A 111,971-nucleotide genomic window follows, 5' to 3' on the forward strand; every position below is an offset into this window, starting at 1 on the left:
GGCTGCCGTCCCTGACGGCGCTCGGCCTCGACGGAGGGGACCAGGCCGGGCCCGCAGCCCCGGACGCGGGCACCGGAGACCGGTCACGCCGCGGCCCACCGCGTGACACGACGGCCGCGCGCTCTGTTCGGCCGCGCGCCGCGCTCTGTCTTCAGCCGCGGTGCGATCAGTCGTTCACCGGGATCCGGTAGGCGAGCGCGGTGACCCGGAGGTCTCCGTGGTCCACCCACTGCGGGAACTCGAGCGTCTTGTGGCTGGTCGCCGCCGGCGGCGTGACCTCCAGATAGGCGGCGTGGACGGCATCGGACGTACCGGTGTTGGCATGCGTCCAGGAGATGACGGCCTCGACACTCTTGCCCGTCCCGAGGGTCAGGGTGGACTTGGCGGGGCTCTTCGCGTACCAGGTGTCTCCCCAGTGGGTCGTCGAGGGGAGCACCCGGTGGGCGGCGTTCTCCAGGCCGAGGCCCGGGTAGCCCCGCAGCAGGCAGGTATGGGCGCTGGTGTTCTTCAGCTTGAGCACGACGCCCTGATGGTTCATGCCGCCGGCCAGGCCCTTGCCGAACGACGCCTTCAGGCCGGACACGGCGCAGGTCGGCGCCCCCTTCGCGGCACTCGCCTGACCGGCCTGCGCGACACCTGCTCCGGTGATCCCCAGCCCGACGACGGTCGTCGCGGCGAGCGTCGCCCGTGCGAACCGCCGGCGCCGGCCGGAGCGCGTGGCCGGAGCGCCCTGGGACTCGTGGTCGTGGTGCTTGTGCGTCATGGTGAACGTTCTCCCCTTCGTTCTCGGCGTTGTGTTCCGCCTTCCCTCAGGTGGGATGAGCACGGCGCGGGAAAAGTTCGCGGCCCACCCGACTTGCTGCCGAGGACATCCGCCCCGCCAAGGGGTGGCGTCACAGCTTGGCGCCGAAGTCCTGGGTCCACCAGGGGCCGCCGGGGCCCTGGTGGACGCCCACGCCGATGTCCTTGAAGGAGCAGTTGAGGATGTTCGCGCGGTGGCCGGGACTGTTCATCCAGGACTGCATCACGGAGTCGGCGGTCTGCTGGCCCTGGGCGATGTTCTCCCCGTAGGTGGACCAGCGGTAGCCCGCCGCGGTGATGCGCTGTCCGGGGTCGGCACCGTCGGGGTTGGTGTGGTCGAAGAAGTGGCGGGCGGCCATGTCGTCGGAGTGGCCCTGTGCCGCCTTCTCCAGTTCCGGGTTCTCGGTGAGCGGACCGCAGCCGGCTGCCGCACGCTCCTTGTTGACCAGCGCGACCACCTGACCGACGGTGCCCGACGGGGCGGACTGCGCCTGCGGGGTGGCGGCCGGCACCGCGGCCGGCGGGGAGGAGCGCCGGGGAGCCGGCGGACTCTTCCTGGCGGGCTTCGGTGTCCTGGAAGGGCTCGGTTTCTTCGGCTTCGAGGCGGACGGCGACGGGGAAGGCGACTTCGACGGCGTGGTCCCGACGGCGCTGGGTGCGGAGAGGTCGACGGCGGGGGCGTCCGCGGCTCGGTCGGCGCTCGCGCTCTCGGATCCGGTTCCGGGCCCCGTGCCGAAGTACCACAGGCCGCCTCCCGCGACGCAGGCCGCGACGACGGCACCGCCGAGGGCGCGGCGCCGGTAGCGCCGGCGCCGACGGGACTCGCTGCGGGAGGTCCCCCGGCCCCGCGTGGCACGTGGTCCGGTCCCCGGGCCCGATCCGGTCGGGTCTGAGGAGGTGCCGAGCGGGGTGGCGAATCCGGCCTCGGCCGCCCCGCCGGTGGCGGAGCGCACGCTCTCGACCAGCGCGGTGGACGCCGCGACGAGTGCCAGACCGGCCAGCAGTCCCTCGGCGGGCATCAGTCCGCTCCACAGGCCGTTGCAGCGGGCGCAGCCGCGGGCGTGCCGGGCTATTCGTTTGCGCCACAGTGCCGAGGGCCTGCCGTCCCAGGGGGCGAGGACGACGCGGAGTTCCTCGCACAGCGGGCGTGCGTCGAGCGCGCGTACCACCACGCGGGCGGCCTCCAGCTGCGCCTTCATCCGCTGCACGCGGACGGCCGTGTGCTGGGGCGACAGGTCCAGGGCCGCGGCGACCTCGGCGCGGGTCAGCTCGCCGGCGCACTCCAGCCACCACAGCGAGAGCAGCCCCCGGTCGTCCGGCTCGAGCCAGCGCGTCGCCCGCGCGGTCTCCTGGCGCTGCCCGGCGAGCTGCAGCTGCATCACCGTCAGGTCGACGAAGTCGGCGCCCGGATCGGCCAGGTCCTCGGCCTCCTCCACCCCGGCAGGGGCGGACTGCCGGTCCTGCCAGTGCGTGCGGACCTGGTTCATCGCGATCGCGACGAGCCAGGAGCGGAAGCGTTCCGGAGTGCGCAGACCGCCCAGGCCGTCGAGGGCGCGCAGCATGGTCTCCTGGACCACGTCGTCCACATCCACCGAGCCGTTCAGGGCGCGGCCCACGATGTTGTAGACCAACGGGAGATAGGCGTTGACCAAGGCGTCCTGGGCCCGTATGTCACCCTCCCGGGCAGCGGTCACCAGTGCCGCCGTCTCCACGGCGTGCTGTGCGCTCATCACATCTTCCCTGTCCTCGACGCCGGACGATTGTGTCCGATACCTGGGAGACGGTTCGATGCGCCCCGGATAACACTTGTTCGAAAAAGACAGACTTTTTCCGCGTGGTGGCTCAGCGTCGCCGCAGGGGGCACCGTCCGCCACCGCGGGCCGGGGGTGGCGGACGGCGCGTGCCGGCGTTACGGCTTCAGGGCGAGGCCGCCGTGCTCGGCGACGGTCTCCGGGGTGGGCGAGCCCGGCTCGGGGCGCCACTGCGTGACCGGGACGACGCCGGGCTCGATGAGCTTCAGGCCGTCGAAGAACGCCGTGATCTCCTCGACGCTGCGCAGGTTGTACGGGACTGCGCCGCTGCTGTTGTAGGAGTCCTGCGCCTGCTCGAAGACCGGGTCGATCCCGCGAGATCCGTCGTTGACGGAGAGGTGGCTGCCGGACGGCAGGGCGGCCATCAGCCGGTCCACGATGCCGCGGGCCCGGTCGTAGTCGGCGACGTGCCCGAGGATGTTGCTCAGGATGAGCCCGGTCGGCCGGCTGAGGTCGAGCGTCTCGGCGGCCGCCGCGAGGATCCGCTCCGGATCCGTGACATCGGCGTCGACGTACGCGGTCGCGCCCTCGTCGGTGGAGTAGAGCAGGGCACGGGCGTGTGCCAGGACCATCGGATCGTTGTCGACGTACACGATCCGGGCCTCCGGAGCGATCCCCTGGGCGACCTCGTGGGTGTTCTCGGCCGTCGGCAGGCCGGTGCCGACGTCCAGGAACTGCCGGATACCCGCTTCGCGGACCAGATACGTGATGTTGCGGCGCAGGAAGGCACGGCTGCTGCGGGCGATGGTGACGATGCCGGGGAAGACGGCGCTGTAGGCGTCACCGGCCTCCTCGTCGACGGGGTAGTTGTCCTTGCCGCCCAGCCAGTAGTTCCAGATACGGGCCGAGTGCGGCACCGACGTGTCGATCTTCCGGTGCTCCGCCTGCTCGGGCGTCGTCGCGGGATCAGTCATGAGTTCGTGTCCGTCTTCCAACCGAGGCATGGATCATTCACCGCACAACATACGTCCGAACCTCCGCCCCGCGCCCGCCAGTTCGCATCCGCGGCGGACGGGCAGCCGTCGTGCTCGGTCCCACGCGTACCGCCGGGCCCCGCGCGGTGCTGCCGGCCGGCCGTCGGGTGGACAACCGTGCACCGCGCGCCGCGCTGCCGCGCCGGGCCTCACGCCGATAGCAGTCCCCGCACCGGGGTACCTGGCGTACGGAGCCTCGCACGCGCTCCGAGCCGCACTGTCTTCCGGAGAAGTTGATCGCGATGAACACCGAGACGGTTGTGGTGCCCGCCGACGGCGGCGTACTCCCGGGTGATCTCGTGGTGCCCGAGTCCGCGCGGGCCGTGGTGCTGTTCGCGCACGGCAGCGGCAGCTCCCGGCACAGTCCGCGCAACCGGGCGGTGGCCGCCACGTTGCGGGAGGCCGGGCTGGGCACCCTCCTGATCGATTTGCTGACCGAGGAGGAGGAACGCCGGGACGTCGTCACGGCCGAGCACCGGTTCGACATCCCGCTGCTGGGGCGTCGCCTGGTGGCCGCCCTGGAGTGGCTGGGCACTCAGCCCCGTACGCGTGACCTGCCCGTCGTCCTGTTCGGCGCGAGCACGGGTGCCGCCGCCGCGCTGCGAGCCGCCGCCGAGCACCCCGACCGCGTCCTGACCGTGGTCTCGCGCGGCGGGCGTCCGGATCTGGCCGGGGACGTGCTGCCCGCCGTGCGCGCGCCGGTCCTGCTCGTCGTCGGCGGCCTGGACCACGAGGTGCTGCGGCTCAACGAGGAGGCCGCGCGGCACTTGCGCGTCGCCGGCCGCGTGCACGTGATCCCGGGCGCCACCCACCTCTTCGAGGAACCCGGCGCCCTGGAGCAGGTCGCCGAGACGGTCCGGGAGTGGTGCAAGGAGTGTCTGGGCGCGGCACCGGCGCCGTAGCCGTGCCCCGTCGGGCCCTCCTTTCGTGCGAGCCGCCAGGGCCCACCCGTGCGTCCGGTCAGCCCGCCGATCGCGGCGGCGTCCCGCGTCCCGCGCCCCCGTGGACCACGGGGCCGTGCTGACGATGGCGATGCACGGCCGCGGTGGTCATCATCGCCAGGCCCAGGCAGAAGACGAGCGCCAGCGCGAGGCCGGCGCTGAACAGCGCGAGCCCGTTCACGGTGGCGATGGTGTGATGGAGCACGGACACGGTGTATTCGGGTCCGCCGGCGAGGTTGCCGGCGATCGCCAGGGCGGTGAACGCTCCGGTGCCCACGAGAAGAAGCAGTCCGAGGAAGATCATTTCAGTCATCTCCCCATCAGGCGACGATGTGGCACCTCACGCGTACCCAGCCCCGGTCGGCGGCTCACCGCTCGCGCCGCCCCGGGGCGTCCGCCGCCGCCGGTACGAGGGTGAGCATGCCGTCGGGTCCCGCGCCGATGGCGGCGCCTTCACTGATCCGCTCCAGGGTCGCGCGCAGCCAGGCGCGATCCGCGGCCGTGGCGGGTTCCAGCCGCATGCGCCGCGCCCGCAGGCACATGATCCGTACGCCGGTCAGCCGCCCGGTGTCCGCCTCCACCGAGACCAGGTGGCCGAGCCGGAGGTCGTCGCGGTACTCCTCGTAGCCGGAGATGCCCTCGTAGTCGTCGATGAAGTCGCCGCAGCCGTGCAGGACCAGCCGGCCGCGGTACACCTCGACGGGGCGGGGATGGTGCGAGGAGTGTCCGTGGACGACGTCGACGCCGCCGTCGACCAGGGTGTGCGCGAAGCGGATCTGGTGGCGGGGCACGTGATAGCCCCAGTTGGAGCCCCAGTGGACGGACACGACCGCGATGTCGCCCGGACGCTTCGCGAGCCGCACGCGTCGGACGGTGGCCTCCGCGGCCGCGTCCGACAGCTCGCGGACGTACGCGACGCCGGACCGGTCCGCGGTCGCCGCCCAGCCGGGCGGGATGCCGCTGGACTGCGCGCCGAGGCCGAAGACCAGCACGCGGCGGCCGGACCCGACCGGGACGGCCACCGGCGCGCGGGCCTCGTCGGACGTGCGTCCCGCGCCCGCCGTCCGCAGCCCCGCACCGGCCAGCGAGTCCAGCGTCTCCGCCAGGCCCCGCCGGCCGAAGTCCAGCACGTGGTTGTTGGCCAGGACGCACACGTCGGGCCGGGCCGCCGTCAGGGCCGGCAGGTTGGCCGGATGCATGCGGTAGTGGATCCCCTTGCCGGGTGCGAACGTGTCGCTGCCGGTGACGGCGGTCTCCAGGTTCACGATGCGGGCGTCGGGGGCGGTCCGCTCCAGCACCGGCAGGGCCGCGCCCCAGGGCCAGGACGGGTCGACCGGGGCGGGGATCGGCCCGTTGACCGCCTCGGCCAGGTCCACGTACGTCCGTGCGTCCGCGACGTAGTCCTCGCGCAGCACCGGGCTTCCGGGGTGCGCGAGGATCTGGTCGACGCCGCGTCCGAGCATCACGTCACCGCACAGGAACAGCGTCACCACGCCACCGCCCACACCTCCACGCTAGGCCCTCTCCTTCGGACCTTGCCGGGGTCGCGGGGCCGGGCACGCACCGGCCGACCGGTGCGTGCGCGCGTCATCGCGCGTCGTCGGCCCGTGGCTGCCGAGCGGTGAGTTCGCCGTCGGGTGTCAGGGTGAACCGGGTGCGGTCCGCGGTCGTGGCGGTGGCCGGGGTGCCGTAGGCCTTCAGGCTGAAGTCGTCCGCCTTGCCGTAGGCGCCGGTCGCCTCGGCGGCGTGGCTCCAGGAGTTGACCCGCACCCACACCGACCAGTAGGGGACCCGCTTCTCCCGCCACGGTCCCCAACTGTCCTGCGGCAGCAGCCCGGCGCCTCGCCCGGAGAACAGGTACCAGCCGACGAGTCCGAGCAGGGTCACGGCGGTCACGGCGGTCATGGCCATGAACCGCGGCGCGGCCGGCCGGCGGGGAACGCGGATGACGGGCACGGAGGCTTCCTTCCGTTCGGGTCGAGCTCTGCCGGAGGCGAAGACGGCTATCCGCACGTCCGCGCTCCCGTCCGGCCATTCTGGCAACTGACTTGCTCTTGCAAGTAAGATGCAACAAGCTGTTCGGGTCCTTACCTCCTGCCTGCGACACGGAGCCCGGCCTTGCCCCGTCTGATGCCGGACGCCGGACCACAACGCGTCCTGGCGGCCTCGAACTTCGTCTACACCGTCGGCAGCGGCCTGTACCTGACGGCCGGAGTGCTGTACTTCACCGAGGCGGTCCACCTGCCCGCCGGTCAGGTGGGGCTCGGGCTCGGCATCGCCGGTCTCGTCGCGCTGGCCCTGGGCGTCGCCGTCGGTCACCTGGCGGACAGACACGGGGCGCGCGGCGTCTACGCGGCCACCCTCGTCGTCCAGGCCCTGGCCACCACCTGCTTCGTCCTGGTCGACGGCTTCTGGCCGTTCGTGCTCGCGGTGTGCGCGGCCGCCGGGGCGAAGGCAGCCGGTACAGCCGCCCGCAGTCCGCTCGTCCGGCACTACGGAGGGGACCGGCCGCAGGAGTTCCGGGCCTTTCTCCGCGCGGTGACCAACGTCGGCGTCTCCCTCGGTGCGGTGGGCGCGGGCTGGGTGGTCCAGGCCGGCACTCTCACCGCCTATCGGCTCATGGCCGTGGGCAATGCGCTCGCCTTCGTGACCGCCGCGGCACTCCTGGTCCTGCTGCCGCCGGTCACGCCCGTCCCCGTCACCGGCGGCCCGCGCCGGATCGCCCTGCGCGACCGTCCCTACCTGCTGCTCACCGCCCTCGACGGCGTCCTCGCCATCCAGTTCAAGGTGCTCACCGTGGCCATCCCGCTCTGGCTGGTGGGCGCCACGACCGCTCCGCACTGGCTCGTCTCGGGGACCATGCTCACCGGCACGGTCATCGTCGTCGTGTTCCAGGTGCGGGCGAGCCGCGGCATCGACTCACCCGAGGCCGGCGGCCGTGCCTACCGGCGTGCGGGGGTGGCCTTCCTCGTCTCCTGCTCGATGGTCTCGCTGTCCGCGGGGCCGCCGGGGTGGGCCGCCGCGACGCTGCTCCTCACCGCGGTGGTGATCCACACGGCCGGGGAGCTGTGGCACTCGGCCGCCGGCTTCGAGGTGTCCTTCGCGTTGGCTCCCCGGCACGCCACGGGGCAGTACCTGGGGGTGTTCGGGCTGGGCGCCGGACTGGCCGAGGCCTTCGGACCCGGTCTGCTCATCGCGCTCTGCATCACCTGGGGCCGACCCGGCTGGTACGTCGTGGGAGCCGTGTTCGCCCTGACGGGCTTGGCAGCGCCTGCCGCCGTGCGCTGGGCTCGACGGCACACAAGCCACCCGGAGGAAAGCCGAGTTGACGGGAAAGACGTCTCCGCGGTCATCGAATACGCGTCAACGCCGAAGCCGTGACGTGCGGTCGACGTCCCGTCCCAGCACGCCGCCCCACCTGTCCCGAAGCAGCGACGGCGGCTCAAACGGGCGCAGACGTTTCGGGCCGATGCCGGTCCGGCGGGGTGGTTTCGACCGTTCTGCGGGGAAGGCGTCTTCATCCGGGGGCTCGGCAGCGCGAGGCGCGTCAGCGGATGGAGGAACAGCATGGCCACTCCCACCGGCGGGACTCAGGGCACCGCTCCCGCAAGTCTCCAGCTGCCGGGCATCGTGCTGGGGGTGGGACTGGGCGGCTTCCTCGACGGCATCCTGCTGCACCAGCTCCTGCAGTGGCACCACATGCTCTCCAGCACCAACCACGACCGCATCGGGGTGAAGTACTACGACCCGCACACCGTGTCCGGTCTGGAGATGAACACCGTGTGGGACGGCATCTTCCACGTCGTCTGCTGGCTGGCCGTCCTGACCGGCCTGGCCGTCCTGTACTCCCGGGTCACCCACGACCGGCGCCGGGTGTGGACCTCACGCGTGCTGTGGGGCTGGATCCTCGCGGGCTGGGGCCTGTTCAACGTCGTCGAGGGACTCCTGGACCACCAGATCCTCGGCATCCACCACGTGCACGGCGGCCCCCACCAGATCTGGTGGGACATGGGCTTCCTCGCGCTGGGCGCCCTCCTGCTGATCGGCGGGTACCTCCTGCAGCGCGGCGGCCGGCCCTTCGACCCCGGCGCTCCGGGCGGCACCGGCCGTCGCGCGCGGAGCGCCTGATGGGCCATCACGACATGACCGTGCACGACCACGGCGCGGCCGCCGACGCGCCGGCCACGGCAGGTCTCGTACTGGCGCTGCTGGTCGCCGCCGGCCTGTACGTGCACCTGGCCCGCCGGGCGCGCCGGAAGAACCCGGTCCTGGGGTGGGGACGGTGGCGGACGGCTTCCTTCCTGGCCGGCGTCGTGCTGCTCGGCGTGGCCTTGCTGCCGCCGCTCGCCCCGTTCGCGCACACCGACTTCCGCGGCCACATGGTCCAGCACATGCTCATCGGCATGTACGCACCGCCCGCCCTGGTGCTCGGTGCCCCCGTCACCCTGCTGCTGCGCACCCTGCCCGCCGCACGGGGCCGGCGGCTGACGGCCGTCCTGCACGGCCGGGCCGCCCGCACGCTCGCTCACCCCGCCACGGCACTGCTCCTGTCCACCGGCAGCCTGGCCGTGCTCTACTTCACCCCGTTGTACGACGTGATGAGCCGTCACCTGTGGGCCCACTGGCTCCTGCACGTCCACTTCCTGCTGTCGGGGTGCCTGTTCGCGTACGTCATCGCGGGGCCCGACCCCGCACCCGCCCGGCCGGGCGTACGGACCCGCCTGGTCTACCTCGGTGTCGCGGTCGCCGCGCACGCCGTGCTGGCCCAGCTCATGTACGGCGGCTTCTGGGTCTACGTCCACGCACCGGTCGAGCAGGTCCAGGGCGGCGCGGAGATCATGTACTACGGCGGCGACATCGCCGAACTGCTGCTGGCCGCCGCGCTGGTCGCCACATGGCGTCCCGCCCCACGGCGAACGCGGGGGCCGCTTCCGCTCCGGCCGACGGGCTGACCCGCCGTCAGGAACCTGCGGGCGAGCCGATCTCGCGCAGGAGGCCGAACGCCCGCAGCAGGGGGCCGGGGCCGGCGTCCGTGATGCCGGAGGCCCGGCGCGCCCGGCGGGTGCGCAGGACCGCGCGGACCGCGGAGAGGGCCGCGCACGCGATCACGGCCGCCTTGAGGTCGGCGTCGGGCGTGTCCCGGGGCAGCCGGCGCTGGACCAAGACGGTGAGCCGCTCCTCGAAGTCCGAGAAGGCCTGGACGAGGCGGGTCGTGACGACGTTCTCGATGTCCTCGAGCGGGTGGCTGAGCGCGGTGAGGGTGGAGGCCGCGAACGGCTCGGCGGCGTCCAGCAGCGCGTTGCACACCGCGTCCAGGGGCTCCTCGTCGGCCGGGCGCCGGGAGAGCGCGTCCTCCACGTAGGCGAAGATCTCGACGCCGTCCGGGAGCAGCAGCGCTTCCTTGCTCTCGAAGTACCGGAAGAAGGTGCGCACGGAGACGTTCGCGTATGCGGCGATGTCCGCGACGGTGGTGCTCTCGAAGCCCCGCTGCCCGAACAGGCGGGCCGCCCCCTCCAGCAGCAGGCGCCGCGTCTCCTCCTTTTTGCGTTCGCGCAGTCCACCGGGGGCGATCTCACTCTGCATGGGCCGAGCCTCCGCCATGGTGTCGTGACTGTCAATCGGCACGCGTGTCACGTCCGCCGGGCCGCCCGCGACTTCTGTCATGTCTGCCAATTGTCATACGTGCCACTTTCTCTCTAGAGTTCGTGTCACTCGTGCCACTTTCTTTGGAGACCCGGTGCCCCGACCACCTCAGCACTCCCCCGCGCCGACCGTGGCGCTCACCGACGCGCACCCGCCAACGGACCCCCCGCCGGAGCGCGGCGGGCCGAGCGGCCTCGGCCGGTTCTGCGCGCGGCATCCGGCCGCGGTCGTCGCCGTATGGCTGCTGGTGCTGCTCGCCGCCGTCGCGGGCAGGCACCTCGCCGCGCCCACCTTCAGCGACCAGGTCAGCCTGCCGGGCACCGCCTCGGCGACCGGTGCCGATCTGCTCTCCGCCTCGATGCCGCGGGCGGGCAGGCCCAGCGGCAAGGTCGTCCTCCATGCCGGTTCCGGCACGGTGGCCGACCGGCGGTCCGCGGTCGACCGGACCCTGTCCGAGCTGCGCGGCCTGCCGCACGTCACCGCCGTCTCCGCGGTCGTGACCAGCACGGACGGACGTACGGCGTACACCACCGTCTTCTTCGACGAGCAGCTCAAGAGCCTCGGTCACGACTACACCGCGCGACTCGACACGGCGACGGCGCCCGCCCGGGCGGCGGGGCTCGGCGTCGGTTACGGCGGCGATCTCGACCAGGTGGTCCGGGAACCCGCCGACGACAAGCTGAGCGAGGGCGTGGGCGTGATCACCGCCCTGGTGATCCTGCTGCTGGCCTTCGGCAGCGTGCTCGCCGCCCTCCTGCCGCTGGTCACCGCGCTGATCAGCGTCGGCGTCGGGCTCGGCATCGTGGGCATCGTCGCGGCCACCCTCTCCTTCGCCACGTCCGCCACCACCCTGGCCGGCATGATCGGACTGGGTGTGGGCATCGACTACGCCCTGTTCCTGACGACACGCTTCCGCCAGGACCTCGTCGACGGCCATGACCCGGTCGAGGCGGCTGCCCGCACGGCGCGCACCAGCGGACGCGCCGTCCTGATCGCCGCTCTCACCGTGGCCGTGGCGATGCTGAGCCTGTACGCGTGCGGACTGAGCTTCATCGGCAAGATCGGCCTGGCGGCCACCCTCGCCGTCGTCGTCACCGCGGCGGCCGCGCTCACTCTGGTTCCCGCGGCGCTGGGGCTGGTCGGGCGGCGCATCGACCTGATCCGGGTGCGGCGCCCCGTCGCCGAGAGCAAGGGAGCGCACGACGGCTGGCACCGCTACGCGCTGCTCGTCTCCCGGCGCCCCTGGACGTTCCTGGTCCTCGGGCTCGCCGTCCTCGGCCTGTGCTCCGTACCGCTGTTCGCGATGCGCCTCGGTCACGTCGACGCGGGGGCCGACCGGACCGGCAGCAGCACCCGCAGCGCGTACGACTGGATCGCGCACGCGGACGGGCCCGGCTTCGGCGCGGGGGCGAACGGTCCGGTCGTCGCCGTGGTCGACGTGAGCGGGGCGGACACGGCCGCCGACCGGATCTCCGCCGATGTGACCGCGGCTCTCCATGACACCGACGGCGTGGCTTCCTTCACCCCGGTCAAGGCGAGTGACGACGGAAGGATCCTCGTCACCACGCTCACGCCGGTCACGGGTCCCCAGGACGCCGCCACCGGAGCCCTGCTCGGCACCCTGTCCGGGCGAACGCTGCCCGAGGCCCTCGACGGCACGGGCGCCCGGGCCTATCTCACCGGCAGCGTGGCCGGTCAGGCCGACTTCCGTGACACGGTCGGGCAGCGGCTGCCGATCGTCGTCGGCATCGTGCTGGTGCTCGCCTTCCTGCTGCTGATGACCGTCTTCCGCAGCCTGGTGGTCCCGCTCAAGGCGGTGGTGCTCAATCTGCTCACCACGGCCGCGTCGTACGGGGTGCTCGTCGCGGTCTTCCAATGGGGCTGGGGCGACTCGCTGCTGGGGCTCTCCGAACCGGTGCCCATCGAGTCCTACGTCCCGATGATGATGTTCGCGATCGTCTTCGGGCTGTCCATGGACTACGAGATCTTCCTGCTGTCCCGGATCGCCGAGGCATGGCGCCGGACCGGGGACAACCGGCTGTCCGTCGGCGAGGGCCTGTCGGCGACGGCGCGCGTCATCTCCGCCGCGGCCTTCATCATGACCGCGGTGTTCCTGTCCTTCACCGCCTCGCCGACCGTGGTCGTGAAGATGCTCGCCCTGGGACTGGCGATCAGCGTGATCGTCGACGCCACGGTGGTGCGCCTGGTCCTGGTGCCGTCCGCCATGTTCCTCATGGGCAGGGCGAACTGGTGGATCCCCCGGCGGCTCGACCGGGTCCTCCCGCAGGTGCACGCGTGACCGTCCCCCCGCCCCCGACCCGACCGAACCGGAGCAGTGACCACGTGACCTCCAGCCGCCGGAGCAGGATCCTCGCGCTGCTCGCGTCCGCCGCGACACTGGCCGTCGTGACCTGCGGGACCGACCTGTTCGTCGAGCACAGGACCGAGGGACGGATCGCCGCCCATGCGTCCCGCCGGCTGGATCCGCAGGGCCCGGTGCACGCCCACCTGACCACACCGCTCGCCGGGCTGCGCACCCTCGCAGGCGACGTCGGGGACGTCGAGGTGAGCGCGCGGGGCGTACGGCGTCAGCACACCGTGATGGACGTCGACATCCGGCTGAAGGACGTCACCACGGACGGTGACAGCGCCGGCGGCACCGGGACCGCCACCGTCGGATACGACCAGGTGACCCGGCGGCTGGGCGCGCTGGGCGACGGCCTGACGGCCGCCGGCCAGGACGGCGACCTGCTGCTGAGCGGGAGCGCCGGGCGTCTCGGGCTGCCGTTCACCGTACGGGCCAGGGTGACCGCGACCGCGCGCGCCTTCACCGTCACGCCGACGACGGTGGACGTGCTCGGCCGCAGCGTGGCCGTCGGTGACCTCGCCTCCCTGCCGGCCGCCTCCGGGCTGCGCAGCAGGCTCGCACCCCGGACCGTGGCCGTCACCGGACTGCCCCGCGGCGTCGCCCTGACCTCGGCGCGGGCGGCCGGCGACGGCCTCGTCCTGGGCTTCTCGATCGCCGCCGGGCAGCGCCTGTAGGGAAGGTGTCCGGTCAGCGGGCGAGGAGTTCGAGGGTGTCGATCACCCGGTTGGAGAAGCCCCACTCGTTGTCGTACCAGGCGACGACCTTGACGTGCCGGCCGTCGACACGGGTCAGGGCCGAGTCGAAGATCGACGAGGCCGGGTTGCCCGTGATGTCGGACGACACGAGCGGGTCCTCCGAGTACTCCAGGATTCCGGCGAGCGGGCCCTGGGCCGCGGCGCGGTACGCCTCCAGCACGTCGTCCCGCGTCACCTCGCGGGTGACCGTCGTGTTGAGTTCGACGATCGAGCCGACCGGAACCGGCACGCGGATCGAGTCGCCCGACAGCTTGCCGTCGAGCTCGGGCAGGACCAGGCCGATCGCCTTGGCGGCGCCCGTGGTGGTCGGCACGATGTTGACCGCCGCGGCGCGGGCGCGGCGGGCGTCGCGGTGCGGACCGTCCTGGAGGTTCTGCTCCTGCGTATAGGCGTGCACGGTCGTCATGAAGCCGTGCTCGATCCCGGCCAGTCGGTCCAGTACCGCGGCCAGGGGCGCGAGCGCGTTGGTGGTGCACGACGCGTTGGAGACGATCGTGTGCGCGGCCGGGTCGTAGGCGTCGGTGTTCACCCCGAACGCGAGGGTGACGTCGGCGCCGTCCGACGGCGCGCCGACCAGCACCTTCTTGGCACCGGCGGCCAGGTGGTCGCGGGCCGCCGCGGCCGAGGTGAAGCGTCCCGTCGCCTCCAGGACGAAGTCCACCCCCAGCTCGCCCCACGGCAGTCGGCCGGGTTCGCGCTCGGCGAGCACCCTGATGCGCCGGCCGTCCACCACGAGGGCGTCGCCGTCGACGGTCACCGGGCGGCCGAGCCGGCCGGCCGTCGTGTCGTAGGCGAGCAGCCGGGCGAGAGTGGCGGGCTCCGTGAGGTCGTTGACGGCGACGACGTCGAGGGTGCTGTGCCGTTCGAGCAGGGCGCGCAGCACATTGCGTCCGATGCGGCCGAATCCGTTGATGGCGATACGCGTCATGAGTGGTGTCCCTTCGGTTCGCCACCAGGTTCGCGTGCGGCCCTCGGCCGTGACAGCGGCGTGATCGCCATGGTTCGCAAGGATCGCGCCACGCGCGCCGGTCGGGCTACTCGCCCTGTGCGAAGGTGCGCCGGTACTCGGTGGGGGTGGTGCCGAGGATGCGCTGGAAGTGCAGCCGCAGATTGGCACCGGTGCCGAGACCGACGTCGGCGGCGATCTGCTCGATGCCGCGCGCCGAACGCTCCAGCAGTTCGCGGGCCATGTCGATGCGGGCGCGCATGACCCACTGCATCGGGGTGTAGCCGGTGTCCTCCGCGAAACGCCGGGAGAAGGTGCGCGCCGAGACTCCGGCGTGCCGGGCGAGGGCCTCCAGGGTGAGGTGCTCGCCGAGCCGGTGCAGCGCCCATTCGCGGGTCGCGGCGAACCGCTCGCCGAGCGGCTCGGGCACGCTGCGCGGTACGTACTGCGCCTGGCCGCCGCTGCGGTAGGGAGCCGCGACCAGGCGCCGGGCCGCGTGGTTCGACGCGGCCACCCCGAGGTCGCCGCGCAGGACGTGCAGACACAGGTCGATGCCGGAGGCCGCGCCTGCCGACGTCAGCACGCTGCCCTCGTCGACGAAGAGGACGTTCTCGTCGACCCGGACGAGCGGGTGCTTCGCCGCGAGGGCCCGCGTGTAGTGCCAGTGCGTCGTCGCGCGTCTGCCGTCGAGCAGCCCGGTGGCGGCCAGCGCGAAGGCGCCCGTGGAGATGGCCGCGAGGCGCGCGCCCCGGCCGTGGGCCGCGAGCAGTGCGTCGACCACCGTCCGGGGCGGGTCGTCGCGGTCCGGGAACCGGTAGCCGGGAACGAAGACGATGTCGGCCCACTCCAGCGCGTCGAGGCCGTGGGCGACGGAGTACGACAGCCCGTCGCCGCCCGTGACCAGACCGGCGGCCGCGCCGCACACGCGCACCTCGTACGGCATGCTCGCACGGGTCGTGAACACCTGGGCCGGGATGCCGACATCGAGCGGCTTCGCCCCTTCGAGCACCAGGACGGCGACACGGCGCAGGCGGGAGGACGGCACGGTGAACAGGGTAAGCCCGGCACCGGGCCGGGTCATGGTGCCGCGGCCGGCTCGGGGACCGGCCGCGGCACACCCCAGGACCCTGGGCGGAGCAGGAGGAACTCGCCCAGGCAGGATTCGGGTTTCCAGTTCGCACGGCCGCAACCGGCGCCGTACGGGTGAATGTGGGCGCTACGGCCAAAGCGCCCGCATAAGGGACGTACCGTCACCCGGTCGCCGGGGAACGCCTGTTCCCCTCCGTGAGCCGGGAGGGCCCCCGGGCCCGGCGGTGATGCCGGCCGGGGGCCCTCCGTGCGAGCGGGGCGGGTCAGCCGTCGGACTCCGACGACGGGATGTAGGCGCCCGGCACGTCGTTCGGCGCGTAGATCGTGTGCTCACCGGGGTACGGCTTCGTCCAGTTGTGCGTCTGGTACCAGGTGAAGTGGTTCATCTGCGCGGGGTTGGCGAAGTCGGGGATGGCGTGGGACCCGGTCAGGTGCTGCTTGGACTTCCACGTGTCCCACTGGGCCGCGAGCGTCCGCTTGTCCGCCGGCACCTTGGACGACGGCACCGCCGCCGCCTTGGGGTCCTGCGGGGCCGGGGTGTCCACGCCGCAGGAGGGCGGGGTCTTCAGGCCGTCGGTCAGCGAGGTCCGGTTGGGCAGCGCGGTGAACGGCGCGTAGTCCGGGCGCCGGGTGAAGGCGCCGGTCATCGGGGTGGCCGCGCTGTCCTTCTGGTTCATCGGGTGGACCCCGAGGATCTGCTCGATCGTCCGGATCATCGTGATCTGGGAGTAGTAGTGACTGTCGACGGCGCCGTGCTGGGCCCAGGGGCTGATGATCTGGATCGGCGCACGGTGGCCGTCGACGTGGTCGAGGCCGGCCTGCGAGTCGTCCTCGACGACGAAGATCGCCGAGTCCTTCCAGTACTTGCTGTGGGAGATCTCGTCGACCATCTTGCCGACCGCGAGGTCGTTGTCCGCGACCTGCGCCGACGCGCTCGCCGGACCACCGGTGTGGTCGTTGGAGAGCCAGAACATGTTGAGGTTCGCGGGGCCGTTCTTCTCGAAGTCCTGCTTCCAGATCTGGTACTTGTAGACGTCCGGGACGTCGAGGTCGAACATCGGGAAGCCGGGCGCCGACACGGAGTTGAGGGACGGGATCGCCGAGCCCGTCTGTATGGGGTAGGCGGTGGGCTGCCCGGTCGCGTCCATGTTCTTGGCGTCGCAGTAGAGGTTCTGCCAGGTCGCGCCGGCCGGCTTGCTCTCGATCGACTGGAACTCGCCGAAGTCGCGCACGGTCTTCCCGGCCGCCTGCGCACCCGTCCAGATGAACCCGGACTTCTGGTGGCCGAGGGCGTCGTTCTCGGTGTCGTAGCTGCGCGCGTACTCACCGGCCGAGGACTCGGTGTACTCCGGGTCGTCGGCCTGCATCAGCCAGTTGTGGCCCTCGGCGGAGTTGGTGCCGATGTCGTACGTGTTGTCGTACAGGCCGAACTGCCGGGCCAGCGCGTGCTGGTTCGGCGTCACGTTCTCGCCGAACTGCGTCACCGACGGATCGCCGTCGCCCTCCGGCACGTCACCGAAGACCTGGTCGTAGGTCCGGTTCTCCTTGACGATCAGGAAGACGTGCTTGATCGTCGAAGGGTCGCCGAGCCGCGTCGGGACCGGCACCGCCCGGGCATGGCTGCTGCCCTTGGCCATCGAGACCGAACCGGGCGTCCAGCCGTTCTGCTTGAAGACCTTCGCCGTCTGCGACCTGATGACGCTGTCGTCGGGCAGCGTGAACCGCTGCACACTCGACGTGGTGTCGTGGGTGCCGTGCCCGGCCGCGGTGGTGGGGCGGCGGGCGTCGATGCCGCGGGTGTTGGAGACCAGCACCTGGTCGCCCACGGTCGTGATCTCGGCCGGGAAGTAGTCCGTCGGGAGCAGGCCGACGTAGCTCACCGGCTCCAGCGGGCTGCGGAAGCGGTAGACGGCGACGGCGTTGGCCCGGCCGAGCGTCACCAGCAGCCGGCCGTCGTCGGTCAGCGTCACGGCGTTGGGCTCGTACCCGACCGACGCCTCCGGCCAGGGCTGGGTGGAGATGGTCTGGACGACCTTGTCCCGGCCGGTGTCGATGACCGACACGCTGTTGGAGGCCGTGTTGGTGACGAACAGGGCCCTGCCCTTGGCGTACAGGGCGGTCGGGTGCAGACCGACGGCGATGCTCGACGGGGCCGCGGACGGGTTCGCCAGGTCGATGACGCTGACCGTGCCGGTGGTGGTGGCGCCGGTCTTCGGGTCGGCCGGCACGTCGGTGCCGTACGAGTTCATGGTCGTGTCGCCGGACTGCGCCGGGCGTCCGCCCTCGTTGCCGACGTACAGCTTGCCGCCGACCACGACCAGGTCGCGCGGGGCGTTGCCCACGGACCAGCTCTGCTTGACGGCGCCGGTCGCCGCGTCGATGGCGACCACCCGGTTCTGGCCGTTGACGGCGGAGTACACGGTGGAGCCGTCGGACGAGAACACCGCCTGGCCCACCAGCGCGTGCTTGGCCCCGTCCGCCGGGATCTTCACCGACGTCGGGCTGGCGACCGTGCCGTCCGGGTTCACCGTGAACCTGGTGTAGCCGTCGGTCTGGGCGAGCCACAGCTGCGTGCCGTCGGGCGAGTACGTGGGGCCTTCCTGGCCCACGGAGTTGCTGCTCAGGCGCGGCGCCGACGAGGCGGCGGTGCCGACGACCTGCTGCACCTTCCAGTTCTTCACGTCGACGATGGCCAGCGCGCTCCCGCCGTCGGCGACGGAGGCCGCGAGGTGGGTGCCGTCCGGGCTGGGCGAGGACGACATGATCTTGCCGTTGTTGATGACGAGGCGGTCACCGTAGGGGGCGATGTACTGGTCGCTGGAGATGACCTGGCCGCGGTCTGTCACCTGGCCGACCTGGTCGGTGCCGAACTGACGGGTCTGGGCGTAACCGATGCCGGCGGTGACGGCGAGGACGACCGCGGTGGCGCCGGCCGTGAGGGTGCTCCGGTGACCGATGCGTCTGCCGAGGAACTCCCTCTCGGCGGGTCGGCGGTTGCGGGTTACCTGCATGGAGTCATCCCTTCGAGGAACGAAGAAGTCCGACATTGCCGTCGAACTGCCACAGGGGGTTCGGTGCGTCCCCGGTCGGGGTCCGCACCAGGAAGTAGCCGTTCACTTCCTTCGGTCCGTCGCCGTCGGCGACGAACCGCCCGTCGGAGGTGACGTCGAGCTGGTAGACGGCCGTACCGGTGGCCTCGACGCCGGGGAGATGCCACGAGACGACGCAGCGCCAGTCGTTGCCGGGGCCCTCGGCGGCGACCTTGACGCTGCCCTTGTCGCACGTCGCCGTGGCCTTCAGCCGGGCTTCGGTGACGGCGGGGCGGTTGAGCTGCTCGGTCTGCAGGCGGTAGAGGTGGGCGAACTCCGTGGCGAGGGAGTGCTGCACCTTGTCCTGCGAGATCCCGGAGCCCGTGGCCCCGGTCACCGCCGCCACGACGGCGATCGTCACGGCGACCAGCCCGGCGAGCGGGAGCAGCCCGGCGGTGACGGCGCGGCGCCCCGCACCGTCGTCGGTCAGGTTGGTGAAGTCGCGCCGCAGGAAGAGCACCTGGGCCAGCGCGGTCGCGGTCACCGCCCACACCAGGCTGACGACGATGCCGATCAGCAGCGGTCCGAGCTGTGCCGGAGCGGTGAACAGACCGTTCCAGGCGATGAACGCCCAGCTGGGCAGGGCGAGTCGGACGGCGACGGGCAGGGGCAGCATCTGGGCGAGCTGCATCGCGAGCGCGACGACCGCCGGGAGCAGCAGCCCCATCGGGGAGCGGCCCAGCGCGACGGATCCGAGGAGGCCGATCCCGGCGAGGGCCAGGGTCGGGGCGAGGACGCACGCCCAGGCCAGCAGCACCCGTCCGGCGGCAGCGCCCGGGGCCAGCGAGTGACCGTCGAGGCCGACCAGCGGATGGTTGCCGACCGCGACGAGCCCACCGATCGTGCTCGACGCAGCGAGCCCGGCCACGAGCAGCAGGATCACGGTGAGACTGGCCAGTGCCTTCGCCGCGAAGATCCGGCGGGGTGAGCGGACGGCCACGAGCAGATGGCGCCAGGTGCCGAGCCGGTCCTCGGAGGCGAACACGTCGCCGGCGACCACGGAGGTCAGCAGCGGCAGCGCCCAGGTTCCCGAGAAGCCGAGGATCACCAGGGGGCCGGCCCACCCCGTGGCCGGCATCCAGCGGCCGAAGAGCGTGTCGGCGGGGAGCGTGCTCTGCCGGCTCACTCCGGCGACGAAGAGCCCCGGTGCGATCCAGCAGGCGAGCACCAGCAGGCGGATCCGCCACTGGGAGACGAGCTTGACCAGTTCGAAGCGGTAGCCGCGGGCCACCGAGACCCGGGCGGCAGTGGCGGCCTCGGGGGCGGCGGTCGCGGGCGCGGTCGCGGTCATCTGCCGGCCTCCTGTATCTGCTGGGTGCTGAGCTCCTGTTGGGCGCCGGGCTGCTGCCGGCCGCCGGCCTGCTGCCGGGCTCCGGGCTGCTGCCGGCCGCCGGTCTCCCGTTGCTCGGTGAGGGCCAGGAAGGCCGCTTCCAACGGGGAGACGACAGGGGCGAGTTCGCGCAGCGCGACACCCGACCGCACGAGCCGCACGACCAGTTCGTCGAGGGCGGGCACCCGTGCGCGGACGACCAGCGCATCGCCGCCGTGGCGCCCTCCCGGGCCGTCGACCACCTGCGTCCCCGGCGTCTCACCCACCAGCCGGCGGGCGGCCCGCGGGTCTGAGGTGACGAGCCGGTAGTCGAGTTCACGGTTCTCCGCGGCCAGCTTGGCCTGCGGTCCGGAGAAGACGACCCGTCCGGTGGCGATGATGGTGACCTCGGAGCACAGGGCCTCCAGGTCGTCCATGCGGTGGCTGGAGAGCACGACGGCCGTCCCCTCCGCCGCGAGCCGGGTGAGGACGCCGTGCACGTGCCTCTTCCCGGCCGGGTCCAGGCCGTTGGACGGTTCGTCCAGAACGAGCAGGCGGGGCTTGGTGAGCAGGGCGGCGGCGAGCCCGAGCCGCTGCCGCATGCCCAGCGAGAAGCCGCGGGTCCGGTCGTCGGCGACCTCGGTGAGTCCGACCTCGTCGAGCACGTCGTCGATCCCGGCCGCTCGCGTGCCGTGGCCCCGGAGCCCGGCCAGCGCGGTGAGATTCTGCCGGGCGGTGAGCGAGGGGTAGAGACCGGGGCCGTCCACGAACCCGGCGACGCCGTCGGGAGCGGCGTACGTCCGCCCGACCGGTGCGCCGAGGATCTCCAGGCTGCCGCCGTCGGCGACGGCCAGGCCGAGCAGGAGTCCGAGGAGTGTCGTCTTGCCGGCCCCGTTCGGTCCGACCAGACCGTGGATCTGACCCTGCGTCACATCCAGATCGACGCCGTCGAGCGCGACGACGTCGCCGAAGCACTTGGTGACGCCACGAGCCCGGATCGCGAGGAGTGAGTCCATGAGCCCCTTCTTTCGAAAAACCTCAAGGACCCTAGGGATCGCACATCACACAAGGAGGGGCTCTCAGTTGAACGCTTACGGAACGGAAGACGGCCCGAAACCGCCGCGCCGATAGCCGAAACCCCTCAACTCACAGGGAATCGAGGGGTGTTGAACAGGTATGGGACAGCGTCGAGGGCCTGGTCAGGCGTGGGGCGGCCGCGGGGGCCTCGGAGCACCGTCCGGACCGGGACCGCCTCGGGCGATCCTGGTCATATCGGCCATCAGCGAGTCCAGCCACGACACGGTCGCGTAGTACAGCCGCGGTGCACCGGGCGGCTCGGTGCCGAAGCCGTCGAGGGTCGGATCGATCAGCGGGACCTGCCCGGTGGGCGTGTCGCCCGAGGGGTCCAGCGCCGCCGAGACCAGCAGCATCCGCCCGGCCACCCGCTCCCCCAGCTCGTTGACGGACTCGGCCGCGACGGGGCCCATCCCGGTGAGCGGCGGCTTCAGCAGCCGGTCGGATCCCCACAGGGTGTGGTGTCCGGCCATCAGCGTGGCCTGCCAGTCCACGGCGCGCAGCGCGGCTCCGTGCGCCGGGCCGCCGAAGGAGTGCGGCTCGCTCTGGAACTGCGCGTACGCGGACTCGGCGAGCACGACCGCGTGCTGCAGCGACCGGTGGCGGGGCGCACCGGACGAGGCGACGACGGCACCGCCTCCCGCCACCGACGCCCCGGTCGCCACCACGATCTCCGCGGCCCTGCGCAGGAGCTCCGCCGCCGCATGGCGCAGCTCGTCATGGGCCCCGCGCGGCCAGGCCAGCAGGCCGAAGACGGCGCCGATCGCGCTGCCGACCAGTACGTCGAGCATCCTGACCTCGGCCAGCCGCCAGGTCGGCGGCGCCAGCTGGGCGAAGACCAGGGCCACGAGGACCGTGAACATGCCCTGGGCCCAGCCGACGCCCTTGACCGGGCCCACGGTGAAGGCGAACAGCATCCACAGCGGCAGTACGACGGCGTACACGTTGGTGTGGGGCCCCACCAGGGCCAGCACTCCGGCGGTGAGCAGGGCCCCGGCCAGCGTGCCCGTGAGCGCCCGGCGGATGGTGCTCCAGGTCTCGTCCACGGTGGTCCGGGTGAGGGTGAGCGTCGCCAGCGTGGCCCAGAAGCCGTGGGGCAGCGTGTCCACCCCGGCGACGAGCCGGGCCGCGGTCAGGGCCAGGGCCAGGCGGATCGCGTTCTGGAAGAACACCGACCGGCGCTCGGTGTGGCCGCGCACCCGGTGCCACCACAGGGTCGGCGCCCACGCCGTGGCGTACCAGAACCGGCCCAGCGGGATCTCGGCCTCGGCGTGCCGGCCGCGTACCGCGAGATCGGACGCCGCGCCCATGGCGAGCGCGGCGTCGGCGATCTCCAGGACGGCGGCGTGCCGGCGCAGTACGGGCGGCGGGTAGGCCGGCGCGGGCGAGTCGGGTTGGGCCGGGCCCGCGGAAGCGGCCGACAGGCGGGCGCGTGCCCCGACCAGTTCCTCGACCTCGGCCGCCGGCGACGGCCCCGCCCGCAGGCAGTCCCCGGTCGCCGTGGCCAGCCGGGCCACGGCGGACAGGACGGCCGTCACCTCGGGCCCGGGACGCCCGTCCGGCGCGGCGGGCAGTTGCGCGAGCCGGCTGAGGAGGGCGCGCGTGGCGAGCCCGGTGTGCGCGAGGGCGCGGTCGCGCACTCCGGGTCCGGCCGGACGTTCCGCCTCCGGCACCATCAGGGACCGGAGCGAGGTGCCGGTCTCGTGGGCGACCCGGATCTCCGCGTCGGTCAGGGCGTGCGGGGGTGCGGCGAGGCGCGTCGCGCAGCGGGCCGCGATCCCCGCGGCGTGGGCGGCCCGTTCCCGGTACGGGGGCGGGCTGGGCTCGGGGAAGACGAGCGCCTCCACGGCGATGAACAGGGCGAGTCCGGTGGTCGTCCCGATCAGCCGGTCGTCGAGCGTGTCGGGAGCGTACGGCGGGAAGGACGGGAGGATGTAGAGGAGTTGCAGGCCGGGTGCCGCGCCGGCCGGTCCGGGACCGCCCACGGCGGAGAAGGCCAGGGTGAAGCCGACGGCCAGCATGCCGAGGACGGCGCTCCAGGTCCGCACCGACAGATAGGTGCCGGCGACGACCAGCACCCAGCACACCGGGACCAGGCGCAGCACCAGCGCGGCGCGCTGGCGCCCCGTGCCCGGGATCCTGGAGAGTCCTCCCAGGGCGACGGCGGCGAACAGGGCATAGGTGGCCGCGACGGGGCGGTCGAGGCCGTAGCGGAAGAGGTAGAACCCGGCCGCGGCGACCAGCGTCACGCGTACCGCCCGTCGGCCCGAGGCGGCGTAGTCCGCCGGGAGTCGGCGCACCCCTCCAGAATCGCCCACCACCGGGCACCCGGCACGGCAGCGGCCGGCCGGCGGGTGGCTCGGGTCCCGTCGGCCGGGAGGTCACCCGAGTGTGAAACGGACCGGTGTCCCCGCCGCGGCCTGGGCCGCTGCCGCCAGGGCGGCTTCCGGCACGACGCCGATCACCGGGTAGCCGCCGGTGGTGGGGTGGTCGTGCAGGAACACCACCGGGCGCCCGTCCGGTGGCACCTGGACGGCGCCGAGCACCATGCCCTCGCTGGGCAGCTCGCCCTCCGACGCGCGTTCCAGGGGCGGTCCTTCGGTCCGTAGCCCGATGCGGTTGCTGTGCTGCGACACGCGGTACGTCGCCGAGGTGAGGGTGTGCAGCGCGGTGGGGGTGAACCAGTCGGCGCGGGGGCCGAGCCGCAGCGGCAGGGTCAGCGCGGTGGGCGGTGCCGGCCAGGGAGCGGTGTCGGCGGGCGCCGCCCGCCGCGCGGGGGTGCCCAGCGGCAGGACCTCCCCGTCGCGCAGGGGGGCCGGGCCGAGTTCGGACAGCAGGTCCGTCGACCGGCTGCCGAGGACCGGATCGACGGCGATGCCGCCGGCGACGGCCACGTACGCGCGCACGCCCGCTCGCACCCCGCCGGCGTCCAGGACGGCTCCCGCGGGCACCCGTACCGGCGCTCCCCAGGCCACCGGGCGCCCGTCGACCGTCACCGGGCAGGGCGCGCCGCCGACCACGACGGTCACGGCGCGGTCGGCACGCAGGGCGCACCCGGTGAGCGTGGCCTCCAGCACGGCGGCGGCGGGGTCGTTGCCGAGGAGCCGGTTGGCCAGCGCCATGGCGGCCGCGTCGAGGGCGCCGGAGCGGGGGACGCCCAGATGGGCGTGGCCGCGCCGGCCGGAGTCCTGGACGGTGGTGAGGGCGCCGGCGCGTACGACGGTGAGCCCGGCGGTCATGACGCGCCGTCCTCGGGCACGAACCGCACCCGGGCCCCCGGGGTGAGGAGCGCCGGTTCGTCCCGGCCGAGGTCCCACAGCGGTGCCGGGTCCGGCATGGTGCCGATCAGCTGCCAGCCGCCCGGGGTGGCACGCGGGTACACCGCGCTGTAGGGGCCGGCGAGCGCCACCGCGCCGGCCGGGACCCGGGTGCGCGGTGTGTCGCGGCGCGGGACGTGCAGGGCCGCGGGCAGGCCGGTGAGGTAGCCGAAACCGGGGGCGAAGCCGCAGAAGGCGACGCGGTAGGTGTACGCGGAGTGCCGTGCGGCGACCTCGTCGGCGCCGACGCCCCACCGGGCGGCCACCTCGGTGAGGTCCGGGCCGTCGTAGCGTACGGGGATCTCCACGGCTCCCCCGGCGTCGGCGGCCCGGGGCGGCACGTCCCACCCGGCGATCCGGCGCGCCAGTGCCTCCGGGTCCGGCACGCCGTCCAGGAGCACGGTGCGGGCTCCCGGCACGATCTCCTCGACGGGGGGCAGGGTTCCCGCCGCGCGGCGCCGCAGCAGTTCGGCGTGGAAGGCCGCGGTGCGCTCCGCGTCCGGCAGCTCGACGAGCAGCGCGTGCCGCCCGGCGGGGCGCACGTCCAGGAGCCGGTCCGACGTCATGCGAAGGCCCTGACCTCGACTCCGGCCGCCGCGAGGGCCTCACGCACGCGTGCGGCGATCCGGGCGGCGCCGGGTGTGTCGCCGTGCACGCACAGCGAACGGGCGGCCACCGCGACGGTCGAGCCGTCCACGGCCTCGACCCGGCCGTCGACGGCCATCGCCACCGAACGCCTCACCACCGCGTCGCCGTCGGTGACCACCGCGTTCGGTTCGCGGCGCGGGACCAGCGTGCCCGCGGGGGTGTAGGCGCGGTCCGCGAAGGCCTCCGGAATACCGGTGAGGCCCGCCTCCCCGGCCGCGCAGAGGAGCCGCGACCCGGGCAGGCCCAGCACCGGCAGCGCCCCGCCCGCCAGTCGCACGCCGGCGACCACGGCGGCGGCCTGCTCGGCGTCGTGGACGGTGCGGTTGTAGAGCGCGCCGTGCGGCTTGACGTAGGCCACCTCGGCCCCGGCGGCCTGGGCGAAGACCCGCAGGGCGCCGATCTGGTAGGCCGTCTCGGCGGTGAGTTCCCCGGCCGGCACGTCCATGGCGCGCCGGCCGAAGCCGGCCAGGTCGCGGTAGGAGACCTGTGCCCCGATCCGTACGCCGCGTTCGGCGGCGAGGTCGCAGACGCGGCGCATCACCGACGGGTCGCCGGCGTGGAAGCCACAGGCGACGTTGGCGCTGGTCACGACGGAGAGCAGGGCCTCGTCGTCGGTCAGGGTCCAGCGGCCGAAACCCTCACCGAGGTCTGCGTTGAGGTCGATCACACTCCGAACGTAGCCGATTGTTGAACGATCCGACAAGGAGGCGATTCCCCCGGTCAGGATTTCTCGGTCACCTCTTCGCCGCCACCCCGGCGGCGACTCGCCGCACCACGGGGCGCCAGGACGGAAGCGGCGCCACCCGCAGTCCCACCACCTTGCCCGCGTCGTCGGCACGGCGCAGTGCGATCGCCGCCGGGAAGTCGGGGTCCGCCTCGAAGGCCGCCGCCTCCCGCGCGGTCATCGGGCCGCCCTGGCACCCGAGGGTGCGGGCGCTCTCCGGGGAGAGCACGAGCTGCGGGTCGGCGGCGGCGAGATAGCGTTTGGCCGGGATGTGCGCGGCGACCAGGCGGGCGACCCGCGCCCCCAGCAGGCCCTCGACCGCCGCCGCGGCGTGCCGGCCGTGTCCCGCCTCGTCGGCGGGCACCAGGTGGTGGCCTATGTCGTGGACGAGCCCGGCCAGTTGCAGTTCCTCGTCGTCCGGATGGCTCGCGGCCAGCAGGGCGGCGACCTGGAGGCCGTGGTCGAGGATGTCCACCGGGTCCCCGGACCTGTCCGGGGTGTCCCAGACGTCCTCGCAGCCGGCCAGCAGCGCCATCAGCGCGTCCACGGAGGTGATGCGGTCGTACGTCATGGGGCCACGCTGCCGCCTCCGGGCGGACGGCCGGTGACGGGAGACTGTACGGTCCCCCCCCGGCGGCCGGGGAGGACGCGGGCGGGAAGGGTCAGATGCCGAACGGGGCGGCGTAGCGGACGGTGCCGCCGGGCAGCGGGTGGGCGTCGTCGAGGGTGAGGGCCATGAGCGCCTCGTCCGGGACGTCGATGCTGAGGCGGATGCCGTGCGCCGAGGCGCGGGTGAAGCCGAAGCGCGGGTAGTACGCCGGGTGTCCGAGGACGACGACGTAGCACTCGCCCAGCTCCCGGGCGGCCTGGAGGACGGCGCGGACGGCGGCGGAGCCGGCGCCGGTGCGCTGGTGCTCGGGCCGCACGGCGACGGGTGCCAGGCACAGGGCGGGGGTGTCACCGATGTGGCAGCGCGTCAGCAGGGCGTGTCCGACGGGCGTGCCGTCGCCGTCGGTGGTGACGACGGACAGTCCCTCGATCCACGCGGCCGGGTCGGCGCGCAGGGCGTCGACGAGGTCGGCTTCCTGTGCGGTGGGGAAGGCGGCGAGGTCGATCTCCCGGACGGCCGGGACGTCGGTGCCGGTCTCGGGCCGTGCGGTCCAGTGGTGGGGCATGAGCAGGTGAGGTCCTTCGCAGAGGTGGTGTGTCTTACTTCAGGATGTTGACGGCCCGGGCGACCACCAGGACCACCGTCACGAGCGACACCGAGGACTGCAGCATCATCAGCATCTTCGACCACCGGGTCAGCGGCATGACGTCGGTCGGGCTGAAGGCGGTGGCGTTGGTGAAGGAGAGGTACAGGTAGTCGAGGAAGGCCGGTTCCCAGTCCGGGGGCGCGAGTTCGGGACTCTGCATCTGCACGAAGAGGAAGTCGGCGTACTGGCGCCGGCCCCGGACCCGGGCCATCGGGCCGCCCCGGTCCCACTCCCAGTACCACAGGGCGAACACGATGACGTTCGTGACCCAGATGACGCCGCCGGTCAGCAACAGCGGCACCGCCTCGTCACCCGCGCCGCCGGTCACCAGGTCCCCCACGAGCCGGACCGCCGCCCAGCCGTTGGCCACGGTGATGACACCGGTCAGGGCCAGGCCCAGCATGCGCAGCTTCCGGGTGCGGGGCTCCACGCGGCGGGGGTTGCCGGCGACCAGACCGGCGAGCAGCGCCAGTTCCAGGGCGGGCGGGGCCCACACCGGACGGAGGAGGACGAGCCGGTGCGGCAGGCTCCACTGCAGGGCGACCGCGGCGAGGATGACGACGGTCACCACCCAGCGCGACTCACCGCGGGTCGCGCGTCGCCAGGCCGGGACCAGTTCGCGCTCGCCGCTCTCCAGCAGCCGTTCGATCCTGGTCAGGCGCGTCTCGGCGTCAGGCGTGTCGTCGTTCATGACGAGGATTGTCCCGGCCGCCGTTCCGCCGGTCCGTGGCGGGTTCCGGTGCGGGTACGTCCCGGTGCGCGGCGTTCCCGTCACCTCTCGGGCGGGACGCTCGTCGCGCGCGGCCGGCTCGGCGCGGGCCCGCGCGTGCCCACGGGCACCATCGGGTGGCCGTGAGTCGCGTTGATCACGGTCGCCGCCGCGGCGTACCAGGCGACGAGGCCGGTGCCGATGCCGAACCAGCCGCCCACCTGGGTCATGGCGTGCGGCTCCGGCCCGCCCTGGAAGGCGCCGATGGCCAGGAAGAGGAAGGTGAGCGTCAGCAGCACCAGCACCGCCAGTACGGCGACGTTGACGCGCAGCGCCGCGATGGCCATGAAGGCGGTGAAGATGCACCACCCGAGCAGGAAGAGACCGAGCGCGTTGTGCGCGCCGCCGGCGAGCGCCAGGCGCGGCGCGAGCCACCAGTAGGACAGCCAGAAGGCGCCGTACGAGACGAGCGCCGTCGCGCCGAACGTGTTGCCGCGGCGGAACTCGAACAGGCCCGCGGCGAACTGGGCGGCGCCGCCGTAGAACGCGGCCAGTGCCAGGACCGGCAGGATGGCGGCGGCCTCCTTCAGCAGACCGGTGTTGACGATCGACAGCAGCAGCGTGGTCAGCGCGAAGCCCGCCAGACCCAGCGGGGCGGGATCGCCCTGGACCACCGGGGGCGGGCTCCCCTGGGCCGGCTGTTCGTGCAGGCTCCTCGTGTCCTCGTTCATGTCCGGATCCCTTCGACCAGAGCAGGACCAGAGGCCGACGCTCCCCGAGCCCACGGACTCGCTGGCCAGAACCCCGAGGCGGGCTGACGGCACCCGTGCGCCGTCGGCGTCTGCCTGCACCCGAAGTACCCATTTGTCGCATTCGTTAGCGTTCGGGCTCAACGGCGTTCGGCGGGTCACGGCTCGCGGTGCTCGTGTGCCGCCTGCTCCAGCGCCTCCGCCTCCGCGCGGGCGATGCGGGTCTCCGCCGCCACGTCGATCGAGCGGGTCAGCCACCAGTAGAGCAGCGCGGAGACCGGAAGGCCGATGAACAGCGAGATGTCGGCCCCGCCGAGCGCCCTGGCGGCGGGGCCGACGTACAGGGTGCCGACGGAGAAGAACGGGATCATCACGGCGAAGCCGACCAGGTACGCGATGATGCCGTGCCAGCCCCAACGGCCGTAGATGCCGTTCGGGTTGAAGATCTCCGCGATGGCGTAGTGCCCACGGCGCACGACGTAGTAGTCCATGAGGTTCACCGCGGTCCACGGGATGAACAGGTAGAGCACCAGCAGCAGGAAGTTGTTGAAGTTCGTGAGGAAGTTGGCGGTCGCGGCCAGGGCACCGACCAGCGAGAGCGCCGCGGTCAGGCCGAGGGTGAGGAGGCGCACGGCCAGGGTCGGCCGGACCCGTTTGAACGAGTCGATGGCGCTGATGAGGGTCAGCGAGCCGCCGTACATGTTCAACGCGGTGACGGACACCAGGCCCAGGGCGGAGAACAGCAGCACGACCGCGCCGAAGCCGTCGAACACCTTGTCGCCGGCGGCGTTGATCGACTTGATCGTCTCGAAGTCCTTGCCGGCCCAGTCGGCCAGCAGCGAACCGAGCACCATCAGCCAGATACCGCCGAGGGCGGAGCCGAAGTACGTCCAGTAGAAGGTCTTGCGGACGGTGACGTCGGGCGGGAGGTAGCGGGAGTAGTCGGAGACGTAGATCGCCCAGCTGATCTGGTAGCCGGCGACCACCCCGAACTGCGCCAGGAACGGCGTCCACTTGAAGGCGCCCAGGTCGAAGGAGCCCGGCGGGTAGCGCAGGGTGACGAGGACACCGACGGTGAAGATCCCGAAGATGACCAGGAAGGTGTACGTGAGGAACCGCTCGGCCTTGTGGATGACGTCGTAGCCGACCAGCGCGATGGCGAGCGCGATCACGGTGACCACGACCACCCACAGCTTGACACCGCCGTGCAGGGTCGTGGCCAGGGAGTCCGCGGCCAGGCTGCTGTTGAAGACGTTGAATCCCGCGTACTGCACATAGGCGAAGAGCCACACCAGGAGGGCGCCGACGTACCCGAACTGCGGCCGGGACTGGATCATCTGCGGCAGTCCCAGCTGGGGGCCCTGCGCCGAGTGGAAGGCCATGAAGAAGGTGCCGATGACGGTGCCGGCGGCGATGGCCAGCAGCGACCAGATCAGGTTGCCGCCCTGGGTGATGCTGATCAGGCCCACGGCCAGGGTGGCGATCTGGGCGTTGGACATGAACCACAGCGGGCCCAGATGCCAGAGTTTCCCGTGCCGCTCGTCCAGGGGGACGTAGTCGATGGACCGGACCTCAAGGCCGGACACTCGTGGCTCTGCTGAAGTGCTCATGACGCCTCCCGCGGCCGGGTCTGCCCCTGGGAGACATTGTTGCCCCAGGGGTCGCCCGGGGCATCCCTGCCGCCGGGGGCACCTCGGCCGTCACGGTGTGTCAGAGGTGGTGACCTTCCGCTTGCGCCCGTTCCGGATCGGTTCTCCCACCTTGTGCAGATGGGTCAGGGCCTCGCGGTAGGACCGGAGCAGTCCGGTCTCGTGGTAGGGCACGCCGATCTCCGCGCAGTACCGGCGCACGACGGCCTGGGCCCGTCGGAGGTGGGGCGTGGGCATGCTCGGGAACAGATGGTGCTCGATCTGGTAGTTGAGGCCGCCCAGCATCACGTCGGTGAGCCGGCCGCCGCGCACGTTGCGGGAGGTGAGCACCTGGCGTCGCAGGAAGTCGGGGCGTTCGTCACCGCTGAACGTCGGCATGCCCTTGTGGTTCGGTGCGAAGGTGCAGCCGAGGTAGACGCCGAACAGGCACTGGTGCACGGCGAGGAACGCCACCGCCTTGCCGGGCGGCAGCACCACGAACAGCGCCGAGAGATAGCCGGCGATGTGCACAAGGAGCAGGGCCGCCTCCCGCAGCCGGTGCTTCATGGACGGCGAGCGCAGCGCCCGCACGCTCGCGACGTGCAGGTTGAATCCCTCCAGGGTCAGCAGCGGGAAGAACAGCAACGCCTGGTGGCCGCCGATGAGCCGGGCGAGTCCCCGGCTGTCGCGGGCCTGTGCGGCGGACCAGACCAGGATGTCCGGGGCGACGTCGGGGTCGAGCTCCTCGTGGTTGGGGTTGGCGTGGTGGCGGGTGTGCTTGTTCATCCACCAGCCGTAGCTCATCCCGATGCCGAGGTTGCCGAACAGCCGGCCCCATGTCTCGCTCGGCCTGGCGCGCCGGAACACCTGCCGGTGCGCCAGGTCGTGAGCCACCAGGGCGACCTGGCCGAAGACCAGCGCCAGGAAACCGGCCACCGCCAGCTGCCACCAGGTGTCGCCGAGTGCCAGGAACGCTCCCCAGCCGGCCGCCAGCGCCGCGATCACCAGACCGAGCCGCACCGCGTAGTACCCGGGGCGCCGCTCCAGCAGTCCCGCCTCGGTGATGCGGCGGGACAGCCGGGCGAAGTCGCTGCCGCCTCCGGTACCGGACGGACGGGAACCGGCGTCGGGCGCTCCGGTCGCGACGGAGGCGTGAGTGGAAATCGTCATGGCATCGATCCTGGTCAGGCCGCTCCCGCCGGAACAGCCTGCCAGGCACCGGAACGCCCCGGGTGCTGCCCCCACACCGCCCCGGGGGGCTGCCCCCACCCCGGGCCGCGGACCCCCCGGCGGGAGCGGCTCCGATGACTACCGCGGAACCGCACTTACGGCCGGTACGGAACGGAGAGGATCGGGACATGAGGACGCATCACGCCCCGGACCCGCACGGCCCGGCGAGGGAGCTGATGCCGCGTGCCGGGCGGACGGCCGACGCCCGGGCGGTGGACCGGGCCGTACGGCATCCGCGCGAGGCCGTCGCCGCCGCGCCGCCGGACGATCCCCCGCGGAGCGGATGCCTCGCCGACCCGGGCGTTGCGTCGCGGTGGCGCTTCGAGCGCACGGGCGGCCCGGCCGGCATCGTCGCCGCGATCGAGGCCGGCCGCCGGGCCGCGCGGGCCGCACCGGCCCACGCCCCGGACCGGTACGGCCATGTGCACCGGCCGTCGGCACCAGCGCGCCGCAAGCCGGGGAACCGCCGGGCTCGTCGGCCTCGAACGCCTTCCCCCCGCAGCTCCGCTCCCAGCACCGGCGGACGGCGGCGGACGGCGGCGAAGCGGTCCGCGCGGGCACCGAGGCCGCGGCGCCGGTGCCCGGGGGCCGGCCGTTGCGAGCGCTGATCCCGACCGGCCTCGCGCCCCGCACGAGGCCGTCCGCCGCATCCGCGACCGGTCCGGGGACACCGTCGCTGTGGTGTGCGCGCATCCACTCGGGGACCTGGTCGACGGGGTACCCCACCATCAGGCCGCCGCGGAGCCCCGCGCGTCGCGGCCGGCCGGGAAGCGGAGAGATGACCGACCACATCCTGGACCCGACCCCTGCGCCCGCCCCGGCCCCGCCGTCCGGGCTGTTCGAGGCGGAGCGTTCCGCGGAGATCGTCGCCGCGAGCTTCGCCGGCACGGCCGACGAACGCCTGCGGCAGGTCCTCGGCGCGCTGGTGCGGCACACCCACGCCTTCGTCAAGGAGGTCGGGCTGACCACCGAGGAGTGGGCCGCGGGCGTCCGCTTCCTCACCGAGACCGGCCGCACGTGCGACGACACCCGGCAGGAGTTCATCATGCTGTCCGACGTGCTGGGTGTGTCGATGCTGGTGGAGACGCTGAACAACCCGGCGGACGGCCGGTTCACGGAGTCGACCGTGGAGGGCCCCTTCCACCTGGTCGACTCGCCGCCGCGGGCGCTCGGCGACAGCATCGACGAGGCCGGGCAGGGCGGTGAGCCGTGTCTGGTCACCGGCCGGGTCATGGACGCCGACGGCCACCCGGTGGCGGGCGCGCGCGTGGACGTGTGGCAGGCCGACGCCGACGGCTTCTACGACGTGCAGCGGCCCGGCGAGGTGCCGGACCGCAATCTGCGCGGACTGTTCACCGCCGATGACGACGGCCGGTTCCGGTTCCGCACCATCGTGCCGAACTGCTACCCCATCCCCACCGACGGCCCCGTCGGCCGTCTGCTCAGGGCCACGGGACGGCATGCCAACCGCGCCGCGCACCTGCACATCGAGGTGTCCGCGCCCGGCATCCGCACCCTGACCACCCATCTGTTCGTCGACGGCTCCCGGTACCTGGACTCCGACGCCGTCTTCGGCGTCAAGGAGAGCCTGATCCGCGCCTTCACCCGGGTCGACGACCCCGCCCGGGCCGCCGAGCACGGACTGCCCAACCCCTTCCGCCACGTCGACTTCCCCGTCACCGTCCGGAGAGACACCGAGCCGTGACCGAACGGCAGGGGTCACCTGGTGAGTTCGGCAGGTGCGTCGAGCCGGGTCAGCTTGTGCGGGTTCCGCACCACGTAGACGCCGGTGATCCGTCCGTCCTCCACCGCGAGGCTCACCGCCGCCGGCTCGCCGTCGAACTCGATCCGGCCCGCGAGGGCGCCGTTGAGCCACACGGTCGTCGTCTCCAGGGAGGCGACCGCCTGGTTCGCGCGCGCGAGCAGCTCAGCCACCGGTCCGGCACCGTGGACCGGGACCGTCACGGCCGCCACGACCCCGCCGCCGTCGGCGATCAGGACGACGTCCGGCGCCATGATCTCCAGCATCTCCTGCAGCCGCCCGGTGCGCAGGGCGAGCAGGAACCGTTCCACCACGGCCCGCTGCTCCGCCCGGCTCACCCGCACCCGTGGCCGACGGGCCGTCACATGCTCGCGTGCCCGCCGGGCGATCTGCCGCACGGTGGCGGCGGACTTGCCGGTGGCCTCGGCGATCTCCCCGTACGGCAGCTCGAACACCTCGCGGAGCACGAACACCGCGCGCTCGGTCGGGCCGAGCGTCTCCAGGACGGTCAGCATCGCGATCGAGACGCTCTCGGCGAGTTCGACGTCCTCGGCGACATCAGGACTGGTCAGCAACGGCTCCGGCAGCCACTCGCCGACATAGTCCTCGCGGCTGCGCGACAACGTGCGCAGCCGGTTGAGCGCCTGCCGTGTCACGGTCCTCACGAGGTACGCCCTCGGGTCGCGCACCTGCGTGCGGTCCACGTCGGCCCAGCGCAGCCAGGACTCCTGGAGCACGTCCTCGGCGTCGGCCGCCGACCCGAGCAACTCGTAGGCGACCGTGAACAGCAGGCCGCGGTGGGCGACGAACGGGTCCTCGGTCATGCGGTGGACGCCGCCCCGGACGCCTGCGGACGCGCCGCCAGCGGGATCTCGCACGCGTCGGCGTAGCCCTGTGACGTGATGCCGTGCGCCGTGTTCGTCCTGGTCGCCAGGTTGACGAAGCCGATGAAGACGGTCAGCTCGACCAGCGCCGCCGGGCCGATCCGCTCCAGCAGGCTCGCCGACATCTCGTCGGTGACGGTGGTCGGCGTGTCCGTCATGGCCTCGGCGTACTCCATCACGTCCCGCTCCAGTGGCGAGAACACCTCCGACTCCCGCCAGCGCGGCACCTGGCTCGCCTTGGCCGGGTCCAGCTTCTCGTTCAGTGCCTGGAAGTAGCCGATGTCCAGGCATCAGCTGCAGCCGACCTGCGCGGCGACAGCCATGTGCGCGAACGACTTGAGGCTCGCCTCGGCAGCGCTCCACTCGGCCACCCTGGCCGAGAACTCCAGGTTGGCCGTGGCGACGTCGGGCACGTTGAACGCCACCTCGACGGGCTCGGGCACGGCACCGAGCTGCTTGATCATGTTCGCGCTGAGCTCGGCCGGCAGCTCAGCCTTCGGCACGCGAAGCACCATCGTCATCTCCTCGTACATCGCTCTGACGGGCTGTTCGGCATGAAGACACCGCGGGACCCGTGGATGTGACAACCGGCGGCAGACGGGCCGACGGCGTCGGCGGCGGACGGGAGGGCGACCTGGCCCGAGTTCCACAGGTCGGCGCCGGCCCGGAGCAGGCCGAGCACCGCGCGTTCCTCGTCCGGTGTCCATGCGGTGCACTCGCCGGAAAACAGCTTCTCGTACGCGCTGTCGTGCAGCGCCGTCTGCCGGGGCAGCCGGTCGGCCGCGTCGAGCCCGCGTGCCAGGTCCTCGAAGAAGTTCCACGCCTCCAGCACGAGGCCCGGCGGGACCTGGCGGCGTCCGGGATCCGCCAGCCGGCGTTCGACGCGGGCGAGTTCCAGGGTGTCGGCCCCGGAGGTGGCGAGCCGTCGCCCTCGCCGGGCCGCGTACGCCCGGGCCTGCCGGACCGTCACGAACAGCGGCACCCGCCGGCGGCCGGCCGCTTCCGGCGACGCCACCACCTGATCGGGTGCGTCACCCCGGCCACCGAGCCAGAGGACCACTCCAACGCGGCCGAGTCCGCGCACCCGGTACGCGTACAGACTTCCGTCCCCGATCTTCGTCACGCCTCACGGTCGCACGATCCGCCCGGTCGGCCGGAGTGTTTTTCGGCGCCGGTAACCTGGGGGGCATCGGGGTGCGGGCATCCGGGGTGCGGACATCCGCGGGGACATCGGGGGACATCGGGAGTGCCTTCCCGATGCGGGTAAGTCGCCACCCCCTCCGACCCGCGGCACGACGTCCGTATGCTCCGGCCCATGAAACTCTTCCGGTCCCGGCCCCGTGGCCGCGACGACGCCGGGCAGTCCACGACATCCCCGTTGGCCAGGGCCGCGGCCCTGTACCACGCCGGCCGCTACGCCGAGGCGGAGGCCGAGGCGCGCGCCGTGGCCGAGGCCCGCTCCCACGTGCGCGACGACCCCTACGGGCCGCTGGCGATGACGGTCGCCGCGCTCGCGATGGGCGCCCAGGGCCGCCACGCGGAGTCCCTCGCCGTGTACGACGCGCTGCTGCCGGTGTTCGGCAGGATCTTCGGCGCCGAACACGCGCAGACGCTGAAAGTGCGCTCGGACCGTGCCCAGGTGCTGAGTTCACTCGCCCGGCACGCCGAGTGCGAGGCGGAGTGCGCGGCCGTCGCCCGCACAGCCGCGCGCGGCACGGGGCCGCAGATGCCGGACATAGCGGTGGCCGCCCGGAACGGGCTGGTCTTCGCCGTCAACGCGCAGGGCCGGCACACCGAGGCCGAGACGCTCGCCCGTGAGGCGCTCGCCGCCCACCACACGTCGGACCGGTTCGCGCTGGTCCTGCGGCTGGGCCTGGCCCGGAGCCTCAACGGCCAGGGCCGCCACGAGGAGGCGCTCGCCGAGGCGGAGCGAGCCGACGGGCTGTGCCGCGCCCTGCCCGACGAGGACCACCGCGCGGAGACCGGCGCCGTGGAACTGGCCGTGGCCACCGCCCTGCTGGGGCTGGGCCGTGACACCGAGGCCCGCGCCCGCGCCTCGGCCGCCCATGACGCCTGCCTCGCCGCCTTCGGTCCCGACCACCGCCGCACGGTCGAGGCACGGACACTGCTCGACCGCATGCGGGCCGCCTGACCGGGCCCGCCCCGGCAGGAGTGGCGGAGCGTCCGCCCCGGTCTCAGGCGTGACGGGAACTCCGCCCGTTGCGCCGCCGCGGCCCGTATCGCGGCTCCCCGTCGCTTGACCTTGCCCTTGAGGGCAGGGTTTAGCGTGTGGACGAGCTGAGCGAGGTGGGCGGCATGAGGATCGGTGAGCTCGCGCGTCGGGCCGGTGTGACGGCCAAGGCGGTGCGGTACTACGAGACGCTGGGGTTGATCACACCCGAGCGCCTCGCCAACGGCTACCGGGACTACGACGAGGACGACGTACGCCTCGTACGGGAGATCAAGGCCCTGCACCGGCTCGGGATACCCGTCGAGCGCACCCGGCCCTTCCTCGAGTGCCTGGCCGCCGGGCGGCCGCACGCCGACGACTGCCCGGCCTCGCTGGCGAGCTACCGCGAGGCCATCGACGAGCTGACCGAGCGCATCGAGGCACTGACCGCCCGCCGCTCGGTGCTGATCGGCAACCTGAACACCGCCGCGCACCGGGGCAGCGGTGTCGTACCGCCCGGGAAGCCCGGGCCGGGCGGCGAGGACTACCTGACGCTGCCCGCGGACCTGCCCGCCCCGGAGGCCGACGGCGCCGCCGACCACCTGCCCGGGACGAAGGCACCGCGGATCACCCTGCGCGACACGGCGGGCCGGGAGGTCCGGCTGGACGCCCTCGGGCCGCGCCGTACGGTGATCTACGTCTATCCCCTCACCGGCCGCCCCGGCACCGATCTGCCGGAGGGCTGGAACTCCATCCCGGGCGCCCGCGGCTGCACCCCCGAGACCTGCGGCTTCCGCGACCACTTCCAGGATCTCCTGGAGGCCGGCGCCGGCCGGGTCTACGGGCTGTCCAGTCAGGACGGCGACTACCAGAACGAGGTCGTGCAGCGGCTGGGACTGCCCTTCGACATGCTGTCCGACCCGGCCCTCGGCCTCGCCGACGCCCTCGGCCTGCCCACGTTCGAGGCCGACGGCAAGCGGCTGTTCACACGGCTTACCCTCGTCGTCCGCGACGGCGTGATCGAGCACGTCTTCCATCCGGTCTTCCCGCCGAACGAACACGCCCAGCAGGTCCTGACCTGGCTCCGCGAAAACCCCCTCCAGGGCTGCTTGCCCACCGCCTCTCACCGGAAGGACGACCGTGTACCTCCCCCGGCACTTCGTACCCCCCGAGGACGCCGTCCGTGACCTGCTCACCCACCACGGAGCGGCGGATCTGATCACCATGACGCCGCACGGGCTCGTGGCCACCCTGCTGCCCTTCGAGTACGACCCGGACGCCGGTGAGCACGGCTCCCTGACCGGTCACATGGCCCGCGCCAACGACCAGTGGCGCGAGCCGGTGCAGGGCGAGGCCATGGTGATCGTCCGTGGCCCGGAGGCGTACATCACGCCGTCGTGGTACGCGACCAAGCGCGAGCACCACCGCGTGGTGCCGACCTGGAACTACGTGGTCGCCCATGTGTACGGGCAGCTGGTCGTGCACGACGACCCGGACTGGATCGAGGCGCAGATGCGCCGTCTGACCGACCGGCACGAAGCGGGTGGGGCCGAGCCGTGGTCGGTCGACCAGGCCCCGGCGAAGTACATCGAGGGGCGGCTGCGCGCGGTCGTCGGCGTCGAGCTGGTCATCAGCCGGGTCGAGGCGAAGTTCAAGCTCAGCCAGAACCAGCCGCAGGAGAACGTCGAGGGCGTCGTCACGGGTCTCCGGGCGCGCGGCCGGTCCGACGACGCCGCGGTCGCGGCAGCGGTCCGTGCCCACAGCCCGCACGCCACCCCCTCCTGACCCGCGCGCCACGATGGCGTGTGCGGCGGAAGCACGGCCCGGCCTCCGGGCCCGGCGTCCGCCGCACCCCCTGCCTCACCTCAATCCGCCCCGCCCCGCCCCGCCCCGCCCCGCCCGCGAGCCTCTCCCAGAAGGAACCGCCATGTTCCACGGCCTCAGCGCCTTTCCCCTCACTCCGACCACCGAGACCGGCATCGACGAGCAGGCGTTCCGTGCCCTCGTGACCCGTCTCGCCACCGCGGGCGTCGACTCCATCGGCGCCCTCGGGTCCACCGGCGGCTACGCCTACCTCTCGCGCGAGCAGCGCGCCCGCGTCGCGGCGCTCGCGGTCGAGGCCGCCGACGGGGTGCCGGTCATGGTGGGCATCGGCGCGCTGCGGACCTCCCAGGTCCTCGCTCTCTCCGAGGACGCGCAGAAGGCCGGCGCGTCCGCGGTCCTGCTCGCCCCGATGACCTACCAGCCGCTCACCGAGGACGAGGTGTTCGGGCTGTACGAGGACGTCACCCGGGAACTCTCGGTGCCGCTGTGCGTGTACGACAACCCGGCCACCACCCACGTCCACTTCACCGACGAACTCCACGCCCGCATCGCCGCGTTGCCGAACGTCGCCGCCGTCAAGATCCCGCCGGTGCCGGACGACCCGGCCGGGGCAGGTGCCCGTGTCGACGCGCTGCGGGCCCTGCTCCCGGACACCGTCACCCTGGGCGTGAGCGGTGACTGGACCGCCGCGACCGGCCTCAATGCCGGGTGCGACGCCTGGTACTCGGTCGTCGGTGGCCTGTTCCCCGCCACCGCCCTCGCCCTCACCCGGGCCGCGCGCTCCGGGGAGGCGGCACGCGCAACCGCCCTGTCCTCTCAACTGGAGCCGCTGTGGCGGTTGTTCCGGCGGTACGGCAGCCTGCGCGTCGTCGCCACGGCCGCCGAACTCCTCGGCCTGGTGGACCACCCCGGCCTGCCGCGCCCCCTGCGGGGTCTGACGCCGCCCGCACGCCGGGAACTCGCCGCCGCCCTCGCAGCCGTGGGGCTCGGCCCCGCCTGATCTCCGCTCGGGCATGGATGCCGGGTTGGGGCGGGCGCCCGCCCCCGCGCTCGGCGCAACGCCGCGGAATGCGGTTGTCCGCCGTTCCGCCCCGGCCGTACGGTGCCGCGGTGGATCTCTTCTCACGCTCGTGGACGGCGTTGCTCGACGCGGTCGCCGCCGTACCGGACCCGGACTTCGCCCTGCCGTCGGGCTGTGCCGGCTGGCTGGTCCGGGACCTGGTGTGCCACCTGGTCATCGACGCGCAGGACGTCCTGATCACCCTGGTCACACCCGCCGGGACGGAGCCGACCGTGGACGCGTTCAGCTACTGGAAGCCGGTCGTTCCTCCGACGGGGGAGGATCCGCTCGATGCGCTGATCCCCCGGCTGGCGGCCGCGTACGGCGAGCCGGAGCTGCTCAGGTTCCACCTCGACGACGTGGGCCGCGCCGCGGGCCGCGCCGCCGGGCTCGCCGATCCCGCTGCCCGCGTCAGCACCCAGGGCGAGGTGCTGACCGTCGGCGACTACCTGTCGGCGTACGTGCTCGAGTGGACGCTGCACCATCTGGACCTGATCGCCCATCTGCCTGCGGCCGCGGCACCGCCCGCCGAGACGCTGGCGGCGGCACGCGCGGCGCTGGAGACGATCGCCGGCGGCTCGTTCCCCTCCGCGTTCTCCGACAGGGACGCGCTGCTGGTCGGCACCGGACGCCGGACACCGACCGACGGGGAGAGGACCGCCCTGGGCGGACTCGCGGCGCGGCTGCCGCTCGTGCTCGGCTGACGAACGCGCCCGCCCTGCGGGGCGTGCGGTGACCGGCGGGCGGCCGGCTCCCGGTCAGGCCGCGGGCGCGGCGGTCGCGGGCGGGACGGGCGGGTTCATGAACGCCGCCGCCGGCGTGGGCGGTCCGGCGCTGTCCCTGTACGCGGCGAACGCCGGCTGGCCGATGCGGCAGTTCGTGCCGAACGCCTTGTTCCACGGCGTGCTGCTGAACCTCTTCTCCGTGTCCGCCAACGGCCTGCCCCGTCTCTCCGCCGCGGCCTGGCTCACCACGGCGGCCGGTCTCGGCGCGGGGACCGTCGTCGCCCAGACCCTGGTACGGCGGGTGCCGCAGGTGTGGCTCCGGCGAGCGGTGCTGCTGCTGTCCCTGACGGGCGGGCTGACGACGCTGGGGCGGGGGCTGTGGGAACTGTGCGGCCGGTGAGCCGGAGCACCGGACGGGTGCACGGTGCGCGGGTCCCGTCCCCTCCACGGCCGATCACCCCGACCGTACAATTTGGCACCGAACGACCACGGGCCCCGAGTCCGTGACCCGGCGTCGACACGAGGGAGCCAGCGTGCCCAGCCAGCGGTCCATCAGCGAAGCGGAGAAGCTCGCGGAGGCGAAGCTCGGCGGCATCGCCGTCCGCCGGGAACAGATGGCCGCGGTGGCCAACATCTACCGGGCGGCGTCCGCCGTACGCCAGCACCTGGAGAACTCCGTGCTGCGCGGCTCGGACCTGACCTGGACCGCCTTCGTGGTGCTGTGGGTGGTGTGGGTCTGGGGCGAGTCCGAGACCCGGCACGTCGCCGAGGAGGCGGGGATCTCGAAGGGGACGCTCACGGGGGTGTCCCGGACGCTGGAGTCGCGTGGTCTGCTGCGGCGCGCCGGTCATCCCAGCGACGGACGGCTCGTGCTGCTGACCCTCACCGAGGAGGGCGAGGAGTTCATGCGCCGGGTGTTCCCGGCGTTCAACGAGGAGGAGGCGTTCGTCACCGCCCGGCTGAGCGACGCGGAGTGCCGTGGCCTCGCCGACGTGTTGCGGCGCGTGGTCCTCCAGGTCGAGGAGGAGGGCGAGGAGCGGCGCAGGACGCTGCTGAACGGCGAGAGCCCCACGCCCCGCCGCAGCGGACGGCGCCCGAAGAACTGACCCGGCCGCGTCCGGCGCCGGCACGCAGGCCCCGCCGTACGCCGGGCGGGGCCGGGCCCGTGACGCGTCCGCGGCCCCGGCTCAGGCGGCCGTCCGGGCGGCACGCACCAGCGCGTCGAAGAGGCGCTGCTGGGTCGGGTCCTCGTGCGCGGTGTCCTCCGGATGCCACTGCACGGCCAGGAACCAGCCGGGCCCCCCGGCGCGTTCGACGGCCTCCACGGTCGCGTCGGCGGCGCGTGCGGTGGCCGTCAGTCCCTCTCCCAGCCGGTCGATGTGCTGGTGGTGGTAGCAGGACGCCTCCACCTTGTCGACGCCGGTGGCGGCGGCCAGGGCCGAGCCGGGGGCGAGGGCGACGGGGTGCCGGACGTGGCGGTGCTCGCGTGCGGGGCCGCCCATGTCCTGGTGCAGCGTCCCGCCCAGCACCGTGTTGACCACCTGCAGGCCGCGGCAGACGGCGAGCAGCGGCAGTCCGCCGGCCAGTGCCTGCCGGGCGACTTCCAGGTCGAAGGCGTCCTGTTCGTCGTCGACGTCGTACACGGCGTCGTGCGTGTCGGCGGCGCCGTAGCGGTGGGGTGCGAGGTCGCCGCCGCCCGGGAGCAGCAGTCCGTCGAAGCGGGCCAGCCGGGCGGCGACCTCGGTGGGGTCGGCGGTGCCACCGGGTGCGTGCGGGTGGACGGAGACGGGTTCGCCGCCCGCCCGCCAGACGGCCTCGATCAGGGCGCGGGCGTTGACCTCCGCCGCGTACCGCAGGGCCGAGGTGGTCGCGGAGAAGCGGGCGGGTACGGCGATCAGCGGGCGGTGTGTCACAGCTGGATCCAGGTCGTCTTCAGTTCGGTGTACTTCTCCAGCGCGTGCGGGGACTTGTCGCGTCCGTTGCCGGACTGCTTCATGCCGCCGAAGGGCACGGTCAGGTCGCCCTCCTCGTAGCAGTTGACCCACACCGTGCCGGCCCGCAGCGCCCGGGAGACCCGGTGGGCGGTGGACAGGTCGGAGGTCCACAGCGCGGCGGCGAGGCCGTACTCGGTGGCGTTGGCGAGGTCGACGGCCTGGTCGAGGTCGTCGAAGGCGAGCACGGACAGCACGGGTCCGAAGATCTCCTCGCGGGCCAGGCGGCTGTCCGGGGCGACCCGGTCGAAGACGGTCGGTTCGAGGTAGGTGCCGCCGGTCTCGGTGAGGGTGCGGGCTCCGCCGGTGCGCAGCCGGGCGCCGTCGTCGCCGCCGGTGCGGATGTGGTCGAGTACGCGGCCCAGATGCTGCTCGCCGGCCAGGGCGCCCATCTCGGTGGCGGGGTCGAGGGGGTCACCGACGCGCAGGGTCCGGGCACGCTCGACGACGGCCTCGGTGACCTGGTCGGCGATGGAGGAGTGCACCAGCAGCCGGGAGGGCGCGGTGCACATCTCGCCCTGGTTGAAGAAGATCCCCCAGGCGGCCGTGGCCGCGGCCCGGTCCAGGTCGGGGGCGTCGGGCAGGACGATGTTGGGCGACTTGCCGCCGAGCTCCAGCCAGACGCGCTTGAGGTTGGAGTCGGCGGCGTAGCGCAGGAAGTGGCGGCCCACGGCGGTGGATCCGGTGAAGGCGAGGACGTCCACGCCGGGGTGCAGACCGAGGGCGCGGCCGGCCACCGGGCCGTCGCCGTTGACGACGTTGAGCACGCCCGGCGGCAGACCGGCCTCCAGGGCGAGCCGGCCGAGCAGCAGCGCGGACAGCGGCGAGTGCTCCGAGGGTTTGAGGACGACCGTGCAGCCGGCGGCCAGGGCGGGGGCGATCTTCCAGCCGGCCAACGTCAGGGGGAAGTTCCAGGGGACGACGGCGCCCACGACGCCGGCCGGTTCGCGGGTGACGAGGGCGAGCGCGTCCGGTGCGGTGTGCGGGGACTCGTCGGTGAGCTTGTCGGCGAGCTGGCCGTACCAGCGGAAGGTGTTGACGACGGCCCTCAGCTCGATGTCGTGGGCGTCGGTGATGGGCTTGCCCATCTCCAGGCTGACGGTGAGCGCCAGCTCGGCCCGGTGCTCCTCGAGGAGCCCGGCGAGGCGTACCAGGACCCGGCCCCGGTCGGCGGGGGACAGCCGCGGCCAGGGTCCGTGGTCGAAGGCGCGGCGGGCCGCCGCCACGGCGGCGTCGACCTCGGCGGCGCCTGCGTCGGCGACCTCGGTCAGCGTCCGGCCGTCGCGCGGGGACACCACGGCGAAGGTGCCGCCGCCACCGGCCTCCTCGGCGCCGTCGATCAGATGCGCACGAAGGGGTTGCAGCGTCTTGGCGCGGTGGAGCCAGGTGTCGTGGGTGGCTGTGGTCATGCGGTCCTCCAGACCAGGGGTCGGCGGTGGAGCAGGGTGGGCGGCCGTCCGCCCCGGGCGCCGTGCGGGGCGGACGGCCGGGCGGTGTCAGGGGACGGCGGGGGCGGTGCGCCGGCGTCGGACGCGTTCGTTGGCGATGCCGACGGCCAGGACGACCGGTACGGACAGCACGAGCCACAGGGCCGTGCTCGCCTCGCCGCCGATCAGGGTGGTGAAGTTGGCGAGGATGAGCCAGATGGCGCCGGCGAGTCCGAGCGCGCCCAGTACGGGGGCGATCAGGGTGTTCCACAGCCGGGTGTCCACGCGCCGGCGGCGGAAGAACACGACGACCGACACCGAGGTCAGCAGGTAGAGCAGCATCATCGCGAGGACGGCGAGGCCGCTGAACCAGGAGAAGAGGGTGAGCACCGGGTCCTTGCCGGCCAGTGCGAACGGCACGACCAGCAGTACGGCGATCACGGTCTGGACGCAGCCCGCGACCCACGGCGAGTGCCGGCTGTTGAGGCCGCACAGGCGGGTGGGCAGCTGCCCGTCCCGGCCGAGGGAGAACAGGTAGCGGTTGGCCGAGTTGTGGAAGGTCAGGATGCCGGCGAACAGGGAGGTGGCCAGCAGGACCGGCAGGACGTCGCCCACCCAGCCGCCGAACTGGGCGGCGATGGGCGCGAAGACGAATCCGGCGGAGTCCCCGCTCGCCAGCGCCTCGCCCGCGGCTCCGGGCGCCTTCGAGGCGCCGTAGGCGGAGATCAGCATCCACGAGGTGAGTGCGAAGAACCCGGTGACGACGATCACCGAGAGGTAGGTGGCGCGCGGGACCGTCTTCTTCGGCTCCCTCGCCTCCTCGCCGTAGATGGCGGTGGCCTCGAAGCCGAACATCGACGCCACCGCGAACATGACGGCGACGCCCGGTGCGCCCTGCAGGGCCGCCGCCGGGGAGAAGCTGTCGGTCACGCCGAGTCCCTCGGGGCCGCCACCCTGAAACAGCGTGACCAGGCTGAAGACCAGCAGGATGCTGAACTCGGCAAGCACGAACACGGCCAGGACCCGGGCGCCCATCTCGATCCCGGCGGCGCCGAGAGCCTGCACCACGGCCATGGTGAGCAGGGTGCAGGCCCACCACGGGAGGTGGTGGCCGGCGTGGGCGGCGAGGAGTCCGCTGACGATCGAGCCGTACAGGCCGTACATCGCGGCCTGGATGACGCAGTAGGCGAACAGGGCGACGCTCGCGCTGCCCGCGCCGGCGGTCCGGCCGAGTCCGGTGCCGATGTAGGTGTAGAAGGCGCCGGCGTCCACGACGTGCCGGCCCATGGCGACGAATCCGACGGAGAAGAGGAGGATCACGGCGCCGGCCAGCACGTACGCGGCCGGTGTACCGGATCCGTCTCCGAGGGCGACCGAGAGGGGAGCCGCACCGGCGATACCCGTCAGCGGAGCCTGGGCGGACAGGACGAAGAAGAGGATGCCCAGGACACCCAGGGCGTTGGGTTTGAGCGTGGCTGCAGTGGGGGCGTCCCGTACGGTCCGCTCCGCGGAAGCCGTCTGACTGTCCACTCGGATCACCTGCCAGAGAAGGGGGATGTCGTTTCAGGCCAAACGAGTTGCCTCATCGTGGGGCGGAACTATCCGTTTGACAAGGGGGTGCGGGCAGGCAATCCCGCCGCGGGAGCACTCGGTTACGCCCCGTGACCGGGGACGAGTACGCGCGCTCCCCGGCAGACTGCCGGAAGGCTCGTCAGGAGGGCGTCAGCTCTCGGCGGCCGGGGTCTCGGCCAGCCTCTGGAGAAGGGCGCGCAGCTCGGCCAGAGCCTCTTCGGTGACCTCGCGCTCCCCGAAGACGAGCTGGTGCAGGACCAGACCCTCCAGCGCGGCGAAGACGAGCCGGGACGTGCCGCGGCCGACCGTGCCGGGAAGCATGCGGGACAGCTCGCGCCGGGTGGCCTCGAAGTACTCCTCGTACAGGGCGCGCAGGTGCTCCAGCAGTTCCGGCCGGCGCCGGGCCTCCAGGAGCAGCTCGTACTGGAAGGCCTGCAGCTCCGGGCCCGAGGCGACCATGTCCGCGAGACCGCCGGCGAAGTCGGCGGGCTCGCCCGTGCCGATCTCCAGGGCGCTGCTGTTCAGCGAGGTGCGGATGGCGTGGGTGACGGCCTCCTCGATCAGCGCGTCCCGCGAACCGAAGTGGTGCACGACGAGCCCGTGGGTGACGCCCGCCTCCTGGGCGACGGCCCGGTAGGTGAGCTTGCGCAGGCCGCCGCGGGCCACCACGCGGACGGCGGCGTCCAGCAGGGCGACCCGGCCCGTCCCGTAGTCGTTCACGCGCTTGCGGGTGGGGCGCTCACCGGCGGGTTCGGCGGAGTCGGTCATGGCGCCGACCCTACCGGCGGCGTCCGGGTCAGCGCCTCGGCGGCCTGATGCCACGGAATTCCCAGTCGCCGCCGAGGGCGGTGGAGAGCACTTCCTCGGACTCGGTGGGCTGGGCGCCCACGTCCGTGCGGACGGCGGTGGGTCCGGTGACGATGCGGTTCGTGAGCCGGCCCAGGCCCTCGACCTCGACCTCGACGACGTCGCCCGGCCGGACGGGCCGCGAGTTCGCCGGGGTGCCGGAGAGCAGGACGTCGCCGGGGTACAGGGTGATGGTGCGGGCGATGTCGGCGACGAGGTAGTGCATGTCCCAGGTCATCTCGTCGGTGGAGCCGTCCTGGACCACCTCGCCGTTGACGTACGTGCGCAGCCGCTTGCCGTGGAAGTCCCAGTCGGTGACGAGGCCGGGGCCGAGCGGGCACAGGGTGTCGGAGCCCTTGACCCGGAGCATGGAGCCGGCGTCGGTGTCGCGGAAGTCGTGCAGGCCGTAGTCGTTGGCGATCGTGTAGCCGGCGATGTACTCCCCCGCGTCGGCCGGAGCGATGTTGCGCGCCGTCCTCCCGATCACGATGGCGACCTCGCCCTCGTAGTTGAGCCACTTGCAGCCCTCGGGACGGACGACGGCTCCCTTGTGCGCGTTGAGCGCGGAGGTCGGCTTGTGGAAGTAGGTCGGGGTGTCCGGCAGTCCGATCCGGAACTCGTCGACCCGGCTGCGGTGGTTGAGGTGGACGGCGATCACCTTGGAGGGGACGACCGGGGGCAGGTGGTGGGCGTCCTCGGTCTTCACGCGGCGGCCGTCCGCGGCGACGAGCTCGTCGCCGTCGACGGTGACCTGGACGGTGGCGCCGTCGAGGAGGATGCGGCGGTACTCGGGCATGGCGGGGCTCCTAGATACGGCTGTGCGGGGTGCGCGGGGAGGCGGGGGCGGGGAGGCCGGTGCCGGTCCAGCCGTCGGCGGGCCGGTCGAACCAGAGGTGGACCTGTCCGGTGCCGATGGAGTTCTCGTACTCCCCGTACTGGCGGGCCCGCGCGGTGCACGCCTGTTCACCGAGGGCGCCGGCCATCATCAGGTAGTGGAAGAACTTGGCCTCGGGCTTGTACTTCCAGAAGTCGTCCATGGTGTCGAGGACCTTGTCGTGGCGGCCCTCCTTGAACCAGGCGATGCGCTCGTGGTCGGCCGCGCGGGCCTCCGGCGTGAAGATGTGCGCCGGGTCGCTCGCCTCGTGGTCGCGCAGCTCGCGCAGCGGCCAGAAGGTGTGGGACAGGGCGCCCGAGGCGATCAGCAGCACCCGGCGGCCGGGGGTGGCGGCGATGCCGTCGGCCAGCGCGCGGCCCAGACGGAGGTGGTCCTCCATGTCTCCGGTCTGGCAGACGCCGATGGTCACCCAGCGCTTGTCGGGAAGTCCCTCGCCGAGGTACTTCCACAGGTTGATCGTGGCGTAGTAGATCGGCAGGTGGTCGTCGTCGATCGCGGTGATCCACGTGCCGTGCTCGTCCGCGAACCGCGCGACGTTGTGGGCGAGTTCGGGGTCGCCGGGGAAGTCGTACGGCATCCGGCACATGCCGCGCGGCAGCTCCTCAGAGGTGAACAGCCCGGCGCGGCGGGCCTGCGCGGTGGCGACGAACTCGACGGTGGTCGCCCAGTGGGAGTCGAGGACGACGACGGTGTCGTAGCCGTCGCGCTCGAAGACGTCCCTGCGGAGCTGTTCCAGGCCGGTGACGAGGGTGATCTCCTTGCCCTCGTTCAGCTCCCGCCGGGTCTGCTCGGGCAGCACGATGGTGGGGACGTGGGCGAGCAGGCCCGCCCCGACGATCTCACCCATGGTCCTTCCAGCCCTTCGGTGCGGTGACGGTGTTCTTCAGGTCGCAGTAGAAGTCGAAGCTCCAGGTGCCGCCCTCGCGCCCGACACCGGAGTGGCGGGAGCCGCCGAAGGGTGCCCGCAGGTCGCGGACGAAGAAGCAGTTGACCCAGACGGTGCCGGCGACGAGCCGTGCGGTGACGCGCTCGGCGCGCTCGCGGTCACCGGTGGCGACGGTGGCGGCCAGGCCGAAGCGGGTGTCATTGGCCAGGGTCACGGCCTCGTCCTCGGTGGTGAAGGTCTGCAGGGTGAGGACGGGGCCGAAGACCTCCTCCTGGACGATCTCGGAGTCCTGGGCGACGTCGGTGAGCAGGGTCGGCGCGTAGTACCGGCCGTCGCCCCGGTGACCGCCGAGCACGGCGCGGGCCCCGGCCGCGAGCGCGCGCCGCACGAAGCCGTCGATCTTCTCCAGCTGCCGCGGGTGGATGGTGGGGCCGATGTCGGTGGACTCGTCGCGCGGGTCGCCCTGCTTCAGCCGGGTCGCCTTGTCGACGAAGCGCCGGGTGAACTCCTCGGCGACCGGTTCCTCGACGAGGACGCGGGTGGCCGCGAGGCAGACCTGGCCCGCGTTGTCGTACTGCTCCACCGCGAGGTCGGCGGCGAGGTCCAGGTCGGCGTCGGCGAAGACCAGCAGCGGGGACTTGCCGCCGAGTTCCAGGCTGAGCGGGGTGAGGTTCGCCGCGGCCGAGGCGGCGATGTGCCTGGCCGTGGGCACGGAACCGGTGAAGCTGATCCGGCGCACGTCCGGGTGGGAGGTGAGGGCGTCCCCGATCTCGGAGCCGTAGCCCTGCACGACGTTGAGGACACCGTCCGGGAGACCGGCCTCGGCGGCGATGTCGGCGAGCAGCGAGGCGGTCAGGGGGGACCACTCGGCGGGCTTGAGGACGACGGTGTTCCCGGCCGCCAGCGCCGGGGCGACCTTCCAGGTCGCGAGCATCAGGGGCGCGTTCCAGGGCGTGATCAGCACGCAGGGGCCGGCCGGGTCCCAGCTGACGTGGTTGGTGTGGCCCCTGGTCTCGAAGTCCTGGTGGTCCAGCTCCAGCAGCCAGTCGGCGAAGAAGCGGAAGTTGTGGGCGACGCGGGGCATGACGCCGCGGCGGTGGGAGCGCAGGAGGGCGCCGTTGTCGGTGGTCTCGACGATCGCCAGGTCCTCGATCCGCTTCTCCACGCCGTCGGCGACGGCGTGCAGGATGCGGGCGCGCTCGGCGCGGGGGGTGGCGGCCCAGCCGGGGAAGGCGGCCTTCGCGGCGGCGACGGCGGCGGCGGCCTCCGTCGCCGTGGCGCGGGAGATCTCACCGATGGTGCCGCCGTCGATCGGCGAGACATCGGTGAAGGTCTCCGAGGAGGCGACACGTGCGCCGCCGATCCAGTGCCGGGTGTCGACGGTGACGCCGGCGACGGTGATGAGGTGGTGGGTCATGTCGTGTCTCCTAGCCTGGTTCGGGATGTCACTCGGCACCGGACGTACGGGACTCCAGCAGCCGGCCGCCGTCCCAGACCACGCCGACCCGGCGGTAGTAAGCGGCGATCGGCTCGCGGATCTCCAGCCGGGCCAGTTCCTCGGTGGGCGCCTCGAACAGCTCCAGCTCGGCGTCGCCGGACCACGGCTGCCCGCCCTCGAAGGAGGCGGCGCCGGTCTCGATCAGCTCGTCGAGGGCGAGCCCCTTGCCTTTCTCGATCGAGGGCAGCCAGCGGTGGTGGGCCATCGGGTGGCCGTTGACGAAGCCGTTGGTCCCGGACGGCTCGCGCAGGGTGACGACGGCCTGGGCGAGGCGCCGGTCGGCGGCGGCGAGGGTGGCGCCGAAGCGGGCGCCTGCCTCGATGCGCGGGGCGGGCCCGTAGGGGTGGGGGCGGGTCTGGTGGATGGAGCCGAGCTTCTTCGGGTAGCCCTGGTGCAGTCCGCGGGCGATGGCGAAGTCCTTGTCCACCCAGATGTAGACGCAGCGTGTGTAGGTCTGCCCCTTGTAGCCGCACCGGACGACCGCGAAGGCCTCCTTGTACTGGGCGCGCACGGGATCCAGCAGTTCGTCGCCCGAGGCGGCGCAGGACTGCCAGTCGGCCCAGATCAGCGCGACCGCGCCGGGGTCCTCGTCGGCGAGTTCCAGCGGTTCGGGCAGCAGCTCGCGCACCCGGGCCGGATCGGTCCGGTACTCGACGGTGAGCAGGTCGCCGGAGTAGCGCCAGGGCGGCGAGGGGATCAGCGACGAGGCACCCGTCGCCGTCTTGGGGTGGAAGTATCCACGGACACTGGTCACGGGGGTTCCTTAGGGGTCCTTAGGCGGTGAGGGCGGGCTGCTTCAGCAGTTCGGCGCGGTGGCGGGCGGCGGCCGCGGCGGCGGCCCGGCCGCCGAGGGCGACGACGCCGACCAGCCGGCCGCCGGCGTGGTAGCCGGCCAGGACGTCGCCGTCCGGGTCGCCGTCCAGGACGCGCACGTCGTCCCTGCCGAGGGCGGGGGCGCCGAAGGACTGGAGCCGGAAGTCGTGCTGGTCGCTCCAGAAGGTCGGCAGCGGCGCGAACGGGCCGAGCCCGGCGTCGGTTCCGCCGAGGTGGGCGGCGAGGACACGGGCGGCGTGCTTGGCGGTGTCCGTCGGGATCGACCAGTGCTCGACCCGCCGGGGTACGCCGTCGTAGCGGGCGTTGGGGAAGCGGGCGACGTCGCCGACGGCGACCACGCCGGGCCGTCCGCCGGCCCGCAGCTGCCCGTCGGTGAGGACGCCGTCGCCGAGGTCGAGGCCGTTGCCGTCGAGCCACTCGGTGTTGGCGACGGAGCCGACCGACTCCACCACGACGTCCGCGGCGAGGACCGTGCCGTCGGTCAGGACCACCCCGGTGACCCGGTCGCCCCCGTCGAAGCCGGTCACACCGGTACCGAGGGCGAACCGGACCCCGCGCTCCTCGTGGCGCCTGAGCAGGGCCTCCGCGAGCAGCTCGCCGAGCGGGCCGACCATCGGCAGCGGCAGCGGGTCGACCACGGTGACCTCGGCCGCTCCGAGGGCCACGGCGGTGGCCGCGACCTCGCAGCCGATGAAGCCGGCGCCGACCACGACCACACGGGCGCCCGGCCGGGTCAGTTCCTCCCGCAGTCCCTGGGCGTCGGCCAGGGTGCGGACGGTGTGCCGGCCGACGAGGGGGCCGGGGCAGCGCAGCCGCCGGGGCCGCATACCGGTGGCGACGACCAGGCCGGCGTACGGCAGGGCCTCACCGTCGTCGAGCTCGACGAAGCCTGCGTCCAGGTCGGCCCGGACCACCTTCGTGCCCAGCCGCCACTCCACGTCGCCGAGGCCGGCCCGCGGCCGGAACGCGAGGGACTCGAAGGGCGTCTTGCCCGCCAGCACCTCCTTGGAGAGCGGCGGCCGGTTGTAGGGCATGTGGGGCTCGTCACCGACGAGGGTGATCGGCCCCGCCCAGCCCGCGGCGCGCAGGTGCTCGGCGGTGCGCAGGCCGGCCATGGAGGCGCCGGCCACGACGACGGTCGCGCTCGCGCTCATCGCTCAGTCCTCGATCCGGATGGCCTGCAGGGGGCACACGTCGGCGGCCTCCTCGACCTCCTCGCGCAGCGCCGCGTCGGGGTCGGGGACGTAGGCCAGGCGCCCGGCGTCGTCGAAGCCGAAGACGTCCGGGGCGGCGAAGACGCACTGGCCGTGGTCCTGGCACTTGTTCATGTCGACGACGACCTTCATGGCCGGTCCTCCTGGTGCTGAGGGGGGGCGTCGGGGAGAGGGGAACGGGGCCCGGACAACGAGGTCCGGGCCCCCGGCCAAAGGGGTGCGGATGACCGCACCCCCAACTCGTTTGGCTTCAAACAACATAGGAACGGCGAGACCTCTGGTCAATAGCTATCCAGGTGGATAAATTTCTGGGGCGGAACCCTTGCGGGAAGGTGACGGCCGTCCCTACCGTTTGGCACCAAACAAGTGGCGGCCCGCTGCACCTCTCGGCAGCCCGAGGCCGCCCTCTTCCCCTCCCCCAGCGCTCTGAGCTCCGGGAGGCGCCCCCTTCCCCAGAGGAGACACCGGTGAGCGCATCCGACACCTCACCCGTCCACCGTCACCAGGAGCGGCTGGCCGCCGAGGGCATCGACGTGGTCCGCGTGACCTATCCCGACCTCATCGGCACCGAACGGGCCCGGGACGTGCTGCTGGACCATCTGCCGTCCGCCTGCGACCACGGACTGGCCTTCTGCCGGGCCGTCTACCACACCAGCCCCCAGGGCGACGTGGTCCCGGTCTCCGGCGGCCTGGACGCCGGCCTGCCCGACATCTGCGTGCGCCCCGACCTGAGCACCCTGACCGCCCTGCCGTGGGAGCCCGGAGTCGCCGCCTGCCTCGGCGACGTCACCGACCCGGCCACCGGGCTGCCCGCGCCGGAGTCCCCCCGCGACCTGCTGCGGGCCGTCGTCGACCGGTGTCGCGAGCACGGGCTGCGCCCGGTGGTCGGCCCCGAGCTGGAGTACTTCCTGTGCGACGCGGCCCCCGGGACCGCCCCGGGCTGGCGCCGCTACAGCGAGGCTGCGGGCGTCGTCTACACCGCGGGCCTGCGCGCCGACGGCGACAACCACCTGCTGCGCACCCTTCGCCTGCTGCGCGACCTGGGCATCGGCGTGAGCAGCGGCAACCACGAGTTCGACGGGTCGCAGTTCGAGATCAACCTGACCCACTCCGACGCCATGACCGCCGCCGACCGGGCCTTCCGCTTCAAGGCCGCGATCAAGGAGCTGGCCCGCAAGGAGGGCCGGCTCGCGACCTTCATGGCCAAGCCGTTCAACGGCGTCGGAGGGTCGGGCTTCCACCTCCACCTGTCCTGCGTGGACGACCGGGACGCCAACGCCTTCGACGACCCGTCGGCCCCCTACGGCATCTCCGCCACCGCGCGTCACGCCGTGGCCGGGATCCTCGCCCACGCCCCCGCGCTGGCCGCCCTGGCCAACCCCACGGTCAACTCCTACAAGCGGTTCGGCCCCGACACCCTCGCGCCCTGGCTGGTCGACTGGGGCCTGGACAACCGCAGCGCCATGGTCCGCATCCCGCCCGAGCGGGGCTCCGGCGCCCGCTTCGAACTGCGGCTGGGCGACGCGAGCGCCAACCCCTATCTGCTGATCGCGGGCACCCTCGCCGCGGCCCTCCTCGGTGTGCTCGCCGGTGAGGAACCTCCCGCACCGCTGGAGGGCTACGGCTACGACCCCGCGAAGTCCGCCGTCCTGCCCACGGCCCTGCCCGCCGCCCTCGACGCGCTGGAGGCCGACACGGCGCTGACCGAGGTGCTCGGCAAGGACTTCACCACCTCCTACCTCGCGTACAAACGCGACGAGGTCGCGCGCTTCCAACGGCACGTCACCGACTGGGAGTTCACCGAGTACGCCAACCACCTGTGACGCCGAGGAGCCGCTGCCCCATGACCATCACCACCCACTCCGTGACCGAGGCCGTGCGCGAGCCCCTGCCGCTGGCCGACGTCGATCTCGCGAACCTCGACAACTTCACCGACGGCGTCACCCCCTGGCGCATGTTCCACACCCTGCGCCACGAGGACCCGGTCCACTGGCAGCCCGAGGAGGCGCCCAACTCCGGTTTCTGGGCCGTCACCCGGCACGCCGACATCGCCCGCGTCGACCGCGACGCCGGCACCTTCACGTCGACGCGGTTCGTCAACCTCGAAGAGGTCGACGACGACCAGATCAAGAAGCGCGCCTCCATCCTGGAACTGGACGGCGTCCGTCACCGCGCCATGCGCAGCCTGCTCCAGCGGCAGTTCGGCGCGAGCGTCATCAACAGCTACGCCGACTTCCTGCGCGGCCTGACCGCCACCACCCTGGACGCCGCCCTGGCCAAGGGCACCTTCGACTTCGTCAAGGAGGTGTCGGCCGACTTCCCCATCAACGTGCTGGCCCGCCTGCTGGACGTGCCCCCGGAGGACAACCAGCAGCTCATCGACTGGGGCAACCGCATCATCGGCAACACCGACCCGGACTACGCCGACGTCCTGCTGCACAGCGAGGAGAGCGAGAAGTACCGCGACCTGCCGTTCCGCTCCCCCGCCTCGCTGGAGGTCTTCGCCTACGGCCGTGAGCTGGCCCGGCAGCGCAAGGGCGGCACCGGCACCGACCTGATCTCCCGGCTGGTCAACGAGACCCCGCGCGACGGTGTCCCGCTGTCGGCGCAGGACTTCGACAACTACTTCCTGCTGCTCGTCGTCGCCGGCAACGAGACGACCCGCCACACCATCACCCACTCCATGCTGGCCCTCCTCCAGCACCCCGAGCAGCTCGCCCGGCTCCAGGAGGACCCCTCCCTCATCCCCACGGCCGTCGAGGAGTTCCTGCGCTGGGCCTCGCCCGTCTACCACTTCCGCCGTACGGCCACCCGGGACGTCGAACTCGGCGACAAGCAGGTCAAGGAGGGCGACAAGGTCGTCATGTGGTTCGCCTCCGGCAACCGCGACGAGGAAGTCTTCGGCAACCCCTACGACTTCGACGTCAGCCGGCGGCACAACGACCACATCACCTTCGGCAAGGGCAGCCCGCACCTGTGCCTGGGCAACCTGCTGGCCCGCACCGAGATCCGCATCATGTTCGAGGAGCTGATCCCGCGCCTGGCGAGCATCGAACTGGCGGGAGACGTCCCCCGCGTGCGCTCCAACTTCGTGAACGGCATCAAGAAGCTGCCCGTCACGGTGGAGCGGGCCTGAGCCGGCGGGCCGGCGTCAGCCCGTGACCGGCAGGTCCGGGCGCAGCACCGGGCGGACGCCGTGCAGTGCGCCCTCCTCCATCCGTGCGTGCACGTCGGCCGCCGCCCGCAGCGGAAAGACCTCGACGGTCCGCGGGCGCAGGTCACCCCCGGCGAGCAGGTCGTTGACGTACGCGGCGGCCTCGGCCAGTTCGTCGGGGCTGGCGTGGGAGATGACGAACCCCACGACGGAGCGGTCGTTCGTGTACAGCGCCCCGGCGGGCAGCACGGGGCGGCTGCGGGCACCGGCCAGCAGCACCACGCGACCCCGGCGGGCGAGCAGGTCGACCGTGTTCTCCAGGTCGTTGACGCCCGCCGTGTCCACCAGGACGTCGATGCCGGACGGCGCCGCCTCGCGGATCTTCCGGATCAGGTCCGGGTCCCGGTAGTCGAAGACCTGCTCGGCGCCCCGCTCCGCGCAGTACGCCCCGTCGCGGGCGCCGGCGGTCGCGAGGACACGGGCGCCGGCCCGCACCGCCATCGTCACCAGCGCGCTGCCGACGTTGCCCGCGGCGCCCGCGACCAGCACCGTCTCGCCCACGCGGAACCGCCCGTGCACGAACAGGGCGAGATAGGCGGTCGCCGCCGGATGGAACGCCGCCACCGCGGCGTACGGATCGACGCCGGCGGGCAGGTGGTAGAGCCGGCCGGCCGCCACCACGGCCTGCTCCGCCGCCGCGCCCTGCCGGCCGTCGTGCCCGAGACTGTTGCACCACACCAGGTCCCCGGGGCGGAAGCCGGTGACGCCCGGGCCCGCCTCGGCGACCGTGCCGACCAGATCCCGCCCGATGACGAAGGGAAAGTCCATCGGGGTGGCGAAGGCGCCGGACCGGACGAAGGTGTCCACCGGGTTGACCGTGGTGGCGAGGACGTTCACCAGGACATCGGTGGGACCGGGCCGCGGGGCGGTGATCTCGCCGTAGCGGATGACGCCCGCCGAGCCCACCTCTTCGATGTACGCAGCACGCATGAAGCCGCATTCTGCCACCGGCACCCCAAGTAGCCGCGCCGCGGCACACCTTGGCCCGGCTTCACCGAAGTCCGTGCCGGGGCCCCGGCGCGAACGCCGTCCCTCCGTGATGCAGGATCAGTCCATGACCAACACCAGCAGACGCACCGTCCTCGCCTCCGTCGCCGCCGTCGCCGCGGCCCTGCCCACCGTCAACGCCGTGATGGGCAACGGCGCCACGCCGGCCGCGGCAGCCGACCTGTACGGATCCAACACCGAGCTGTACACCAAGACCGCGGCCAAGGAGGGCACCGACTGGCAGCGCCGGTTCCGGATCGGCGCTCCGGCGCAGCTCACGGACAATGCCCGCAGCACGAGCAGCCCCGTCGGCAGCACGGCGGTGATCGCACCGCACGGCGGCGGGATAGAGGCGGGCACCAGCGAGCTGTGCCTGGCCGTCGCCGGTTACACGCCCTTCGACGTGGGCATCGACCCGGCGACCGCGGCGGTGGCGGGAGAGCCGCAGCGGGACTACTGGATGTTCGAGGCGCTGGCCAACTCGTCCTCGCAGCACGTCACCGCCACCCACTGCGACGACCCGGCCGCCCTCGCCGTCTGCGCCAACAACCTGTACGCCGTCTCGCTGCACGGCTTCGACGACACGACCGTCAAGAAGATCAACATCGGCGGCCGGGACGAGCGGCTCAAGCGCAACCTGCTGGCGGCCTTCACGAAGTACGGTCTGACCTCGCCCGCGAGCAACCCCGACTGGAACGTGACCGTCGTCTTCGCGGGCGCCACCGACCCCATCAACGGCGACGACCCGGCCAACATCGCCAACCGCACCCGCACCGGCGCCGGCGCCCAGCTGGAACTGTCCACGGCGCTGCGCAGCGCGATGTTCGGTGACTTCTCCGGCGCGGCCAAGCGCAGGGCGACGGCCGGCGTGCCGAGCACCGACAGCCCCTACGCCGACCACTTCTGGACCGGTTTCGTGAGTGCCGTCCGCGAGGCGGTCAAGAACCACGAGCTCGGCCTCGACTCCCTCTCGTGACCTGGGCAGGAGGCTCCCGTGAACCGTCTGCTCCACCTCGGTCGCACGCTCGACGAGCTGGACCCGCCCCGCTGGACGCCTCCTGCAGGTGACGCGACCCCCTTGGTACGCAAGGTGCATGCGTTGCGGCGCGTTCCGCTGGGCGAACTCGGTCCGGCGGATCTGCGCACCCTCGTCTCGCAGCAGGTGGCGCTGCCGTACGTCCTTCCCCTCGCGGTGCGCCTGCTGCTTCAGGAGCCGCTGCTCGACGCGTACTTCTACGAGGGTGACCTGCTGCTCGCCGTCGTCGGCGCACCCGCCGCGGCCTGGGCCCCGCTGCCGGACCTCGCCGCCCGGTTGCGTACCGTGATCACGGCACTGCCGCGGACGGCGGTCGACGGCCTGCCCCGCGGCGCGGCCGGAGAGATCGCTCGCTTCGTCGCGCGGCCCGGCGCGGCTACCTGACCGCCCGCGAGCCCGCCGAGGGGGCGTGCGCCGGGCACGGCGGGTAGAACGGGGCGAGGCCGGAGTGCGGGAGTACGGCGGGCGGCCGGTATCCGGTGGCCTCCTGGTCCGTGGTGTGGCTGCGGGTGTCGGGGCCCAGGCCGGTGCCCGCGCCGCCGAGGCGGGCCTGGGTCTCGTAGGTGCCGTCGCCGCTGTAGGTGTACGCCGCCAGGTCGGGGTGGCGGTCGTGGTCGTAGTCGGCTACGGCGATGTCCTTCGTGGCCTCCAGGTCGAGCGGCACGATCCGCTGTCCGCGCCCCGCGTCGGAGAAGGGGCCGAGCCGCAGCTCGGCGACGCGGGGCGGGACCGGGTCGTCGCCGCCCTGTTCCTCGCCGGCCACGACGACCAGGTCGGCCCAGCCGTCCTGGTCGAAGTCCGCCACGGCGGCGCTCACGTACTCCTGGCGGCCCCCGGTGCGGTCGGCCAGCGCGCGTGCCGTGACGGTCGCCTCGCGGGCCGAGCCGACGGAGAAGGTGACGGTCAGCCCGGCGCCGCGGTGCGACGGATCGTCGACGCGGTCGGGCAGGCCGTCGGCGTTCACGTCGGCGATCAGCTCCCCCGCCCCGGTCACACACGCCGCGACGGCGGACGGCCCGGTGGGCCGCGCCGGGGCGTTCCCCCGGGAGTCCTCGCATCCGGCGAAGAGCAGCAGGCCGACCCCGACCAGAGCTCCGCGCTTGAGCCGTCTCGTGTACCGCACCGCAGCGATCGTAGTCAGCGGCCGCTGCGGGCACGCGCCGGGTCGGGGGTTCCGGTCCGTCAGACGAGCGGGGCGGCGATCTCCCGCTTGAGGATCTTGCCGCTGGGGCCCATCGGCAGGGCGTCCGTCAGCCAGATCCGGCGCGGGTACTTGTAGGCGGCGACCCGGTCGCGGACGAACCGCTGGAGTTCCCCGGGGTCGGCCTGGGCCCCGGGGCGCAGGACGACCGCCGCCGCGATCTCCTCGCCGAGCCGCTCGTCCGGCACACCGAGGACCGCGGCGAGGGCCACCGCGGGGTGCTCGTGCAGGACCTCCTCGATCTCGCGCGGGTAGACGTTGTAACCGCCGCGGATGATGAGGTCCTTCTTCCGGTCGACGATGTACAGGTATCCGTCCTCGTCCTGGCGGGCCAGGTCGCCGGTGCGCAGCCAGCCGTCGGGGATGGTGGCGGCGGTCTCCTCGGGCCGGTTCCAGTACTCCTTCATCAGGTTCGGTCCGCGGACGGCCAGTTCGCCGACCTCTCCCGGCGCGATGTCACGGCCGGTGTCGTCGAGCAGCCGCACCTCGACGTCGCGGATGGGGGTGCCGATGGATCCGGCCTTGCGCGGCCGGTCGGAGTGGTTGAAGGTGACGACCGGGCTGGTCTCCGACATGCCGAAGCCCTCCAGCACCATGCAGCCGAATCGCCGTTCGAAGCCGTGCAGGACCTCCACCGGCAAGGAGGCGCCGCCCGAGACGCACATGCGCACGCTGCTCACGTCGGCCGCGTCGGCGCCCGGGTGCTGGAGCAGCGCGGCGTACATCGTGGGCACGCCCGCGAAGACGGTCGCCCGGTCGCGGGCGATGGCGTCGAGCACCGTCTGCGGGTCGAAGCGGGGGACGAGGACGAGCGCCGCCCCGCTGCGGACGGCGACGTTCATGGTGCAGGTCTGGCCGAAGATGTGGAACAGCGGCAGACAGCCGACGATCACGTCCTCGGACGTCAGGCGCTGGACCTCGCTGACGCTGACGTCGGTGTTGTGGCGGAGCCCGGCGTGGGTGAGGGCGGCGCCCTTGGGGCGGCCGGTGGTGCCGGAGGTGTAGAGCAGGACGGCGATGTCGTCCCCGGCGGCGGTGGTCACCTCGTACCGCGGCTCCAGCGGCGCCAGTTCGGCGGCGAGGGCGGCGGGTTCGACCGCCAGGTGCCGCACCCCCGCGGCGGCCGCGCCCGCGGCGCCCTCGCCGGGCGCCCGGTGCCATTCGAAGAGCAGCACGGCGCCGGAGTCGCGCAGGTGGTACTCCGTCTCCCGTTCCTTCAGCAGCGGGTTCATCGGTACGACGATGCCGCCGGCGCGGAGGACGGCGTAGTACAGGACGACGAACTCGGGGACGTTCGGCAGCATCAGGGCGACCCGGTCGCCGCTGCGCAGGCCCTCGGTGCGCAGCAGGGTGGCGGCCTGGGCGCTCAGCCGGTCCAGCTCGGCGTAGCTGAGGGACGCCGTCCCCAGCCGCAGCGCCGGCCGGTCGGGCAGACGGCGTGCCGTCTCCACCAGAAAGTCCGCCAGATTGGCCATGATGCCTCCTCGCACGCAGCTCCGGGCGCTCACGAAAGTCCCCTCCGTCAACGCTCACGGCATGCTGGCCCGCGCGATCGCGGCCGTCCATGGTCACGCGGACAGCTCACCCGCCCTGGCCTTGTTCCCGGGAACAAACGAGCGGTCGTACGCTGCGGGTATGAGTCTGCCGAATGTGGGTGCGGCGCTGCGGACGCGGCTGCCGGAGCTGGGTGAGCGGATGGCCGAGCGGATCCGGGCCGAGGTCGAGTCGTACGCGGACGACTCGCTGATCCCGTCCGACTCGCTCCGGGAGTCCTGCGAGGGCAACGCCGATCTGCTCCTCGGACGGTTCGCGTTCGGTGCGGGGCCGGACGTGGGGGCGGCCCTGCAGACCGGGCGGCTGCGCGCCGAGCAGGGTGTGCCGCTGGCGGACACGCTGCACGCCTACCGGGTGGGTTTCGAGTTCCTGTGGTCGGAGCTGGTCGAGGAGGCCCGTCGGCATCCGGAGGTCACGGACGCGGAACTCGTGGCGGGGTCGTCGGAGATCTGGGCCCTGTTCGGCCGGTACGCCGAGGCGGTGGCAGCCGCCTACCGGGAAGCGAGTGCGGAGCTGGCGCTGCAGCGTGAGGCGCGCCGGTCGGCGCTGGCCGAGGCCCTGTTCACGGGCGCCCTCGCGGACCGGACGACGCCGTGGGAGGCGGCCCGGCAGCTGGGCCTGCCGGAGCGCGGCCCGTACGCGGTCGTGGCCGCCGCCGTGCCGGATCCCGGCCAGGAGCCGCTGCCCGGGATCGAGACGGCACTGCGCCGAGCCGGTGTGCCGTCGGTCTGGCGGCTGCTGCCCGACCAGCAGATCGGCCTGGTCTCACTCGCCCACCGTGATGCGGAGACGGTGAGTCTGCGGGCGCTGCGCCGACGGCGCGCACGCGTGGGGATCAGCCCCACGTTCGACACGCTCCGGGACACCCCGCAGGCCCTGCGGTTCGCCCGGCTGGCGCTGGCCGGGCTGCCGGGCGAGGAGCCGGGCGTCACGCGCTTCGACGACAGCCCGCTGGCCATGCTGGTCGCGGCGGCCCCCGCGGAGGCGAGCCGTCTGGTGGAGGTCTCCCTGGGCCCGCTGCTGGAACTGCCCGCGCCGGAGCGCGCACGGCTGCTGCAGACGCTGGGGCAGTGGTTCACCGCGGGAGGCGTGGCGGCGGAGGCCGCGGAGCGGCTCTTCGTCCACCCGAACACGGTCCGCTACCGACTGCGCCGCGTCGAGGAACTGACCGGCCGCTCCCTGTCGGACCCGTCCGCCCTCGCCGACCTGGGCGCGGCCCTCTTCGCGCTGCGGCTGCTGCGCCGTTGAGAAGCGGCCGGCCCCGTGGGCGGGTTCACCCTCCGCGCGGGGCGGCGTCCAGCCGGTAGACGGACACATGGGAGCGGGACTCGGCGGTGAATGCGGCCCCGGACCAGTCCGCGTGCCTGGACTCCAGCGCGAAACCGGCCAGTTGGGCCATGAGGTCGAGTTCGGCCGGCCAGATGTAGCGGTGGGGGCTGCGGTACAGCCGGGCCTGCTCGGTGTCGTCGAAGCGGAAGTGGTGCGAGACGACGTGCTGGCGCAGGATGTCGTAGGTGTCCAGGCCGATGTAGTCGGCGTCGGTGCGCCAGACGGTGGCCTGCCGGCCCGGTGGGATGGTGCGCAGCCCGGGCACCCACAGTTCGATCACGAACCGGCCGCCGGGGGCGAGATGGCGGGCCGCGTTGCGGAAGCACTCGACCTGCTCGGCCTGGGTGAGCAGGTTGGAGATCGTGTTGTAGACGAGATAGACGAGGCTGAAACGGCCCGGGGCGACGGTGGTCGCCATGTCGCCCACGATCACGGGGAGGGTCGCCTCGTCCGCCTTGGTGCGCAGCTGCTCCACCATCGACGGTGACAACTCGATGCCGGTGACGGGCACTCCGCGTCCGGCGAGCGGTACGCCGACGCGCCCGGTCCCGATGGCGAACTCCAGCGCCGCGCCGCCTCCCGCCAGCTCGGCGAGCCGTGCCACCGCCGGATCCAGAACCTCGGGCGCGAACATGCCCGTTCCGGGTGTGTCGTAGCGCCGGGCGGTCTCGGCCCCCCAGATGTCCTCCTGCCGCATTCCGTCCACGCTGACGGCCGGGCCGCACGGTGTCCACCGATTTACCGGGCCCGCACCCGCGGTTGGTTCCCCGTGGTGGAGCGTCGTCGTACGAGACCGGAAAACCGACTCAGCGGTTTGGAAAGCGCCGCCGAAGGCGGGCCCGGACCGGCTCCTGCGTCAGCTGTCGGCGCCGACGAGGTCCGCCGCCGCCTTCCGTTCCGCCTCGGCGATCACCCGGGCCCCCCGGTCCGGGGCGGTGTCGAGCCGGATGAGCACCGAGGGTGCGGCTATCGCGGGGAGGAGGTGGTTGAAGAGCGCCGACACGCGGTCGTCGAGGTCGGCCCATCCGGCGACCGCCTGCGAGACGAACTGCACGCCGATCCAGGCCCCGAGGAAGACCTGCGCGGTCTCCTGGGGCACCACGTGCTGGAGCACCTCACCGCGCTCCTTGGCCTCCGTCAGTACGGCCGCGGTCAGTTCGGCCCAGGCCGGCCAGGCGCTGCCGAAGACCTCGCGCCCCTGCAGGTCGGCCGAGAGCCGGACCCCGGCGAGCAACATCGGTTCCCGGGGCAGGCGTTCGGCCAGGGTCATGCCCGCGTCCACCCACTCCTGCAGCTTCAGTTCCCGGGGCAGGTGGTACGCGGTCGTCATCTGCTCCTGCAACACGCCTTGGGCGAGGGCCGCTTTGGAGTCGAAGTGGAAGTACAGGGCGCCCTTGGTCACCCCGGCCCGGGTGAGGATCTCGGCGATGGTCGCCGCCGCGTAACCGCGTTCGGCGAAGACCGCGGCGGCGGCCTCCAGAACAGCACGCCGGGTCCGGACGGCTCGCTCCTGCTGCGCCATGGACCCTCCTCAAGCTGAAAATTAAACCAAACAGCGCGTACCCTACCGCAGCCCTTCAACGACCGGGCGACCCGTATTTGAACGCGTTCAAAACTATGGTTAGGCTGTGCCCACCAAGCCGAGGGGGCTCGATGAAGGTAGTGCTGGCCGGGGGAACCGGACAGGTGGGCGGGATCCTGGACCGTGCGCTGACGGCGGCCGGTCATGAGGTCGCGGTGCTGACCCGGCGCCCGGCGCGGGAGCGCGACATCGGGTGGGACGGCGTCACGCTCGGCCGTTGGGCCGGGGCCGTCGACGGCAGCGATGTCGTGATCAACCTGGCCGGGCGCAGCGTCTCGTGCCGCTACACCCCCGGGAACCTGCGGGCCATGATGGACTCCCGGGTGGACTCGGCCCGGGTGGTCGGCGAGGCCGTCGCCGCCGCGGCCCGGCCGCCGCGCGTCTGGCTGCAGATGAGTACGGCCACGGTTTACGCCCACCGCTTCGACGCGCCGCACGACGAGGCGACCGGCGTGATCGGCGGCTCGGAGCCGGGAGTTCCGGACTACTGGGCGTACAGCGTCGAGATCGCGAAGAACTGGGAGCGCGCGCAGGCCGAGGCGCGCACACCGGCGACCCGGAAGGTCGCACTGCGCTCGGCGATGGTCATGAGCCCGGACCGGGGCGGGGTGTTCGACGTCCTGCTGTGGCTGGCGCGGCTGGGACTGGGCGGCCCGGTGGCCGGCGGCGCGCAGTACGTGTCCTGGATCCACGACGAGGACTTCGTGCGGGCGGTGGAGTTGCTGATCGACCGGGACGACATCGAGGGGGCGGTGAACCTCGCCTCGCCCGGCCCGCTTCCGCAGCGGGAGTTCATGCGGGCGCTGCGCGCGGCCTGGGGCGTGCCGCTGGGGCTGCCCGCGACACGGTGGATGGCGGAGATCGGGGCGTTCGCGCTGCGCTCGGACACGGAGTTGCTGCTGAAGAGCCGCCGGGTGGTGCCCGGCCGGCTGCGCGCGGCCGGGTTCGACTTCCTGCACCCCGAGTGGCCGGAGGCCGCCGTGGACCTCGTCGGGCGCGCCAGGGCGCTGCGAGCGCACCGTCGGGCGGACCGGGGGGTGCCGGCCTCGCGGTGATCAGCCCTGCCGCGGGTCGGGCTTCAGTACGGCGAAGACCGCGTCGGCCGGGTCCGCCAGCCAGGCGATGCGTCCGACGTCGGGCACGTCCACGGCCGGCATCAGCACGGTCCCGCCGTTGTCCCGCACCGCCGCCGCGAGCGCGTCCGCGTCCGCGACGGCGAAGTACGGCACCCAGCGCGCCTCCTCCTGCTCGCCCTGCAGCTGGGCCACCCCGCCGAACGCGCCCTGCTGCTGGTCGCCTTCGCCGATGCTGAGCACCCGGTAGGTCATGCCGGGTGCCTGCATCTCCTCGAAGCGCCAGCCGAACAGGTTCTGGTAGAACCGGATCGCCGCCTCGGGGTCCGGGACGTGCAGCTCCACCCACACCAGCGTGTCGTCCTCGGAGGCCCGCTCCAGCCCCATCGCGGACTGCAGCACGGCGAACCGGGCGCCCTGCGGATCGGTGAACTGGGCCAGCCGGCCCTCCCCCACGCTGATCGGCGGGACGCGCACGCTGCCGCCGCCGTCGGCCACCTCCCGGGCGGTGGCCTCGACGTCGTCGGCGCGGAAGTACGCCGTCCAGGCCGGCCGGGCACCTTCCTCGGTGAGCGGTCCGAGCGCGGCGACCGTCCTGCCGTCCTTCTGGAAGAACCCGTACCCGCCCGCGTCGGGCCCCGCGGACACCAGGCGCCAGCCGAAGACGGCACCGTAGAAGGCGGCGGCCGCGTCCGTGTCCGGGGTACCGAGGTCGATCCAGACGGGGGATCCGGTGCGGAAGTCGGTGCCGAGCATGGGGAGGTCCTCCTGCGAGTCCGGGACGGAGCCCCGCCACTATGCCGATCCCGTCGCACCGGCCGGTCACGCCGCCCCGGGCCACCCGCGTGATTCACCCCGGTGCGGAGGGAATCCGGGACCGGCTCAGCGCCGGGTGGGCCGCAGGACCGCCAGCAGTGCCAGGGCGAGGATCTGGACGGCGACGACCGCCGTGATCAGCAGCGGGACCGAGATGCCGTACAGGCCTCCGGTCAGCGCGCCGCCGGCCAGGCTCGCCGCGCCCACGACACCGGCGAACAGACCGTAGGCGGTGGCCCGTCGTCCGCTCGGCACGAGGTCGGCGACCGTGGCGCGCAGCGTGGATTCCTGGATGCCCATGGCCGCGCCCCACACCAGCGAGCCGGCGACGGCGATCGTGGTCGTGCCGGTGAACGCCAGCAGCGCGACGGCCGCGGTCAGCACCGGCAGCGCCACCAGCACCCGCGGACCGTAGCGGTCGTACAGCCAGCCGGTGGCCAGGGCCGCCACGGCGTCCACGGCCATCGCCGCCGCGTAGAGCACCGGCACCCAGGTGGCGGTCAGGAGACGCCGCTCGACCAGGTGGTAGGAGAGCAGTCCGAACGTGGCGAAACCCGTCGTCGTGGCCGCGGTGAAGCCCGCGTAGGTCCAAAAGGCCCTCGGCAGCCGCCCGTTGTCCGTGGCGGGTCCGGCGGGGGCCGCGCCGTCCGCCTCACGTTCGTACGCCTGCGGGTCCGGTACCCGCGCCCGCAGCCACAGCAGGACTCCCAGCACGGCGACGCCCGGTACGGCCAGCACCCCGAGCGCCGGGCCGTAGTCACCGCCGGTCAGCGCGAGCATCCCGGCGACCAGCAGGGGGCCGATCAGGGCGCCGATCTGGTCCAGGGCCTCGTGCACGGCGAATCCGCGGCCGCGTCCGGTGGCCGCCGCCGCGTGCGAGAGCAGGGTGTCCTTCGCGGGGGAGCGCACCGCCTTGCCCACCCGCTCCGCGATCACCAGCGCGCACGCCGCCCACAGCACCCCGGTCACGCCCAGCAGCGGGACGGACAGCACGGTGAGGGCGTACCCGGCGATCGACAGGCCCCAGAAGCGGCCCGTGCGGTCGGCCAGCGGGCCGGAGACCAGTCGCAGCCCCAGGGCCGCGGCCTCACCGGCGCCGGTGACGACGCCGACCACCAGCGCGGACGCGCCCAGGGAGGCCAGCAGCGGGCCGGTGATCGAGCGCGCGCCCTCGTACACGATGTCCGCGAGCAGGCTGACCGTGCCGAACCAGACCACGAACCGCCAGGGCCCCATGCGCCGCGGGTGCAACGCCTCCGGCTCACCGGAGGCCACCGGGCTCACGCCTGCTCCTCCCGGCCGACGTACCGGATGACCTCGCAGTCGTCGAGCACGACCAGTCCCTCCCCGACCAGCTCGTCCAGCTGGGGCAGGAAGGCCCGCACCCGCTCCGCGGTGTCCACGATGACGATCGCCACCGGCAGGTCCTCGCTGAGCGACAGCAGCCGGGAGGTGTGGACCAGCGAGGAGGCGCCGAAGCCCTCCACGCCCCGGAACACGGAGGCGCCGGCCAGCCCGGCGTCGTGCGCGCGGTGCACGATCTCGCTGTACAGCGGCTTGCGATGCCAGGTGTCGTTCTCACCGATGAAGATCGTCACGCGCAGGGCACTGCCCGTCAGCCTTGTCACCGCTGCCTCCACTCGCCCGGGATCACAGCCGAGACCAGGCTAGCGCCCGGCCACGAACCGCGTGGCCGGGCGCCGGCCCGGTGACTCGGCGGACCTCGGGTCAGCGGGTGGTCAGCATGCCTTCCCGGAGGCGCTTGAGGGTGCGGGAGAGCAGCCGGGACACATGCATCTGGGAGACGCCGAGGCGGTCCCCGATGTCGGCCTGGGTCAGTTCCTCGACGAACCGCAGATGCAGGATCAGCCGGTCCCGCTGGTCCAGTTCGGCGATCAGCGGGGCCAGCGCGTGGAAGTCCTCCACCAGTTCCAGCGCCGCGTCCTCGGTTCCGATGAAGTTCTGCAGCGCGGCCTCGCCGTCCTCGCCGCCGCTGATCGCGGCGTCCAGGGAGGACGAGTTGTAGCCGTTGGACGCCAGCCGGGCCTCGACGACCTCCTCCTCGGACAGGCACATCAGCTCCGACAGCTCCCTGACCGTGGGCGTACGGCCCAGCCGGCTGCGCAGCTCCTCGGTGGCCCGCGCCAGCTGGACGCGGGCCTCCTGCAGACGCCGGGGGACGTGCACGGCCCAGGACGTGTCACGGAAGAACCGCTTGATCTCCCCCACGATGTACGGCACGGCGAAGGAGGTGAACTCCACCTCCCGGGAGATCTCGAACCGGTCGATCGCCTTGATCAGGCCGATCATGCCGACCTGGACGATGTCCTCCATCTCCTCCGGCCCCCGGCTGCGGAACCGGGCCGCCGCGAAGCGGACCAGGGACATGTTCATCTCGATGAGCGTGTTCCGGGCGTACTGGTAGTCGGCCGTGCCCTCCTCCATCACCGCCAACCGGTCGAAGAAAACCCTCGACAGCTCTCGGGCGTCCTGAGGAGCCACCGCGCAGGGGTCGTCGAGCCGGGGCAGCTCGGCGGCCGTCCGCGTGTCCTGGTCCGCCACGCTCAGCGGTGTCATGGTGTCACCCTCCCGAATCCGTCCGTCTGTGCCGTCCGTTGTCGACGACACGCCACGTACCCGGACACACGCTGTGCATGCCTCCTTCACGCGGGGCCGATGGCGCATGCTCTTCGGACGCACCTGTGACGGTTTCCGCCGGGAGACCGGTGACGAAGGAGGACGCCGTGTGCCGCCTGTTCGGGCTGATCAGCTCCCCCCTGCGCACGCACGCCACGTTCTGGCTGCTGGACGCTCCCGACAGTCTCAGCGCGCAGAGCCACCGCGAACCCGACGGCACCGGGCTGGGGTTCTTCGAGGCCGACGGCACACCGGAGGTGCACAAGGCGCCGATCGCCGCCTATGAGGACCGCGTCTTCGCCCGGGAGGCGCGGGAGGTGGAGTCGGCGGCCTTCCTCGCCCACATCCGCTACGCCTCGACCGGAGGCCTGGAGGTGCGCAACACCCATCCCTTCGAGCAGCACGGCCGGCTGTTCGCGCACAACGGCGTCATCGAGGGGCTCGACCTCCTCGACCGGCACCTCGGCGAGGACCGCTCACTGGTCCAGGGCGACACCGACTCCGAGCGCTTCTTCGCCCTGGTCACGCGGGAGACCACGGCGCACGGCGGCGATGTGTCCGCCGGACTCGTGACCGCGGCGCGGTGGGTCGCCGCCAACCTGCCGCTGTTCGCCCTCAACGTCATCCTGGTCACCGACGACGAGCTGTGGGCCCTGCGCTATCCCGCCACGCACGAGCTGTACGTCCTCGAGCGCCCGGCGGGCGGTCATCACGGGTCACGGCATCTCGACCACGCGGGCCGGAACGGGCATCTGCGCGTGCGCTCGGCGGCGCTGGGCGAGCGTCCTGCCGTGGTCGTGGCGAGCGAGCCCATGGACGAGAACCCGCGCTGGCGGCTCATGGCACCCGGCGAGCTGCTCCACGTCGACCGCGAGCTGCGCCTCACCTCATCGGTCGCCCTCCCCGACCCGCCGGCCCACCCGCTCACCCTCGCCGACCTGCGGCCCGCCGCCGCGGCTTCGCAACGTCCCGCTTAGGTTAGGGCCTTTCCTTCGGATCAGGCCGGCTCTGGCCGACGGCACTTCCCGGCCGCCCCGAGCGGGGTCTGGTGCGTGCAGCTGCAAGGCGGAGGAGGGAGCCAACGCGGAGCGTTGGGGACCGACGACAACGCCGCAGATGTGCGTGCCAGACCCCGCGCCCCCCGGCAAGATCCGAAGGAGAGGGCCTGGGGCCTTCCGTACGGGCGGACAGGAGCGTGCGGCGGAGCAGGTGTCGTAACGCGGCGCGGGGGCATCGGCGAGGTATGGATGCACACGCATGGGCACTGCGGGGGCGGGGCCGGGCCCGCCGGGCGGCCGACAGCACGGCGGTGGCCGTGGCGGCGCGGGCGGGCTTCGCCGCCCGGGGACTGATCTACGTCCTCGTGGGCGTCATCGCGCTGCGGATCGCCTTCGGTGACGACGGCGGCGGGCGGCAGGCCGACCGCGGCGGCGCCCTCGGAGAGCTGGCCGGCCGGCCCTTCGGGTCGGCGCTGCTGTGGATCGTGGGCGTCGCGCTCGCCGGCATGGCGCTGTGGCGGCTGTCGGAGGCGGTGGTCGGCGGGGCGGGGCCGGACGGTTCGAAGCCGCACAAGCGGGCGGCGGCCCTCGGCCGCTGTGTCTTCTACGTCTTCGTCTCCTTCTCGGTGCTGTCCTACGCGGCCGGGGACCGGGGCAGCGGCAGCGGGTCCTCGGACCGGCACACCGACGACGTGACCGCGACGGCACTGAAGTGGCCCGGCGGCCAGTGGCTCGTCGGTGTGGTGGGGGCCGCCGTGGTGATCGCGGGGCTGTGGATCTCGGTCCGCGCGGTGCGGCAGAGGTTCCGCGAGGACCTGCGCACCGGGGCCATGTCGCAGCGGACCGAGCGGGTCGTGAACTTGCTCGGCGTGACGGGCGGCGCGGCGCGCGGCGTCGTCTTCGCGGCCGCCGGGGTGTTCGCGGTGGTCGCGGCCGTCCGGCATCAGCCGGGCCGGGCCAAGGGCATGGACGACACCCTGCGGTCGTTCAGGGACCTGCCGGCCGGGCCCTGGCTGCTCGCCCTGATCGCGCTCGGCCTGGCCGCGTTCGGTCTCTTCTCCTGGTGCACGGCACGCTGGCGCAGGCTCTGAGCGGCCCGGGACGGCCGGCGTTCGGCGGCGGCCACCCGTGACCTGCCTCACTCACCGGAAACTTGCGCAACCCTTAAACTGTCGCCGTGGACACGACCGAGGTGACGGGCTGGGAGTCCGCGGTGCTCGACGGAGGACCCGCGGACGGACTGCGCATGAAGGTCGCCGACCGGCCCCGCGTGATCCAGGTGACGTGCCCGTGCCCGCTGGAGGGCGCGTCGCCCGACGGTGTGCGCGCCGAGGCGGTGTACCTCTACCGCCGGGACTACACCGTGACCGGGGAACCCCTGCGCTACGGCTTCGACATCGCCAGTCCCTGACGGCCCGCGGGGCGCGGTTCAGCCGGTCGCCCCGCCTCAGGAGTCGGAGTCGGGCTTGCCGCGCGCCGCCGCGTAGGCCTGGGTCGGTGTCATGGAGACGCCGTTGAGTTCGACCGTCTTGTAGGGGCTGACCTTGGCGCAGGTCTTGGCCTGGTCGGCGGTGGAGGCGTGGGCGCCGCCGACCGCGGTCTTCGTGTCGGCGGGTGACGCCGACGAACCGCCGCCCGGGTAGCCGTTCCCGCTCGGCCAGTCACTGCCGATCACCAGGGTCAGACCGGGGCCGGTGCCCTGCTTCAGGTGGGAGCCGGGCAGCCCGAGCGCCTTGGCGGCCGTCTTGGCCTCGGCCTTCTGGCCGGTGCCGTACGTGAGGGTCGTGGACGCCGCCGGGCTCGGGGCGTTGGCCGTGGTCGTGGCGGAGCTGAAGCCCTGGTCGGTCAGCGCGGCCGCGATGTCGGAGGCGCGACCGGTGACCGCGGTCCCGTTCTCCACGGTCACGGCGATCTGCGACGCGGGGACGGCCGAGGCGGTGGCCGTGGCCTTGGCGGTGGCGGAGGCCGCGGCGGACTTCTTGCCGGAACCGGTGGTCAGGGACTGGTCGTCGGCGATGGTGGAGAACAGGGTCTTGGCACCGGGGCCCACCACCACCCGGTTGGTGTCGTTCGGGTCGGCGCCGGTCTGCATGGTCGTGAAGGTGATCCGCTTGGTGGGGACCTTGTTCACGTCCGAGGCCAGCCCGACCAGCTTCTTGACGGTGCCGAGACCGTCGTCGACGGTCAGCGCCTTGGTGGCGGCGTCGGCAAGGTCGTAGACCGCCGTGGGGTCGGTGAGCGTGCCCGCGCTCTTGAACTTTCGGATCATCGCGCTGAGGAAGATGTGCTGGGAGATTGTGCGGCCCAGGTCGCTGCCGTCACCGAAGCCGTGCCGGGAGCGCACGAACTCCAGTGCCGCGACGCCCTTGAGGGTGTGGCCGCCCTTGGACAGCTTCAGATGCGAGTAGGTGTCGTAGACGTCGTTGCTGACGCACACGGAGACACCGCCGACCGCGTCGGACATCTTGACCACACCCGAGAAGTCGAGCTTGACGAAGTGGTCGATGGGGATCCCGGTGAGCTGGTGGACGGTGGCCACCTGGCAGGCGGGGCCGTACTGCAGGGCACTGTTGATCTGGCCGTAGTAGCCGTTCGTGGACTGGCCGGACTCACTGTCCTTGCAGGCGGGCACCCTGGTCATGGTGTCGCGCGGGATGCTCATCACCGTCGCGTTGGAGCGGTCGGCGGATATGTGCACCACCATCTGCACGTCCGCGTTGCTGCCGGTCTGCACACCGGTCTTCGAACAGCCGCCGCCGAGCTTGCAGTCGGCCTTGCTGGTCCGCCCGTCCGAGCCCATCACCAGGATGTTGATCGGGGTGCGGCCGAAGGCGTCGGCCTTCTCCGCGCCGCCCTTGCCGTCCAGCGAGACGCTGTGGATGTTGCCGTTCAGGTGCTGGTAGAACCACCAGCCCGCACCGGCGGTGACCACGACGAGGACGGACATGCATATCCCGATCGCCTTCAGGATCCGACGGCCGCGCCGCACCGGACGGGCCCGGCGCGCCCGCCTGCCACCGCCTGCCCGGGCGGCCGCCCGGGCCGCGGCCCGGCCGCCCGTCGGACGCGCCCCGTCGGACTCGGGAGCCCGCTGTCCGGGCACACGCGCGCTCCGGCTGCGCGTGGCCTGACCGGCGGGTCCGTCCCACGGGTCGCTCATCTCCCACTCCCCTGAACGGTCGGGCCCGTCAGGCCGGGCCGTCGGAGGGACAGCCGGGCGTGCGCGGCGGTGTTCGGCGGGCGGAGCGGCACTCCACCTCGCTTGCGTAGTTGCGCAATCTAACAAACCCGTGGCCCGAACAGCACAGATCCATACTCAATTCACAGGTGAGGCATGTCATGGAACCGTCGCGGTCACGCGGGGTCGCACGGCAGCGGGAGTCTACGTGGCCCGGCTGAGAACGCAGCCGGGCGTGTTCCGCCCGCCTCGCTCCGGGCGGTGTTCAGCCGCCGACCTCGCGCAGACGGGGGGCCCGGGCGGGGGCGTGCCGGGTGCGGTCGGTCAGCTGACCGACCATCAGACGGACCAGCGTCACGACGTCGGGGTCGCCGATGTAGTACACCTGCCGCCGGCCCTCGCGGCGGGAGCGGACGAGACCGGCGAGCTTGAGCTTCGCCAGGTGCTGGCTGACCGCGGGCAGCGCACCGCCCACCCGGCCGGCGAGGTGCGTGACGTCGCTCTCGCCCTGCGCCAGGGCCCACATCAGATGGAGCCGGGCGGAGGAGGCGAGCAGTCCGAACGCCGCGGCGGCCTCCGCCAGGACCTCGGCGGACGGGTCCTCGAAGCCACCGGCGCTCTCCCTCACGACCCTCTCCCGTCCCGCCCTCGTCACAGCCGACGCACACGCGCCCACCCAGTGTAGGCGGGGTGCGGGGGGCGGATGCCGGCCTCGGCCGCGGCCCGCCCCGAAGAGGGCCGCATGCATCACTTCTGACGGGTCGTGAGGCATTCCGGGCAATTTTCACCTCTATAGGCGAATCGGCGGATGGATGTCCGGGCTCCCTGCGCACTGTGCGGTGTGCTGAGGCACGCGGTCCTGACACCGCCGCGGGGCCGGCCGTGGTTCAGGACAGGGGGGAGCGGGACATATGGGTGTCTTCGTGCTGTGCGCGTGGCTGCTGACCGCGGGCCTCGGCGGGTACCTCGCCACGGTGTGGATCCGGCACGGCGGTCTGCGCCGGCGCACGCCCCGTGTGACACGCCTGCCGCTGTGGCTGGTGCTCGGGCATGTGGCGCTGGCCGTGTCCGGGCTCGGCGCGTGGGCCGCCTATGTGGTGGGCGGGGTGCGCAGCTCGGCCTGGGCGGCCTGCGCGGTCGTGCTGATCGTGGCCGCGTTCGGCTTCATGATGCTGCTGCGCCGGCTGCCGAGTTCCGGGCGGCACTCCCACGGGGACGCCACCGCGGAGCGGCACTTCCCGCTGACCGCGGTGGTCGCCCACGGCATGACGGCGGGCGCCACTGTGCTGCTGGTGGCGCTCGTCACCCTGGGCAAGGTGTGAATCCGCCGCCGGCCGGTCATGTATGGGAGACCCGGAACGCCCACCGGTCGCAGCGATCATGCCGTCGGCACGCATCGTCCGCGTGATCCGGGGCAGCCACCCGGAGAGGGAAGCTCTGGTCAAGGATCGTCGAGCGTTGTCGAGGGACGCGTGGCAGACACGGCAGACACGAACGAATCGGTGGAGCGGCACCGGCTGGGAGTCAGCCACGCCGTCGTCGACGGCGTCACCGTCGTCACGGTGAGCGGTGAGGTGGACCACCACACCTCGGGCGTCCTGCGCCTGGCGCTGACGCCCGCCGATCCCGGGGCGGCGGCACGCACCGTCGCCGACTTCACCGGTGTGACGTTCATGGACTCGAGCGGCATCAACGTCCTCATCGCCGCCCACCAGGCCCACGAGCCGGCCGGCTGGCTGCGCCTGGCGGGGGTACGGCGGTCCGTGCTGCGCACCCTGGAGATCGTCGGCCTCACCACCCTCCTCGACTGCTACCCGAGCGTGCGCGAGGCCCTCGCCTCCTGAGCCCGCACGACGAGACCGCTCACCTCGAACGACATCTCCGCCGTGCCGGCGGCGGGCGCCGGATGGTGGCGGCCCGCGGAGACCGACAGGTTGACGATGAGGTACGCCTGCCAGTCGCGCCCCACGCCCCGGCCGTCCGCGAAGACCCGTGTCCCGTTCACCGACCAGACGACGGAGCGGGCCCCGAACTCGGTGCGCAGGTCGACCCAGGCGCCGGGGCGGACGGCGTTGTCGCGGAAGGCGAATCCGCAGTCGCGGACGTGATTGCCGAACTCCAGCACGTCCGGGTGGTCCGGGTGGTACTCGAACACGTCGATCTCCTGGTCGCCGTCGCGCCAGGTCCAGATCGCCGGCCACGCCCCGAGCTCCCGGGGCAGCCGCACCCGGGCCTCCAGCACGTCTCCCGCCCGGACGGTGAACGCCTCCTCGCTGCCCTCGGTCGTCAGCAGGCCCGTGTTCCACCGGCCGTCCGGCCGCCGGGTGGCCCGGAAGACGCCGGAGCGGGAGTGGTCGGCGTCGGGCACCAGGTAGTCCAGTTTGTCGTCGCCCGGATTGACCGGCCCGCCGTCGGGATACGCCCAGGACCGGCCCGCCACCCACTGCCGCTCGGAACGGAAGTCGGCCGTGAACACGGGCTCGGGCCCGGAGGGCGTGCGCGGGGCCGGGAGACGGTGTCCCGGAGTCGGTTTCTCCATGGCCGATGTCTCACCCGCCCACGCCCGCCCATGCGCCGGCACTCCCGTACGCCGGGGGAAACACCTCTTTCGGGGGAAGGCCGGCCCGCACCGGCTCAGGCACTGGTGGATCGGCTGTTTCCGTGGTGTGCTGGTGGTGACGGGAAGGACCGAGACAGACGCGGAGAAGCGGTCGAGAGCCGTGCACCGCGCAATCCGGATCCGCGAGAAGCGGGTGGCCCTTCCCGTCCTCGTCGCCACGGCGCCTTCGTCGTGCTCGCGGCCGTCGTGGTCAGCCCCTGCCTCCGCTGAAGTTCCCCCAGCGCGGTCCCATCTGCTTCCACTCGGCGTCCCACTCGGCCATGCGCCGCCGGATGAGCCGGCTGCGGACCACCCACCCGGCGCACCAGACCGCCGCTCCGGCCGACGGGGCGACGAGGACGCCGGTGAGGGCCGACTGCAGCGCGGCCGCGGATCCGGTGACCGGGGCGGACACCACCCGGTCGGCTCGGTTCGCCCACACCGTCACCCGGCTTCCGGCGGGGTCGCCCGGCGGGACCTTCGCGCGGTCGGTGTGCACCGAGCCGTCCGCGTCCGTCCAGCGGACGGTGGCCCACACCCGTCCGTCGTCGTAACCGCTCCCGGTGGCCTGGGTCCTCGCCGCGTCGTCGGTGACGACCGCGGCCACGGCGTGCACCTGGGCCCGTCGCGCGGAGAAGGCCGCGTCGGCGGACTGGGCGGCCGCGAGGCCCGCGAGAACGCCGCCGAGCACCGCGAACACCCAGGTCGCCAGGACGATCCAGGCTTCGACGACATCGCTGTGCCGCCTCAGCGGATTGCGCCGCCACCGCCACAGGCGCACCCGGGTGACCGTCGTGGGAGGTGTCCGGGTCATCGTCACCGCCTCCTCTCGTGCGCCGGCGGCCTCGCCGCAGCGCGCGGGCCCGCTCGACGTCCGGCGGGCCCGGCCGGGACCGGGTACCCGGAGCGGCCGCCGCCGCGCACTCCCCGTCCTCCGCGCCCGGCGCGGGCCCCGCGCCGGGCGGGCGGCGAGCGGCGCCGGCCCGGTCTCCCGGCCCGGCCGTCGGGCGTCACCACACCATCGTGCACCTCAATCGGGCATGTGGCCGGGTGGAGCCGGAAGAGACCGTACGACGACCCCGCTCCGGGCCCTCCGGGGGCGTGCCGGACCGGCCCGTGGACGCGGGCCGCAGCACTGTACGGGCGCGCCGTCTAGGAGGGCGTGAGGGGCAGATCGTCGGTGAACGCGTTCACCGGCTGGGCGATCTCCTGGGTCGCCGTGACATCGAGCGCCGCCTCGGCGCTCCTCGTCCCGAGGGTGCCCCGGGGGTGCCAGGTGCCGGTCACCGCGAGCCAGGTGTCGGCGGGCGGCGCCTCGGTGCCGTACATGCGCACCTTGACGGTCTGCGAGTCCGCCGCGCAGCAGGTGAAGATGATGCGGGTCAGGTACCAGCCGTCGTCCTGCGCGTCGGGGGTGACGAAGCCGGTCAGCTTGACGGTGCGGCTCCTCACGGCCCGGCTGCGGTCCTGCTGGACCCGCTTGGTGAAGTCCGTGAGGGTCAGCGGCACGGGGGAGGTCGCGGGCAGGGGGTCGAAGCCCTTCTGCACGGTGACCGGTTTGCTGTTCGAGCGGGCCGCGGTGTACGCGCCCAGGGCGGGCGGGGCGTACAGGAGCAGGCTCAGCGCCGGCAGGAACAGCAGCCAGGCGATGCGCGGGGTGCGGGAGTGGCCGTGATCGTGTCCGTGGCCGCCGTGGGCCGCGTCGTCGTGCCCGTCCCGGCTCGCCGCCGCCGCGAGGCCGAGCAGCAGCAGGACCACCCCGGAGGCGATCAGGAGGGGGCGCAGTCCGGCCTTCACGTAGCGCAGGTAGGTGTCGGTGAACAGGGCCGTGTGCAGCAGGCCGAGGCCGGTCAGCGTGAGGAGCAGGGTCTGCACCGGGCGTTTCACAGCAGCGCGCCTCCGATCACGACGCTCGCGGTGACCGCCACGACGGTGGTCGCCGTGGAGAACCGCCAGGCGAAGGCCCGGCCGAAGGTGCCCGCCTGAAGGGCGATCAGCTTCAGGTCGACCATGGGGCCGACCACCATGAACGCGAGCCGGGCGGTCGGCGAGAAGCCGGTGAGCGAGGCGGCGACGAAGGCGTCGGCCTCCGAGCAGACCGCGAGCACCACGGCGAGGGCGGCGAGGAAGAGCACCGACAGCCAGGGTGAGCCGGAGAAGGTGTCGAGGACGGAGCGCGGCACGGTGACGTTGAAGGTGGCGGCCGCCATGGCGCCGAGCACCAGGAATCCGCCGGCCTGCAGGAAGTCGTGCTGGAAGCCGAGCCGGAACTCGCGCAGGCGGCTGTACCCGTGCCGGTGCCCGGTGTGGCCCTGCCGCAGCACGGGCCGCAGCCAGGTCTCCTTGCCCAGCCAGAGCCACAGCCAGCCCATCACGGCCGCGGTGGCGAGCGAGGCGAGCAGCCGGGCGGCGATCATCGCGGGGTTGCCGGGGAAGGCCACGGCCGTGGCGGTGAGGACGACGGGGTTGACGGCCGGCGCGGAGAGCAGGAAGGCGAACGCGGCGGCGGGGGTGACGCCGCGCCGGATCAGGCTGTGCGCGACGGGCACGGAGGCGCACTCGCAGCCGGGCAGGACCGCGCCGGCGACGCCCGCGATCGGCACCGCCAGGGCGGCCCGCCTGGGCAGCACCCTGGTGAAGAGGTCGGCCGGTACGAAGGCGTTGATGGCGCCGGACAGGACGGTGCCCAGCAGGAGGAACGGGAGCGCCTGGACGGTGATGGCCAGACAGACGGTGCGCCAGGCCTGCACGGCCGGCCGGTCCAGCCAGGGTGTGCCCGTGAGCAGGAGGACGGCCGCGGCGAGGGCCGCGATCGCGAGGGCGGCGCCGAGCCGCCGCGGCCGGACGCGGCGCGCGGGCGGACCGACGGGGACGACCGCCACACCCTCGGCCACACCCACCCATTCATCCGTTTTTTCCATCATCGCTCCGGATGTCGGTGTCTGGCCGACGATAAGCGAGGCCGGTGGCCCCTCCGCGCGTACACGCCGCCGCTCGGGCCACGCTTGGACCTAATGCGCCCCAACGGTGGCTCTTCTCACAAATCGCCCGGAACGGGCACCGAAGTGACGGCGGCCACGTCGCAGGGCGCACGTTTTGTTTACGTTCGTGGCCATGTCGTCGCTCCACCTCTCCCCCACCGCATGCGCCAGGGCCGGCGCCCTCCTCGCCTCGGCCGCGGTCCTCTGCTCCGTCGGCGCCCCGCGCCCGGCCGCCGCGGCCGCCCCGGCCGCCGCGCCGTCGGCCCATGCCACCTCGGCCGTCCTCGACCTCGAAGGCAAGGGCCGCACCCCCGTGATCCACGGCGGGGACAGCGCGTACGACACCGCCAGCATCGTCAAGGTCGACATCCTCGCGGCGCTGCTGCTGCGGGCGCAGGACGCGAAACGGCAGCTCACCGCCGAGGAGCGCGGTCACGCCAAGCCGATGATCGAGCGCAGCGACAACGCGGCGGCGAACGCCCTGTGGCGGGAGATCGGCCAGGCCTCCGGGCTGGCGGCGGCGAACAAGCGGCTGGGGCTGACCTCCACGAAGGGCGGGCCCGGCGCCAAGTGGGGGCTGACGCGGACGACCGCGAGCGACCAGATACGGCTGCTGCGGAACGTCTTCGACACGGGCGGGAAGGCCCTGAACGCGCAGTCCCGGAACTACCTCCGCTCCCTGATGGGCAAGGTGGTGCCCGAGCAGTCCTGGGGCGTCTCCGCGATCGGCGCCGACGGTGCCCCGCGGGCGCTGAAGAACGGCTGGCTGCAGCGCAACACGTCAGGCCTCTGGGACGTCAACAGCGTCGGCCAGGTCACCGTGAAGGGCCACCGCTACCTCGTCGCGGTCCTGTCGAACGGCAGCGCCAACATGAGCGACGGAATCTCCCTGGTCGAGCGGACGGCACGCCAGGCCATGGCCTGACGGAAGCGGGGCCGCCGTCCACCGCGAGCCGTCCCGCACGGCCGCCGCCCACGGCCCGTGACACCCGCGCCGCGCTCGGGGCGGGGCGGGTGTCACGGCACCGGTCAGCCCACGGTCAGGGAGAACGGCCCGGCCAGGACCGCGTAGCCGTCGTCGGCGAGGTAGTACACGTCGTACGTGCCCGCGCCCTTCAGCTTGCCGGTGGAGAAGGTCAGGGCGCCCGCGGCGTTCGGGGCGTAGGCCCAGGTGAGCGAGGACTGGCTGCCGGGCGTGGCGCCGGCCGGGTAGATGCCGATCCAGTTCTTGGCGTGGACCTGTGCGGCCGACGGCACCGCGTAGCGGAGGGTGACGTTGCCGCCGTTCAGGACCGCGTTCAGGTCACCGGTGAGGGTCGGCGTCGTGGCGGTGGACGGCTTGAACGCCTCGTTGAGCGGTGTCGCGTAGGTGTCGTTGGCGGTGAGGCCGGGCAGACCGAGGGCGGCCTCGACGGTGCGGGCTATGCCGTAGTGGTCGTAGTGGCCCGGGCTGCTGGTCCCGGCCGGGACGGTGCCCTGGGAGCCGAGCACCGTGGTGACCACGTGGTTGTAGGCCTCGCCCTGGCTCTCGTCCCAGGTCAGGACGAGCAGCGAGCGCCCCTGTGTCCAGGCCGGGGAGGACAGGACGGGGGCGAGGGTCTGCTTCAGCCAGCCGTCCTGGGTCTTCAGGCTGGTCGCGTTGCCGTTTCCGGAGGCCTCGCCGTCGTAGTAGTCGTCGGCGGCGATCCAGGAGAAGGCGGGGGTGGTCGCGGCCGACTTCAGGTCGGTGGTCAGCTGGGTGGTGTCGAAGAGGTGGGCGGCGCAGCGGGCGGCGTTGCCGCTGATGTCCGTGTAGTTGATGAAGGGCGCGTCGTCGGGCTCGTAGTAACTGTCGTTGTTGTTCTTGGTGTTGCAGGGCGTGCCCATCCCCTGCTCGTAGGCCTTCCAGGTCTTCCCGGCGGCCTCCAGCGTGTCACCGAGGTTGCGCTGCGGGGAGTTGATGTTCGGGAAGTAGGTGGCGCCCTTGGCGTAGGTGTCGCCGCCGGCGATGGCGAGGTAGTTCTCGTCGCTGGGGTGGTAGACGCCGTGGTGGTCGGTGAGCGTGGCACCCTGGGACATCAGCGTGTGCATGTAGGGCGTGTCGGCCGGGTCGTTCATGACCTCGGAGTAGTCGGTGTTCTCCATCATGACCATGAACACGTGCTCGTAGCCCGGGACCCTGGAGACGGGCGGGGCGAGGGGCGCGGGGGCGGTGACCGGGGTGTCCAGGGTGAGGGAGAGGTTGTCGAGGTAGCCGGCCTCGTGGTTCGTGGCGAGGAACTGCACCTCGACCTGGATGGACCGGGTACCCGCGGGGACCGCGCCGGTGGTCTCGCGCGAGAGGAACTTGGTGGCCAGGCCCCGGTCGCTCGCGGACACGGTCGGCAGCGCGGCCGCGGCGCCGAGGGGACGGCCGTGTCCGTCGTGGAAGTGCAGGCCGACCGCGACGTACCCGCTGTACGAGGCCCAGCCGCCGAGCCAGCCGGAGAGGTCGTAGTGCACCGCGCCGCCGTCGACGGCCGTGGCGGCCGAGGAGACGTCGACGGTCTGGCTCATCGAGCCGTCGCCGAAGTTGCCGGGGCCGAAGAAGGCCTTGCCGGGCGTCCGGCCGTCGCCGGGCAGGCCGAAGGAGGCGACGCTGTGGCACATGACGTCCGGGCCGCCGGCCTCGGTGGTCCAGCCGGGCACGGTGTCGGCCGCCGCCCAGTCGTCGGTGCAGTAGCCGCCGCCTTCCGCGTCGCCGTCGACGATCAGGTTGCCGCTGCCGCCGGCCGCCTGGGCAGGGGCGGGAGCGGCGACGATCAGTGCGCCGAGGAGGGCGAGGAGCCCGCCGAGGGATCTCCAGCGCAGTCGCATGTGTGTACCTCGTCCCGTTGGTGAGGATGCCGTACGACGTACCGGCCGCACGGCCTGACTGTGCACAACGAACGGGACATGAGTACGGGAGCCCGCTGTCGAGTGGAAGAACCAAGACCAAACTTGACCAGACAAGTTCGGGGCGCCCGGGGTCGGTGGGGACGGCGAGGAAGTGACCGCCCGCGCTTTTCGGCCGCCGTGGACGGGGCACGCGGTCGGGGTGGCAGGTTCCGACACACGGTCGGAGCTCGACGGCCGACCGGAGGGGCGGTATCACGATGACCGAGTACGAACGCTCCCGCACGATGCCCGCACAGCCCGAGCAGGTCTTCGACCAGGCGGCGAACGTCTCCCAGCTCGACGCCTGGCTCCCGGACGAGCTGCACGTGCACGCTGTGGACCCGCCGGCGGTGACCGTGCACGAGGACCGCTCCGGCGATGACACCCCCGCCCTGCTGCGCGCCCAGCCGGACCAGATGCGGCTGGAGTGGGGCACCCGGGAGCAGGGCAGCTACACCGGCTGGCTCCAGGTGGCGGGCATCGGCAGCGGCGCCAGCGAGGTCACCGTGCACCTGTCGTTCTTCGAGGGCGGCCACGATCCGGGCGAGAAGGCGGTGTCCGACGCCCTCGACGGCAGTCTGCGGCGCCTGGAGGAGCAGGTGCGGATGCGCGTGGAGCACACGGCCGGCTGAGACGCCGCGTCCGGTCGACCGGTGCGGGAAGGCCGGGCGCGTGGGGAACTCCGCCGTGGCCCCGAGGGCGAGCGGCCGGAGAAACGACCGGATCGCCGCAGGGGCTCCCCGCCGTCGCCGGGGAGCCCCTGGGCCGTGTGGTGCGGCTGGGCCCTCTCCTTCGGATCTTGCCGGCCTGATCCGAAGGAAAGGCCCTAACGGCGCAGGGCCGCCAGGTTGCGGTAGCCGATCGCCGCGTGTGCCAGGGACTGGCCCGGGTCGGTGGCGCTCGGGGCGTTGTCCTGCTCGACCATCGGGTTGTGGTAGTTGCGGTGGCCCACGCGGGAGAAGAACGTCCGGTAGTCGATGACCCCCGTGCCGAACGGGACCATGTCGTAGCCCATCCCGTTCGTCGTGTTGACGACCCCGTCCTTGGCGTGGAAGAGCGGGTAGCGCTTGTCGTGGCGGGTCACCAGACCGGCCGGGTCGAAGACGTCCGTCCGCGTCGAGCCGTCGTGGGCGGTGTAGGTGCGGAACTTGTACTGGGCCACGTGCGCCCAGAAGATGTCCATCTCCAGCCAGACCAGCTTCGGGTCGGTGATGGAGAGGAAGTACTCCAGTTTGCGGATGCCGGAGCTGCGGGTCGGCCGACCCTGGGCGTCGAGCGGGCCGCCGTCCAGGAGGAAGCCGTACGCGGCGTCGTGGTTGTGGGTGTACAGCTTGAGGCCGGCGCGGCGGGCCAGCTCGCCGAGGGCGTGCCACTTGTCGGCGGCCACGTCCCAGTCCGCCTGGTAGGCGCTGCCGGTGGGGTCGCCGCCGGTGCCCACGTGGGCCATGCCGAGGATGTTGGCGATCTCCAGGTGCTTCTTGAAGGTGTCCAGGTCCGAGGGGGTCAGCGGCCAGGAACCCGGGATGAAGCCGTGGTTGCCCTGGGCGCGCAGCCCGTACTCGTCGAGCCAGCGGCGCAGCAGCTTGGCGCCCTCGACGGACTCCAGGTTCGCCCCGCCGGGCGCGTTGGCGTGCTGGCCGTAGCCGGCGAACTCGACCTGCTGGTAGCCGAACCGGGCGAGCTGTTCGAACACGGCGCGGAAGCCGGACGGCAGGGACGTGGACAGCGGGTCGCGGCCCGTGGCGTCACGGACGGTGTAGAGGATGATGCCGCGCTTGTCGGCGGGGACGAGGGCCTGCCCCTCGCCGTCGCCGGTCGCCCGTGGCGCGGCCTGGACGGGGCTCGCGAGGAACGCGGGCGCGGCGATCGCACCCGCCGCGACGGCGGTGCAGGTGCTCAGGAAGCGGCGGCGGCCGATGCCGAGGCTGCGGCGCAGCTGGTCGTCGGAGTCATGCGTGATGGTCACGGGTGCCTTCCTTCACAGGTGGTCGGTGCTGAGACCGGCGAGGTGGAGCAGGAGCGGTTTCACGTCGGTGGCCGCGATGCGGTCGCCGACGGCGCGGGGGGTGGAGCACAGGAGGAGCGGACCGTCGTCGTCGCTCGTGGGGAGGCGGCCGTGGCTGCCGCGGACGGGTGAGGCGTCGAGGGGCACGACGGCCATGCGGTAGCGCAGGCCGAGCTTCTTGCGGGCGAGCGCGGTGGCCGCCTTGACCTTGACGTAGGGGTCGTGGGGGTCCATGAACAGCTCGACCGGGTCGTATCCGGGCTTGCGGTGGATCTCCACGAGCCGTGCGAAGTCGGGGGCGCGGGCGTCGTCGAGCCAGTAGTAGTAGGTGAACCAGGCGTCGGGTTCCGCGACGGCGACCAGTTCCCCGGCGCGCGGGTGGTCCAGGTGGTGGGCCTTCTTGCCCTCGTCGTCGAGGAGCCGCTCGACGCCGGGCAGGCCGTCGAGGGCGGCCCGGGTGGCCGCCAGGTCCTCGGGCCTGCGGACGTACACGTGGGCGATCTGGTGGTCGGCGACGGCGAAGGCGCGGGACGCCATGGGGTCCAGGTACTCCATGCCGTCCTGGGTGTGGACCTCCAGCAGGCCCGCACGGCGCAGGGCGCGGTTGATGTCGACGGGCCTGCTGACGCGGGTGATGCCGTACTCGGACAGGGCGACGACGGTACGGCCCTGCGCGCGGGCGTCGTCGAGCAGCGGGGCCAGCGCCGCGTCCAGGTCGCGGGCGGCCTTCAGGGAGCGCGGGTCGTCGGGGCCGTAGCGCTGGAGGTCGTAGTCGAGGTGCGGGAGGTAGCACAGCGCGAGGTCGGGGTGGCGGGTGCGCAGGATGTGCCGGGTGGCGTCGATGATCCACTGGCTGGAGACCAGGTCGGCGCCCGGTCCCCAGAAGCGGAAGAGGGGGAACGTGCCGAGCTGTGCGGTGAGTTCGTCGTGCAGGGCGGGTGGCCGGGTGTAGCAGTCGGGTTCCTTGCGGCCGTCCGCGTAGTAGACGGGGCGCGGGGTGACGGTGATGTCGGTGTCGGCGCCCATGGCGTACCACCAGCAGATGTTGGCGACCGTGTAGCCGGGGTGGGCGCGGCGGGCCGCGTCCCAGATCCTGTCCCCGGCGACGAGGCCGTTGTGCTGGCGCCACAGCAGGACGTCGCCCAGCTCGCGGAAGTACCAGCCGTTGCCGACGATGCCGTGTTCGTCGGGGAGCGTGCCGGTGAGGAAGGTGGACTGGGCGGCGCAGGTGACGGCGGGCAGGACGGTGCCGAGGTGGGCGCGGGAGCCGGCGTCGGCGAGCGCCCCGAGGTGCGGCATGTGGGCGAGGAGCCGGGGGGTGAGCCCGACGACGTCCAGGACCAGCAGCGGGTTGGGGGCGGTCACGGCAGCTCCTTGAGGCCGAGGTCGGTCAGCAGGTCGCGGGCGAGGGCGAGTTCGGCGGCGATGCCGTCGGCGAGCCGGTCCCGGCCGCGGGGGCGCAGACCGGGCGGGAGGGCCTGCCAGGTGTACGTCTCCACCTCCAGGTGACGGGTGAGGGGGCGGGGCCCGCCGACGAGGCGGGTGAGAGCGGCCCGCAGCACCGGAAGGGTGGCGGTCAGCGGCCCGTCGGGGTCCGCGTGCAGCGGGACGTGGAAGTGGGCGCGCCACGGCGCGGTCGCGGGGAGGGCGTCGCCGGCCAGGGCCTCGGGCAGGTCGTCGGTGCCCCGCAGGCCGGCGGGCGTGGGGGTGCGGGTCTGGTGCAGGAAGCGGGGCTCGGCGAAGGCGGCGAGGGCGTCGCGGACCTCGGGCCGGGCGGGGTGGTCGGCGTGCAGGGCGGCCGACAGCTGGGACTTCACGACGGGGATCCGTGCGGCGGCGAGGGCGTCGAGGGCCGTCCGCGGGTCCTCGAAGGAGGTGGCGAGGTGGCAGGTGTCCACGCAGACACCGATGCGGGGGTGGGCGACGGCGGTGAGCGGGGCCAGGGCGTCGTGGGTGGTCTCCACCGTGCAGCCGGGCTCGGGTTCGAGGCCGACGGCGATCGAGCGGCCGGTCAGCTCCGCCAGCGCGTCCAGACGGGCGCCGAGGGTGCGCAGGGCCGCACGGCCCGTGCGGGCGCGGTCGGCGGTCCAGGTGGTGCGCCAGCCGAGCGGCAGGGTGGAGACGCTGCCCTCGGTGACGTCGTCGGGCAGCAGCGCGGCGAGGATCCGGGCCAGGGAGGTGGTGTACTCCAGGCGCTCGGGGTCCGCCCAGTCCGGCTTGTAGACGCGGTATTTGACCTTCCCGGAGCCGAAACCCGCGTAGGGGAAGCCGTTGAGGGTCACGACCTCCAGGCCGCGCCGGTCGAGTTCGCCGCGCAGGGTGCGCAGCGCCGAAGGGTCGGCGTCCACGGCGCGGGCGGCGTCGTGGGCGAGCCACAGGCCGATGCCGAGGCGGTCGCGGCCGAGCCGGCGCCGTACCGGTTCGCAGTGGTCGCGCAGTTGGGCGAGGACGCCGTCGAGGGTCTCGGCGGGGTGGACGTTGGTGCAGTAGGCGAGGTGGACGGTCGTGCCGTCCGGGTGCCGCAAGCGCATCGCTCACTCCCCGCCGCGGGCGAGGGAGTTGCCCTCGTGGGTGGCCTCGGGCGGCGCGACCTCCAGGTCCAGACGTCCGCTGAGTCCGTAGAAGGCGACCGGGTTGCGCCACAGGACCCGGTCCACGTCGTCCTCGCCGAAGCCCTCCGCCAGCATCAGGTCGGCCACGCGGCGGGTCTTGAGCGGGTCGCTGTGGCCCCAGTCGGCGGCGGAGTTGACGAGCACCTTCTCGGGTCCGTACGTGCGCAGGATGCCCACCATCCGCCGCTCGTCCATCTTGGTGTCGGGGTAGACGGAGAAGCCCAGCCAGCAGCCGCTGTCCTTGGCCTCCTCGGCGGTCGTCTCGTTGAGGTGGTCGACGAGGACCCGGTCCATGGGCAGGGCCGACTCGCGGACGACGTCGAGGGTGCGGCGCAGGCCCGCGAGCTTGTCGCGGTGCGGGGTGTGCACGAGGGCGGGCAGACCGTGCTCGGCCGCCAGTTCGAGCTGGACCGCGAGGGCCTTGTCCTCGGCGGGCGTCATCGAGTCGTAGCCGATCTCGCCGACCGCCACGACCTGGTCCTTGACGAGGTAGCGGGGCAGTTCGTCCAGGACGGGCGCACAGCGCGGGTCGTTGGCCTCCTTGGGGTTGAGCGCGAGCGTGCAGTGGTGGGCGATGCCGTGCTGGGCGGCGCGGAACGGCTCCCAACCGAGCAGGGAGTCGAAGTAGTCGAGGAAGGAGGCGGGCGAGGTGCGGGGCTGGCCGAGCCAGAAGGACGGTTCCACCAGGGCGCGGATGCCGGCCGCGCGCATGGCCCGGTAGTCGTCGGTGGTCCGGGACGTCATGTGGATGTGGGGGTCGAACAGGCGCATCAGGACTCCTCGCTGGTCTCCGCGCCGGCCAGGGCCAGCACGCGGTACAGGCCGCTGGGGACGGGGCGGTCGGCCGCGGTGCGCTCGGCCGCGAAGTCGGCGAGCATCCGGGCGAGTTCGGCGTCCGCGGGGGCGCGCTCGGTGAGGGCGGCCACCGCGTCCACGGGGACGCCGGTGAACAGGCATTTGAGGACGGCGTGCCGCCAGGCGTGGGCGTCCAGGTGGCGGCCCGCGTAGGGCCCCACGGCGGCGGCGATCAGCCGGGTGTCGTTGGTGCGCAGGGCGTCCTCCACCAGGGGGAGCGCGTCCGGGCCGGGCACGAGGTGGGGCAGGGCCAGCAGCACGGCCCGGCGTTCGGCGGCGGTGCCCTGCCGGTAGACGCGGGTGAGGGCGGCGGTGTCGGCGCGGGCCGCGTGCAGGATCAGCACGCGGGCGGCGTCGGCGTGCCGGCTGCCGCAGCGGCGCCCGGCCTCCGCCAGCCGCAGCTCCCAGGCGGAGATCGGCCCGTGCCCGCCGGGGTGGTCGGCGGCCTCGGCCAGGGCCTTGCGGCACCACTCCCGGGCGGCCGGATCGGGGTGCGCGTCGAGGTGGTCACGCAGTGCGCCGAGGGACGGCGCCGCTGCGGCGGTCGAGTCGGTCACGGGGTGCTCCCTTCGGTCACGGCGACGGGGACGGCGTGGGCGGCACGGCGGAGGAACGGCGGCGGGGCCCCGGCGGGACGGGGAGTCACGGCGCGCTCCCCTCCGGTACGGCCACGGGAGCGGGCCTGGGCGGCACGGCCGAGGAACGGCGGCGGGGCCCCGGCGGGACGGGGAGTCACGGCGCGCTCCCCTCCGAACGGGCCGAGCGGGCCGGCGGCTCGGCCCCGGTGAAGTGACCTCACGACGCACTCCCCTCCGGTACGGCCGAGGGGGCGGGCGGCGGCGGCGCGACGCACGAACGCCGCTGTGGCCCCGGCGGGACGGGGAGTCACGGCGCGCTCCCCTCCGAACGGGCCGAGCGGGCCGGCGGCGCGGCCCCGGTGGAGTGACCTCACGACGCGCTCCCCTCCGGTACGGCCGAGGGGCGGGCGGCGGTGGCGCGACGCAGGAACGGCAGGGAGGTCGCCGCGTGGTGGGGACCGGCGTGGGAGTGGCGGGGCAGTTCCACGACCGTCAGGCCCTGGTAGCCGGTGGCGGCGAGGGCCGCGAGGACGGGCGGGAAGTCGATCTCGCCCTCGCCGAACGGGAGGTGCTCGTGGACCCCGCGCCGCATGTCCTCGATCTGGACGTGCCGCAGCCAGGGTGCGGCCTCGCGTACGCAGTCCTCGGGCGGCAGCGGCTCCAGGCACTGGCAGTGGCCGATGTCGAGGGTGAGGCCGAGGGCGGGCGGGTCGTCGAGCAGGCGGCGCAGGTGGTGGAAGCCGGCGAGCGACTCCACCAGGTGGCCGGGCTCGGGTTCGATGGCGAGGGGGACACCGGCGCTGCCCGCGGCCTTGAGCACGACATCGAGCGACGCGGCGAGCCGCTGCCATGCCGTGCCCGGCTCGCGCACCGTCGGCGGAACGATTCCGCTGAAGCAGTGCACGGCCTGCGCCCCGAGGTCCGCCGCCACCCGCACCGCCCGCAGCAGCAGGTCCACCCGGCGGGCCCGGGCCTCCGGATCCGGGTCGAGCAGGGACGGCCCGTGCTTGCGGCGCGGGTCCAGGACGTAGCGGGCCCCGGTCTCCACCGTCACGCCGAGGCCCAGCTCGGCCAGCCGCTGGGAGACCCGGCGGGTGCGCTCGGCGAGGCCGGGGGCGAACGGGTCGAGGTGCATGTGGTCGAGGGTCAGGCCGACGCCGTCGTAGCCGAGGTCGGCGAGCAGGGCGAGGGCGTCGCCCAGCCGGAGATCGGTGAGGCCGTTGGTGCCGTAGCCGAAGCGGAGGGCGGTCATGTGACGCTCACCTTCTTCGAGAAGCGCGCCGCGAGCGGGGCGAGCGCGGCGGTGCACAGCGCGGCGACGGGGGCCCCGGCCCTTGCGCAGAGGGCGGCCTGGAGGGGGATGGTCGCGCGGATGCCGCCGCCGACGGCTCGCTGGGTGAGCGGGGGTGACGGGTTGAGCGCGGCATGCAGGTAGGGACGGGCGGCCAGGGCCGTGTAGGCGGCGGTGAGCACGGTGCCGGTCAGGTGGCGGCGGGGGGTACGGCTCGCGCGTGACCGGGCGGCGGTGCAGCCCGGCGGGCCGGGGGTGGGTACGGCACCCCGGCCCGCCGGGAGTCCGTGGGACAGCAGGAGGCCGAGCGCGCCCGTCGTCGCCAGTGCGGCGAGCGGTGGCAGTGCGGCTCCGCCGGTCGTCTCGTGCCGGGAGACCGCCGTGAGCGCCAGGGTGTGCGTGCTCAGCAGCGCCGCGGAGGGCAGGGCCCGGCGGACCGTGCCCGGCGCCCGCCGGGTGGCCGCGGCACCGAGCAGGAGGTCCAGGCCGCGGGCCGCCGCCATCGCGGCGGGGCCCGCGGGGGTGTGCTTGAGGGCCAGGTCGTACGCCCACACGGTCGCCGCGAGCGGGGTCGCGACGGCGAGCGCGGGGCGGCCGGCCCGGGCGGCGAGGACCAGACCGGCCGCGGTGAGCGCACCGGCCGCGGCGAGCGCCGCCGTGGGGCGGACGCGTCCTGAGGGCAGGGGCCGGTGCGGGCGCTCGACGGCGTCCTCCTCCCGGTCGGCCCAGTCGTTGAGGGCCATGCCCGCCTCGTAGAGGCAGAGGGAGGAGCCGGCCGCCAGCAGGGTGCGAGGTCCCGGGCCGCCCGGCACCGCCGCCGCCCCGGCCAGCACGTCGCCGGGCACGGTGAACAGGGCGGGCAGGCGCAGCAGTTCGGCCCAGGCGCGCCCGTTCACGCCGCCTCCCGCAGTCGCTGGCCGAACCGCAGGAGCGCCGCGTACTGCTCCCCGAGCGCGGAGGGCCCCACGCCCACCGGGTCCTTGAAGTAGAAGCCCAGCTCGGTCAGCGGTCCGCCGATGCCCGCCTCCTGGGCGCGCAGGGTCAGGCGGGCCAGGTCCAGGACCAGGGGCGCCGCCAGGGCCGAGTCGCAGCCCTGCCAGATGGTCTGCAGGACCATGCGGGTGCCGAGGAAGCCGTCGAAGGCGACGTGGTCCCATGCGGTCTTCCAGTCGCCGAGCGCCGGTACGTCGTCGATGTGGACCTCGCCCTCGGGGCTCCTGCCGAGGGTGTCGGCGAGGACACGTTCCTTGCCGGCGTTCTTCGCGGCGGCCGCCGCCGGATCGGCCAGCGCCGCACCGTCGCCGCCGCCCAGCAGATTGGTGCCGGACCAGGCGCGCACGTCCAGCGCCCGCTGCGCGAACATCGGTCCGAGGACCGAACGCAGCAGCGTCTGACCGGTCTTGCCGTCCCGTCCGGCGTACGGCACCCCGCTCGCCGCGGCCGGCGCGGCCAGCGCCGGGTGGTGCAGTCCCGTCGACGGGGTGAAGTTGACGTAACCGCAGCCCGCGCGCAGGGCCGCCGCCGCGTACAGCGAACTCGGCGGCAGCGCCGTGCCGTCGGCGGCCGGTTCGGTGGAGGCCAGGTTCACCACGACGGCGCGCTCCAGTCCGCCACGCCGTACGAAGTCCTGGATGTCGGCGGTGAAGGCGGTGATCAGCTCCTCGGTGCTCCGGGTGTCGCCCGGGGCCGGGCCGCCCGGCCGTATCTCCGCGTCCGCCGCGCCGAGTTCGGCCGCCACGGCCGTCGGCAGGCCGTGCGGCAGCACACCGCCCGCGGCGAGTTGCTCCGCCCGTTTGGGCAGCGGGCAGTCGACCGTGTCGTGGCCGCCGAAGACCAGTGACCCGAGGGCGGGCAGGCCGCTGTCGGCGAACGGGGGCGTCTCGGTGAGAGTGCCGGTGGGCGGGTGCAGGCCCGCCGCCACGGCGGCGCAGCCGGCCACCGCGGTGGTGGCGACGGAGCCGCGGGCACCGATCAGCCACACGCCCACACGGGCTCGGGGAAGGGACGCGGACATGGGCAGCCTCCTTGGCGAAGTGGCGTGCACGAGCCCCGGGTGAGTCGGGACGAAGACGGCGGGCGGGGGTCCGGCGTCCCCCGCCCGCCGCCGCTCACCTGCCCTTGACGGGCAGTTCCTTGATCCGGACGTCGCGGAAGGACACCTCGTCACCGGTTCCGTGGTTCTGGATGCCGATGTGTCCGTCGCGCAGGCTCCGGGCCGGATCGGTGTTGGTGAAATCGTTGATCTTCACGCCGTTGAGCCAGACGCGGAGGCGTTCGCCCTCCACGCGGATCTCGTACGTGTTCCACTCCCCCGGCGGGTTCAGCGCACGGTCGCGCTTCTTCAGGTCGGCGGACTGAACGCCGTAGACGGACCCGGTGGTCTTCTCGGGCACGTCGGTGGCGTCGATCTGGATCTCGTAGCCGTGGTCGACCGCCGACCAGGGGTCGTCCGAGGGCGGGAAGCCCACGAACACGCCCGAGTTGTCGTCGCCGGCCGCCTTCCAGTCGAGCTTCAGCGAGTACGAGCCGAAGCCCGACGGTGTGTACCAGAGCAGCCCCAGGCCGCCCGTCGACGTGAGGGTGCCGTCGTCGGAGAGGGTGAAGCCGCCCGGGCCCGCCTGCCGCCAGCCGTCCAGGGAGGTGCCGTCGAAGAGCGGCCGGTAGCCGTTCTCGGGCCGGCAGTCGGCCCGGGTGTCGCCGATGGCCCAGCGGATGCCGCCCAGCAGGTGCTGCCGGAAGGCGGGGTCGGCGTAGGACTCCTTGGTGTGGCCGCCGCCGGTGTAGAAGGCGCGGCCGCCCTGGTAGTCCTGGCACCAGGCGATCGGATGGTCGCCGTTCATGGTGCCGCCGGTGTACGACGCCTCGTCCAGGGAGGCGAGGACGTGGGCGTGCTCGCGCGGGTTCGAGCGGTAGTTGTACCACTCGTCCGTGCGCTCCCAGGTCCGTCCCAGGTGCGAGGTGGCCGGGTGGGCGCGGTCCTCCACGTTCACCGTGGCCGGCTGGATCGCCGGGTGGTTCTGGAAGTACGCGCCCGCGAGACCGCCGTAGAACGCCCAGTCGTACTCGGTGTCGGCGGCCGAGTGGACGCCGACATAGCCTCCGCCGTGCCGGACGTACCCCTCGAACGCCTCCTGCTGGGCGGCGTCGAGGACGTCACCGGTGGTCGACAGGAACACCACGGCGTCGTAGCGGCGCAGGTTCGCGCCGGTGAAGGCGCCGGCGTCCTCGGTGGCGTCGACCGTGAAGCCGTGGACCTCGCCGAGCTGTTCGACGGCCGCGATGCCCTCGGGGATGGAGTCGTGCCGGAAGCCCGCGGTCTTGGAGAAGACCAGGACGCGCTTGCCGTGGGCCGGGTCCGACACGGCGGGTGCGCTCACGCAGCCGAGGAGCAGGGCGGCGCCGAGCGCCGCGGTGGTGATTCTGCCCGTGGGTCGCATGGGGGTGCCCTCCTCTCAGCCGGTGGTGAAGGTGAAGTCGTCCACGTCGAACAGGGCTCCGCTGCCGCCCTTGAAGACCAGGTAGAGGGCGGTGGTGCCGCGCGGTGCGCGGGACAGGTCGGCGGAGACGTCCTGGTAGCTGTCCCAGCCGCCGGTCACCGGGACGGTGGCCTTGCCCAGGAGGGTGCCGGTCGCGGATCCGGCGCGTACCTCGAGGGTGCCGCCGGCGCCGCCGGAGGCGATGCGCGCGGTGATCTTCTTGGCGTCGGACAGGACGTACGGGGTGAACGCGATCCAGTCGCCGTCGTGGACGTCACCGACGACCTTGCCGCCGTGCGCGGTGTCCCGTGCGGTCACCGTGACCCCGGAGGAGGTGCCGAAGTGCTCGGCCTGACGGTGGCGGGGCTGCAGGACACTGCGGGCGTGCGTGGTGAGCGGGTCCTGGCCGCCGCCTCCGCCGTCGGTGTACTGGGCATCGAGGACACCGAAAATGTTGGCGTCCTCGTCGTGCCCGCCGTCGGCGCTGGTCTGGATGGTGCCGGAGCAGCCCTGGGCGGAGGTCAGCGGGTGGCCGTGGGTGTCGTGGCCGAGGATGAAGGTGACGGTGACCTTGGAGCAGTCGATCGCCCTGCCGTCCTCGGGGTCGGTGACCTTCACCTTGAACGGGACGGCGTCACCGAAGCCGAACAGCTGTCCGTCCTGGGGGAGTTCCAGCGTGACCTTGGGCGCGGTGTTGCCGACGACGACCTGGACGCTCGCGCTGCCGGTGCGGCCGGTCGAGTCCTTGGCGGTCACCGTGGCCGTGTAGGTGCCGTTCTTCTTGTACTTGTGCGTGGGGTCGGCCGCGGTCGAGGTCGCTCCGTCGCCGAAGTCCCAGCTGTAGGTGAGCGCGTCGCCGTCCTGGTCGCTGCTGCCGGCCGAGGAGAAGGCCACCTTCAGCGGGGCCTGTCCCGAGGTGCGGTCCGCCACGGCCCGGGCCACCGGGGAGTGGCCGTCGGTGGCGTTCTCGATGCGGTACAGGCCCGAGTTGTCGTCGCCGCCGAACCAGGAGGTGCCGTAGTCCAGCACGTAGAGGGCGCCGTCGGGGCCGAAGGCCATGTCCATCACCTGGGTGCCGGTCCAGGGGATGTCGTTGATCGACTGGACCTTGCCGTCGGCGTCGCTGGTGATGCGCTTGATCCAGCGGCGGCCGAACTCACCGGCGAAGAAGTCGCCGTCGTAGGCCTCGGGGAACTTCACGGGCGAGTCGAGCGTGGCGTCGTAGTGGTAGACCGGGCCGCCCATCGGGGACTCGGAGCCGTCGCCGAACTCGGGCACGGACGGGCCGTCGTACGGGATCCAGGCCGGCTGGGCCGGGGGCAGGTCCGTCAGACCGGTGTTGTGCGGCGAGTCGTTCTTCGGCGCGGAGCAGTCGAACGTGGCACCGGAGGTCTTCGTCGCGAAGTCGTAGTCGACGTAAGGGTCGTTGGCGCCGGTGCAGTACGGCCAGCCGAAGTTGCCGGGCTTGGTCACGCGGGCGAACTCCACCTGGCCGGCCGGACCGCGGCCGGGGTCGGCGGCGCCGGCGTCGGGGCCGTAGTCGCCGACGTAGAGGATGCCGGTCTTCTTGTCGACGCTGAACCGGAACGGGTTGCGGAAGCCCATGGCGTAGATCTCGGGCCGCGTCTTCGCGGTGCCGGGCGGGAAGAGGTTGCCGTCCGGGATGGAGTAGGAGCCGTCGGCGTTGACCTTGATGCGCAGGATCTTGCCGCGCAGGTCGTTGGTGTTGCCCGCGGTGCGCTGGGCGTCGAAGCCGGGGTTGCGGTCGGCGCGCTCGTCGAGGGGGCTGTAGCCGTCGGACTGGAAGGGGTTGGAGTCGTCGCCGGTCGACAGGTACAGATTGCCGTCGGCGTCGAAGTCGATGTCACCGCCGACGTGGCAGCACAGGCCACGCGTGGTGGACACGTCGAGGATCTTCTTCTCGCTGGCCTTGTCGAGGGTGCCGTCGGTGTTCAGCACGAAGCGGGAGAGCCGGTTGACGCCGTCGAAGGGAGCGAAGTCGGCGGCGGTGCCGGTCTCCGGGGCGTCGCCCGCGGGGGTGTTCAGCGGCGGGGCGTAGTAGAGGTAGACGAAGCGGTTGTGGGTGAAGTCCGGGTCGACGCCAACGCCTTGCAGGCCTTCCTCGTCGTGGGAGTAGACGTCGAGCTTGCCGGCCACCCGGGTGTTGCCGGCGGCGTCCGTCAGGCGCAGTACGCCGTCGCGGGAGGTGTGCAGCACCGAGCGGTCGGGGAGGACGGCGAGCGACATGGGCTCGCCGACCTCCGCCGCGCCCTTGGCGAGGGTGACCTGCTGGAAGTCCTGCGTCGCCGCGGTGGTGTCCTGGTCGGTGACGGCTGCGCCGGCCTGGGGGCTGGTCAGGGTGAGGGTGGCGCCCGCGAGCAGGGCGCCGCTGAGCAGGGCGAGCGACCCGCGCAGGCGTGTTCTACGGGTTCGGGTGCGGGTGGTGCGGTCGTTCCCGTGCACGAAAGGCCTCCAGAGTGGGGCTGGTTGTACGGGGCGTGGTGCGTACGCCGGGATGCGCCGTCATCCCGGAGCCGTGCCGAGCCGACGGGTGCCGTCAGCTGGAGAAGGCCGCGTCGAACGATGCCGACGGTGGCTCGAAGTCGTAGGTCCGCAGGTGGGCGAGGGCCTCGGGCGCTCCCTGCAGCCGGTCCATGCCGGCGTCCTCCCACTCCACGGAGACGGGTCCGCGGTAGTCGATGGAGCGCAGCATGCGGAAGACGTCCTCCCAGGGCACGTCGCCGTGTCCGGCGGAGACGAAGTCCCAGCCGCGGCGGGGGTCGCCCCAGGGCAGGTGGGAGCCGAGGCGGCCGTTGCGGCCGTCGAGGCGCTTGCGGGCTTCCTTGCAGTCCACGTGGTAGATCCGGTCGCGGAAGTCCCACAGGAAGCCGACCGGGTCGAGGTCCTGCCACACGAAGTGGGAGGGGTCGAAGTTCAGGCCGAAGGCCGGGCGGTGGTCCACGGCGTCGAGGGCACGGTGGGTGGTCCAGTAGTCGTAGGCGATCTCACCGGGGTGGACCTCGTGGGCGAACCGTACGCCCTCGGTGTCGAAGACGTCGAGGATCGGGTTCCAGCGTGCGGCGAAGTCCTCGTAGCCGCGCTCGATCATCGATTCGGGGGCCGGCGGGAACATGGCGACCAGGTGCCAGATCGAGGAGCCGGTGAAGCCGATGACGGTGTCGACGCCGAAGGCGGCGGCCGCGCGGGCGGTGTCCTCGATCCGCCCGGCGGCGCGTCGCCGTACGCCCTCGGGGTCGCCGTCGGCCCAGAGGTCACCCGGGAGGATGGCCTGGTGGCGTTCGTCGATGAGGGCGTCGCAGACGGCCTGGCCGACGAGATGGTTGGAGATCGCCCAGCACTTCAGGCCGTACCGGTCGAGGAGCTGGTGGCGCGACTTCACGTAGCCGGGGTCGGTGAGCGCCTTGTCGACCTCGAAGTGGTCGCCCCAGCAGGCGAGTTCGAGTCCGTCGTAGCCGAAGTCGCGGGCGAGGCGGCACACCTCCTCCAGGGGCAGGTCGGCCCACTGACCGGTGAACAGGGTGAACGGGCGCGGCATGTGACGGGCCTCCTTCAGTCCGTGACGGGCGTGTAGACGGAGTTCTTCTCTGCGCTCTCCTCCACCGCCGCGAGGACGCGCTGGACCTGGAGTCCGTCGGTGAAGGAGGGTTCGGGGCGGCGGCCCTCGGCGACGGCGTGGACGAGGTCGCGGGCCTGGTGGACGAAGGTGTGCTCGTAGCCGAGTCCGTGGCCGGGCGGCCACCAGGCGTCGATGTAGGGGTGGTCGGGTTCGGTGACGAGGATGCGGCGGAAGCCGGCCTCGGTGCCGGGCCCGGTGGCGTCGTGGAACCACAGCTCGTTCAGCCGCTCCAGGTCGAAGGCGAGCGAGCCGCGTTCCCCGTTGAGCTCGATGCGCAGGGCGTTCTTACGGCCGGTGGCGTACCGGGTGGCCTCGAAGGAGGCGAGGGCGCCGGAGGCGAACCGGCCGGTGAACAGGGCGGCGTCGTCGACGGTGACCGTGCCGGTGCCGGCCGCCGGCATCGCCGTCAGCCCGCTGCCCGCGCCGCCGGGCAGCGGGCGTTCCCGTACGAAGGTCTCCGTCAGGGCCGACACCCCGGCCAGCCGCTCCCCCGCCAGGTACTGGGCGAGGTCGACGATGTGGGCGCCGAGGTCGCCCAGCGAGCCGGAGCCCGCGAGTTCCCTGCGCAGCCGCCAGGTCAGCGGGAAGCCGGGGTCGACCAGCCAGTCCTGGAGGTACGTCACCCGCACGTGGCGCAGGGTGCCGAGCCTGCCGTCGGCGACCATCCGGCGGGCCAGCGCGGTGGCCGGCACCCGGCGGTAGTTGAAGCCGACCATGGCCAGCAGGCCACGACCGTACGCCTCCTCGGCGGCCCGTGTCATGGTCTCGGCCTCGGCGACGGTGTTCGCGAGGGGCTTCTCGCACAGGACGTGCTTCCCGGCCGCCAGCGCGGCGACCGCGATCTCGGCGTGGCTGTCGCCGGGGGTGCAGATGTCCACGAGGTCGATGTCGTCCCGGGCGATCAGCGCACGCCAGTCGGTCTCCACGGCCGCCCAGCCGTGCCGGTCGGCCGCCGCCCGTGCCGCCGCGCCGTCGCGTCCGCACAGCACGGCCAGGACCGGCTGCCGTGGCAGGTCGAAGACGCGGCCCGCGGTGCGCCAGCCCTGGGAGTGGGCGGCGCCCATGAAGGCGTATCCGACCATGCCGACGCGCAGCGGGGGTTTCCCGGCACTCGGTTCCGTCTCCGGCGGATGCGGATGCGGCTGCGGCTGCGGCTGTTCCATGCGCTCGTCCTCCTCTTGGTCATGGCGCGGTGGGGGGCTTTCGTCCTCGCGCGGTGGGGGGTGCGGGCGGGACGGCTCACCGGAAGCCGGTGGGCATGTACCGGTCGACGTTGGTCTTGTCGACGACGGCCGAGTAGAGCGTGATCGACGCCGGGATCTCGAACTCGGCGAGGCCGCCGACGCCCTTGCCCTGGCCGAGGGCGCGGGCCAGGTCCACGGCGGAGGCCGCCATGGTGGGCGGGTAGAGGACGGTCGCCTTCAGTACGCCGTCGTCCTGCTTGATCGCCTGGAAGGCGGAGAGCGCGCCGGCCCCTCCGACCATCAGGAAGTCGTCCCGCCCGGCCTGCCGGATGGCCCGCAGCGCGCCCACGCCCTGGTCATCGTCGTGGTTCCACAGCGCGTCGAACTTTGACTGGGCCTGCAGGAGTTGTGCCATCTTGGCCTGCCCGGACTCGACGGTGAACTCGGCGGCCTGGCGGGCGACCTTCTTGATGTTGGGGTAGTTCTTCAGGGCGTCGTCGAAGCCCTGGGTGCGCTGTTTGGTCAGTTCCAGGTTGTCCAGTCCGGCGAGTTCGACGACCCGGGCGTTCGGCTTGCCCTTGAGCTTCTCGCCGAGGTAGCGCCCGGCGTTCAGGCCCATGCCGTAGTTGTCGCCGCCGATCCAGCAGCGGTAGGCCTGCGCGGAGTTGAAGATGCGGTCGAGGTTGACGACCGGGATGCCGGCGCGCATCGCCTTGAGGCCGACCTGGGTGAGCGCCTTGCCGTCGGCGGGCAGGACGACCAGGACGTCGACCTTCTTGTTGATGAGGGTCTCGATCTGGCCGATCTGCTGGGCGGTGTCGTTGGAGCCCTCGGTGATCTCCAGGGTGACGTCCGAGTACTTCTCGGCCCGGCTCTTGGCGTTGTCGTTGATGGCGTTGAGCCAGCCGTGGTCGGCCTGGGGTCCGGCGAAGCCGATGGTGACGTGCTTGCCGGGCTTGCCGTCGGCGGCCGACTGCTCGTTCGCGGCGGCCTTCTCGTCCTTGGTGTCGTTGCTGGTGCAAGCCGTGAGCAGGGCTCCGGCGGAGACCGCCGCGGTCCCGAAGAGCAGTCCTCTGCGACTGGTGGTGTGCGACATGGCGGTGAACCCTTTCCTCAGGTCGTGCTCGCGGTGCGGCGCTGGACCAGGACGGCGGCGACGATGATCGCGCCCTTGGCGATCTGCTGGACGTCGCTCTGGAGGTTGTTCAGGGCGAAGATGTTGGTGATCGTCGTGAAGATCAGCACGCCGAGCACGGAGCCGGTGATGGTGCCGCGGCCCCCGCTGAGCAGGGTGCCGCCGATGATCGCGGCGGCGATGGCGTCGAGTTCGTACAGGTTGCCGTTGGTGTTCTGGCCGGAGCCGGAGAGCACGATCAGCAGGAAGGCGGCGATGCCGCAGCACAGCCCGGACAACAGGTAGAGGTAGAGCCGCTGGCGTCGGACGTCGATGCCGGCGAGCCGGGCGGCCTCGGCGTTGCCGCCGACGGCGACGGTGCGCCGGCCGAAGGTGGTGCGGTTGAGCAGCAGCCAGCCGAGGACGGTCACGAGCGCGAAGACCAGGACCAGCGGCGGGATGCCCAGCACGTAGGAGTCGCGCTCGCCGAGCCTGAGGACGCCGTCGATGGTGACGATCTGCGTCTTGCCGTCCGTGATCTGCAGGGCGAGTCCGCGCGCGGAGGCGAGCATGGCGAGGGTGGCGATGAAGGGGACCATCCTGCCGTAGGCGATGAGCAGGCCGTTGACCAGGCCGCAGCCGAGTCCGACCACCACCGCGGTGAACAGGATCCCGGCGAAGCCGAACTCCTGGGTGGCGACGGTCGTCGCCCACACGGAGGCGAGGGCGACGATGGCGCCCACCGAGAGGTCGATGCCCCCGGAGGTGATGACGAAGGTCATGCCGACGGTGACGACACCGATCACGGACGCCTGGGTGAGGACGAGTTGCAGATTGCGGGTGTCGAGGAACTCGTCGGGTTTGGTGACACCGCCGATGACGACGAGCGCGGCGAGGACGCCGAGCAGGGACAGGGTGCGGACGTCGGCGTGGGCCGCCAGGCCGCGCCAGGCGAGGGGCCGGCCGGCCGGCGCCGGCTTGCCTGCGGTGTCCCGGGGCGGGGAGACGGGCTGCGTCATGACGCCGGGGTTCCTTCCATGACGAGGTCGAGGACACGGTGTTCATCCAGCTCGCGGGCGGGTGCCGTGTGCACGACCCGGCCCTCTCGGAGCACCAGCACGCGGTCGGCGAGGCCGAGCACCTCGGGCACCTCGCTGGAGACGAGGAGCACGGCCAGGCCCTGGTCCGCGAGGCGGCGGACCACCGCGTACAGTTCGGCGCGGGCGCCGACGTCGACGCCGCGGGTCGGTTCGTCCAGCAGCAGCACCCGGCAGCCGCGCAGCAGCCAGCGGGCGAGGACGGCCTTCTGCTGGTTGCCGCCGGACAGGGTGCGTACGGGCACCTCCGGGTTGTCGGGCCGCAGCGACAGCTCCCGGGTCGCGGCCCGGGCGGCGCCCCGCTCGGCACGCCGGTCGACCCAGCCGGCCCGCGAGAACCGGGACAGGGAGGACACCGAGACGTTCCGGGTGACGGACTCCAGCATCAGCAGGGCCTGGGCCTTGCGCTCCTCGGGCGCGAGCCCGAGCCCGGCGCCTACGGCCGAGCGGACACTGCCGGGACGCAACGTCCGCCCCTCGACGGCCACTTGGCCGGCCGTCGGTTTGCGCGCGCCGTAGATCGTCTCCAGGATCTCGGAGCGTCCGGAGCCGACCAGTCCGGCGAGCCCGACGATCTCCCCCGGCCGCAGGTCGAGGTCGAGCGGCGCGAACTCGCCGTCGCGGGCCAGGCCCCGGACCTGGAGGAGCGGTGGGGCGTCGGGTGCCCGCGCGGGCCGCCCGGGAAAGACGTACTCGACGTTGCGGCCGGTCATCAGGGCGACGACGTCCCGCGTCGGGGTGTTCTTGGCGGGCAGTCCCCCCGCGACCGCCCGCCCGTCCTTGAGCACGGTCACCCGGTCCCCGATGCGCCGGATCTCCTCCAGGCGGTGCGAGATGTAGACGACGGCGACACCGTCGGCGGTGAGGTCCCCGACGATCCGGAAGAGGTTGTCGACCTCGTCGGGGTCGAGCGCGGCGGACGGCTCGTCCATGACGATGAGACGTACGTCGTGCGAGAGCGCCCGGGCCATCGACACGATCTGCTGCTGGGCGGCCGACAACTCCCCCACGAGCCGGGCCGGGTCGACCTCCGGATGGCCGAGCCGTTCGAGCAGGGCCGCTGTCGACGTCCGCGCAGCCTTTCCGCGTACGACGAATCCGGCGGTCGTCGGCTCGTGGCCGAGGTGGACGTTCTCCGCCACCGACAGGTGTTCCACCAGGTCGAGTTCCTGGTAGATGGTGGCGATGCCGAGGCGCATGGCGGCGATGGGCGAGCGCAGGGTGACCGGCTCACCGCGCCAGCGGATGGTGCCGCCGTCGGGCTGGTGGGCGCCGGCCAGCACCTTGATGAGGGTGGACTTCCCGGCGCCGTTCTGGCCGAGCAGACAGTGCACTTCGCCGGCCTGGACGTCGAGGTCGACGCCGTCCAGGGCGCGGACACCGGGGAACGACTTGGTGATCCCGGACATGCTGAGCAGGGGTGGTTCTGGTGCCATGTGGTTCCCCTCGGCGGGCGTGCGGGCCGGTTTCAGGGCGTGCCGCGCCTGCGGGCCGGCAGGCGTTCGTCGGCTCGGAAGAAAGGGCAGGGCAGGGCTGAGCGGCGTGCGGGCGGGCAGCGGTGTTACACGAGTCAGTGGGCGTGTCGGACCGAAGTGGCGTGCGCTGACGGGGTCGGATGCGGGTCGGGGCGGCCGCTGGGGCCGGCTCGTGGGCTACGCGGGTGAGAAGAGGTGGTCGCTGATCAGCCGGGCCGCGCCGATCACGCCGGCGGCGGCGCCCAACTCCCCCAGGACGATGGGCAGGTTGCCGGTCGCGAGCGGCAGCGACTGGCGGTAGACCTGGGTGCGGATCGCGGCGAGCAGGGTGTGGCCGAGGCCGGTCACCCCGCCGCCGATCACCACCAGGCCGGGGTTGAAGAAGGAGACGAGTCCGGCGATGACCTGCCCGACACGGGTGCCGCCCTCGCGGATCAGGTCGAGCGCGGTGGCGTCGCCCGCGGCGGCGGCGGCGGCGACGTCGACGGCGGTGAGGGTGCCGTTCGCCTCCAGCCGTGCCGCGAGGTCGGCGGACAGTCCCTGTTGGGCCGCCTGCACCGCGTCGCGGGCCAGTGCGGCACCGCTGAAGTGGGCTTCCAGACAGCCCCGGTTGCCGCAGGCGCAGGGACGGCCGTCGGGTACGGCCTGGATGTGGCCGATGTCGCCGGCGCTGCCGGTCGTGCCCCGGTGGACACGCCCGCCGGCGACGATCCCGCAGCCGATGCCGGTGCCGATCTTGACGCAGAGGAAGTCGGCCGTGGTACGGGCGACTCCCGCGTGCTGCTCCCCCATCGCCATGAGGTTCACGTCGTTGTCGACCATGACCGGGCAGCCGAGTTCCTGGCTGAGCGCCTCCCGCACGGGGAATCCGTCCCAGCCGGGCATGATCGGCGGGGCGACCGGTACGCCTTCGGGGAAGCGGACCGGTCCGGGGACGCCGATGCCGGCGCCGTCGAAGCCTTCGGCGAGCCCGGCGACCCTCAGCTTGCCCGCGAGGTCGAGGACTTGCTCGAACACCGCGACCGGGCCCTCACGGACGTCCATCGGCTGGTGGAGATGACCGAGGACCTCCAGTTCGGCGTTGGTGACGGCGACATCGACCGAGGTCGCTCCGATGTCGACGCCCAGGAAGCGCAGTTCGGGGTTGAGCCGGACGTTGTGGGAGCGCCGTCCGCCGCGCGAGGCGGCGAGTCCGTCGGCCACCACCAGTCCGGTCTCCAGCAGCCGGTCCACCTCCACGGCCAGCTTGGACCGGGACAGGTCGACCTGGTCGCCCAGCTGGGCACGGGAGTTGGGGCCGCCGTCACGCAGCAGCTTCAGCAGGCGGGCCTGGTGCGCGTTCGCCGGTCGAGCCGTCATGCGTCTCACGTGCCCCTCCCCGCCAGTTTCGGCCACCAGTGGCGTGCTTTCGTAGGGAACGTAGCAGTGGCCGACGAGCCTGGGAAGAAGCTGTGCACGGATTCCCGCAGACTTTTTCCACTGCCAGGACAAAGACCCTGGCGGGGCGGTCGGCGGTGACTCCCGGCCGTTCGACCACGACAGGGCGAACGACACCGCCGCCCTCACGCTCGCCGTGACCGGCGGCGGCACGACGGGCGGCAGCGGCTCGACGTCGTCCACCAGCGGCTCCGGCACGGGCGGCACCGGCGGTTCCGGCGCCACCACCGACGGCTCCACGACGAGCGGCTCCACGACGGCCGGCTCCGGCTCGGGCGGCACGTCGACGGGTGGCGGCACGTCCGGCTCGCCGACAGCGGGCAGCTCGGCCGGTGACGCGTCCTCGTCCACGGGCGGCGGCCTGGCGCACACCGGCTCCGGCCCGGTGGTGCCGATGGCGGCCACCGCGGCCGGGGCCGTCCTCGTCGGCGCGGGCGCGCTCGTGGCCGTCCGGCGCCGGGCCGGCCGGCGGCGCTGACCCCGCCCGTGCGACGCGGCACCGGCCGGCGCGCCCCCGCCGCCGGTCAGTAGCCGGACCCCAGCGTCCGGGTCGTGTAGGCGCACTCGGTGTAGATGTACCCGGTCCTGAGCTTGGCGGTGTCCGAGGCCGGGGTCGCGGTGCTGTTGCCGTTCGGCTTGTGCACGAAGTAGGTGGTGCCGACGGGCAGGCTGATGGTGCGCTGCGGGTAGTCCTTGCCGCCGTGGCACGGCTTGAAGCCGGTCAGCAGCGTGTCGGCGAGCGAGTACGCCTTGCAGCCGCCGCAGCCCTTGAGGGTGAAGCTGCCGGTGACCGGGCCGGTGTACATGACGGTGATGTCGTCCGGACTGTCGTTCTTCACCGTGACGGAGATGCTGCCGCCGGACGCGGTGGTGGGCAGTTTCTTGCCGGCGGCCGGGAGCGTCTGGGCGACCTCGGCGGCTATGGCGATCTTCTTGGCGCGGCCCTGGTTCTTGTCGTTCTTGTTGTCGGAGACGAACTGCTCCATCGTCTTCCGGGCCGCGTCGAAGTCGCCGTCCTTGTACTGGGACACACCGCACGCGTACTCGCCCGCGTCTCCGCTCCGGCCGGCGCGGCCGGCCGCCTTGGCGAGGCTGCCACCCTGGTCGCCCGACGACTTCGACAGGTCGCCGATCCGCGTGTCCAGGCTGCGCAACTGCGCGACGGCGGCGCACGGTTCGTCGCCGCGCACGGCCTTCTCCGCCTTCTGCACGGCCGAGTCGACGGCGGGGGCGACCTTGGCCGCGGGGCCGGACCCGGGGAAGGTGTCCAGCAGGTCGCCGAAGCGGGTGACCCAGTCCGCCGCACCGGCCGTCAGGCCCTGCTCCCCGCACTCGTACAGCGAGGTCGCGAGCCGGTCGTCGGGCCAGCGGGCCAGCGAACCGAGCCGCTCCTTCGACACGGTGTCGGGCACCGTGCGCAGGAACTTCAGCGGCTCGACGGCCGTGCACCAGTCCTGGTGGCCGTACGCGGCGCCGACCGTCGTGTAGTAGGTGCGCAGGCTGTCGGGGACCTTGCGGGCCGCGCGGGAGCCGGCGTGGTGCTCGGTGAGGTCGCGGTAGACCCCCAGGGCCGACCGGTAGTCGGACTCGGCGGCGGTGAACGGCCGCTCGCCGCTCTCGGCCACCAGCCGGTCGGCCTTGTCCAGGCGGTCCAGCAGCGCCTGTTCCACGGCTTCGTCGTGCGCGTCCTGGTACCAGAGCGCGCCGCCGGCCGGTACGGCCAGCAGCAACACACCCAGCAGCAGCGCGAGGGCCGGTCTGCCGGGCCAGGTCAGCCGGGTGCGCAGTCCGGCGACGGCACCGTGGCCGGCCGCCAGCAGCAGGAGGACGGCGTAGCCGGCGAGCGCGGCGCCGGGAACGCCGTCGGCGTCGGCGGGCAGTGCCACGAGCAGCAGCACACCGGTCGCCACCAGGCAGCCCGCCATGAGCAGCCGGCGTCGCAGGAGCGCGTACCCGAGGCCGAGACCGCTCAGGTTGAGCAGGGCGACCGCGGCGGCCCGCCAGGGGTCCGGCGGCGCGGACGGGAGGCCGGCGGGCACGGGCGGCGGGCCGGGCGGCATGGGCGGCAGCGGCGGACCCGTGTACCCCTGGTTCGGACCGTACGGACCTACGGACATGACAGCTCCCCCCGGTTCGGCAGCGCCCCCACGGCTGCGGACCCGCAGTTTACGGGCAGCGCCGCCGACCCGACAGAGCCTCGAACACCCGCCCGTCCCGGGAGAGTTGACCTGACCGTCCGGGCGCGGGAGGCGGCCCTCGGCTCGGGGCGGGCACCGGCGGTCCCCGGTGCGCGTCCGCCCCAGGGGTGAACAGGGCGGCCACGGCGGACGATCGTGAACAAGCCGTCCTGCGCGAAGGGGTCACACGCCGCCGTTCGGGTTGTCACCATGGGACGACGGGCGAGGGGAGGGAGGCGGCCGTGGGCTGGACGAGTGAGGAGTTCGGCGAGTCCCACGAGGGCATCGTGGGAGCCGTCCTGGCCGACGGCAGCGAACCGAAACCCGCGTCCTTCGACGTCGGCAGCGGCGCCGACCTGTACGAGACCTGCGAGTGGTGGGCGTACGACGGCAGGATGAGCAGGCCGCGGGCGGCCGCCGTACGGGCCTCGTGCGCCTGCGGCTGGCGCGGCCCGAGCGTGCCGGTCTCGTGGGCGGAGCCGGCCGGGGACGGCCTGGAGGACCTGGACGTCTCGGGTCCGCACCGGGACTGGGCCGAGCACATCCGCGCGGTCGAGCGGCGGACGATACCGCTGCCGGACGACCTGGCCGAGCTGCTGCACACCCTCGAGGACCGGCTCGCCGCCCTCGCCGACGACGCACCGGCCGCCGCCCTGCGGGCGGTCGCCGCGCTGGACCGGCTGACCCGGCGGGTGGGCCGGGAGGCGGCCTGCATGATCGAGGAGGACGACGACCTGCCGTGGGAGGCGCTCGGCAGGGCCCTCGGCATCGACGCGGACCGGGCCCGCTCTCTCGTCAACCGCTACCTGCTGCCGCACTGAGCCGAGCCCGTAACAGGCGGACCCCGCCGGCCGGCCCTCGCGGGCGGGGCCCGGCCCCCCGCTCCTTCCTCCCCCACGCCTCGCTTCTCCGCGCCGCTCTCCGTCGCCCCCCTGCCCCCGCGCCGCTCGCCGTCGCCCCCTGCCCCCGCGCCGCTCGCCCTCGCCCCCGCAACGCTCTTTGTCGCCTCCCGCCCCCGCACGGCTCTCTCCCCCGCACCGCTCGTCGTCGCCTCCCGCCCCGCGCCCCTCCCCTTCCCGCCGCTTCCCTTCCCCCCGGCGGGCGCGTGTCCGTCGGGCGGCCGTGGCCTCGGCGCATGCCTCGTGGGGCAGCCTCCCCGCCCGGCGTGTCCCCTGCTCGGCCCAATGAATGTGCGCCGGAGGGGCGAGGCGCCGTGACGGGTGTGACCGTGGTGGAAGGCATACGCCGGTGCGACGTCAGGAGGAGGCGGCATGGCGGACGGAGTCGGCGCGGGCAGCGGGACGGTGGCTGCCGTGCGGGACGGCGGCGGTGCGCCGCACGACCGGTCCTGCGACGCCTTCGAGCGGCTGCGTGCCGTCGCGGACGCCGTGCTCTACGAGGGCTACCTGCTCTACCCCTACCGCCGTTCCTCGGCGAAGAACCGGGTCCGCTGGCAGTTCGGGGTGCTGCTGCCCCGGGACTGGGTGGAGCGGGACGGCCCGGTCACGCCGGGCATCGCCGGGTCGGCAGACTCCTGGTACCAGCAGACCGAGTGCCTGCTGCGCGTCCGGCGCGACGACGCGGTCGTACGGGTGCGGGTGCGGTATCTGCAGATGCAGCACAAGCAGGTGGAGGCGGCGGACGCGGCCGGGGACCACCGGCCCGTCGAGTCCCTGCGCACGGACGACGGCGTCCGCCATCTCACCTTCGAGGAAGCCGTGCCCTGCGAGGCCGAGGTGACCGTGCCGGTGCGGAAGCTGCTGCACGGCGGACGGACCGTCGACGTGGGGGCGCCCGCCGCTGTGGAGTACGAGTCGCTGCCCGCGGACGCCGGCCGGATCGTACGGCTGCGCGCCGATCTGCGGGCCACCATGACCGTGGTGGCCGAGCCGCTCGCCCCCGGCCTGCTGCGGCTGCGGGTGCGGACCGAGAACACCGGTGTCGCGCCCGCCGCCCACGTCCTTCGGGAACAGGCGCTGCGGCAGGCGCTGATCGCCACGCACACCCTCGTCGGCGGGGACGGCGTGGAGTTCGTCTCGCTGATCGATCCGCCCGAGGCCCTCGCGGAGCAGGTGCGCGGCTGCCGCAACGCGTTCACGTTCCCCGTGCTCGGCGGCCCGCTGCAGGAGGGCGGGACGGGGGAGGTGCTGCTCTCGGCCCCGATCATCCTTCCCGACGGTCCGCAGGTGGCGCCGGAGAGCCCCGGCGACCTGCACGACGCGGCGGAGATCGACGAGATCCTCACGTTGCGCACGATGCTGCTGACGGACGAGGAGAAGGCCGAGGCGCGGGCCACCGATCCACGGGCCGCGGGGATCCTGGACCGGGTCGACACCATGCCCCCGGAGGTCTTCGGTCGGCTGCACGGCGCCATCCGTTCGCTGACGCCGGTCAAGGCCCCGGCCGGCGACCGGCCCGCCTGGTGGCGGGAGGGCGGTGACGACGGGCTGTCCCCGGCCACCGACACGGTGCTCGTGCACGGGGTGCCCGTCGGCGGCGGCAGCCGGGTGCGGCTGCGTCCGCGCGTCCGGGGCGCCGACGCCCAGGACATGTTCCTGGACGGGCGGACCGCGCAGGTCTCGGCCGTCTTCCACGACGTGGACGGCAGCGTGCACCTGGCCGTCACCGTCGACGACGATCCCGCCGCCGAACTGCACGGCTGGTACGGCCGTTTCCACTACTTCCGGCCCGACGAGCTCGAGCCGCTCGCCCCCGTGGACGCGCCGGATCCGGACCCGGCGCGCTCCCCCCGGCCGCGCTCCCCGCGGCCCCAGCGTCCGGCCGACCGGCCGTCCGCGTCCCACGACCGAGTCCGAGACCGGCAGTAACGGAGGCCGCAGAGATGACCACGCAGAGCGGTACCACCGAAGTCCGCGGCGAGCCCAGCCGGGCCGAGGCGCGGGAGGGCTTCGACGAGATCACCATCCTCTGGATCTCGGAGGGCATGAGCTGCGACGGCGACACCGTCTCGCTGACCGCCGCCGGCCAGCCGTCCATCGAGGACGTGGTGCTGGGCCTGATCCCGGGCCTGCCGAAGGTGAACCTCGTCAACAAGGTGCTCTCGCCGAGCCTCGGCGGCGAGGACTTCCTGGCGCCGTACCGGGCGGCCGCCCGCGGCGAGCTGGAGCCGTTCATCCTCGTGATCGAGGGTTCGATCCCGAACCAGAACATCATCGAAGGGGACGGCTACTGGACGTCGTTCGGCAACGACCCGGACACCGGCGAGCCGCAGACGCTCAACACGTGGATCGACCAGCTCGCGCCGAAGGCCTGGGCGGTGGTGGCGGCCGGGACCTGTGCGACGTTCGGCGGCATCCACGCCATGGCCGGCAACCCGACCGGCTGCATGGGTCTCGCGGACTACCTGGGCTGGGAGTTCAAGGCTCGCTCGGGCCTTCCGGTCGTCAACGTGCCCGGCTGCCCCATCCAGCCGGAGAACTTCATGGAGACCCTCGTCTGGGTGCTCCAGCACGCGGCCGGTGCCGCTCCCCCGCCGCCGCTGGACCACATGCTGCGCCCGCAGTGGCTGTTCGGGAAGACGGTGCACGAGGGCTGCGACCGGGCCGCGTACTACGAGCAGGCCGACTTCGCGAGGGACTACAACTCCCCCAAGTGCCAGGTGAAGGTGGGCTGCTGGGGCCCGGTCGTCAACTGCAACGTGCCCAAGCGCGGATGGATGGCCGGCATCGGCGGCTGCCCGAACGTCGGCGGCATCTGCATCGGCTGCACGATGCCCAGCTTCCCCGACGCCTTCATGCCGTTCATGGACGAGCCTCCGGGCGGCACGCTGTCGACGATGGTGATCCGGCCGTACGGCGCGGTCATCCGCCGGCTGCGCGGCCTGACCAACGACATGGTGAACCACGAACCCAGGTGGCGCCACAACAAGCGCAAGCTGACCAGCGGTTACAACCCGCACTGGCGTGCCTGACGCCGCCCTCCCCCGTCCCGCCACCGACAAGCCCGACCCGAACAGCGAGGGGCAGTACCGCAGATGACCACCACCGAGTCCCGGACCGCAGGACGCAAACCCGCCCAGATCGTCGACATGTCCTGGGATCCGATCACCCGGATCATCGGCAACCTGGGGATCTACACGAAGATCGACTTCGCCAACCGGGAGGTCGTCGAGTGCCACAGCACCTCGTCGCTCTTCCGCGGCTACTCGGTCTTCATGAAGGGCAAGGACCCGCGCGACGCGGGTTTCATCACCTCGCGCATCTGCGGGATCTGCGGCGACAACCACACCACCTGCTCCAACTACGCCCAGCAGATGGCCTACGGCGTCAAGCCGCCGAAGCTGGCCGAGCACATCACCAACCTCGGTGAGGCGGCGGAGTACATCTTCGACCACACGATCTTCCAGGACAACCTGGTCTTCGTGGACTTCTGCGAGGCGATGGTCAAGGCCACCAACCCCGGTGTCCTGGCCCGCGCCGAGCGCACCGACGCGCCCCGCGGCGACGTGCACGGCTACCGCACCATCGCCGAGATCATGAAGGCCTTCAACCCCTTCGAGGGCGAGGTCTACAAGGAGGCGCTGAAGGTCAGCCGGATCACCCGGGAGATGTTCTGCCTGATGGAGGGGCGCCATGTGCACCCCTCCACGCTGTACCCGGGCGGGGTCGGCACGATGCCGCAGCCGAACACGTTCACCGACTACCTCAGCCGCCTGATGCACGTCATCGACTTCATCAAGAAGGCGGTGGCGATGAACGACGACGTCTTCGACTTCTTCTACGAGGCGCTGCCGGGCTATGAGGAGGTCGGCAAGCGCCGCATCATGCTGGGCTGCTGGGGCGCCTTCCAGAACCCGGACGTGGTCGACTACCGCTACGCGACGATGAACGAGTGGGGCCGGGCGATGTACGTCACCCCCGGCATCATCGTGGACGGCAAGCTGGTCACGAACAACCTGATCGACATCAACCTGGGGCTGCGCATCATGCTGGGCAGCTCCTTCTACGACGACTGGGTGAACGAGGAGCCGTTCGTCACCCACGACCCGCTCGGCAACCCCGTCGACATGCGCCACCCGTGGAACCAGACCACGGTGCCGGTGCCGCAGAAGCGGGACTTCGAGGGCAACTACAGCTGGGTGATGAGCCCGCGCTGGTACCACCCGGAGAGCAACGAGCACCTCGCGCTGGACACCGGTGGCGGGCCGCTGGCCCGGCTGTGGTCGACGGCGCTCAGCGGCATCGTCGACACGCCGTACGTCAAGGCGACCGGCGGCGCCGTCCGCATCACCCTGCCCAAGGGCGAGAAGCTGCCGGAGCAGACCCTGGAGTGGCGCATCCCCAAGTGGAGCAACACCCTCGAACGGGACCGCGCCCGGCCGTACTTCATCGCGTACGCCGCCGCCATGGCCCTGCAGTTCCTCGAGGAGGCCATGGGGATGCTCAAGAGCGGCGACACGAAGGTGTACGAGAACTTCGAGGTGCCGGACGAGTCGATCGGCTGCGGCTTCCACGAGGCGGTCCGCGGTGTCCTCTCGCACCACCTGGTGATCCGCGACAAGAAGATCGCCAACTACCACCCGTACCCGCCGACCCCGTGGAACGCCAGCCCGCGTGACATCTACGGCACGCCGGGCCCCTACGAGGACGCCGTCCAGGGCCAGCCGATCTTCGAGGAGAACGGACCGGACGACTTCAAGGGCGTCGACATCATGCGCACCGTGCGCAGCTTCGACCCCTGTCTGCCGTGCGGCGTCCACATGTACATGGGCAAGGGCAAGACCCTGACCACCGTGCACAGCCCGACGTACGGAGCGAACCATGGCTGACGCCGGGCGCCTCGCGGACGCGGCGGTGGAGGCGCGGCTCGCCCGGCTGGACGAGGTGCTGGCCGGGCTGGAGTCCGCGCCCGGTCCGGCGCTCGAGGCGGTGCGGCTGCTGACCGAGGTCTACGGCGAGGCACTGGCCCGGGTGCTGGACAGGGCCGAGGAGGCACTGGGCGAGCAGCTCGTCGCCGACGAGCTGGTCGGGCACCTGCTGGTCCTGCACGACCTCCATCCGGAGCCTCCGGAGCGCCGCGCCGCCCGCGCGGTCGAGAAGCTGCGGCCCGCCGTGCGCGAGCGCGGCGGTGACCTGGAGTGGGCCGGGGTCGACGGGCAGGTGGCGCGGGTCCGGCTGAGCAGCGGCGGTGGATGCGGCTCCGGGTGCGGCGGCGGCTCCGCGGACGTCGCCGAGGCGGTCCGGGCGGCGGTGCTGGCCGTCGCCCCGGAGCTGACCTCGGTGGAGACCGTGCAGGAGCCGGCCGCGCGCCAGGCCCCGCCCGCCTTCGTGCCGCTGAGCACGATCAAACGCCGGGCCGTGCCCCAGGAAACACGGTGAGCGTGCAGGGGGCGCTCGCCCGGGTCATCCGCTCCACCGCCGACCGCGCGGCGACGGCCGAGGCCGAGCGCTGCGAGCTGTGCGCCGCGCGCGTGGCCGAGGAGCATCCTCATCTGTACGACACCGGTGCCGCCGAGGTGCGCTGCGTGTGCGGCCCCTGCTCGGTGCTGTTCGCCGACGACGGGGCGGGCGAGGGCCGCTACCGGCTCGTGCCCCGGCGCCGGCTGCGGCTGCCGCCGGTCGACACGGCGGTGCTGGGCGTCCCGGTGGGGCTGGTGTTCTTCGTTCCGCACCCGGACGGCACGGTCACCGCACAGGGGCCGAGCCCGGCGGGGGCCATGCGGTGGGAGGTGGACGCGCAGGCCTGGCAGCGGCTGGCCGGCACGGTGCCGCACCTCGCCGCCATGGCGCCGGACGTGGAGGCGCTGCTGGTGAACACCGTCCGCGGCCTCGACGAACACTGGATCGTGCCGGTCGACGACTGCTACCGGATGATCGCCCTGGTCCGCCACGAGTGGCGGGGGCTCTCCGGTGGCGGCCGGGTCTGGCCGGCCGTAGAACAGTTCTTCAGAGAGCTGACCGAGCGGTCGTGAGACCCGGAAGGAGATCCGACATGGGCAGCATCCGTGTGGGCCGCCCCCAGGCGAAGCCCGACACGCCCAGCCACGTGCCCGGACTGCACCAGGGCAACAGGGGTCCGTACAAGCACCAGACCGGACACCACAAGGACGGCAGCTCCGACGCGCGCCGCTCCACCGGTATCCACTGGAAGCGGCATGACGCCCTGATCAAGGACATGCCGAACATCTCACCCGGATGAGGGAGCGAAAAGTGGCCGTCATGAGCATGGGCGCGAGAAGAAGGATCGCGCGCGAGGGTATGTCGGGGCGCCAGCTGCTGATGGCGCAGGCGGCGGTGGTCGGCAGCATGGTCGCGGCCCTGATCGTCAAGGAGCTCCCGGGCATCATGCGGGAGCTGCGCATCTACCGGATGACCGGAGGCCTGCGCGCCCACCGCCGGTACCCCTGAGCCGCGGCCGTGCACGAACTGTCGATCGCGACCGCGATCGTGGAGCAGGCCGAGGAGATCGCCCGCGCGGACGGGACCGACGGCGTGTCGTCGGTGACCGTACGCGTGGGCGAACTGTCGGGCGTGGTGCCCGACGCGCTGGACTTCGCCTTCGAGGTGGCCCGGGAGGGCACGGCGCTGGCCGCTGCCCGGCTGGTGGTCGAGCAGGTGACCGCCCGGGCCTGGTGCGAGCCGTGCACCGAGGAGTTCGCCGTCGGCATGCCGCCGTTCTTCTGGTGCCCGCGCTGCGACCGTCCCTCGCGGGAACTGCGCAGCGGGCGCGAACTGGAGATCACCGGCGTCGAGGCGTGACGCGCAGCCGTCCATTCGCCGGGCGCGCGTGACGGGGCCCGGCGGGCGTCCTTGGCCCGCCGGGCCCCGTCACGCGCGTCGTCAGCAGATGCGCGGGAGCTGCTCCCCGAGGGGCAGGTCCACGACCCGGGTGCCGCCGAGGGCGGTGGCGACCACCACCATGCCCGGGTGGTCCTCGACGCAACTGCCGATGACCGCCGCGCCGGCGCCCTGCGGGTGCGCGCGCATCGCCGCCAGGACGGCCTCGGCGTGCTGCGGGGGCACGAAGGCGACGAGCCGGCCCTCGTTGGCCACGTACAGCGGGTCCAGGCCGAGGAAGCCGCAGGCGTTCACGACCTCGTCCGGCACGGGGACGGCCCGCTCGCGCAGCCGTACGCCGGTGCCGGAGGCGCGGGCGATCTCGTTCAGGGACGCGCCGAGCCCGCCCCGGGTGGGGTCGCGCAGCACATGGACGTCCGGGGTGACCGCCAGCATGGCCGCGACCAGGTCCGCCAGGGGCGCGGTGTCGGAGGCGATCTCGACGCCGAACTCCAGCCCCTCCCGCACGCTCATGATGGCCACGCCGTGCAGGCCGATGGGGCCGCTGACGATGACGGCGTCGCCCGGCCGGGCGCGCTGCGGGCGGATGTCGACCCCGGCGGGTACGAGGCCGACGCCGGCGGTGGTGACGTAGACGCCGTCCCCGTGCCCGGACTCGACCACCTTGGTGTCGCCGGTGGCGATGGTGACGCCCGCGGCCTCGGCGGCCGTGCCGATGGCGCGGGCGATCCGCTCGACGACGGCGAGTTCGACGCCCTCCTCCAGGATGAAGGCGGTGGAGAGGTGGGCGGGCCGGGCGCCGCTCATCGCGAGGTCGTTCACGGTGCCGTTGACCGCGAGGTCGCCGAGGCTGCCGCCGGGGAAGAACAGCGGGCGGACGACGTAGGAGTCGGTGGAGAACGCCAGCCGGGCGCCGCCGAGGTCGAGGACGGCGGAGTCGGTGAGGGCGGCCAGCGTCGGGTTGCCGTAGGCGGGGGCGAAGACCTGCTCGACCAGTTCGGCGGACAGGGCGCCGCCTCCGCCGTGGCCCATGACGACGACCGGCTGGTCCCGCAGCGGGGCGGGGCACGTCCAGTTCGCGGGGTCGACGGCCTGCTCGGTGCCGACGGACGTTTCGGTGGCGAGATCAGCCAACGGGGTTCATCTCCTCCTGCGGGATGCGGGATCCCTGCGGGGCCGGGGTGTTCATCCGGCGGTACAGGTAGTAGGCCGCGCAGGCGCCCTCGCTGGAGACCATGGTGGCGCCGAGCGGGGTGCGGGGGGTGCAGGCCTTGCCGAACGCCTCGCACTCGGTCGGCTTGATCAGGCCCTGCAGGACCTCGCCGGCCCGGCACACGGCGGGCTCCTCGGTGCGGATGCCGGAGACGTCGAAGCGGTGCTCGGCGTCGTACGCGCGGAAGGCCTCGGTCAGCCGCCAGCCGCTGGCCGGGATGCGGCCGATGCCGCGCCAGTTGCGGTCGGTGACCTCGAACACCTCCTCGATCATGTGCCGGGCCGCCGCGTTGCCCTCGTCGCGTACGGCGCGGGGGTAGGCGTTCTCCACCCGGTGCTCGCCGCGCTCCAGCTGGTGGACGGCGCGGCGGATGCCTTCGAGGATGTCCAGCGGCTCGAAACCGGTGACCACGACCGGCACCCGGTGCTTCTCGGCGAGGTCCGGGTACTCGTCGGTGCCCATCACGCTGCACACGTGCCCGGCGGCGAGGAAGCCCTGCACCCGGCAGCTGGGGGCCGTCATGATGGCCTCGATCGCCGGGGGGACCCGGACGTGGGACACCAGCAGGCTGAAGTTGTCCAGACCGAGGCGGCGGGCCTGGTGGACGGCCATGGCGTTGGCGGGGGCGGTCGTCTCGAAGCCGATCGCGAAGAACACGACCTGCCGGTCCGGGTTCTTGCGGGCGAGATCGAGGGCGTCCAGCGGCGAGTACACCACGCGTACGTCCCCGCCCTCGCCCTTGACCCGGAACAGGTCCCGGTCGGTGCCGGGCACGCGCAGCATGTCCCCGAAGGAGCAGAAGATCACGCCGGGGCGGGCGGCGATCTCCAGGGCCTTGTCGATGACCTCCAGCGGTGTCACACAGACCGGGCAGCCGGGCCCGTGGATCAGCTCCACCTCCTCGGGCAGGAGCTGGTCGATGCCGTGGCGGATGATGGAGTGGGTTTGGCCGCCGCAGACCTCCATCAGCGCCCAGGGCCGGGTGACCGTGGCGCGGATCTCGTCCAGCAACCGTCGTGCCAGATCGGGGTCGTTGAACTCGTCGATGTACTTCACCGGGCCTCACTCCCGCTCTCCTGCCGTGCCGCCTGCTCCCAGGCGTCACCGAACTCCTCTTCCAGCAGCCCCAGTTGCTCGAACAGCTCCAGGGACGCCCGGGCCGACTCCTCGTCGAGGCGCTGCAGGGCGAAGCCGACGTGGACGATGACGTACTCGCCCACCCGCACATCGGGCAGGTACTCCAGGCACGCCTGTTTGCGCACCCCGCCGAAGTCGATCAGCCCGGTCAGGGGGTCGGCTTCCCGGTCGATGGCGACGACCTTGCCGGGGACTGC

108 protein-coding genes and 1 pseudogene (1 of these 109 only partly in view) are annotated in these 111,971 nt (G+C 73.0%); 38 read left to right on the forward strand and 71 right to left on the reverse strand.

Annotation, left to right across the window (positions count from 1 at the left end; genetic code table 11):
- Positions 1–166: 166 nt before the first annotated feature.
- From AB0N17_RS05460 to AB0N17_RS05470, 3 genes are all read right to left on the reverse strand, one after another.
- A complete protein-coding gene (locus AB0N17_RS05460; protein WP_366009798.1) occupies positions 167–763 on the reverse strand; it encodes a DUF4232 domain-containing protein in 597 nt (198 codons plus the stop codon).
- Between the two features lie 130 nt (positions 764–893).
- Positions 894–2,531: a sigma-70 family RNA polymerase sigma factor gene (locus AB0N17_RS05465; protein ID WP_366009799.1), complete on the reverse strand. Its 1,638-nt coding sequence runs from the start codon at positions 2,529–2,531 to the stop codon at positions 894–896.
- Positions 2,532–2,710: 179 nt separating this feature from the next.
- The gene (locus AB0N17_RS05470; protein ID WP_366009800.1) at positions 2,711–3,526 is read right to left on the reverse strand and encodes an SAM-dependent methyltransferase; all 816 of its coding nucleotides are present in this window, start codon (positions 3,524–3,526) and stop codon (positions 2,711–2,713) included.
- Between the two features lie 302 nt (positions 3,527–3,828).
- On the opposite strand from AB0N17_RS05470, the gene AB0N17_RS05475 reads away from it, so the two are divergent.
- Entirely contained in the window at positions 3,829–4,488 is a 660-nt protein-coding gene (locus AB0N17_RS05475) for an alpha/beta fold hydrolase (RefSeq protein ID WP_366009801.1), read from the forward strand.
- A 58-nt stretch (positions 4,489–4,546) separates the two neighbouring features.
- On the opposite strand, the gene AB0N17_RS05480 is transcribed toward AB0N17_RS05475, so the two are convergent.
- From AB0N17_RS05480 to AB0N17_RS05490, 3 genes are all read right to left on the reverse strand, one after another.
- Positions 4,547–4,831 carry a hypothetical protein gene (locus AB0N17_RS05480; protein WP_366009802.1) on the reverse strand — a complete coding sequence of 95 codons (285 nt, stop codon included), beginning with the start codon at positions 4,829–4,831 and terminating at the stop codon, positions 4,547–4,549.
- A 64-nt stretch (positions 4,832–4,895) separates the two neighbouring features.
- Positions 4,896–6,032 (reverse strand): CapA family protein, encoded by a 1,137-nt coding sequence (locus AB0N17_RS05485; protein WP_366009803.1) that lies wholly within the window; start codon positions 6,030–6,032, stop codon positions 4,896–4,898.
- A gap of 82 nt (positions 6,033–6,114) precedes the next feature.
- Positions 6,115–6,483 (reverse strand): hypothetical protein, encoded by a 369-nt coding sequence (locus tag AB0N17_RS05490; RefSeq protein WP_366009804.1) that lies wholly within the window; start codon positions 6,481–6,483, stop codon positions 6,115–6,117.
- A 162-nt stretch (positions 6,484–6,645) separates the two neighbouring features.
- On the opposite strand from AB0N17_RS05490, the gene AB0N17_RS05495 reads away from it, so the two are divergent.
- The 3 genes from AB0N17_RS05495 (at position 6,646) to AB0N17_RS05505 (ending at position 9,479) form a co-directional block, all read left to right on the forward strand.
- Positions 6,646–7,908 (forward strand): MFS transporter, encoded by a 1,263-nt coding sequence (locus AB0N17_RS05495; protein WP_366009805.1) that lies wholly within the window; start codon positions 6,646–6,648, stop codon positions 7,906–7,908.
- Between the two features lie 186 nt (positions 7,909–8,094).
- Complete coding sequence (locus AB0N17_RS05500) at positions 8,095–8,655, forward strand: DUF2243 domain-containing protein (RefSeq protein WP_366009806.1); 561 nt, start codon at positions 8,095–8,097, stop codon at positions 8,653–8,655.
- Positions 8,656–8,669: 14 nt separating this feature from the next.
- Positions 8,670–9,479 carry a cytochrome c oxidase assembly protein gene (locus tag AB0N17_RS05505; protein WP_366009931.1) on the forward strand — a complete coding sequence of 270 codons (810 nt, stop codon included), beginning with the start codon at positions 8,670–8,672 and terminating at the stop codon, positions 9,477–9,479.
- A gap of 7 nt (positions 9,480–9,486) precedes the next feature.
- Here AB0N17_RS05505 and AB0N17_RS05510 read toward each other — a convergent pair whose 3' ends face one another.
- Complete coding sequence (locus AB0N17_RS05510) at positions 9,487–10,110, reverse strand: helix-turn-helix domain-containing protein (protein WP_366009807.1); 624 nt, start codon at positions 10,108–10,110, stop codon at positions 9,487–9,489.
- Between the two features lie 154 nt (positions 10,111–10,264).
- On the opposite strand from AB0N17_RS05510, the gene AB0N17_RS05515 reads away from it, so the two are divergent.
- Positions 10,265–12,469: an MMPL family transporter gene (locus AB0N17_RS05515; RefSeq protein WP_366009808.1), complete on the forward strand. Its 2,205-nt coding sequence runs from the start codon at positions 10,265–10,267 to the stop codon at positions 12,467–12,469.
- Between the two features lie 44 nt (positions 12,470–12,513).
- Positions 12,514–13,212 (forward strand): hypothetical protein, encoded by a 699-nt coding sequence (locus AB0N17_RS05520; RefSeq protein WP_366009809.1) that lies wholly within the window; start codon positions 12,514–12,516, stop codon positions 13,210–13,212.
- A gap of 13 nt (positions 13,213–13,225) precedes the next feature.
- Here the strand turns inward: AB0N17_RS05520 and gap are convergent, their stop codons facing one another.
- The 15 genes from gap to AB0N17_RS05595 form a co-directional block, all read right to left on the reverse strand.
- Positions 13,226–14,221: a type I glyceraldehyde-3-phosphate dehydrogenase gene (gene gap / locus AB0N17_RS05525; protein WP_366009810.1), complete on the reverse strand. Its 996-nt coding sequence runs from the start codon at positions 14,219–14,221 to the stop codon at positions 13,226–13,228.
- A 106-nt stretch (positions 14,222–14,327) separates the two neighbouring features.
- On the reverse strand, positions 14,328–15,284 hold the full coding sequence (locus tag AB0N17_RS05530; RefSeq protein ID WP_366009811.1) for a helix-turn-helix domain-containing protein: 957 nt from the start codon (positions 15,282–15,284) through the stop codon (positions 14,328–14,330).
- A gap of 307 nt (positions 15,285–15,591) precedes the next feature.
- Positions 15,592–18,339, reverse strand: coding sequence for a bifunctional YncE family protein/alkaline phosphatase family protein (locus tag AB0N17_RS05535; protein ID WP_366009812.1), 2,748 nt, complete (start codon positions 18,337–18,339; stop codon positions 15,592–15,594).
- Between the two features lie 4 nt (positions 18,340–18,343).
- On the reverse strand, positions 18,344–19,708 hold the full coding sequence (locus AB0N17_RS05540; protein ID WP_366009813.1) for an ABC transporter permease: 1,365 nt from the start codon (positions 19,706–19,708) through the stop codon (positions 18,344–18,346).
- Positions 19,705–20,742, reverse strand: coding sequence for an ABC transporter ATP-binding protein (locus tag AB0N17_RS05545; RefSeq protein WP_366009814.1), 1,038 nt, complete (start codon positions 20,740–20,742; stop codon positions 19,705–19,707). Before AB0N17_RS05545 ends, AB0N17_RS05540 begins: the two co-directional genes overlap by 4 nt.
- A 183-nt stretch (positions 20,743–20,925) precedes the next feature.
- Positions 20,926–23,100, reverse strand: a complete 2,175-nt coding sequence (locus tag AB0N17_RS05550; RefSeq protein ID WP_366009815.1) for an FUSC family protein — start codon at positions 23,098–23,100, stop codon at positions 20,926–20,928.
- An 81-nt stretch (positions 23,101–23,181) separates the two neighbouring features.
- Positions 23,182–24,039 (reverse strand): biotin-dependent carboxyltransferase family protein, encoded by an 858-nt coding sequence (locus tag AB0N17_RS05555; protein WP_366009816.1) that lies wholly within the window; start codon positions 24,037–24,039, stop codon positions 23,182–23,184.
- Complete coding sequence (locus tag AB0N17_RS05560; RefSeq protein ID WP_366009818.1) at positions 24,036–24,683, reverse strand: allophanate hydrolase subunit 1; 648 nt, start codon at positions 24,681–24,683, stop codon at positions 24,036–24,038. Before AB0N17_RS05560 ends, AB0N17_RS05555 begins: the two co-directional genes overlap by 4 nt.
- The gene (locus tag AB0N17_RS05565) at positions 24,680–25,432 is read right to left on the reverse strand and encodes a 5-oxoprolinase subunit PxpA (RefSeq protein ID WP_366009819.1); all 753 of its coding nucleotides are present in this window, start codon (positions 25,430–25,432) and stop codon (positions 24,680–24,682) included. The genes AB0N17_RS05560 and AB0N17_RS05565 overlap by 4 nt, the downstream gene beginning before the upstream one ends.
- Positions 25,433–25,499: 67 nt before the next feature.
- Complete coding sequence (locus tag AB0N17_RS05570; RefSeq protein ID WP_366009820.1) at positions 25,500–26,060, reverse strand: HD domain-containing protein; 561 nt, start codon at positions 26,058–26,060, stop codon at positions 25,500–25,502.
- 91 nt (positions 26,061–26,151) lie between these two features.
- Complete coding sequence (locus AB0N17_RS05575) at positions 26,152–26,664, reverse strand: N-acetyltransferase (protein ID WP_366009821.1); 513 nt, start codon at positions 26,662–26,664, stop codon at positions 26,152–26,154.
- A gap of 34 nt (positions 26,665–26,698) precedes the next feature.
- A complete protein-coding gene (locus tag AB0N17_RS05580; RefSeq protein ID WP_366009822.1) occupies positions 26,699–27,436 on the reverse strand; it encodes a hypothetical protein in 738 nt (245 codons plus the stop codon).
- 80 nt (positions 27,437–27,516) lie between these two features.
- The gene (locus tag AB0N17_RS05585) at positions 27,517–28,185 is read right to left on the reverse strand and encodes an acetate uptake transporter (RefSeq protein WP_366009823.1); all 669 of its coding nucleotides are present in this window, start codon (positions 28,183–28,185) and stop codon (positions 27,517–27,519) included.
- A 176-nt stretch (positions 28,186–28,361) separates the two neighbouring features.
- Positions 28,362–29,813, reverse strand: coding sequence for a cytosine permease (locus AB0N17_RS05590; protein ID WP_366009824.1), 1,452 nt, complete (start codon positions 29,811–29,813; stop codon positions 28,362–28,364).
- A 90-nt stretch (positions 29,814–29,903) separates the two neighbouring features.
- On the reverse strand, positions 29,904–31,001 hold the full coding sequence (locus AB0N17_RS05595) for an acyl-CoA desaturase (RefSeq protein WP_366009825.1): 1,098 nt from the start codon (positions 30,999–31,001) through the stop codon (positions 29,904–29,906).
- Between the two features lie 188 nt (positions 31,002–31,189).
- On the opposite strand from AB0N17_RS05595, the gene AB0N17_RS05600 reads away from it, so the two are divergent.
- On the forward strand, positions 31,190–31,669 hold the full coding sequence (locus AB0N17_RS05600; RefSeq protein ID WP_366009826.1) for a hypothetical protein: 480 nt from the start codon (positions 31,190–31,192) through the stop codon (positions 31,667–31,669).
- A 170-nt stretch (positions 31,670–31,839) separates the two neighbouring features.
- Positions 31,840–32,766, forward strand: a complete 927-nt coding sequence (locus AB0N17_RS05605) for a dioxygenase (RefSeq protein WP_366009827.1) — start codon at positions 31,840–31,842, stop codon at positions 32,764–32,766.
- A 14-nt stretch (positions 32,767–32,780) separates the two neighbouring features.
- On the opposite strand, the gene AB0N17_RS05610 is transcribed toward AB0N17_RS05605, so the two are convergent.
- The 3 genes and pseudogenes from AB0N17_RS05610 to AB0N17_RS05620 all read right to left on the reverse strand — a co-directional run bounded on the left by AB0N17_RS05610 (position 32,781) and on the right by AB0N17_RS05620 (position 34,830).
- Positions 32,781–33,647: an RNA polymerase sigma-70 factor gene (locus tag AB0N17_RS05610; protein ID WP_366009828.1), complete on the reverse strand. Its 867-nt coding sequence runs from the start codon at positions 33,645–33,647 to the stop codon at positions 32,781–32,783.
- Positions 33,644–34,222 (reverse strand): annotated as a pseudogene (locus tag AB0N17_RS05615) (carboxymuconolactone decarboxylase family protein). The gene AB0N17_RS05610 and the pseudogene AB0N17_RS05615 overlap by 4 nt, the downstream one beginning before the upstream one ends.
- 2 nt (positions 34,223–34,224) lie before the next feature.
- Positions 34,225–34,830: a hypothetical protein gene (locus AB0N17_RS05620; RefSeq protein ID WP_366009829.1), complete on the reverse strand. Its 606-nt coding sequence runs from the start codon at positions 34,828–34,830 to the stop codon at positions 34,225–34,227.
- A 192-nt stretch (positions 34,831–35,022) separates the two neighbouring features.
- On the opposite strand from AB0N17_RS05620, the gene AB0N17_RS05625 reads away from it, so the two are divergent.
- From AB0N17_RS05625 to AB0N17_RS05655, 7 genes are all read left to right on the forward strand, one after another.
- Positions 35,023–35,859, forward strand: coding sequence for a tetratricopeptide repeat protein (locus AB0N17_RS05625; protein ID WP_366009830.1), 837 nt, complete (start codon positions 35,023–35,025; stop codon positions 35,857–35,859).
- Between the two features lie 137 nt (positions 35,860–35,996).
- Positions 35,997–37,064, forward strand: coding sequence for a MerR family transcriptional regulator (locus tag AB0N17_RS05630; RefSeq protein ID WP_366009831.1), 1,068 nt, complete (start codon positions 35,997–35,999; stop codon positions 37,062–37,064).
- The gene (locus AB0N17_RS05635; RefSeq protein ID WP_366009832.1) at positions 37,018–37,662 is read left to right on the forward strand and encodes an FMN-binding negative transcriptional regulator; all 645 of its coding nucleotides are present in this window, start codon (positions 37,018–37,020) and stop codon (positions 37,660–37,662) included. Before AB0N17_RS05630 ends, AB0N17_RS05635 begins: the two co-directional genes overlap by 47 nt.
- Positions 37,663–37,804: 142 nt before the next feature.
- Positions 37,805–38,701 (forward strand): dihydrodipicolinate synthase family protein, encoded by an 897-nt coding sequence (locus AB0N17_RS05640; protein ID WP_366009833.1) that lies wholly within the window; start codon positions 37,805–37,807, stop codon positions 38,699–38,701.
- Between the two features lie 110 nt (positions 38,702–38,811).
- Positions 38,812–39,465 carry a maleylpyruvate isomerase N-terminal domain-containing protein gene (locus AB0N17_RS05645; RefSeq protein ID WP_366009834.1) on the forward strand — a complete coding sequence of 218 codons (654 nt, stop codon included), beginning with the start codon at positions 38,812–38,814 and terminating at the stop codon, positions 39,463–39,465.
- Between the two features lie 28 nt (positions 39,466–39,493).
- On the forward strand, positions 39,494–39,886 hold the full coding sequence (locus AB0N17_RS05650; RefSeq protein WP_366009835.1) for a TSUP family transporter: 393 nt from the start codon (positions 39,494–39,496) through the stop codon (positions 39,884–39,886).
- A 133-nt stretch (positions 39,887–40,019) separates the two neighbouring features.
- Positions 40,020–40,592: a MarR family transcriptional regulator gene (locus AB0N17_RS05655; protein WP_366009836.1), complete on the forward strand. Its 573-nt coding sequence runs from the start codon at positions 40,020–40,022 to the stop codon at positions 40,590–40,592.
- 81 nt (positions 40,593–40,673) lie between these two features.
- Here the strand turns inward: AB0N17_RS05655 and AB0N17_RS05660 are convergent, their stop codons facing one another.
- The 10 genes from AB0N17_RS05660 to AB0N17_RS05705 form a co-directional block, all read right to left on the reverse strand.
- Positions 40,674–41,399: a gamma-glutamyl-gamma-aminobutyrate hydrolase family protein gene (locus AB0N17_RS05660; RefSeq protein ID WP_366009837.1), complete on the reverse strand. Its 726-nt coding sequence runs from the start codon at positions 41,397–41,399 to the stop codon at positions 40,674–40,676.
- The gene (locus AB0N17_RS05665; protein ID WP_366009838.1) at positions 41,396–42,886 is read right to left on the reverse strand and encodes an aldehyde dehydrogenase; all 1,491 of its coding nucleotides are present in this window, start codon (positions 42,884–42,886) and stop codon (positions 41,396–41,398) included. The genes AB0N17_RS05660 and AB0N17_RS05665 overlap by 4 nt, the downstream gene beginning before the upstream one ends.
- A gap of 87 nt (positions 42,887–42,973) precedes the next feature.
- Positions 42,974–44,434, reverse strand: a complete 1,461-nt coding sequence (locus AB0N17_RS05670) for an APC family permease (protein WP_366009839.1) — start codon at positions 44,432–44,434, stop codon at positions 42,974–42,976.
- Positions 44,435–44,626: 192 nt separating this feature from the next.
- Positions 44,627–45,244: a TetR family transcriptional regulator gene (locus AB0N17_RS05675; protein ID WP_366009840.1), complete on the reverse strand. Its 618-nt coding sequence runs from the start codon at positions 45,242–45,244 to the stop codon at positions 44,627–44,629.
- 28 nt (positions 45,245–45,272) lie between these two features.
- Positions 45,273–46,118, reverse strand: a complete 846-nt coding sequence (locus tag AB0N17_RS05680; protein WP_366009841.1) for a fumarylacetoacetate hydrolase family protein — start codon at positions 46,116–46,118, stop codon at positions 45,273–45,275.
- A gap of 10 nt (positions 46,119–46,128) precedes the next feature.
- On the reverse strand, positions 46,129–47,064 hold the full coding sequence (locus AB0N17_RS05685) for a 3,4-dihydroxyphenylacetate 2,3-dioxygenase (protein ID WP_366009842.1): 936 nt from the start codon (positions 47,062–47,064) through the stop codon (positions 46,129–46,131).
- Positions 47,057–48,520: an aldehyde dehydrogenase gene (locus AB0N17_RS05690; RefSeq protein WP_366009843.1), complete on the reverse strand. Its 1,464-nt coding sequence runs from the start codon at positions 48,518–48,520 to the stop codon at positions 47,057–47,059. Before AB0N17_RS05690 ends, AB0N17_RS05685 begins: the two co-directional genes overlap by 8 nt.
- A gap of 28 nt (positions 48,521–48,548) precedes the next feature.
- The gene (locus AB0N17_RS05695; RefSeq protein WP_366009844.1) at positions 48,549–49,355 is read right to left on the reverse strand and encodes an acetoacetate decarboxylase family protein; all 807 of its coding nucleotides are present in this window, start codon (positions 49,353–49,355) and stop codon (positions 48,549–48,551) included.
- Between the two features lie 19 nt (positions 49,356–49,374).
- Positions 49,375–50,589 carry an FAD/NAD(P)-binding oxidoreductase gene (locus tag AB0N17_RS05700; RefSeq protein WP_366009845.1) on the reverse strand — a complete coding sequence of 405 codons (1,215 nt, stop codon included), beginning with the start codon at positions 50,587–50,589 and terminating at the stop codon, positions 49,375–49,377.
- 3 nt (positions 50,590–50,592) lie between these two features.
- A complete protein-coding gene (locus AB0N17_RS05705; RefSeq protein WP_366009846.1) occupies positions 50,593–50,781 on the reverse strand; it encodes a ferredoxin in 189 nt (62 codons plus the stop codon).
- Between the two features lie 335 nt (positions 50,782–51,116).
- Between AB0N17_RS05705 and AB0N17_RS05710 the strand changes: the two genes are divergently transcribed.
- Positions 51,117–52,472 carry a glutamine synthetase family protein gene (locus AB0N17_RS05710; protein WP_366009847.1) on the forward strand — a complete coding sequence of 452 codons (1,356 nt, stop codon included), beginning with the start codon at positions 51,117–51,119 and terminating at the stop codon, positions 52,470–52,472.
- A gap of 20 nt (positions 52,473–52,492) precedes the next feature.
- A complete protein-coding gene (locus AB0N17_RS05715; RefSeq protein ID WP_366009848.1) occupies positions 52,493–53,785 on the forward strand; it encodes a cytochrome P450 in 1,293 nt (430 codons plus the stop codon).
- Between the two features lie 15 nt (positions 53,786–53,800).
- On the opposite strand, the gene AB0N17_RS05720 is transcribed toward AB0N17_RS05715, so the two are convergent.
- The gene (locus AB0N17_RS05720; protein WP_366009849.1) at positions 53,801–54,793 is read right to left on the reverse strand and encodes an NADPH:quinone reductase; all 993 of its coding nucleotides are present in this window, start codon (positions 54,791–54,793) and stop codon (positions 53,801–53,803) included.
- A gap of 124 nt (positions 54,794–54,917) precedes the next feature.
- Between AB0N17_RS05720 and AB0N17_RS05725 the strand changes: the two genes are divergently transcribed.
- Positions 54,918–55,826 (forward strand): poly-gamma-glutamate hydrolase family protein, encoded by a 909-nt coding sequence (locus tag AB0N17_RS05725; RefSeq protein WP_366009850.1) that lies wholly within the window; start codon positions 54,918–54,920, stop codon positions 55,824–55,826.
- An 18-nt stretch (positions 55,827–55,844) separates the two neighbouring features.
- Positions 55,845–56,270, forward strand: coding sequence for a contact-dependent growth inhibition system immunity protein (locus tag AB0N17_RS05730; protein ID WP_366009851.1), 426 nt, complete (start codon positions 55,845–55,847; stop codon positions 56,268–56,270).
- Here the strand turns inward: AB0N17_RS05730 and AB0N17_RS05735 are convergent.
- Positions 56,263–57,009, reverse strand: coding sequence for a VCBS repeat-containing protein (locus tag AB0N17_RS05735; RefSeq protein WP_366009852.1), 747 nt, complete (start codon positions 57,007–57,009; stop codon positions 56,263–56,265). The genes AB0N17_RS05730 and AB0N17_RS05735 overlap by 8 nt on opposite strands.
- A gap of 59 nt (positions 57,010–57,068) precedes the next feature.
- Positions 57,069–58,562, reverse strand: a complete 1,494-nt coding sequence (locus AB0N17_RS05740; protein ID WP_366009853.1) for a long-chain fatty acid--CoA ligase — start codon at positions 58,560–58,562, stop codon at positions 57,069–57,071.
- A 160-nt stretch (positions 58,563–58,722) separates the two neighbouring features.
- Here AB0N17_RS05740 and AB0N17_RS05745 point away from each other — a divergent pair, with 160 nt between their 5' ends.
- Positions 58,723–59,889 carry a helix-turn-helix domain-containing protein gene (locus AB0N17_RS05745; RefSeq protein WP_366009854.1) on the forward strand — a complete coding sequence of 389 codons (1,167 nt, stop codon included), beginning with the start codon at positions 58,723–58,725 and terminating at the stop codon, positions 59,887–59,889.
- Positions 59,890–59,914: 25 nt separating this feature from the next.
- Here AB0N17_RS05745 and AB0N17_RS05750 read toward each other — a convergent pair whose 3' ends face one another.
- A complete protein-coding gene (locus tag AB0N17_RS05750) occupies positions 59,915–60,667 on the reverse strand; it encodes a class I SAM-dependent methyltransferase (protein WP_366009855.1) in 753 nt (250 codons plus the stop codon).
- Between the two features lie 159 nt (positions 60,668–60,826).
- Positions 60,827–61,492, reverse strand: a complete 666-nt coding sequence (locus tag AB0N17_RS05755; protein ID WP_366009856.1) for a ScbR family autoregulator-binding transcription factor — start codon at positions 61,490–61,492, stop codon at positions 60,827–60,829.
- A 131-nt stretch (positions 61,493–61,623) separates the two neighbouring features.
- Here AB0N17_RS05755 and AB0N17_RS05760 point away from each other — a divergent pair, with 131 nt between their 5' ends.
- Entirely contained in the window at positions 61,624–62,607 is a 984-nt protein-coding gene (locus tag AB0N17_RS05760) for a DUF1731 domain-containing protein (RefSeq protein WP_366009857.1), read from the forward strand.
- On the opposite strand, the gene AB0N17_RS05765 is transcribed toward AB0N17_RS05760, so the two are convergent.
- The 4 genes from AB0N17_RS05765 to AB0N17_RS05780 all read right to left on the reverse strand — a co-directional run bounded on the left by AB0N17_RS05765 (position 62,608) and on the right by AB0N17_RS05780 (position 66,018).
- Entirely contained in the window at positions 62,608–63,381 is a 774-nt protein-coding gene (locus AB0N17_RS05765) for a VOC family protein (protein WP_366009858.1), read from the reverse strand.
- Positions 63,382–63,507: 126 nt separating this feature from the next.
- A complete protein-coding gene (locus tag AB0N17_RS05770; protein ID WP_366009859.1) occupies positions 63,508–64,725 on the reverse strand; it encodes an MFS transporter in 1,218 nt (405 codons plus the stop codon).
- Positions 64,722–65,069: a DUF190 domain-containing protein gene (locus AB0N17_RS05775; protein WP_366009860.1), complete on the reverse strand. Its 348-nt coding sequence runs from the start codon at positions 65,067–65,069 to the stop codon at positions 64,722–64,724. The genes AB0N17_RS05770 and AB0N17_RS05775 overlap by 4 nt, the downstream gene beginning before the upstream one ends.
- A gap of 100 nt (positions 65,070–65,169) precedes the next feature.
- Positions 65,170–66,018, reverse strand: a complete 849-nt coding sequence (locus AB0N17_RS05780; RefSeq protein WP_366009862.1) for an RNA polymerase sigma factor SigF — start codon at positions 66,016–66,018, stop codon at positions 65,170–65,172.
- Positions 66,019–66,185: 167 nt separating this feature from the next.
- Here AB0N17_RS05780 and AB0N17_RS05785 point away from each other — a divergent pair, with 167 nt between their 5' ends.
- From AB0N17_RS05785 to AB0N17_RS05795, 3 genes are all read left to right on the forward strand, one after another.
- Positions 66,186–67,055, forward strand: a complete 870-nt coding sequence (locus AB0N17_RS05785; protein WP_366009932.1) for a class II glutamine amidotransferase — start codon at positions 66,186–66,188, stop codon at positions 67,053–67,055.
- Positions 67,056–67,321: 266 nt separating this feature from the next.
- Positions 67,322–68,167, forward strand: a complete 846-nt coding sequence (locus tag AB0N17_RS05790; RefSeq protein WP_366009863.1) for a DUF1206 domain-containing protein — start codon at positions 67,322–67,324, stop codon at positions 68,165–68,167.
- Between the two features lie 86 nt (positions 68,168–68,253).
- Entirely contained in the window at positions 68,254–68,487 is a 234-nt protein-coding gene (locus tag AB0N17_RS05795) for a hypothetical protein (protein ID WP_366009864.1), read from the forward strand.
- 36 nt (positions 68,488–68,523) lie between these two features.
- Here AB0N17_RS05795 and AB0N17_RS05800 read toward each other — a convergent pair whose 3' ends face one another.
- Both AB0N17_RS05800 and AB0N17_RS05805 read right to left on the reverse strand, forming a co-directional pair.
- Positions 68,524–70,236, reverse strand: coding sequence for an LCP family protein (locus tag AB0N17_RS05800; RefSeq protein ID WP_366009865.1), 1,713 nt, complete (start codon positions 70,234–70,236; stop codon positions 68,524–68,526).
- A 283-nt stretch (positions 70,237–70,519) separates the two neighbouring features.
- Positions 70,520–70,882 (reverse strand): metalloregulator ArsR/SmtB family transcription factor, encoded by a 363-nt coding sequence (locus tag AB0N17_RS05805; protein ID WP_366009866.1) that lies wholly within the window; start codon positions 70,880–70,882, stop codon positions 70,520–70,522.
- 283 nt (positions 70,883–71,165) lie between these two features.
- Between AB0N17_RS05805 and AB0N17_RS05810 the strand changes: the two genes are divergently transcribed.
- Entirely contained in the window at positions 71,166–71,576 is a 411-nt protein-coding gene (locus AB0N17_RS05810; protein ID WP_366009868.1) for a hypothetical protein, read from the forward strand.
- Between the two features lie 150 nt (positions 71,577–71,726).
- Positions 71,727–72,098, forward strand: coding sequence for an STAS domain-containing protein (locus tag AB0N17_RS05815; RefSeq protein WP_366009869.1), 372 nt, complete (start codon positions 71,727–71,729; stop codon positions 72,096–72,098).
- Here the strand turns inward: AB0N17_RS05815 and AB0N17_RS05820 are convergent.
- The 4 genes from AB0N17_RS05820 to AB0N17_RS05835 all read right to left on the reverse strand — a co-directional run bounded on the left by AB0N17_RS05820 (position 72,065) and on the right by AB0N17_RS05835 (position 75,774).
- Positions 72,065–72,793 carry a beta-glucanase gene (locus AB0N17_RS05820; RefSeq protein WP_366009870.1) on the reverse strand — a complete coding sequence of 243 codons (729 nt, stop codon included), beginning with the start codon at positions 72,791–72,793 and terminating at the stop codon, positions 72,065–72,067. The two genes, AB0N17_RS05815 and AB0N17_RS05820, sit on opposite strands and share 34 nt — an antisense overlap.
- Before the next feature lie 271 nt (positions 72,794–73,064).
- Positions 73,065–73,667: a hypothetical protein gene (locus AB0N17_RS05825; protein WP_366009871.1), complete on the reverse strand. Its 603-nt coding sequence runs from the start codon at positions 73,665–73,667 to the stop codon at positions 73,065–73,067.
- Positions 73,668–74,005: 338 nt separating this feature from the next.
- Positions 74,006–74,740: a TIGR03943 family protein gene (locus AB0N17_RS05830; protein ID WP_366009872.1), complete on the reverse strand. Its 735-nt coding sequence runs from the start codon at positions 74,738–74,740 to the stop codon at positions 74,006–74,008.
- Positions 74,737–75,774, reverse strand: coding sequence for a permease (locus tag AB0N17_RS05835; protein ID WP_366009873.1), 1,038 nt, complete (start codon positions 75,772–75,774; stop codon positions 74,737–74,739). Before AB0N17_RS05835 ends, AB0N17_RS05830 begins: the two co-directional genes overlap by 4 nt.
- Before the next feature lie 193 nt (positions 75,775–75,967).
- Here AB0N17_RS05835 and AB0N17_RS05840 point away from each other — a divergent pair, with 193 nt between their 5' ends.
- Positions 75,968–76,759, forward strand: a complete 792-nt coding sequence (locus AB0N17_RS05840; protein WP_366009874.1) for a serine hydrolase — start codon at positions 75,968–75,970, stop codon at positions 76,757–76,759.
- Positions 76,760–76,863: 104 nt separating this feature from the next.
- Here AB0N17_RS05840 and AB0N17_RS05845 read toward each other — a convergent pair whose 3' ends face one another.
- On the reverse strand, positions 76,864–78,669 hold the full coding sequence (locus AB0N17_RS05845) for an alkaline phosphatase family protein (RefSeq protein WP_366009875.1): 1,806 nt from the start codon (positions 78,667–78,669) through the stop codon (positions 76,864–76,866).
- 278 nt (positions 78,670–78,947) lie between these two features.
- Between AB0N17_RS05845 and AB0N17_RS05850 the strand changes: the two genes are divergently transcribed.
- Positions 78,948–79,361, forward strand: a complete 414-nt coding sequence (locus AB0N17_RS05850; RefSeq protein WP_366009876.1) for an SRPBCC family protein — start codon at positions 78,948–78,950, stop codon at positions 79,359–79,361.
- Between the two features lie 194 nt (positions 79,362–79,555).
- Here the strand turns inward: AB0N17_RS05850 and AB0N17_RS05855 are convergent, their stop codons facing one another.
- From AB0N17_RS05855 to AB0N17_RS05930, 16 genes are all read right to left on the reverse strand, one after another.
- The gene (locus tag AB0N17_RS05855) at positions 79,556–80,695 is read right to left on the reverse strand and encodes a sugar phosphate isomerase/epimerase family protein (protein WP_366009877.1); all 1,140 of its coding nucleotides are present in this window, start codon (positions 80,693–80,695) and stop codon (positions 79,556–79,558) included.
- Between the two features lie 12 nt (positions 80,696–80,707).
- Positions 80,708–82,099 carry a nucleotide pyrophosphatase/phosphodiesterase family protein gene (locus AB0N17_RS05860; RefSeq protein ID WP_366009878.1) on the reverse strand — a complete coding sequence of 464 codons (1,392 nt, stop codon included), beginning with the start codon at positions 82,097–82,099 and terminating at the stop codon, positions 80,708–80,710.
- The gene (eboE, locus tag AB0N17_RS05865) at positions 82,096–83,265 is read right to left on the reverse strand and encodes a metabolite traffic protein EboE (protein ID WP_366009879.1); all 1,170 of its coding nucleotides are present in this window, start codon (positions 83,263–83,265) and stop codon (positions 82,096–82,098) included. The genes AB0N17_RS05860 and eboE overlap by 4 nt, the downstream gene beginning before the upstream one ends.
- Before the next feature lie 3 nt (positions 83,266–83,268).
- Positions 83,269–84,117 carry a TatD family hydrolase gene (locus tag AB0N17_RS05870; protein ID WP_366009880.1) on the reverse strand — a complete coding sequence of 283 codons (849 nt, stop codon included), beginning with the start codon at positions 84,115–84,117 and terminating at the stop codon, positions 83,269–83,271.
- A complete protein-coding gene (locus AB0N17_RS05875) occupies positions 84,117–84,716 on the reverse strand; it encodes an EboA domain-containing protein (protein WP_366009933.1) in 600 nt (199 codons plus the stop codon). Before AB0N17_RS05875 ends, AB0N17_RS05870 begins: the two co-directional genes overlap by 1 nt.
- Before the next feature lie 433 nt (positions 84,717–85,149).
- A complete protein-coding gene (locus AB0N17_RS05880) occupies positions 85,150–86,031 on the reverse strand; it encodes a sugar phosphate isomerase/epimerase family protein (RefSeq protein WP_366009881.1) in 882 nt (293 codons plus the stop codon).
- On the reverse strand, positions 86,028–86,966 hold the full coding sequence (locus tag AB0N17_RS05885; RefSeq protein ID WP_366009882.1) for an SCO3242 family prenyltransferase: 939 nt from the start codon (positions 86,964–86,966) through the stop codon (positions 86,028–86,030). Before AB0N17_RS05885 ends, AB0N17_RS05880 begins: the two co-directional genes overlap by 4 nt.
- The gene (locus AB0N17_RS05890; protein WP_366009883.1) at positions 86,963–88,084 is read right to left on the reverse strand and encodes an inositol-3-phosphate synthase; all 1,122 of its coding nucleotides are present in this window, start codon (positions 88,082–88,084) and stop codon (positions 86,963–86,965) included. Before AB0N17_RS05890 ends, AB0N17_RS05885 begins: the two co-directional genes overlap by 4 nt.
- Before the next feature lie 94 nt (positions 88,085–88,178).
- Positions 88,179–89,507 (reverse strand): ThuA domain-containing protein, encoded by a 1,329-nt coding sequence (locus tag AB0N17_RS05895; RefSeq protein ID WP_366009884.1) that lies wholly within the window; start codon positions 89,505–89,507, stop codon positions 88,179–88,181.
- A gap of 15 nt (positions 89,508–89,522) precedes the next feature.
- On the reverse strand, positions 89,523–92,009 hold the full coding sequence (locus AB0N17_RS05900) for a PQQ-dependent sugar dehydrogenase (RefSeq protein ID WP_366009885.1): 2,487 nt from the start codon (positions 92,007–92,009) through the stop codon (positions 89,523–89,525).
- A 94-nt stretch (positions 92,010–92,103) separates the two neighbouring features.
- The gene (locus tag AB0N17_RS05905) at positions 92,104–93,102 is read right to left on the reverse strand and encodes a sugar phosphate isomerase/epimerase family protein (protein ID WP_366009886.1); all 999 of its coding nucleotides are present in this window, start codon (positions 93,100–93,102) and stop codon (positions 92,104–92,106) included.
- Positions 93,103–93,116: 14 nt separating this feature from the next.
- Positions 93,117–94,346, reverse strand: coding sequence for a Gfo/Idh/MocA family oxidoreductase (locus AB0N17_RS05910; RefSeq protein ID WP_366009887.1), 1,230 nt, complete (start codon positions 94,344–94,346; stop codon positions 93,117–93,119).
- Between the two features lie 76 nt (positions 94,347–94,422).
- Positions 94,423–95,463: a substrate-binding domain-containing protein gene (locus AB0N17_RS05915; protein ID WP_366009888.1), complete on the reverse strand. Its 1,041-nt coding sequence runs from the start codon at positions 95,461–95,463 to the stop codon at positions 94,423–94,425.
- Between the two features lie 17 nt (positions 95,464–95,480).
- A complete protein-coding gene (locus AB0N17_RS05920; RefSeq protein WP_366009889.1) occupies positions 95,481–96,500 on the reverse strand; it encodes an ABC transporter permease in 1,020 nt (339 codons plus the stop codon).
- Positions 96,497–98,014: a sugar ABC transporter ATP-binding protein gene (locus AB0N17_RS05925; RefSeq protein WP_366009891.1), complete on the reverse strand. Its 1,518-nt coding sequence runs from the start codon at positions 98,012–98,014 to the stop codon at positions 96,497–96,499. Before AB0N17_RS05925 ends, AB0N17_RS05920 begins: the two co-directional genes overlap by 4 nt.
- Positions 98,015–98,230: 216 nt before the next feature.
- Entirely contained in the window at positions 98,231–99,412 is a 1,182-nt protein-coding gene (locus tag AB0N17_RS05930; protein ID WP_366009892.1) for an ROK family transcriptional regulator, read from the reverse strand.
- Positions 99,413–99,626: 214 nt separating this feature from the next.
- Here AB0N17_RS05930 and AB0N17_RS05935 point away from each other — a divergent pair, with 214 nt between their 5' ends.
- Entirely contained in the window at positions 99,627–99,968 is a 342-nt protein-coding gene (locus AB0N17_RS05935) for a hypothetical protein (protein WP_366009893.1), read from the forward strand.
- Between the two features lie 46 nt (positions 99,969–100,014).
- Here the strand turns inward: AB0N17_RS05935 and AB0N17_RS05940 are convergent, their stop codons facing one another.
- The gene (locus AB0N17_RS05940; RefSeq protein ID WP_366009934.1) at positions 100,015–101,550 is read right to left on the reverse strand and encodes a hypothetical protein; all 1,536 of its coding nucleotides are present in this window, start codon (positions 101,548–101,550) and stop codon (positions 100,015–100,017) included.
- Positions 101,551–101,909: 359 nt separating this feature from the next.
- Between AB0N17_RS05940 and AB0N17_RS05945 the strand changes: the two genes are divergently transcribed.
- The 9 genes from AB0N17_RS05945 to hypA all read left to right on the forward strand — a co-directional run bounded on the left by AB0N17_RS05945 (position 101,910) and on the right by hypA (position 109,385).
- Positions 101,910–102,488 carry a hypothetical protein gene (locus AB0N17_RS05945; protein WP_366009894.1) on the forward strand — a complete coding sequence of 193 codons (579 nt, stop codon included), beginning with the start codon at positions 101,910–101,912 and terminating at the stop codon, positions 102,486–102,488.
- A 450-nt stretch (positions 102,489–102,938) separates the two neighbouring features.
- Positions 102,939–104,495: a hypothetical protein gene (locus tag AB0N17_RS05950; protein WP_366009895.1), complete on the forward strand. Its 1,557-nt coding sequence runs from the start codon at positions 102,939–102,941 to the stop codon at positions 104,493–104,495.
- Between the two features lie 14 nt (positions 104,496–104,509).
- A complete protein-coding gene (locus tag AB0N17_RS05955; protein ID WP_366009896.1) occupies positions 104,510–105,598 on the forward strand; it encodes a hydrogenase expression protein HypE in 1,089 nt (362 codons plus the stop codon).
- A gap of 63 nt (positions 105,599–105,661) precedes the next feature.
- The gene (locus AB0N17_RS05960) at positions 105,662–107,455 is read left to right on the forward strand and encodes a nickel-dependent hydrogenase large subunit (RefSeq protein ID WP_366009897.1); all 1,794 of its coding nucleotides are present in this window, start codon (positions 105,662–105,664) and stop codon (positions 107,453–107,455) included.
- The gene (locus AB0N17_RS05965) at positions 107,448–108,005 is read left to right on the forward strand and encodes a NifU family protein (RefSeq protein WP_366009898.1); all 558 of its coding nucleotides are present in this window, start codon (positions 107,448–107,450) and stop codon (positions 108,003–108,005) included. Before AB0N17_RS05960 ends, AB0N17_RS05965 begins: the two co-directional genes overlap by 8 nt.
- Complete coding sequence (locus AB0N17_RS05970; RefSeq protein ID WP_366009899.1) at positions 108,002–108,598, forward strand: DUF5947 family protein; 597 nt, start codon at positions 108,002–108,004, stop codon at positions 108,596–108,598. The genes AB0N17_RS05965 and AB0N17_RS05970 overlap by 4 nt, the downstream gene beginning before the upstream one ends.
- 20 nt (positions 108,599–108,618) lie before the next feature.
- Positions 108,619–108,825 carry a hypothetical protein gene (locus tag AB0N17_RS05975; protein ID WP_366009900.1) on the forward strand — a complete coding sequence of 69 codons (207 nt, stop codon included), beginning with the start codon at positions 108,619–108,621 and terminating at the stop codon, positions 108,823–108,825.
- Between the two features lie 20 nt (positions 108,826–108,845).
- Positions 108,846–109,034, forward strand: a complete 189-nt coding sequence (locus tag AB0N17_RS05980; protein WP_366009935.1) for a hypothetical protein — start codon at positions 108,846–108,848, stop codon at positions 109,032–109,034.
- Between the two features lie 9 nt (positions 109,035–109,043).
- The gene (gene hypA / locus AB0N17_RS05985; RefSeq protein ID WP_366009901.1) at positions 109,044–109,385 is read left to right on the forward strand and encodes a hydrogenase maturation nickel metallochaperone HypA; all 342 of its coding nucleotides are present in this window, start codon (positions 109,044–109,046) and stop codon (positions 109,383–109,385) included.
- Positions 109,386–109,466: 81 nt separating this feature from the next.
- Here the strand turns inward: hypA and hypE are convergent, their stop codons facing one another.
- From hypE to AB0N17_RS06000, 3 genes are all read right to left on the reverse strand, one after another.
- On the reverse strand, positions 109,467–110,456 hold the full coding sequence (gene hypE / locus AB0N17_RS05990) for a hydrogenase expression/formation protein HypE (protein ID WP_366009936.1): 990 nt from the start codon (positions 110,454–110,456) through the stop codon (positions 109,467–109,469).
- A gap of 94 nt (positions 110,457–110,550) precedes the next feature.
- Positions 110,551–111,693 (reverse strand): hydrogenase formation protein HypD, encoded by a 1,143-nt coding sequence (gene hypD / locus AB0N17_RS05995; RefSeq protein WP_366009902.1) that lies wholly within the window; start codon positions 111,691–111,693, stop codon positions 110,551–110,553.
- Positions 111,690–111,971: the 3' portion of a HypC/HybG/HupF family hydrogenase formation chaperone gene (locus AB0N17_RS06000; RefSeq protein ID WP_366009903.1), read on the reverse strand. Its footprint extends 9 nt past the window's final position; 282 of the gene's 291 nt are visible here — the last part of the coding sequence; its start codon lies off the right edge, out of view; its stop codon occupies positions 111,690–111,692. The genes hypD and AB0N17_RS06000 overlap by 4 nt, the downstream gene beginning before the upstream one ends.

This window comes from Streptomyces sp. NPDC051133 (assembly GCF_040682635.1).
Taxonomy (GTDB): Bacteria; Actinomycetota; Actinomycetes; order Streptomycetales; family Streptomycetaceae; genus Streptomyces.

Excerpts from the sequence above, each read along its gene's own strand:
- AB0N17_RS05460 (WP_366009798.1), bottom strand. The coding sequence starts at position 763 with ATGACGCACAAGCACCACGACCACGAGTCCCAGGGCGCTCCGGCCACG.
- AB0N17_RS05465 (WP_366009799.1), bottom strand. The coding sequence starts at position 2,531 with ATGAGCGCACAGCACGCCGTGGAGACGGCGGCACTGGTGACCGCTGCC.
- AB0N17_RS05470 (WP_366009800.1), bottom strand. The coding sequence starts at position 3,526 with ATGACTGATCCCGCGACGACGCCCGAGCAGGCGGAGCACCGGAAGATC.
- AB0N17_RS05475 (WP_366009801.1), top strand. The coding sequence starts at position 3,829 with ATGAACACCGAGACGGTTGTGGTGCCCGCCGACGGCGGCGTACTCCCG.
- AB0N17_RS05480 (WP_366009802.1), bottom strand. The coding sequence starts at position 4,831 with ATGATCTTCCTCGGACTGCTTCTTCTCGTGGGCACCGGAGCGTTCACC.
- AB0N17_RS05500 (WP_366009806.1), top strand. The coding sequence starts at position 8,095 with ATGGCCACTCCCACCGGCGGGACTCAGGGCACCGCTCCCGCAAGTCTC.
- AB0N17_RS05505 (WP_366009931.1), top strand. The coding sequence starts at position 8,670 with ATGACCGTGCACGACCACGGCGCGGCCGCCGACGCGCCGGCCACGGCA.
- AB0N17_RS05510 (WP_366009807.1), bottom strand. The coding sequence starts at position 10,110 with ATGCAGAGTGAGATCGCCCCCGGTGGACTGCGCGAACGCAAAAAGGAG.
- gap (WP_366009810.1), bottom strand. The coding sequence starts at position 14,221 with ATGACGCGTATCGCCATCAACGGATTCGGCCGCATCGGACGCAATGTG.
- AB0N17_RS05535 (WP_366009812.1), bottom strand. The coding sequence starts at position 18,339 with ATGCAGGTAACCCGCAACCGCCGACCCGCCGAGAGGGAGTTCCTCGGC.
- AB0N17_RS05540 (WP_366009813.1), bottom strand. The coding sequence starts at position 19,708 with ATGACCGCGACCGCGCCCGCGACCGCCGCCCCCGAGGCCGCCACTGCC.
- AB0N17_RS05545 (WP_366009814.1), bottom strand. The coding sequence starts at position 20,742 with ATGGACTCACTCCTCGCGATCCGGGCTCGTGGCGTCACCAAGTGCTTC.
- AB0N17_RS05555 (WP_366009816.1), bottom strand. The coding sequence starts at position 24,039 with ATGACCGCCGGGCTCACCGTCGTACGCGCCGGCGCCCTCACCACCGTC.
- AB0N17_RS05560 (WP_366009818.1), bottom strand. The coding sequence starts at position 24,683 with ATGACGTCGGACCGGCTCCTGGACGTGCGCCCCGCCGGGCGGCACGCG.
- AB0N17_RS05570 (WP_366009820.1), bottom strand. The coding sequence starts at position 26,060 with ATGACGTACGACCGCATCACCTCCGTGGACGCGCTGATGGCGCTGCTG.
- AB0N17_RS05575 (WP_366009821.1), bottom strand. The coding sequence starts at position 26,664 with ATGCCCCACCACTGGACCGCACGGCCCGAGACCGGCACCGACGTCCCG.
- AB0N17_RS05580 (WP_366009822.1), bottom strand. The coding sequence starts at position 27,436 with ATGAACGACGACACGCCTGACGCCGAGACGCGCCTGACCAGGATCGAA.
- AB0N17_RS05585 (WP_366009823.1), bottom strand. The coding sequence starts at position 28,185 with ATGAACGAGGACACGAGGAGCCTGCACGAACAGCCGGCCCAGGGGAGC.
- AB0N17_RS05590 (WP_366009824.1), bottom strand. The coding sequence starts at position 29,813 with ATGAGCACTTCAGCAGAGCCACGAGTGTCCGGCCTTGAGGTCCGGTCC.
- AB0N17_RS05595 (WP_366009825.1), bottom strand. The coding sequence starts at position 31,001 with ATGACGATTTCCACTCACGCCTCCGTCGCGACCGGAGCGCCCGACGCC.
- AB0N17_RS05600 (WP_366009826.1), top strand. The coding sequence starts at position 31,190 with ATGAGGACGCATCACGCCCCGGACCCGCACGGCCCGGCGAGGGAGCTG.
- AB0N17_RS05605 (WP_366009827.1), top strand. The coding sequence starts at position 31,840 with ATGACCGACCACATCCTGGACCCGACCCCTGCGCCCGCCCCGGCCCCG.
- AB0N17_RS05610 (WP_366009828.1), bottom strand. The coding sequence starts at position 33,647 with ATGACCGAGGACCCGTTCGTCGCCCACCGCGGCCTGCTGTTCACGGTC.
- AB0N17_RS05625 (WP_366009830.1), top strand. The coding sequence starts at position 35,023 with ATGAAACTCTTCCGGTCCCGGCCCCGTGGCCGCGACGACGCCGGGCAG.
- AB0N17_RS05640 (WP_366009833.1), top strand. The coding sequence starts at position 37,805 with ATGTTCCACGGCCTCAGCGCCTTTCCCCTCACTCCGACCACCGAGACC.
- AB0N17_RS05665 (WP_366009838.1), bottom strand. The coding sequence starts at position 42,886 with ATGACCACAGCCACCCACGACACCTGGCTCCACCGCGCCAAGACGCTG.
- AB0N17_RS05675 (WP_366009840.1), bottom strand. The coding sequence starts at position 45,244 with ATGACCGACTCCGCCGAACCCGCCGGTGAGCGCCCCACCCGCAAGCGC.
- AB0N17_RS05680 (WP_366009841.1), bottom strand. The coding sequence starts at position 46,118 with ATGCCCGAGTACCGCCGCATCCTCCTCGACGGCGCCACCGTCCAGGTC.
- AB0N17_RS05685 (WP_366009842.1), bottom strand. The coding sequence starts at position 47,064 with ATGGGTGAGATCGTCGGGGCGGGCCTGCTCGCCCACGTCCCCACCATC.
- AB0N17_RS05690 (WP_366009843.1), bottom strand. The coding sequence starts at position 48,520 with ATGACCCACCACCTCATCACCGTCGCCGGCGTCACCGTCGACACCCGG.
- AB0N17_RS05700 (WP_366009845.1), bottom strand. The coding sequence starts at position 50,589 with ATGAGCGCGAGCGCGACCGTCGTCGTGGCCGGCGCCTCCATGGCCGGC.
- AB0N17_RS05705 (WP_366009846.1), bottom strand. The coding sequence starts at position 50,781 with ATGAAGGTCGTCGTCGACATGAACAAGTGCCAGGACCACGGCCAGTGC.
- AB0N17_RS05715 (WP_366009848.1), top strand. The coding sequence starts at position 52,493 with ATGACCATCACCACCCACTCCGTGACCGAGGCCGTGCGCGAGCCCCTG.
- AB0N17_RS05720 (WP_366009849.1), bottom strand. The coding sequence starts at position 54,793 with ATGCGTGCTGCGTACATCGAAGAGGTGGGCTCGGCGGGCGTCATCCGC.
- AB0N17_RS05725 (WP_366009850.1), top strand. The coding sequence starts at position 54,918 with ATGACCAACACCAGCAGACGCACCGTCCTCGCCTCCGTCGCCGCCGTC.
- AB0N17_RS05740 (WP_366009853.1), bottom strand. The coding sequence starts at position 58,562 with ATGGCCAATCTGGCGGACTTTCTGGTGGAGACGGCACGCCGTCTGCCC.
- AB0N17_RS05745 (WP_366009854.1), top strand. The coding sequence starts at position 58,723 with ATGAGTCTGCCGAATGTGGGTGCGGCGCTGCGGACGCGGCTGCCGGAG.
- AB0N17_RS05750 (WP_366009855.1), bottom strand. The coding sequence starts at position 60,667 with ATGCGGCAGGAGGACATCTGGGGGGCCGAGACCGCCCGGCGCTACGAC.
- AB0N17_RS05755 (WP_366009856.1), bottom strand. The coding sequence starts at position 61,492 with ATGGCGCAGCAGGAGCGAGCCGTCCGGACCCGGCGTGCTGTTCTGGAG.
- AB0N17_RS05760 (WP_366009857.1), top strand. The coding sequence starts at position 61,624 with ATGAAGGTAGTGCTGGCCGGGGGAACCGGACAGGTGGGCGGGATCCTG.
- AB0N17_RS05765 (WP_366009858.1), bottom strand. The coding sequence starts at position 63,381 with ATGCTCGGCACCGACTTCCGCACCGGATCCCCCGTCTGGATCGACCTC.
- AB0N17_RS05780 (WP_366009862.1), bottom strand. The coding sequence starts at position 66,018 with ATGACACCGCTGAGCGTGGCGGACCAGGACACGCGGACGGCCGCCGAG.
- AB0N17_RS05790 (WP_366009863.1), top strand. The coding sequence starts at position 67,322 with ATGGATGCACACGCATGGGCACTGCGGGGGCGGGGCCGGGCCCGCCGG.
- AB0N17_RS05800 (WP_366009865.1), bottom strand. The coding sequence starts at position 70,236 with ATGAGCGACCCGTGGGACGGACCCGCCGGTCAGGCCACGCGCAGCCGG.
- AB0N17_RS05810 (WP_366009868.1), top strand. The coding sequence starts at position 71,166 with ATGGGTGTCTTCGTGCTGTGCGCGTGGCTGCTGACCGCGGGCCTCGGC.
- AB0N17_RS05820 (WP_366009870.1), bottom strand. The coding sequence starts at position 72,793 with ATGGAGAAACCGACTCCGGGACACCGTCTCCCGGCCCCGCGCACGCCC.
- AB0N17_RS05825 (WP_366009871.1), bottom strand. The coding sequence starts at position 73,667 with ATGACCCGGACACCTCCCACGACGGTCACCCGGGTGCGCCTGTGGCGG.
- AB0N17_RS05835 (WP_366009873.1), bottom strand. The coding sequence starts at position 75,774 with ATGGAAAAAACGGATGAATGGGTGGGTGTGGCCGAGGGTGTGGCGGTC.
- AB0N17_RS05840 (WP_366009874.1), top strand. The coding sequence starts at position 75,968 with ATGTCGTCGCTCCACCTCTCCCCCACCGCATGCGCCAGGGCCGGCGCC.
- AB0N17_RS05845 (WP_366009875.1), bottom strand. The coding sequence starts at position 78,669 with ATGCGACTGCGCTGGAGATCCCTCGGCGGGCTCCTCGCCCTCCTCGGC.
- AB0N17_RS05850 (WP_366009876.1), top strand. The coding sequence starts at position 78,948 with ATGACCGAGTACGAACGCTCCCGCACGATGCCCGCACAGCCCGAGCAG.
- eboE (WP_366009879.1), bottom strand. The coding sequence starts at position 83,265 with ATGCGCTTGCGGCACCCGGACGGCACGACCGTCCACCTCGCCTACTGC.
- AB0N17_RS05870 (WP_366009880.1), bottom strand. The coding sequence starts at position 84,117 with ATGCGCCTGTTCGACCCCCACATCCACATGACGTCCCGGACCACCGAC.
- AB0N17_RS05880 (WP_366009881.1), bottom strand. The coding sequence starts at position 86,031 with ATGACCGCCCTCCGCTTCGGCTACGGCACCAACGGCCTCACCGATCTC.
- AB0N17_RS05890 (WP_366009883.1), bottom strand. The coding sequence starts at position 88,084 with ATGTCCGCGTCCCTTCCCCGAGCCCGTGTGGGCGTGTGGCTGATCGGT.
- AB0N17_RS05895 (WP_366009884.1), bottom strand. The coding sequence starts at position 89,507 with ATGCGACCCACGGGCAGAATCACCACCGCGGCGCTCGGCGCCGCCCTG.
- AB0N17_RS05905 (WP_366009886.1), bottom strand. The coding sequence starts at position 93,102 with ATGCCGCGCCCGTTCACCCTGTTCACCGGTCAGTGGGCCGACCTGCCC.
- AB0N17_RS05910 (WP_366009887.1), bottom strand. The coding sequence starts at position 94,346 with ATGGAACAGCCGCAGCCGCAGCCGCATCCGCATCCGCCGGAGACGGAA.
- AB0N17_RS05915 (WP_366009888.1), bottom strand. The coding sequence starts at position 95,463 with ATGTCGCACACCACCAGTCGCAGAGGACTGCTCTTCGGGACCGCGGCG.
- AB0N17_RS05920 (WP_366009889.1), bottom strand. The coding sequence starts at position 96,500 with ATGACGCAGCCCGTCTCCCCGCCCCGGGACACCGCAGGCAAGCCGGCG.
- AB0N17_RS05925 (WP_366009891.1), bottom strand. The coding sequence starts at position 98,014 with ATGGCACCAGAACCACCCCTGCTCAGCATGTCCGGGATCACCAAGTCG.
- AB0N17_RS05930 (WP_366009892.1), bottom strand. The coding sequence starts at position 99,412 with ATGACGGCTCGACCGGCGAACGCGCACCAGGCCCGCCTGCTGAAGCTG.
- AB0N17_RS05940 (WP_366009934.1), bottom strand. The coding sequence starts at position 101,550 with ATGCCGCCCGGCCCGCCGCCCGTGCCCGCCGGCCTCCCGTCCGCGCCG.
- AB0N17_RS05950 (WP_366009895.1), top strand. The coding sequence starts at position 102,939 with ATGGCGGACGGAGTCGGCGCGGGCAGCGGGACGGTGGCTGCCGTGCGG.
- AB0N17_RS05955 (WP_366009896.1), top strand. The coding sequence starts at position 104,510 with ATGACCACGCAGAGCGGTACCACCGAAGTCCGCGGCGAGCCCAGCCGG.
- AB0N17_RS05960 (WP_366009897.1), top strand. The coding sequence starts at position 105,662 with ATGACCACCACCGAGTCCCGGACCGCAGGACGCAAACCCGCCCAGATC.
- AB0N17_RS05965 (WP_366009898.1), top strand. The coding sequence starts at position 107,448 with ATGGCTGACGCCGGGCGCCTCGCGGACGCGGCGGTGGAGGCGCGGCTC.
- AB0N17_RS05975 (WP_366009900.1), top strand. The coding sequence starts at position 108,619 with ATGGGCAGCATCCGTGTGGGCCGCCCCCAGGCGAAGCCCGACACGCCC.
- AB0N17_RS05980 (WP_366009935.1), top strand. The coding sequence starts at position 108,846 with ATGAGCATGGGCGCGAGAAGAAGGATCGCGCGCGAGGGTATGTCGGGG.
- hypE (WP_366009936.1), bottom strand. The coding sequence starts at position 110,456 with ATGGGCCACGGCGGAGGCGGCGCCCTGTCCGCCGAACTGGTCGAGCAG.